This window comes from Pseudarthrobacter polychromogenes (assembly GCF_014644495.1).
In the GTDB taxonomy this organism is placed as follows: Bacteria; Actinomycetota; Actinomycetes; order Actinomycetales; family Micrococcaceae; genus Arthrobacter; species Arthrobacter polychromogenes.
On the sequence record NZ_BMKU01000001.1, the window covers coordinates 336,250 to 451,592 of the forward strand.

108 protein-coding genes (2 of these 108 only partly in view) are annotated in these 115,343 nt (G+C 65.6%); 80 read left to right on the forward strand and 28 right to left on the reverse strand.

Features of this window, described 5'->3' with window-relative positions; genetic code table 11:
• The 3 genes in view from IEX43_RS01730 to IEX43_RS01740 are tightly spaced (each overlapping or abutting the next) and all read left to right on the forward strand, a layout consistent with a single transcriptional unit that may run on beyond the window.
• Positions 1–307, forward strand: the 3' portion of a protein-coding gene (locus IEX43_RS01730) for a TraR/DksA family transcriptional regulator (protein WP_188808797.1). It extends 53 nt beyond the left edge of the window; 307 of the gene's 360 nt are visible here — the last part of the coding sequence; its start codon lies off the left edge, out of view; its stop codon occupies positions 305–307.
• On the forward strand, positions 304–873 hold the full coding sequence (locus tag IEX43_RS01735; RefSeq protein ID WP_188808798.1) for a DNA alkylation repair protein: 570 nt from the start codon (positions 304–306) through the stop codon (positions 871–873). The genes IEX43_RS01730 and IEX43_RS01735 overlap by 4 nt, the downstream gene beginning before the upstream one ends.
• Positions 857–1,300 carry a DUF1810 domain-containing protein gene (locus IEX43_RS01740; RefSeq protein ID WP_188808799.1) on the forward strand — a complete coding sequence of 148 codons (444 nt, stop codon included), beginning with the start codon at positions 857–859 and terminating at the stop codon, positions 1,298–1,300. The genes IEX43_RS01735 and IEX43_RS01740 overlap by 17 nt, the downstream gene beginning before the upstream one ends.
• An 86-nt stretch (positions 1,301–1,386) precedes the next feature.
• Here the strand turns inward: IEX43_RS01740 and IEX43_RS01745 are convergent, their stop codons facing one another.
• Together IEX43_RS01745 and IEX43_RS01750 are read right to left on the reverse strand one after the other, a co-directional pair.
• A complete protein-coding gene (locus IEX43_RS01745) occupies positions 1,387–2,280 on the reverse strand; it encodes a glucose 1-dehydrogenase (RefSeq protein ID WP_188808800.1) in 894 nt (297 codons plus the stop codon).
• Between the two features lie 87 nt (positions 2,281–2,367).
• Complete coding sequence (locus tag IEX43_RS01750; protein WP_188808801.1) at positions 2,368–2,874, reverse strand: metallophosphoesterase family protein; 507 nt, start codon at positions 2,872–2,874, stop codon at positions 2,368–2,370.
• 138 nt (positions 2,875–3,012) lie between these two features.
• Here IEX43_RS01750 and IEX43_RS01755 point away from each other — a divergent pair, with 138 nt between their 5' ends.
• Both IEX43_RS01755 and IEX43_RS01760 read left to right on the forward strand, forming a co-directional pair.
• Positions 3,013–3,210 carry a DUF1918 domain-containing protein gene (locus IEX43_RS01755; protein ID WP_066276358.1) on the forward strand — a complete coding sequence of 66 codons (198 nt, stop codon included), beginning with the start codon at positions 3,013–3,015 and terminating at the stop codon, positions 3,208–3,210.
• A 56-nt stretch (positions 3,211–3,266) separates the two neighbouring features.
• Entirely contained in the window at positions 3,267–3,770 is a 504-nt protein-coding gene (locus tag IEX43_RS01760) for an NUDIX domain-containing protein (RefSeq protein WP_188808802.1), read from the forward strand.
• On the opposite strand, the gene IEX43_RS01765 is transcribed toward IEX43_RS01760, so the two are convergent.
• Positions 3,767–4,444: an endonuclease/exonuclease/phosphatase family protein gene (locus tag IEX43_RS01765; protein WP_104185974.1), complete on the reverse strand. Its 678-nt coding sequence runs from the start codon at positions 4,442–4,444 to the stop codon at positions 3,767–3,769. The genes IEX43_RS01760 and IEX43_RS01765 overlap by 4 nt on opposite strands.
• Before the next feature lie 184 nt (positions 4,445–4,628).
• Here IEX43_RS01765 and IEX43_RS01770 point away from each other — a divergent pair, with 184 nt between their 5' ends.
• From IEX43_RS01770 to IEX43_RS01795, 6 genes are all read left to right on the forward strand, one after another.
• A complete protein-coding gene (locus tag IEX43_RS01770) occupies positions 4,629–5,432 on the forward strand; it encodes a thioesterase family protein (protein WP_188808803.1) in 804 nt (267 codons plus the stop codon).
• 752 nt (positions 5,433–6,184) lie between these two features.
• Complete coding sequence (locus IEX43_RS01775; RefSeq protein ID WP_188808804.1) at positions 6,185–6,652, forward strand: HIT family protein; 468 nt, start codon at positions 6,185–6,187, stop codon at positions 6,650–6,652.
• Between the two features lie 182 nt (positions 6,653–6,834).
• The gene (locus IEX43_RS01780) at positions 6,835–8,184 is read left to right on the forward strand and encodes a sensor histidine kinase (protein WP_188808805.1); all 1,350 of its coding nucleotides are present in this window, start codon (positions 6,835–6,837) and stop codon (positions 8,182–8,184) included.
• The gene (locus IEX43_RS01785) at positions 8,177–8,860 is read left to right on the forward strand and encodes a response regulator (RefSeq protein WP_188808806.1); all 684 of its coding nucleotides are present in this window, start codon (positions 8,177–8,179) and stop codon (positions 8,858–8,860) included. Before IEX43_RS01780 ends, IEX43_RS01785 begins: the two co-directional genes overlap by 8 nt.
• Before the next feature lie 279 nt (positions 8,861–9,139).
• Positions 9,140–9,679 (forward strand): PadR family transcriptional regulator, encoded by a 540-nt coding sequence (locus tag IEX43_RS01790; protein ID WP_188808807.1) that lies wholly within the window; start codon positions 9,140–9,142, stop codon positions 9,677–9,679.
• 5 nt (positions 9,680–9,684) lie between these two features.
• Positions 9,685–11,397: an ABC1 kinase family protein gene (locus tag IEX43_RS01795; protein ID WP_188808808.1), complete on the forward strand. Its 1,713-nt coding sequence runs from the start codon at positions 9,685–9,687 to the stop codon at positions 11,395–11,397.
• A 62-nt stretch (positions 11,398–11,459) separates the two neighbouring features.
• Here the strand turns inward: IEX43_RS01795 and IEX43_RS01800 are convergent, their stop codons facing one another.
• Positions 11,460–11,852, reverse strand: coding sequence for a DUF2177 family protein (locus IEX43_RS01800; RefSeq protein WP_188808809.1), 393 nt, complete (start codon positions 11,850–11,852; stop codon positions 11,460–11,462).
• Here IEX43_RS01800 and IEX43_RS01805 point away from each other — a divergent pair.
• Positions 11,845–12,618, forward strand: coding sequence for a lipoate--protein ligase family protein (locus IEX43_RS01805; RefSeq protein ID WP_377102848.1), 774 nt, complete (start codon positions 11,845–11,847; stop codon positions 12,616–12,618). The two genes, IEX43_RS01800 and IEX43_RS01805, sit on opposite strands and share 8 nt — an antisense overlap.
• Before the next feature lie 91 nt (positions 12,619–12,709).
• Here IEX43_RS01805 and IEX43_RS01810 read toward each other — a convergent pair whose 3' ends face one another.
• Complete coding sequence (locus IEX43_RS01810) at positions 12,710–12,967, reverse strand: mycoredoxin (RefSeq protein WP_066276302.1); 258 nt, start codon at positions 12,965–12,967, stop codon at positions 12,710–12,712.
• Between the two features lie 130 nt (positions 12,968–13,097).
• Between IEX43_RS01810 and IEX43_RS01815 the strand changes: the two genes are divergently transcribed.
• On the forward strand, positions 13,098–13,859 hold the full coding sequence (locus IEX43_RS01815) for an SOS response-associated peptidase (RefSeq protein WP_188808810.1): 762 nt from the start codon (positions 13,098–13,100) through the stop codon (positions 13,857–13,859).
• A gap of 42 nt (positions 13,860–13,901) precedes the next feature.
• Here the strand turns inward: IEX43_RS01815 and IEX43_RS01820 are convergent, their stop codons facing one another.
• Positions 13,902–14,324, reverse strand: a complete 423-nt coding sequence (locus IEX43_RS01820) for a VOC family protein (protein WP_188808811.1) — start codon at positions 14,322–14,324, stop codon at positions 13,902–13,904.
• Positions 14,325–14,343: 19 nt separating this feature from the next.
• Here IEX43_RS01820 and IEX43_RS01825 point away from each other — a divergent pair, with 19 nt between their 5' ends.
• Positions 14,344–14,664, forward strand: a complete 321-nt coding sequence (locus tag IEX43_RS01825) for a chorismate mutase (protein ID WP_066276294.1) — start codon at positions 14,344–14,346, stop codon at positions 14,662–14,664.
• A 20-nt stretch (positions 14,665–14,684) separates the two neighbouring features.
• Here IEX43_RS01825 and IEX43_RS01830 read toward each other — a convergent pair whose 3' ends face one another.
• Positions 14,685–15,074, reverse strand: coding sequence for a hypothetical protein (locus IEX43_RS01830; RefSeq protein WP_188808812.1), 390 nt, complete (start codon positions 15,072–15,074; stop codon positions 14,685–14,687).
• Between the two features lie 162 nt (positions 15,075–15,236).
• Between IEX43_RS01830 and IEX43_RS01835 the strand changes: the two genes are divergently transcribed.
• The 6 genes from IEX43_RS01835 (at position 15,237) to pdxS (ending at position 23,473) form a co-directional block, all read left to right on the forward strand.
• Positions 15,237–15,572: a DUF6504 family protein gene (locus IEX43_RS01835; protein ID WP_188808813.1), complete on the forward strand. Its 336-nt coding sequence runs from the start codon at positions 15,237–15,239 to the stop codon at positions 15,570–15,572.
• Entirely contained in the window at positions 15,569–19,057 is a 3,489-nt protein-coding gene (locus IEX43_RS01840; protein WP_188808814.1) for a DNA polymerase III subunit alpha, read from the forward strand. The genes IEX43_RS01835 and IEX43_RS01840 overlap by 4 nt, the downstream gene beginning before the upstream one ends.
• 116 nt (positions 19,058–19,173) lie before the next feature.
• Positions 19,174–21,183, forward strand: a complete 2,010-nt coding sequence (gene thrS / locus IEX43_RS01845) for a threonine--tRNA ligase (protein WP_188808815.1) — start codon at positions 19,174–19,176, stop codon at positions 21,181–21,183.
• A gap of 17 nt (positions 21,184–21,200) precedes the next feature.
• Complete coding sequence (locus IEX43_RS01850; protein WP_174181130.1) at positions 21,201–21,788, forward strand: HIT family protein; 588 nt, start codon at positions 21,201–21,203, stop codon at positions 21,786–21,788.
• Positions 21,778–22,401, forward strand: coding sequence for a phosphatidylinositol phosphate synthase (pgsA, locus tag IEX43_RS01855; protein ID WP_188808816.1), 624 nt, complete (start codon positions 21,778–21,780; stop codon positions 22,399–22,401). Before IEX43_RS01850 ends, pgsA begins: the two co-directional genes overlap by 11 nt.
• 145 nt (positions 22,402–22,546) lie before the next feature.
• On the forward strand, positions 22,547–23,473 hold the full coding sequence (pdxS, locus tag IEX43_RS01860; RefSeq protein ID WP_104185958.1) for a pyridoxal 5'-phosphate synthase lyase subunit PdxS: 927 nt from the start codon (positions 22,547–22,549) through the stop codon (positions 23,471–23,473).
• A gap of 282 nt (positions 23,474–23,755) precedes the next feature.
• Here the strand turns inward: pdxS and IEX43_RS01865 are convergent, their stop codons facing one another.
• From IEX43_RS01865 to IEX43_RS01875, 3 genes are all read right to left on the reverse strand, one after another.
• Positions 23,756–25,768, reverse strand: coding sequence for a M3 family metallopeptidase (locus IEX43_RS01865; protein ID WP_188808817.1), 2,013 nt, complete (start codon positions 25,766–25,768; stop codon positions 23,756–23,758).
• A 97-nt stretch (positions 25,769–25,865) separates the two neighbouring features.
• Positions 25,866–26,627 carry a type 1 glutamine amidotransferase gene (locus tag IEX43_RS01870; protein ID WP_188808818.1) on the reverse strand — a complete coding sequence of 254 codons (762 nt, stop codon included), beginning with the start codon at positions 26,625–26,627 and terminating at the stop codon, positions 25,866–25,868.
• Positions 26,624–27,916 (reverse strand): Mur ligase family protein, encoded by a 1,293-nt coding sequence (locus tag IEX43_RS01875; RefSeq protein WP_188808819.1) that lies wholly within the window; start codon positions 27,914–27,916, stop codon positions 26,624–26,626. The genes IEX43_RS01870 and IEX43_RS01875 overlap by 4 nt, the downstream gene beginning before the upstream one ends.
• 89 nt (positions 27,917–28,005) lie before the next feature.
• On the opposite strand from IEX43_RS01875, the gene pdxT reads away from it, so the two are divergent.
• From pdxT to IEX43_RS01920, 9 genes are all read left to right on the forward strand, one after another.
• A complete protein-coding gene (gene pdxT, locus IEX43_RS01880) occupies positions 28,006–28,716 on the forward strand; it encodes a pyridoxal 5'-phosphate synthase glutaminase subunit PdxT (RefSeq protein WP_188808820.1) in 711 nt (236 codons plus the stop codon).
• Between the two features lie 3 nt (positions 28,717–28,719).
• The gene (locus IEX43_RS01885) at positions 28,720–29,475 is read left to right on the forward strand and encodes a YebC/PmpR family DNA-binding transcriptional regulator (RefSeq protein WP_188808821.1); all 756 of its coding nucleotides are present in this window, start codon (positions 28,720–28,722) and stop codon (positions 29,473–29,475) included.
• 31 nt (positions 29,476–29,506) lie between these two features.
• Positions 29,507–30,094, forward strand: coding sequence for a crossover junction endodeoxyribonuclease RuvC (gene ruvC, locus IEX43_RS01890; protein WP_188808822.1), 588 nt, complete (start codon positions 29,507–29,509; stop codon positions 30,092–30,094).
• Positions 30,095–30,184: 90 nt separating this feature from the next.
• A complete protein-coding gene (ruvA, locus tag IEX43_RS01895; protein ID WP_174181114.1) occupies positions 30,185–30,829 on the forward strand; it encodes a Holliday junction branch migration protein RuvA in 645 nt (214 codons plus the stop codon).
• A complete protein-coding gene (gene ruvB / locus IEX43_RS01900; RefSeq protein WP_174181112.1) occupies positions 30,822–31,877 on the forward strand; it encodes a Holliday junction branch migration DNA helicase RuvB in 1,056 nt (351 codons plus the stop codon). The genes ruvA and ruvB overlap by 8 nt, the downstream gene beginning before the upstream one ends.
• Before the next feature lie 288 nt (positions 31,878–32,165).
• Positions 32,166–32,558: a preprotein translocase subunit YajC gene (gene yajC, locus IEX43_RS01905; protein WP_188809054.1), complete on the forward strand. Its 393-nt coding sequence runs from the start codon at positions 32,166–32,168 to the stop codon at positions 32,556–32,558.
• Positions 32,559–32,658: 100 nt separating this feature from the next.
• Positions 32,659–34,416, forward strand: coding sequence for a protein translocase subunit SecD (secD, locus tag IEX43_RS01910; RefSeq protein WP_188808823.1), 1,758 nt, complete (start codon positions 32,659–32,661; stop codon positions 34,414–34,416).
• Positions 34,416–35,438: a protein translocase subunit SecF gene (gene secF, locus IEX43_RS01915; protein WP_188808824.1), complete on the forward strand. Its 1,023-nt coding sequence runs from the start codon at positions 34,416–34,418 to the stop codon at positions 35,436–35,438. The genes secD and secF overlap by 1 nt, the downstream gene beginning before the upstream one ends.
• A gap of 134 nt (positions 35,439–35,572) precedes the next feature.
• Positions 35,573–37,966 carry a RelA/SpoT family protein gene (locus IEX43_RS01920; protein WP_188808825.1) on the forward strand — a complete coding sequence of 798 codons (2,394 nt, stop codon included), beginning with the start codon at positions 35,573–35,575 and terminating at the stop codon, positions 37,964–37,966.
• Here IEX43_RS01920 and IEX43_RS01925 read toward each other — a convergent pair.
• The 3 genes from IEX43_RS01925 to IEX43_RS01935 all read right to left on the reverse strand — a co-directional run bounded on the left by IEX43_RS01925 (position 37,847) and on the right by IEX43_RS01935 (position 41,195).
• Positions 37,847–38,575 (reverse strand): type IV toxin-antitoxin system AbiEi family antitoxin, encoded by a 729-nt coding sequence (locus IEX43_RS01925; RefSeq protein ID WP_188808826.1) that lies wholly within the window; start codon positions 38,573–38,575, stop codon positions 37,847–37,849. The genes IEX43_RS01920 and IEX43_RS01925 overlap by 120 nt on opposite strands.
• A gap of 123 nt (positions 38,576–38,698) precedes the next feature.
• Entirely contained in the window at positions 38,699–40,303 is a 1,605-nt protein-coding gene (locus IEX43_RS01930; protein WP_188808827.1) for a DUF349 domain-containing protein, read from the reverse strand.
• Between the two features lie 67 nt (positions 40,304–40,370).
• Positions 40,371–41,195: a peptidylprolyl isomerase gene (locus IEX43_RS01935; RefSeq protein WP_188808828.1), complete on the reverse strand. Its 825-nt coding sequence runs from the start codon at positions 41,193–41,195 to the stop codon at positions 40,371–40,373.
• 233 nt (positions 41,196–41,428) lie between these two features.
• Here IEX43_RS01935 and hisS point away from each other — a divergent pair, with 233 nt between their 5' ends.
• Positions 41,429–42,793, forward strand: coding sequence for a histidine--tRNA ligase (gene hisS / locus IEX43_RS01940; protein ID WP_188808829.1), 1,365 nt, complete (start codon positions 41,429–41,431; stop codon positions 42,791–42,793).
• A gap of 23 nt (positions 42,794–42,816) precedes the next feature.
• On the opposite strand, the gene IEX43_RS01945 is transcribed toward hisS, so the two are convergent.
• Positions 42,817–44,061, reverse strand: a complete 1,245-nt coding sequence (locus IEX43_RS01945; RefSeq protein WP_188808830.1) for an APC family permease — start codon at positions 44,059–44,061, stop codon at positions 42,817–42,819.
• Between the two features lie 109 nt (positions 44,062–44,170).
• On the opposite strand from IEX43_RS01945, the gene aspS reads away from it, so the two are divergent.
• Positions 44,171–45,952: an aspartate--tRNA ligase gene (gene aspS / locus IEX43_RS01950; RefSeq protein WP_104185942.1), complete on the forward strand. Its 1,782-nt coding sequence runs from the start codon at positions 44,171–44,173 to the stop codon at positions 45,950–45,952.
• 73 nt (positions 45,953–46,025) lie between these two features.
• Positions 46,026–46,808, forward strand: coding sequence for a GNAT family N-acetyltransferase (locus IEX43_RS01955; RefSeq protein ID WP_188808831.1), 783 nt, complete (start codon positions 46,026–46,028; stop codon positions 46,806–46,808).
• Here the strand turns inward: IEX43_RS01955 and IEX43_RS01960 are convergent, their stop codons facing one another.
• Positions 46,809–47,477, reverse strand: a complete 669-nt coding sequence (locus IEX43_RS01960; protein WP_188808832.1) for an acVLRF1 family peptidyl-tRNA hydrolase — start codon at positions 47,475–47,477, stop codon at positions 46,809–46,811.
• 70 nt (positions 47,478–47,547) lie between these two features.
• On the opposite strand from IEX43_RS01960, the gene IEX43_RS01965 reads away from it, so the two are divergent.
• From IEX43_RS01965 to nusB, 14 genes are all read left to right on the forward strand, one after another.
• Positions 47,548–48,966, forward strand: coding sequence for a replication-associated recombination protein A (locus tag IEX43_RS01965; protein WP_188808833.1), 1,419 nt, complete (start codon positions 47,548–47,550; stop codon positions 48,964–48,966).
• 171 nt (positions 48,967–49,137) lie between these two features.
• Entirely contained in the window at positions 49,138–49,764 is a 627-nt protein-coding gene (rpsD, locus tag IEX43_RS01970) for a 30S ribosomal protein S4 (RefSeq protein WP_104185938.1), read from the forward strand.
• A gap of 146 nt (positions 49,765–49,910) precedes the next feature.
• Positions 49,911–50,285: a DUF948 domain-containing protein gene (locus IEX43_RS01975; RefSeq protein ID WP_104185937.1), complete on the forward strand. Its 375-nt coding sequence runs from the start codon at positions 49,911–49,913 to the stop codon at positions 50,283–50,285.
• A 16-nt stretch (positions 50,286–50,301) separates the two neighbouring features.
• Positions 50,302–50,544 carry a hypothetical protein gene (locus IEX43_RS01980; RefSeq protein WP_229666262.1) on the forward strand — a complete coding sequence of 81 codons (243 nt, stop codon included), beginning with the start codon at positions 50,302–50,304 and terminating at the stop codon, positions 50,542–50,544.
• A gap of 149 nt (positions 50,545–50,693) precedes the next feature.
• Positions 50,694–53,372, forward strand: coding sequence for an alanine--tRNA ligase (gene alaS / locus IEX43_RS01985; RefSeq protein WP_188808834.1), 2,679 nt, complete (start codon positions 50,694–50,696; stop codon positions 53,370–53,372).
• A gap of 7 nt (positions 53,373–53,379) precedes the next feature.
• The gene (gene ruvX, locus IEX43_RS01990) at positions 53,380–53,976 is read left to right on the forward strand and encodes a Holliday junction resolvase RuvX (protein WP_188808835.1); all 597 of its coding nucleotides are present in this window, start codon (positions 53,380–53,382) and stop codon (positions 53,974–53,976) included.
• On the forward strand, positions 53,973–55,595 hold the full coding sequence (mltG, locus tag IEX43_RS01995) for an endolytic transglycosylase MltG (protein WP_188808836.1): 1,623 nt from the start codon (positions 53,973–53,975) through the stop codon (positions 55,593–55,595). The genes ruvX and mltG overlap by 4 nt, the downstream gene beginning before the upstream one ends.
• Positions 55,592–56,452: a shikimate dehydrogenase gene (locus IEX43_RS02000; protein ID WP_188808837.1), complete on the forward strand. Its 861-nt coding sequence runs from the start codon at positions 55,592–55,594 to the stop codon at positions 56,450–56,452. Before mltG ends, IEX43_RS02000 begins: the two co-directional genes overlap by 4 nt.
• Before the next feature lie 26 nt (positions 56,453–56,478).
• Positions 56,479–57,678 carry a chorismate synthase gene (gene aroC, locus IEX43_RS02005; protein ID WP_188808838.1) on the forward strand — a complete coding sequence of 400 codons (1,200 nt, stop codon included), beginning with the start codon at positions 56,479–56,481 and terminating at the stop codon, positions 57,676–57,678.
• Positions 57,679–58,245 carry a shikimate kinase gene (locus tag IEX43_RS02010; protein ID WP_188808839.1) on the forward strand — a complete coding sequence of 189 codons (567 nt, stop codon included), beginning with the start codon at positions 57,679–57,681 and terminating at the stop codon, positions 58,243–58,245.
• Positions 58,242–59,333 carry a 3-dehydroquinate synthase gene (gene aroB / locus IEX43_RS02015; RefSeq protein ID WP_104185929.1) on the forward strand — a complete coding sequence of 364 codons (1,092 nt, stop codon included), beginning with the start codon at positions 58,242–58,244 and terminating at the stop codon, positions 59,331–59,333. The genes IEX43_RS02010 and aroB overlap by 4 nt, the downstream gene beginning before the upstream one ends.
• Entirely contained in the window at positions 59,333–59,851 is a 519-nt protein-coding gene (locus IEX43_RS02020) for a tetratricopeptide repeat protein (RefSeq protein ID WP_188808840.1), read from the forward strand. Before aroB ends, IEX43_RS02020 begins: the two co-directional genes overlap by 1 nt.
• Before the next feature lie 190 nt (positions 59,852–60,041).
• Entirely contained in the window at positions 60,042–60,605 is a 564-nt protein-coding gene (gene efp / locus IEX43_RS02025) for an elongation factor P (protein WP_066276200.1), read from the forward strand.
• Positions 60,605–61,015: a transcription antitermination factor NusB gene (gene nusB / locus IEX43_RS02030; RefSeq protein ID WP_066276198.1), complete on the forward strand. Its 411-nt coding sequence runs from the start codon at positions 60,605–60,607 to the stop codon at positions 61,013–61,015. Before efp ends, nusB begins: the two co-directional genes overlap by 1 nt.
• A 100-nt stretch (positions 61,016–61,115) precedes the next feature.
• On the opposite strand, the gene IEX43_RS02035 is transcribed toward nusB, so the two are convergent.
• Positions 61,116–62,387 (reverse strand): PrsW family intramembrane metalloprotease, encoded by a 1,272-nt coding sequence (locus IEX43_RS02035; RefSeq protein WP_377102850.1) that lies wholly within the window; start codon positions 62,385–62,387, stop codon positions 61,116–61,118.
• 183 nt (positions 62,388–62,570) lie between these two features.
• Here IEX43_RS02035 and pyrR point away from each other — a divergent pair, with 183 nt between their 5' ends.
• The 13 genes from pyrR (at position 62,571) to IEX43_RS02100 (ending at position 77,761) form a co-directional block, all read left to right on the forward strand.
• Entirely contained in the window at positions 62,571–63,158 is a 588-nt protein-coding gene (gene pyrR / locus IEX43_RS02040; RefSeq protein WP_104185926.1) for a bifunctional pyr operon transcriptional regulator/uracil phosphoribosyltransferase PyrR, read from the forward strand.
• Positions 63,155–64,180, forward strand: coding sequence for an aspartate carbamoyltransferase catalytic subunit (locus tag IEX43_RS02045; RefSeq protein WP_188808842.1), 1,026 nt, complete (start codon positions 63,155–63,157; stop codon positions 64,178–64,180). The genes pyrR and IEX43_RS02045 overlap by 4 nt, the downstream gene beginning before the upstream one ends.
• The gene (locus IEX43_RS02050) at positions 64,180–65,529 is read left to right on the forward strand and encodes a dihydroorotase (protein WP_188808843.1); all 1,350 of its coding nucleotides are present in this window, start codon (positions 64,180–64,182) and stop codon (positions 65,527–65,529) included. Before IEX43_RS02045 ends, IEX43_RS02050 begins: the two co-directional genes overlap by 1 nt.
• Entirely contained in the window at positions 65,529–66,047 is a 519-nt protein-coding gene (locus IEX43_RS02055) for a PH-like domain-containing protein (RefSeq protein ID WP_188808844.1), read from the forward strand. Before IEX43_RS02050 ends, IEX43_RS02055 begins: the two co-directional genes overlap by 1 nt.
• 4 nt (positions 66,048–66,051) lie before the next feature.
• Positions 66,052–67,359 (forward strand): glutamine-hydrolyzing carbamoyl-phosphate synthase small subunit, encoded by a 1,308-nt coding sequence (gene carA / locus IEX43_RS02060; protein ID WP_188808845.1) that lies wholly within the window; start codon positions 66,052–66,054, stop codon positions 67,357–67,359.
• Positions 67,359–70,673 carry a carbamoyl-phosphate synthase large subunit gene (carB, locus tag IEX43_RS02065; RefSeq protein WP_188808846.1) on the forward strand — a complete coding sequence of 1,105 codons (3,315 nt, stop codon included), beginning with the start codon at positions 67,359–67,361 and terminating at the stop codon, positions 70,671–70,673. The genes carA and carB overlap by 1 nt, the downstream gene beginning before the upstream one ends.
• Entirely contained in the window at positions 70,666–71,538 is an 873-nt protein-coding gene (pyrF, locus tag IEX43_RS02070) for an orotidine-5'-phosphate decarboxylase (protein ID WP_188808847.1), read from the forward strand. The genes carB and pyrF overlap by 8 nt, the downstream gene beginning before the upstream one ends.
• A gap of 110 nt (positions 71,539–71,648) precedes the next feature.
• Entirely contained in the window at positions 71,649–71,966 is a 318-nt protein-coding gene (gene mihF, locus IEX43_RS02075) for an integration host factor, actinobacterial type (RefSeq protein ID WP_174174766.1), read from the forward strand.
• A gap of 44 nt (positions 71,967–72,010) precedes the next feature.
• Positions 72,011–72,607 (forward strand): guanylate kinase, encoded by a 597-nt coding sequence (gene gmk / locus IEX43_RS02080; protein ID WP_188808848.1) that lies wholly within the window; start codon positions 72,011–72,013, stop codon positions 72,605–72,607.
• A gap of 15 nt (positions 72,608–72,622) precedes the next feature.
• Entirely contained in the window at positions 72,623–72,883 is a 261-nt protein-coding gene (gene rpoZ, locus IEX43_RS02085) for a DNA-directed RNA polymerase subunit omega (protein WP_003800778.1), read from the forward strand.
• A gap of 38 nt (positions 72,884–72,921) precedes the next feature.
• Positions 72,922–74,163: a bifunctional phosphopantothenoylcysteine decarboxylase/phosphopantothenate--cysteine ligase CoaBC gene (gene coaBC / locus IEX43_RS02090; RefSeq protein ID WP_188808849.1), complete on the forward strand. Its 1,242-nt coding sequence runs from the start codon at positions 72,922–72,924 to the stop codon at positions 74,161–74,163.
• Between the two features lie 86 nt (positions 74,164–74,249).
• On the forward strand, positions 74,250–75,485 hold the full coding sequence (gene metK / locus IEX43_RS02095) for a methionine adenosyltransferase (RefSeq protein WP_188808850.1): 1,236 nt from the start codon (positions 74,250–74,252) through the stop codon (positions 75,483–75,485).
• A gap of 167 nt (positions 75,486–75,652) precedes the next feature.
• Positions 75,653–77,761: a primosomal protein N' gene (locus IEX43_RS02100; protein ID WP_229666263.1), complete on the forward strand. Its 2,109-nt coding sequence runs from the start codon at positions 75,653–75,655 to the stop codon at positions 77,759–77,761.
• A 10-nt stretch (positions 77,762–77,771) separates the two neighbouring features.
• Here IEX43_RS02100 and IEX43_RS02105 read toward each other — a convergent pair whose 3' ends face one another.
• Genes IEX43_RS02105 through IEX43_RS02120 form a run of 4 tightly spaced genes read right to left on the reverse strand, consistent with a single transcriptional unit; the run spans position 77,772 to position 81,642 of the window.
• Complete coding sequence (locus IEX43_RS02105) at positions 77,772–78,854, reverse strand: glycosyltransferase family 4 protein (protein ID WP_188808851.1); 1,083 nt, start codon at positions 78,852–78,854, stop codon at positions 77,772–77,774.
• Complete coding sequence (locus IEX43_RS02110; protein WP_188808852.1) at positions 78,851–79,777, reverse strand: alpha/beta fold hydrolase; 927 nt, start codon at positions 79,775–79,777, stop codon at positions 78,851–78,853. Before IEX43_RS02110 ends, IEX43_RS02105 begins: the two co-directional genes overlap by 4 nt.
• A 10-nt stretch (positions 79,778–79,787) precedes the next feature.
• Positions 79,788–80,657 carry an aldo/keto reductase gene (locus tag IEX43_RS02115; protein WP_188808853.1) on the reverse strand — a complete coding sequence of 290 codons (870 nt, stop codon included), beginning with the start codon at positions 80,655–80,657 and terminating at the stop codon, positions 79,788–79,790.
• A gap of 10 nt (positions 80,658–80,667) precedes the next feature.
• Positions 80,668–81,642: a sugar-binding transcriptional regulator gene (locus IEX43_RS02120; RefSeq protein ID WP_188808854.1), complete on the reverse strand. Its 975-nt coding sequence runs from the start codon at positions 81,640–81,642 to the stop codon at positions 80,668–80,670.
• A gap of 126 nt (positions 81,643–81,768) precedes the next feature.
• On the opposite strand from IEX43_RS02120, the gene IEX43_RS02125 reads away from it, so the two are divergent.
• From IEX43_RS02125 to IEX43_RS02145, 5 genes are all read left to right on the forward strand, one after another.
• Positions 81,769–83,598 (forward strand): glycerol-3-phosphate dehydrogenase/oxidase, encoded by a 1,830-nt coding sequence (locus tag IEX43_RS02125; protein ID WP_188808855.1) that lies wholly within the window; start codon positions 81,769–81,771, stop codon positions 83,596–83,598.
• 89 nt (positions 83,599–83,687) lie between these two features.
• Positions 83,688–84,437: an MIP/aquaporin family protein gene (locus IEX43_RS02130; RefSeq protein WP_104185910.1), complete on the forward strand. Its 750-nt coding sequence runs from the start codon at positions 83,688–83,690 to the stop codon at positions 84,435–84,437.
• 50 nt (positions 84,438–84,487) lie between these two features.
• The gene (gene glpK, locus IEX43_RS02135; RefSeq protein ID WP_188808856.1) at positions 84,488–86,002 is read left to right on the forward strand and encodes a glycerol kinase GlpK; all 1,515 of its coding nucleotides are present in this window, start codon (positions 84,488–84,490) and stop codon (positions 86,000–86,002) included.
• A 330-nt stretch (positions 86,003–86,332) separates the two neighbouring features.
• On the forward strand, positions 86,333–88,861 hold the full coding sequence (gene leuS, locus IEX43_RS02140) for a leucine--tRNA ligase (protein ID WP_188808857.1): 2,529 nt from the start codon (positions 86,333–86,335) through the stop codon (positions 88,859–88,861).
• Between the two features lie 56 nt (positions 88,862–88,917).
• A complete protein-coding gene (locus IEX43_RS02145; protein WP_188808858.1) occupies positions 88,918–89,913 on the forward strand; it encodes a DegV family protein in 996 nt (331 codons plus the stop codon).
• Between the two features lie 54 nt (positions 89,914–89,967).
• Here the strand turns inward: IEX43_RS02145 and IEX43_RS20185 are convergent, their stop codons facing one another.
• The gene (locus tag IEX43_RS20185; RefSeq protein WP_229666264.1) at positions 89,968–90,351 is read right to left on the reverse strand and encodes a hypothetical protein; all 384 of its coding nucleotides are present in this window, start codon (positions 90,349–90,351) and stop codon (positions 89,968–89,970) included.
• The gene (locus IEX43_RS20540) at positions 90,240–90,677 is read right to left on the reverse strand and encodes a nucleotidyltransferase domain-containing protein (protein ID WP_377102845.1); all 438 of its coding nucleotides are present in this window, start codon (positions 90,675–90,677) and stop codon (positions 90,240–90,242) included. Before IEX43_RS20540 ends, IEX43_RS20185 begins: the two co-directional genes overlap by 112 nt.
• A 12-nt stretch (positions 90,678–90,689) precedes the next feature.
• Here IEX43_RS20540 and IEX43_RS02155 point away from each other — a divergent pair, with 12 nt between their 5' ends.
• From IEX43_RS02155 to holA, 5 genes are all read left to right on the forward strand, one after another.
• On the forward strand, positions 90,690–91,061 hold the full coding sequence (locus IEX43_RS02155; RefSeq protein WP_188808859.1) for a hypothetical protein: 372 nt from the start codon (positions 90,690–90,692) through the stop codon (positions 91,059–91,061).
• A gap of 50 nt (positions 91,062–91,111) precedes the next feature.
• Positions 91,112–91,390 carry a putative quinol monooxygenase gene (locus IEX43_RS02160; protein WP_188808860.1) on the forward strand — a complete coding sequence of 93 codons (279 nt, stop codon included), beginning with the start codon at positions 91,112–91,114 and terminating at the stop codon, positions 91,388–91,390.
• 266 nt (positions 91,391–91,656) lie between these two features.
• A complete protein-coding gene (locus tag IEX43_RS02165; protein ID WP_188808861.1) occupies positions 91,657–92,583 on the forward strand; it encodes a ComEA family DNA-binding protein in 927 nt (308 codons plus the stop codon).
• Between the two features lie 103 nt (positions 92,584–92,686).
• Positions 92,687–94,726, forward strand: a complete 2,040-nt coding sequence (locus IEX43_RS02170; protein ID WP_229666265.1) for a ComEC/Rec2 family competence protein — start codon at positions 92,687–92,689, stop codon at positions 94,724–94,726.
• Positions 94,660–95,676, forward strand: coding sequence for a DNA polymerase III subunit delta (gene holA / locus IEX43_RS02175; RefSeq protein WP_188729602.1), 1,017 nt, complete (start codon positions 94,660–94,662; stop codon positions 95,674–95,676). Before IEX43_RS02170 ends, holA begins: the two co-directional genes overlap by 67 nt.
• A gap of 192 nt (positions 95,677–95,868) precedes the next feature.
• Here holA and rpsT read toward each other — a convergent pair whose 3' ends face one another.
• Together rpsT and IEX43_RS02185 are read right to left on the reverse strand one after the other, a co-directional pair.
• Positions 95,869–96,129, reverse strand: a complete 261-nt coding sequence (gene rpsT, locus IEX43_RS02180) for a 30S ribosomal protein S20 (RefSeq protein WP_011692086.1) — start codon at positions 96,127–96,129, stop codon at positions 95,869–95,871.
• Positions 96,130–96,298: 169 nt separating this feature from the next.
• Complete coding sequence (locus tag IEX43_RS02185; protein WP_188808863.1) at positions 96,299–96,859, reverse strand: type II toxin-antitoxin system PemK/MazF family toxin; 561 nt, start codon at positions 96,857–96,859, stop codon at positions 96,299–96,301.
• Positions 96,860–97,037: 178 nt separating this feature from the next.
• On the opposite strand from IEX43_RS02185, the gene lepA reads away from it, so the two are divergent.
• Positions 97,038–98,891, forward strand: a complete 1,854-nt coding sequence (gene lepA / locus IEX43_RS02190) for a translation elongation factor 4 (RefSeq protein ID WP_174174358.1) — start codon at positions 97,038–97,040, stop codon at positions 98,889–98,891.
• A 36-nt stretch (positions 98,892–98,927) separates the two neighbouring features.
• Entirely contained in the window at positions 98,928–100,157 is a 1,230-nt protein-coding gene (gene hemW / locus IEX43_RS02195; protein WP_188808864.1) for a radical SAM family heme chaperone HemW, read from the forward strand.
• A 141-nt stretch (positions 100,158–100,298) separates the two neighbouring features.
• Here the strand turns inward: hemW and IEX43_RS02200 are convergent, their stop codons facing one another.
• Both IEX43_RS02200 and IEX43_RS02205 read right to left on the reverse strand, forming a co-directional pair.
• Entirely contained in the window at positions 100,299–100,718 is a 420-nt protein-coding gene (locus IEX43_RS02200; RefSeq protein ID WP_188808865.1) for a DUF4870 domain-containing protein, read from the reverse strand.
• A 154-nt stretch (positions 100,719–100,872) separates the two neighbouring features.
• Positions 100,873–101,718: a DUF3097 domain-containing protein gene (locus IEX43_RS02205; protein ID WP_188808866.1), complete on the reverse strand. Its 846-nt coding sequence runs from the start codon at positions 101,716–101,718 to the stop codon at positions 100,873–100,875.
• Between the two features lie 175 nt (positions 101,719–101,893).
• Between IEX43_RS02205 and hrcA the strand changes: the two genes are divergently transcribed.
• From hrcA to IEX43_RS02220, 3 genes are all read left to right on the forward strand, one after another.
• Positions 101,894–102,907, forward strand: a complete 1,014-nt coding sequence (hrcA, locus tag IEX43_RS02210; protein ID WP_188729612.1) for a heat-inducible transcriptional repressor HrcA — start codon at positions 101,894–101,896, stop codon at positions 102,905–102,907.
• 81 nt (positions 102,908–102,988) lie between these two features.
• The gene (gene dnaJ, locus IEX43_RS02215; protein WP_174174366.1) at positions 102,989–104,116 is read left to right on the forward strand and encodes a molecular chaperone DnaJ; all 1,128 of its coding nucleotides are present in this window, start codon (positions 102,989–102,991) and stop codon (positions 104,114–104,116) included.
• A 2-nt stretch (positions 104,117–104,118) separates the two neighbouring features.
• Positions 104,119–104,898, forward strand: coding sequence for a 16S rRNA (uracil(1498)-N(3))-methyltransferase (locus IEX43_RS02220; protein WP_188808867.1), 780 nt, complete (start codon positions 104,119–104,121; stop codon positions 104,896–104,898).
• Positions 104,899–104,924: 26 nt separating this feature from the next.
• On the opposite strand, the gene IEX43_RS02225 is transcribed toward IEX43_RS02220, so the two are convergent.
• On the reverse strand, positions 104,925–105,872 hold the full coding sequence (locus IEX43_RS02225; protein ID WP_229666266.1) for a GerMN domain-containing protein: 948 nt from the start codon (positions 105,870–105,872) through the stop codon (positions 104,925–104,927).
• Between the two features lie 370 nt (positions 105,873–106,242).
• Between IEX43_RS02225 and IEX43_RS02230 the strand changes: the two genes are divergently transcribed.
• The 5 genes from IEX43_RS02230 (at position 106,243) to IEX43_RS02250 (ending at position 111,740) form a co-directional block, all read left to right on the forward strand.
• Positions 106,243–107,331: a PhoH family protein gene (locus IEX43_RS02230; protein WP_188808869.1), complete on the forward strand. Its 1,089-nt coding sequence runs from the start codon at positions 106,243–106,245 to the stop codon at positions 107,329–107,331.
• The gene (gene ybeY / locus IEX43_RS02235; protein WP_188808870.1) at positions 107,328–107,801 is read left to right on the forward strand and encodes an rRNA maturation RNase YbeY; all 474 of its coding nucleotides are present in this window, start codon (positions 107,328–107,330) and stop codon (positions 107,799–107,801) included. The genes IEX43_RS02230 and ybeY overlap by 4 nt, the downstream gene beginning before the upstream one ends.
• Positions 107,798–109,129: a hemolysin family protein gene (locus IEX43_RS02240; RefSeq protein ID WP_188808871.1), complete on the forward strand. Its 1,332-nt coding sequence runs from the start codon at positions 107,798–107,800 to the stop codon at positions 109,127–109,129. Before ybeY ends, IEX43_RS02240 begins: the two co-directional genes overlap by 4 nt.
• The gene (era, locus tag IEX43_RS02245) at positions 109,113–110,072 is read left to right on the forward strand and encodes a GTPase Era (protein WP_188808872.1); all 960 of its coding nucleotides are present in this window, start codon (positions 109,113–109,115) and stop codon (positions 110,070–110,072) included. Before IEX43_RS02240 ends, era begins: the two co-directional genes overlap by 17 nt.
• A 216-nt stretch (positions 110,073–110,288) precedes the next feature.
• Complete coding sequence (locus IEX43_RS02250; RefSeq protein ID WP_188809056.1) at positions 110,289–111,740, forward strand: LCP family protein; 1,452 nt, start codon at positions 110,289–110,291, stop codon at positions 111,738–111,740.
• 87 nt (positions 111,741–111,827) lie between these two features.
• Here the strand turns inward: IEX43_RS02250 and IEX43_RS02255 are convergent, their stop codons facing one another.
• The gene (locus IEX43_RS02255) at positions 111,828–113,780 is read right to left on the reverse strand and encodes a M13 family metallopeptidase (protein ID WP_188808873.1); all 1,953 of its coding nucleotides are present in this window, start codon (positions 113,778–113,780) and stop codon (positions 111,828–111,830) included.
• Positions 113,781–114,030: 250 nt separating this feature from the next.
• Here IEX43_RS02255 and leuA point away from each other — a divergent pair, with 250 nt between their 5' ends.
• Positions 114,031–115,343 carry the 5' portion of a 2-isopropylmalate synthase gene (leuA, locus tag IEX43_RS02260; RefSeq protein WP_188808874.1) on the forward strand. 427 nt of this gene lie beyond the right edge of the window, so 1,313 of the gene's 1,740 nt are visible here — the first part of the coding sequence; it begins with the start codon at positions 114,031–114,033; the stop codon falls past the right edge of the window.

Genomic DNA, 115,343 nt, shown 5'->3' on the forward strand with positions numbered 1-115,343 from the left:
GGTGGCCCTCCTGCCGGCCCTGCACGCAGACATCGCCTCCGCAAACTCGGCGCGCCAGGATTCGAATGTGGACGACGAACATGACCCGGAAGGCTCCACCATCGCTTTCGAGCTGTCCCAGGCGTCCGCCCTGCTGAAGCAAAGCAGCCGAGGGCTGGACCAGGTGGACGCCGCCCTGGCCAGGATTGCCGCCGGCACCTACGGGACCTGTGCCGTCTGCGGGGAAGCCATCGCCGAAGGCAGGCTGGAAGCACGGCCGTGGACCCCGTTCTGTATCCGCCACGCATCGGCGGGCCGCGGCCAATGAGCAGCACCCTGGACCGGGTGTCCGCTGCTGCAGGCTTCGTTGACCGCACCCTGCAGAATGAGGGCGCCTGGTACCGGGCGGACGACGTCGAGGACAGGCTGGGCGGGCAGCTGGCTTCCTACGGCTCCTCGGTGGGCGCAGTCCGGGGAACCGTCCGCGACGCCCTCCGGAAATACAAGGACCTCGACCACGACGCCGTTGTCCAGCTGGCGTCCGCCCTCTGGGGCCAGCCCGGGCCCGGTTCCCGGGCCGTTTTTGAGCGCAGGCTCGCCGCTGTTGTGCTGCTGCAATCCACCAGGGCACTCCTGCGCCACTCGGACCTGACCCGTATTGAGGGCTTCCTGCGGTCTGCCGGGACCCGGGAACTGGCGGAACCGCTGCTGTCCGACGTCGTGGCGCCGTTCCCGGCGGGGCTCGGCGGGCGGGACCGGCAGCGCGCAGCCGTGGTCCTGGCCCGGTGGCGGACGGACTCCGACAGCCAGCTGCGCACCGCCGCCGCCTATATTGACCAGCAAGCCGCCCCCGAAGCCCCACCACAAGGAGACACCCATGAACGATCCCCATAACCTTGACCGGTTCGTCGCCGCCCAGGACAGCGGCGGCACATACGGCCAGGCGCTGGCGGAACTGCAGCTGGGCCGGAAATCCGGCCACTGGATGTGGTTCATCTTTCCGCAGTTCGCGGGCCTGGGCCACAGCGAAATGTCACGACGGTACGCCATCAGCTCCCTGGCTGAAGCACGGGAGTACCTGGCCCATACGGTGCTGGGCCCACGGCTGCTCGAGTCCGCCCTGGCCGTCACCAACCACTCAGGCGGCCCGGCGGAGGACATCTTCGGGAGCACCGACGCCCGGAAGCTGCACTCCTCCATGACGCTGTTCCTCCGGGCAGCTCCGGGGGAAACGGTGTTCAAAACGGTCCTGGCCCAGTTCTTCGATGGACAGCCCGACGCCGCCACTGACGAGCTGCTGGCAGGCGAGGACGAGAAGTAGGGGCCAGAAACTAAAAGGCCGACGGCGGTGCCCCGCGCATCAGGCGCGGGGCACCGCCGTCGGTATCTTTCCGGTACAGCCCGGAGCTACGGCGTGGGGCTGCCGCCGTTGACGTTCAGCGTTTCGCCCACAACATAGCTGGATTCCGGTGAGGCGAGGAAGACGTAGGCGGGGGCGAGCTCCGCCGGCTGGCCGGCCCGGCCCAGCGGCGTCGACTGCCCGAACTCAGGCAGCTCCTCCTTCGGCTGGCCGCTGCTGACCTGCAGCGGGGTCCAGATGGGACCCGGCGCCACCGCATTGACGCGGATGCCCTTGGGCGCCAGCTGCTGCGCCAAGCCTTTCGTGAAGTTGTTGATGCTGGCCTTGGTGGTGGCGTAATCCACCAGCGTCGGGGATGGGCTGTAGGCCTGGATGGACGTGGTGTTGATAATTGTTGACCCGGCCGGCATATGGGGGAGTGCTGCCTTGGTCAACCAGAACATCGCGTACACATTGGTTTTCACGGTGTGGTCGAACTGCTCATCGGTGATGTCGGCGAGGTCCTCCTGCGCCACCTGTTTCCCGGCGTTGTTGACCAGGATGTCGATGCTGCCCAGTACCGCCACGGCAGTGTCCACCACGTCGCGGCACACGGACGCGTCCTTGAGGTCACCGGGGACCTTGATGGCCTTGCGCCCGGCGGCCTCGATGAGGCCCGCAATGCGGGCGGCATCCTCTTCTTCCTCCGGAAGGTAGGAGAGAACGACGTCGGCCCCCTCCCGGGCGAAGGCAATGGCCGTTGCTGCACCGATGCCTGAGTCCGCGCCGGTGACGATCGCCTTGCGCCCTTCAAGCCTGCCGGTACCGCGGTAGGTCTCCTCGCCAAGGTCGGCCTTGGGTGCCAGCTCCGCATCCAGTCCCGGCTCGGGCTGGTGCTGCTTTGGCGGGGAGATCTTTTCGTACGCGGTGACCGGATTGCGGAAGGTGTACTGGTCTGTCATGTGGTCCTCCTGGTGCTCGGATGACAAAAGCTAAGCATGCTTACCGTTCCAAGCCTAGGCACCTGATGCCTCCCTTGCCAAACCCGGTCAATCCCGGAGGACCTCTTGCAGCCGGACGTCCCTTAGCTTTCCGGAATCCACCGTGGCGGTCATGAACGTGCAGGCCGGCTGCCGGCGGCGGTCAGTGGGCGAGCCCGGGTTCAGCAGCCGCAGCCCGCGCGGGGTGGTGGTGTCCCACGGGATGTGGCTATGGCCGAAAACCAGCACGTCCGCCTCCGGGTACTGGACCTCGCACCTGGCCTCACGCCCCTTGGCCTGGCCGGTCTCGTGCACCATGGCAAAGCGGACGCCTTCCAGCGTGATCTCCGCCGTTTCCGGAAGGCTCCGGCGCAGTTCCGGTCCGTCATTGTTTCCATAGACGCCCACCAGCAGGCGGCTCCGCCGCCGGAACTCTTCCAAGTGGGACGCGGACACCCAGTCGCCGGCATGAAAGACCACGTCGGCGCTTTCGACGGCGGACCACACCTGTGCGGGAAGGTCACGCGCGCGTTTGGGGACATGGGTATCGGCGACCAGGACAAGATTCAGCGGCATGGGAAAGATCCTGCCATGCCGGCCGGCTTCCCGAGGACCGGCCTCTTGCCCTCTCCTGCGGACCCTTCCGGCGGGTGTTACCGCAAGCCCTTTTCCCGGCGGGCAGCCAGTCGTACTCTGGGCTCGGAGGTGAGTGCCATGGAGGCAACGCAGGGCGACCGCATCATCGTGCACGGCAGGACTGTGGGGGCGGCGGACCGGCATGGAGTGATTCTTGAGGTGCGCGGCCAGGGCGGAACGCCGCCCTACCGCGTCCGCTTTGATGACGGACACGAGACCATCATGTACCCCGGCGGTGATTTCGCCGTCGAGCGCGGTACAGCGAACCAGGCCTGACCGGGGCAGCGGACTGGCGGATGCAGCCCACCCGTTGCACCTGTCAGACTGGAGCGATGGATCACTTTCCGGCGTCCACCGCGTCCTCCGCCCCTCCCGTCCGTACCGGTCCCAGGGACCCCGGCGACGCCTGGGTCGAGGGAAGCCGCGGGCGCTTTTGGGGGCGTTTCGGCGCGGCCGGGGTGCTGGCTTACGATCCCGGCAAGGGGGTGCTGCTGCAGCACCGGGCCGTGTGGAGCCACAACGGCGGAACATGGGGGCTGCCCGGCGGCGCACTCCATGAGGGCGAGGAGGCCGTCACCGGCGCGCTCCGGGAAGCCTATGAGGAAGCCGCCGTGCCCGCGGACAATGTGGAGGTGCTCTTCACGTCCCTGCTGGACGTGGGGTACTGGAGCTACACCACGGTTGTGGTGCTGGTGAGGGAGCCCTTTGATCCCGTGATCAGCGATCCCGAAAGCCTGGAACTCCGGTGGGTGCCACTGCCCGAGGTGGCCGGCATGGAACTGCACCCCGGATTTGAAGCGTCCTGGCCGGACCTCCGTGCAAGGCTCGAGTCTTAGTAGTCCGGGCCGTATTCCGCCTTGACCAGGATGGGGAGGTGGTCTGAGTTGCCCCGCGGCAGGGTCTCCACGCTTTCGATATCCAGGCCCAGCGACGTCGCGAAATCGAAGTGGCCCTTGAACACTTTGTACCGGGTGTACGTGCGCCTGTTGCTCAGAGAGAGTGCATAGCCCGAGTTCTTCATGTGCAGGTCCAGGTTCTTGGTGAAGAACGGGTAGTTGAAATCGCCCACCATCAGGGTCATCAGGCCTTTGCCCATACTCAGCAGCTCCGCATGGGCCGCGTGGATCTGCTTGCGCCGGAGCGAGTTGGACGCGGTGAGCGGGGCAGCGTGAAACGAGCCGATCACCAGTTCATGCTGCGTTTCGTTGTCCATGACCCGGGTGCCGATAAGCCGCTCATGGGCCGGGGCCAGGACGCGGTCATGCATCGACTTCTTCAGGGCGAAGGACTGGGTGTCCAGGGCGGTGAAGCGGCTGGTGCGGTAGTAGATGGCCAGCCCCAGCCGGTTGCCCTTGGTGGCATCCGCCAGATGCAGTGGCCCCAGGGTTTCGGGAAGATCACTGGAATCCACCTCCTGGAGGCAGAGCGCATCAATGTCATGGTTCCGCGCCAGGGCGAGGAGTTCGCCGCTCGCCTTGTGCTTGCGGAGGTTGTAGCTGATGACGCGCATGGAACACCTCTTCCGAGGGTTGCTGACAGGACCAGTTCCTGAGTCTAGTCGGATGGATCCCACCAGTGGCCAACATTTCGCCGCGTCCCTTTGGGTGAAATGCCGTGCCCGGGTCCGGCGCAGCAGCGGCACCCGGCGCGGATAGAGTTAAGGCCGATTCACTGGAACTCCGAAGGGGCCAACGTTGACCGCAGAGCTGCCTGAACTGGCTAAAGGAAACTTCTACTACCTGAACCTGGGCGGAGGCCGTTTCCGTTCCACCATCCATGCCCAGGGTGCCTGGAACGTCCACGAGCAGCACATGGCGCCGGCGTCGGGCCTGCTTGCGGACAGCCTGGAACGCCATGACCCGCGGCCGGACATGCGGATGGGCCGGATCAGCTACGAGATCCTCGGCCTTATCCCAGGCGGCGAATTCCAGATCGCGGCCACCACCCTCCGGCCCGGAAAGACCATCGAACTCCTGCAGGCCGAGCTGGTGGCGGGCGGGCGCACCGCCATCCGTGCCACCGCCTGGCGGCTGGCCACCAGCGATACAACACCGGTAGCCGCCATCGAGGATACCCCCATTCCCGGTCCGGAAGACTGCAAGCCGTACGACGGCGCGTCCGTGTGGCCCGGTGGCTACATCCGCTCGCTGGAGATGCGGGTTGCGGAAGGGCACAGGCCCGGGGCCGGAAAGGTCTGGCTCCGGACCGAACATCCTTTGACGGACCGCGCGGACAGCGGTGACCTGGCCCGGCTCATGGGCATGGTGGACACGGCCAACGGCATCGCGGCCAGGGTCCCGCCCGGCAAGGACAGCTACTCCTTTCCCAACCTTGACCTGCAGATCCACATGTACCGCCGGCCCGAAGGGGAGTGGCTGGGCCTGGACAACGCCGTCTCGTTCGGCGGGGACGGAATAGGGCTGACCTCCACAGTCCTGCACGACCTCCAGGGGCCGTTCGGGCGCGCGGAGCAGATCCTCACACTGCGAAAAACCTGACGGGACTGCCGGGGGTGGAGCACGGAGGTGGATCGCCGGTCTTTTGGCGCCGCTAACTGGCTTGTTCATGGATGCTTGTGACCGCCTGCAGAAGACTGCCCGGTACATCCCGGGCTCGCGGGCACCTTGCGCTTCGGGATCGCAGTCTGCGTTGCCGGGTTCGTCGTCGAAGACGGGCATGCGCTGGATGGATTGCCCGAGTCTGTCCAGGGTTGAGATGGCCCGGGTGTCGTTTCGATCAGCGCCTCGAGGGCCGGACGACATAGGGGCGTGCAGCTCTCGCTCCAGAGATGCCGTACTCAACGTAGTGGTCATAAGCGGCGGACGCCGGAGGCCAGAAGGTCCGCCTGTTCTCGATTAGTGGAGCGCTGTTGGGCCGGGCTACTGGGTAGCAAATCAGTTTCGTCACGGGCTGCTTCGAGGTGTCTCATAACTAAGGACAAGTACTCGATTTTTGCCAAAAGGTTATGAGACATAGTTACGAGAATCGCCAATGCCATCGCGCGTCCAAAATTCCACAGAAAATCTGTGACCGTGCAGGTCAGACGACTGTTAGCTCGTTGAGACGTCTCGTTTCCCAAGGGTTTCCAGACAACTTGGAGAGTAGCGTTTAGGACACCTTCACCGTGCATTTCATCGTCGGGGTAAACGTGCGTATGGAGGCTAGTGACCGCGCTGATGCAGAAAGCAGGCTTGGCTACGCGCTTGACCACCGGCTAACGGCACACGTTCCAGTCGTGTACACATGGAGCATGGAACCAGAAGTTCAAGAATCCGACCGGGACGATTGTCTGTTCTGCGGCATCGTGGAGCGTGATCCCGGCAACCAAATTTTCTTTGCCGACAATGACGTCGTGGCTTTTCTCGATATCGCCCCAGCGACTCGAGGACACACCTTGGTCGTGCCACGCATACACGCGGTCAACGTGTTCGATGTGGGAGGTGATGAATTTTCAGCCGTAATGCGAGGTGTCTGGAGCGTTGCCAGCATCCTCAAGCGACAGCTGCATCCCCAAGGACTGACCCTGATTCAGAGCAGCGGCGAGGCGGCATGGCAGGACGTGTTTCACCTGCATGTTCACCTCATTCCTCGGTATCAAGGAGACGGCCTCGTCCGCCCTTGGGGACAGATTCCGAGCAAGCCTGAGATGCCTGGACAGATAAACAATCCCCGCGCTCTAACCGTCGACCTGCGCCGAGCAAGCGGCTACGACGAGTAACCGCGCGCTGCTGAAGGATCCTCTACCGGGCGGCCAGCAGGTATGCGGCGGATCGAAGAAGACGGGGCACCGGCCAACAGGGGTTTGCATGCTGACCTGAAGGTTGAATTGTCCTAGCTTCTAGGTGGAGATCGGGCCGATATGGCCTGGTGGGCCTGATTGCCGTGGATAGGGTGACAGGCATGGAACCAATTCTGAAGTTTGCGCGGCGTTGGGGCGCCCCAGTTGCGGCCGGCATTTTCTTTGCCCTTTGGTGTGTGGCTGAAGCGGGCCGGATGGGACCCAACGGAGGCCATTGGGGTCCAGGAAGTTTGGATACCTGGGAAGGCACTTGGCCACTCGTGTTGATGACCCTGGCGATCGCGGTCGCCGTTTGGCAGCCGACGGTTTCCTTGGCGCTCACTGGACTGCTGCTCATCGGCCAGCTCGCTCACCTGATTCCGCCCATGTACGCCAACTACTGGGCGATCTACATTGGCTCCTTCATCGCGCTGGCCTTTATCGCTTGGACCACACAGGGACGGATGCGGCTTGCCGCTGCCGGCGCGAACGTACTCTTCGCGTCCTCCATGACCTTCCTTATGCTGTCATGGAGGTACGGCGCGGGAGTGGGCTGGTTCAGCCAAATTGGTGGGGACAGCGGGATCCTTCTTCGGAACGGCTGGCAACTCTTTGCCTTGCTAATGATGATCGCTGCGGCGTGCTTCAGCCTCGGTCTACTGCTGTCGCTGTATCAGGAAAGGGGCAGCCTATTCCGTGCACGCGAGCTTGCGGAGAGGACGCTGCAGGCGACCGAGGTCGATCTGATCGTGGAGCAGGAACGGACGCGCATCGCCCGGGATCTTCATGACGTCCTTGCCCATTCTCTGGCTGTTATCGCGGCGCAGGCGGACGGCAGCCGGTACTTGAGTAGAGATCAGCCGAAAGCAGTTCTTGGTGCCTTGGAAAACATTGCAGGGTCAGCGAGGACTGCGTTAGTGGACGCGCAACGTGTCATTGAAGGGGTGCGGGGTGACGGTATGGCCGTCCCCCAGCCGCAGTTCACTGATATTGAGGGTCTAGTCGAAGGGCTGCAGCATGGCAGTCTAAAAATTCAGACCAGCGAATCCGGAACCCGCATGGAGCTGTCTCGGGGACAGCAGGTGGCAGTTTTCCGCATTGTGCAGGAATGCCTCACGAATGCTCTTAAGCATGGCGGGCGAGGCACGGCAGTCCGTCTGCACTTCAACTGGTCAGGGCCTGGGCTTACGGTTCATGTGGCGTCGGAAGTTTCCTCCAGCAAACACGGTCACCCCGTGATTGCAGGGCCACAGCGCCTTGGACGCGGTCTTCCTGGCATGCGGGAGCGTGCCCATTCAGCAGGGGGATGGATAACTGCAGGACCGGATGGCGAACAGTTCCGTGTCACGGCATTTATCCCCTACCTAACAGACGTTGAGGACTCCGCTCGCGAGAACATCGTCGAAGAGCACTCTTTGACGCATAACGACCTACAAGTGGCGGCCGCAGGAGACGCGGACCGTAATGACTGAAACCGGAACTCGTATCAGCGTTGCCTTGGTTGATGACCAGCCGCTGTTCCTGGCCGGTATCCGGATGCTTGTAGAAAGCCAAAGCGATATGCATTTCGTTGGCCAGGCCGCCGACGGGGAACAGGCCGTGGCACTGGCAGCCGAACGCCGTCCGGATGTAATGCTCATGGACTTGCGCATGCCTGTCATGGACGGAGTCACCGCCACCCGTCGAATTATCAACGATGCAGATGCTTGCAACTCTGACAGGCCCCGGATAATTGCCCTTACTACCTTCAACCGCGATCACGCCGTTTTGGATGCCGTCCAGGCCGGGGCGAGCGGATATCTGCTCAAAAGCGCGGAACCCGAATTCCTGCTGGCAGCAATCAGGACCATTCATTCCGGCTACTCAGTCATAGCGCCAGGATCGGTGCACTCACTATTCGAACACGCCGCGAGCCGCGGTCCGAGTGTGGGCCCGGATCTCTCGGTTCTGGACGTCCTCTCAGTCCGTGAGAGGGACGTGTTTCTCCTAGCCGCCAAAGGACTCAGTAACAGGGACATAGCCGAAGCATTGTTCGTTTCCGATGCCACAGTAAAAACACACTTGCGAAGCGTCCTCGACAAGCTGGCTCTGCGTACCAGATTGCAATTAATCGCATTCGCTCACGAACGCAGGCTCCTAGGCGACTGACGGGAACTCGGAACCACCCTGCCAAGACGGGCAAGGCGCACCGCCCGCTCCTGGTGTCCGGTGGAGAATCCCCTTACGACTCAACGTGTCCCGTAACCTGGGTGTCTCGAAACCCTAGGGATACGAGACGCAGCGGCACCCGAGCAGACTCCGGGCCCTGATGCGAAGCACCACTTGGCGATCCAGAATGCCGCCACACAGTGGAAACAACCGCCCGTTCCGGTGGATGTATCGTTGAGTATCGTTGTATATCGTTGGCGGTTTTCAAAGGAGATCATCATGCGTGGTTCATACCCGGCAGCCGGATTCGGCGGAAGCAATATCGACGGCATGTGGCAGGCCGTTGAGGAGCTGCGCTCACGGTTTGAGAAACGCGCGGGAACCCGTGCTGGCAAGGGTGAGGTGCGGTCCGCGGTGCTGGCGCTCCTTGCTGAGCGGCCGATGCACGGCTACCAGATCATCCGCGAGATCGAGGAGCGCAGCGGCGGCAGCTGGAAGCCCAGCGCCGGCTCCGTCTACCCGACTTTGCAGCTGCTCGCGGACGAGGGCACCATCAGCGCCGAGGAGTCCAACGGTCGCAAGATCTATTCACTGACCGAGGCCGGCCGCGAGGAAGTTGCGCAGGACCACGGAGCAACGCCCTGGGACTCGCCGGGGCCCCATCCCGGCGGGTTTGGATCCTTGCCCAAAGCGGGGGTGGAGCTCGCGCAGGCTGCAGCCCAGGTGGGCCGCACGGGCTCGCCGGACCAGGTGCAGCAGGCCGTGGCGGTGCTCGACGACGCACGGCGCCGGCTCTACGCGATCCTCGCCCAGGATTGACGCGGGTGGCGTCTGTCCGCCCGCATCGTGCCGCTTCGGCCGCGGGCGCCGGGGACACCCGTGCCCGCTACCGGCGCATCCTGCGCTTTGCCGCCTGGAACCTGGCAGTGACGTGGTGGTTTGAACTGTTCCTCCCGCGGATCGGACTAGCCCGGGTCGCAGAACGTACGCGGTCGCGGCGGATGCAGCGCTTCGCCCGGCGCTTCCATGGACTTGCCGTGGAGCTGGGCGGCCTGATGATCAAGGTGGGACAGTTCCTTTCCTCCAGGCTCGATATTCTGCCACCCGAGATCACCAGGGAGCTTGAGGGCCTCCAGGACGAGGTCCCGCCCGTTCCGTTTCCTTCGATCCGCGCCCTGGCTGAGGTGGAGTTGGGCGCTCCGCTGGACCAGGTGTTCGCTTTCGTGGAGGAGGTACCGATCGCTGCCGCGTCGCTGGGGCAGGCGCACCGGGCACGCCTTCGTGCATCGGATGCGGCCGACACCGGATTCACCGACGTGGTGCTCAAGGTGCAGCGTCCGGGCATTGACGCGATTGTCGACGTCGACCTTGCAGCCCTGCGTAAGGTAGGCGGCTGGCTCAGCCGCATTCGCCTGGTGTCCAGCCGCGCCAATATGCCGGCCCTGGTGGAGGAGTTTGCGCAGACCAGTTTCGAGGAGATCGACTACCTGCACGAGGCGGCGAATTCCGAACGCTTCGCCGCCGATTTTTCCGACGACGGCAGGGTCTGCGTGCCCGGCATTGCCTGGGAGCGGAGCACCCGCCGCGTACTCACCCTTGAAGACGTCACGGCCATCAAGATCACGGAGGCCAGGGCCCTCCGGGCGGCGGGCATCGATCCGGCCGAGGTGGCTCCGGTGTTCGCCGCCGTCATGTTCGACCAGATGTTCACCAACGTCTTCTTCCATGCAGACCCGCACCCCGGAAATATCTTTGTCACTCCCGTCACCGCACCGGCCGGCGACCGCCCGTGGAAGCTGACATTCATCGACTTCGGCATGATGGGCGAAATTACCTCCTCCACCCGTAGCGGACTCCGGAAGCTGCTGATTGCTGCCGCCGCGCGCGACGGCCGGGGGCTGGTGGCGGCGATCAACGACGTCGGCGTGCTGGCGCCGTCAGCCGACACTGTGGAGATGGAGCGCGCCATGACGCATCTCTTCGCCCGCTTCGGCGGCATGGGGTTCGCTGAGCTCCGGGAAGTGGATCCGAGGGAGTTCCGTGACTTCGCGGTGGAGTTCGGCGATGTGGTCCGCTCGCTGCCATTCCAGCTCCCGGAGAATTTCCTGCTCATCATCCGGGCGATGTCGCTGACCTCGGGGGTGTGCAGCTCGCTCGATGAGCGCTTCAACCTCTGGGATTCCGTGGAACCGTATGCCGCCAGGCTTCTGCGCGACGAGCGCGGCAACATCGTGGAGGACGTGGCCCAGCAGGCCCTCGACGCCGCAGCGACCGCACTGCGCCTGCCGAAGCGCCTGGACGCACTGGCTGGACGGCTTGAGGAAGGCTCCCTCGCTGTTGCCAACCCCCGTCTTGAACGGCAGATCGCCCGCCTGGACCGCACCAACCGGCGCTCTGCTTCTGCCCTGGTGTTTGCCGCCCTGCTCATCGCCGGCGCCATCGTGCGGGCTGACGACGCCGTCCTGGGCGGCATCCTCATGGCAGGTTCTGCAGTCCCGCTGCTGCACGGGATGTGGGCAGGCCGCCGCGGGCTTTGAAGCGGCAGTGCCCGGGGCGCAGCCGCTGCGTGGGCATTGCCGGAGCGGCCTTGGCGCGAGCGTCAGGTCCGGGCGTGGAAAACCAGCCAGCCCGCGAGTGTTGACAGGCCTGTCAGCACGGCGCCCCACAGCATGTCCACGACAATCAGCTGCAGCGGCCAAACCTTCAGGGTGGCGGCATTGGTGAGGTCGTAGGTGGCGTAGGCGAAGGCGCCCAGGGCCGCACCGTAACCCAGGGCAGTGAGCCAGCTGCCGCCGTCGAGCGCGGGCCGCAGTGCAAAGAACACAATCCCGGCGATGTAAATGACGTAGAACGCCACGGCGTAACCTAGGTGTGGTTTGTCCGCTAGCAGTTCGCCGATGTGGCTGCGGTAAAAGGGGTTCATCAGCCTGAGCCAGATGGCGTCGATCGCTGCGAAGGCGGCGGCGACAACGAGGAATTGCAGAATGACCATAAGGGAGCTTAGCAATATGAACGACGGCGGTCCGGGGCCCCGCACCCTGACAGTGGTGCGGCAGGAAAAGACGCTGGGCGCCGCCCGGGACCTGGAATTCGGCCTGGAACTGCTGGCCAGGGTCAGGAGCGGGGACATCGGTCCCACGCTGCGGCTGTACCGTCCCGCCCCCACGGTCGCGTTCGGCCAGCGCGACACCCGCCTGCCGGGATTCGACGCCGCCGCGCAGGCGTGCCGTGCCAACGGCTTCGAACCCCTGGTCCGCCGGGCAGGAGGCCGGGCGGCCGCTTATCACGAGGGCACGCTGGTGGTGGACCATATTGAACCCGATCCGGATGCCATCGCCGGTTCCAAAACCAGGTTCGGGTACTTCGGGGAGCTGTTTGCGGACGCCCTGCGCCGGGTCGGCGTGCAGGCGGCTGTGGGCGAGATTCCCGGGGAATACTGCCCCGGCGAGTTCAGCGTGCACGGCACGGACCCGGCCGACGGCGCGCACCGTGTGAAACTGGTGGGTACGGCCCAGCGCGTGGTGGCCGGCGGCTGGCTGTTTAGTTCGGTGATCGTGGTGGAAAACTCGGCGCCGATCCGCAAAGTGCTGACCGACAGCTACGCCGCCCTGGGCCTGGACTGGGACCCTGCCACGGCAGGGGCGGTGGACGACCTTGTGCCTGGCGTGGATGTCCCAGCCGTGGAGGAAGCCCTGCTTTCCGTTTATGCCGGCCATGCGCCGCTGAGAACCGCTTCGTTCAGCAGCCTGGGGGCATGACCCGGCTGGTTGCTGCCGGGCACAGCAAACGGGACCAACATTGGGAAATGTTGGTCCCGTTCTGTTGGTCCCAGCCGGGGTGGCGTGCCGGCTAGGCTGCGAGGCGCTGCTTGACCTCGGCAGCGGAAGGGTTCGTGGCGGCGGTGCCGTCCGGGAAGAGGACGGTGGGGACGGTCTGGTTTCCACCGTTCAGCTGCTCCACGAGTTCGGCGGTGCCTTCCACTTCCTCGATGTTGATCTCGGTGTAGCCGATGCCCTGGGCATCAAGCTGCTTCTTCAGCCGGTTGCAGTAGCCGCACCAGGTGGTGGAAAACATGGTGATAGTGCCGGATTCGGGAGTGAAGTCCACGGAGCTCTCCTCTGTGCTTGATAACGGTTTCGTTCCTGTAACGGTAGCGTGCAGTCCGCTATTCCCCGGTACTGGGGCCCGCCGGGCCTCCTTGGATGACAGCTCCTGCCGCCGATGGCATGCTGGAGCCATGTGTGGACGCTACGTAATGGCACGCGCCGTGGGGGACCTCCTTGCCGAGTTCGACGCCGAGCTTGAGGACGAGGTCAGCATCCCGCCGTCGTGGAATGTTGCGCCGACGGACGCGGTTCCCATCGTCCTGGAACGCCTGGTGGACGGCGAGTCCGGGAACAAACATGTCCGCCAGCTCCACGTCGCCCGCTGGGGACTGGTCCCGTCCTGGGCCAAGGACCCGGGAATCGGCTCCCGGATGATCAACGCACGCAGCGAGTCCGTCCTTGAGAAACCGGCGTTCCGGAAAGCCATGCAGTCCCGCCGCTGCGCTGTCCCGGCAGACGGCTACTACGAATGGAAGCAGGGGCCCGGGAAGTCCAAGCAGCCCTACTACGTGCACCCGGGCGCTGGCCATGGCCTGGTGTTCGCGGGGCTCTATGAGTGGTGGAAGGATCCCTCCTGGCCGGCAGGGGAGCCGGGCGGGTGGCTGCTCTCAACGTCCATCCTGACCGCTGACACGCCCCCGCCTGGCAGTGAGTCCACGGTGTTTGGAAAGCTCACGGAACTCCATGACCGGGTGCCCCTACCAATGGACAAAGCCACGATGCAGGCCTGGCTGGACCCCCAGGCCGACGATCCGGCCGGACTCGTGGACCTGGTCCGGGCGGGGGTCAAGGACGTGGCCGCTGACTGGCACGTAGAGTCCGTAGGGAAAGAGGTCGGCAACGTCAGGAACAACGGGCCGGAACTGATCCGGCCCGTGGAAGCACTCTTCTAGCAGCGGGCCCTCCAGCAGCCCGGACCAAACCTCGGGGGAGGGCTAAACGGTGACCGCGCCGTCGTCGTCCACTGCCCAGGTGGGGTTGTACGCCACCTCCCAGCGGAAACCGTCTGGGTCCGCGAAGTAGCCGCTGTAGCCGCCCCACGGCTGGGTGATGGGCTCGGCGACGATCTCCGCCCCGGCGGCGGCGGCCTCCTCCATGACGCGGTCCACGTCCTCCGTGCCGGGAAGGTTGTGGCTCAGCGTGATGCAGGGGACACCCCCGGACGCCGTGACGCCGGCGTCTGCCTGCATCTGGCTCACATCCCACAGGGACAGCACAAGCCCGTGGTTCACCTGGATGAACACCACGTCGCCGGGAACTTCCCGGTGGACAGACCAACCAAGCCCGTCAACATAGAAGGCCCGGGACGCGGCAACACTGCGGACGCCCAGTGAAATGAAGTCGACTCTTGGCTGCATGCTTCGATACTGTCAGACGATGGCGACAATTCAAGGAAACGATAGAGATGCTTTGGCCGACAAGGAACAGCTCGCTGCCGTCCGGGTTGCTGTTGACGAAGTGGATGAGCAGATCGTCACCCTCATCGCCCGCCGCGAACGGCTGATCCGTATTGCCGGGACGCTCAAGGGCGACGACGCCGAGGTCCGTGCGCCCGGCCGGGTGGAGCGGATCATTGAGCACGTCCGCTCAGCCGCGGAAAAGAAGGACATTGACCCGGACATCGTCGAGTCCACGTACCGGGCCATGATCTCCGGGTTCATCGAACTGGAACTGAAGGTCCACAAAGAGAACAGCTAAGCCCTCCCTGAACGGCTTTATTACAGGTTCTCCTCCACGGGGACGCCGTGCTGGTACTCCCTGCCCTCCGCCTCGCTGAAGGCTGACATGAGGTGCCCCTTGCCCAGGCCGTCCAGGGCGGCGAGGGGAAAGCTGCCGGTGATGGTGTTCTCTGAATGGGTTACCCCGGACAGGTCGTAGTCCTCCTCGACTCCCTGTTCGCGGTTGAAGGAATAGAAGGCAATGGCCTTCCCGTTCATGAACTCAATACACAGCCTCCGCTGCGAGGAATAGTCGGGGGTGGCCCCCATCAGCCCCACCACGTAAGCACCGGAATCCGGGATGGTGCCGTCTATATCGAACGTGGCCACCACGGTGGAATCCTGGGTTGTGATGCTTGCCTGCTTCAGAAGTGCGTCTTGGGTTTTCATGGCACAATCCTGCTCCCTGGTGATCGGTCCGTCCACCCTTCCTGTGCAATCTCTTTTGTCGCTCCCTCGACCCATCTATGCTCCCGTTCAGAGCAGGGGTAGACTGGTTCCATTCGAATATGTGTTCGAATGTTTCCAGTTAGATCCACTCCGGGAGGCGCCATGGGTATGTTCAGCGAATCCGTGGATGTCGACTGCACTGCGGACGGTGAACCCAGCGGCCTGCTGTGGGCAGGGCGGTCCTATGCCGTCTGCGCTGAACCGGTGCGCTGGTACGAACGCCGGCAATGGTGGGCTGAAGAAACCCGCGCACCGCTGGGCAGCGGACCCGGAGTGGTGGACCATGAGATCTGGCGCGTCCAGGTGCTTCCCTCCACCCCGGCGCGAGGTACAGAAGCCGCGGAAGAGCCGCTGACCCTTGACCTCACCCGGCATATCCGCAGCGGCCGGTGGCGGCTCCTGCGTATCCATGACGCACTCCGGCCCTGGACAGCATGAGTTTCACCCATCTTCACGTTTCCACCGCTTTCAGCGCCCACTACGGCGTCTCATGGCCCGAGGAACTGGCGCAGGCCGCCGCCGCTGACGGCGCAACCGCTCTCGCCTGCACGGACAGGGACGGGCTGTACGGAACCATCAAGCACCTCAAGGCATGCATGGCGGCAGGCATCGATCCCATCGTTGGCGTTGACATTGCCGTATTCGACGACGACGGCGACCACCGCACGCAGCTGGCGGGCAGGGTGGTGGTACTGGCCCGGGGCCACAACAACGGGGCAGGCTACCGCGCCCTGTGCAGGCTGATTTCCGATGCCCACGCCCGCACCACGGGAAAAGCCGGTGGAACTGTCCCGGTAGCCGTCACCCGGGCAGAGCTGGCGTCCCGCACCCTCGATCCGCAAACCCTCAAACCGGTGCTGACTGTCCTGCTCGGGCCTGATTCCGACGTCGGACGGGCCATGGGAGGGCGACGTTACCTTCGCCCCCGCACCCTTTTCAAGCAATGGCTGGATGCAATGCCCCCAGGCACACTGGTGGCCGAAATCGTGTCCCAGCTCAGCGCCCCGGGAAAGCCGTTGAGTACCGCCCACGCCGTCCGGATGCTCAAGCTTGCCGAAGAGCATCAGGTTCCGGCTGTCCTGACCAACGCCGTCAGGTACTGCGCAGCAGACGGCGCCCCCACCGCAGATGTGCTCGACTCAGCCCGCACCCTGAAATCCCTACCCGAACTTGCGGATGAACCGCTGCTGCAGCCAACCGGGCAGGGGTGGCTGAAATCCGCCCCGGAAATGCTCCGGCTGGGCAAAGAGATCATTTCAGCGGCAGGATACGGTGCCGCAGACCTGAAACAGCTGATGGCGCAAACTGAGGCGCTCGCCGACCGCTGCCGGATAGATCCGGAAACGGACATGGGCTGGAAGCAGCCGGTTGTGCCCGAAGCCTCAGTCATTGGGATCAGCCAGGATCCACACGTTGAACTGGTGCAGCGGTGCCAGGCCGGTATCAGCCGGCGCTTTCCGGGAATTGCTGGTGCTACCGAAGAGAGGATGCTCTCCCGGCTCGACCATGAGCTGGGCATCATCCGCAACCTCGGGTTTTCTTCCTACTTCCTGACCGTCGCCGAGGTATCACGCATGATCCAGGAGATGGGGGTGCGTGCGGCAGCCAGGGGATCAGGCGCCTCCAGCCTGGTCAATTACCTGATTGATGTCAGCCAGGTGAACCCCCTGCAGCACGACCTCATCTTTGAACGTTTCCTGTCGCGGGACCGGGCCACCCTTCCGGACATCGATATTGACGTTGAAAGCGCAGAGCGGCACAACGTCTACCACCGCATTTTCAAGCGTTTCGGGTCCGAGCGGGTCACCCTGATGAGCATGCAGAACGGCTACCGGGCCAGGGGTGCCGTGCGGGATGCCGGTATGGCCCTGGGCATGGACGGCGACGAGGTGGGGGAGATTGCCAAGCAGCTGTGGCGTTTTTCCGCGCGGAAATTCCGCGAGGCCCTGCAGGAAAAACCTGAACTCCGGGAATTCGCCGGCCGGGTGGAACAGCGGGAAATGGACGGCAACCAGCAGCTTGACCTGCTGGTTGACCTGACGGAACGGCTTGACCGGCTGCCCCGCCATATTTCCATGCATCCGTGTGGCGTCATCCTTGGTGACGCCACCCTCCTGGACCGCACCCCGGTGCAGCCCAGCGGGCTGGGCCTGCCCATGAGCCAGTTCGATAAGCACGACATGGATCCCATGGGCATGCTCAAGCTGGACGTCCTGGGAGTCCGCATGCAGAGCGCCATGGCGTTTGCCGTCCGTGAAGTCATCCGCATCCACCCGTCCAAGGAAGAGGTGGTTGCCGCCGGCCGGCATCCGTCCGGTCCGGGCGGGACTGGTCCTGACTACATTGCCGAGAATGGCCATATCGACCTGAACGCCGTTCCCCTTGATGACGAGGCGACATTTGAACTCATCAGAAGCACCCACACCCTGGGCTGTTTCCAGATTGAATCACCCGGCCAGCGGGAACTGATCGGCAAGATGGCCCCCCGGGAGTTCAACGACCTCATCATTGATATCTCCCTGTTCCGCCCGGGCCCCATGAAATCGGACATGGTCCGGCCCTTCCTGGAACACCGTCACGGCTTCGCGCCCGAGGTCTATCCGCATCCGGACCTGAAACCCGTGCTGGCGGAAACCCATGGTGTCACCGTCTTCCACGAACAGATACTGCGGACCTTTGATGTCATGACCGGCTGCGGCCTGGCCCGGGCCGACGAATTCCGCCGGGCCCTGGGAAACGAGGCTCTCGAACAGGGGGTAGAGGAGTTCTTCCGCAAGGCTGCCCGGATCAAGGGTTACCAGCCAGAGGTGGTGGACAACGTCTGGGGAACGCTGAAGGCTTTCGGAAGTTTCGGATTCTGCAAAGCTCACGGTGCCGCCTTTGCCGTCCCTACCTACCAGTCGGCCTGGCTTAAAGCCCATCATCCTGAAGCATTCCTTGCCGGGCTGTGGGAGCACGATCCTGGCATGTACCCCAAGAGGCTGCTGGTCGCGGAAGCCCGGCGGCTTGGCATTCCCATTCTTCCCCTGGACATTAATCGCAGCAAGGGCGAATACCGGGTGGAAAGGATTGCAGCCGGAAACGATGCAGGCAAACTGGGAATCAGGCTGAGCCTCAACGGCATATACGGGCTGTCCGCAACGGAACTCAAGCGGATCGTTGCGGGCCAGCCCTACGACTCGCTGGCGGACCTGAGGGCACGTTCCCGGGTCAGCAAGCCCAACATCAAGAGGTTGGCCCAGCTGGGGGCATTTGATTCGCTTCACCGTGAGGCGGGCGGCGCGGCTAACCGGGCCGACCTTGTCCATCACTTGCAACAGCTCCAGGGTTCCAGCAGCGGGCGGAAAGGCGTGGAGGTCCTTGAGGGGCAGCTGGCCCTTCCCCTGGGTGATGTTGAGCTTCGCAATGTTAAGCCGGGACTGCCGGCGCCTTCCCTGGTGGACAACGTCCGTGCCGAACTGGACCTGATGGCAGTTGACGTCAGCAGCCACCTGATGGACAGCCACCGGCCAATGCTGGACAGGCTGGGCGTCATCACGGCGGACAAACTCCTTGGCCTGCGCAACGGGACGGAAGTCCTGGTGGCCGGGGTGCGGGTGGCAACCCAGACGCCGCCCATGAGGGGTGGGAGGAGGGTGGTCTTCATCAGTATCGACGACGGCACCGGTTGCATAGATTCGGTCTTTTTCCATGAAGCCCAGGAAAAAGCAGGGATGCTCCTGTTCGGCACAAGGCTGCTGCTAATCCGCGGGACCACCAGGCGGACCGGGCCACGGGGAATCAGCCTGAGCGCCAGCATGGCCTGGGACCTTGGCAGGACGGAGAGCCTGCCGTTCCCGGATTCCCGTCCGCAGGAACCGGAGGTTCTGCACCCGCTGGATGGAATCACCAGGAGCCTCGCCATCACGGGATTCAGCGGCTGACCCTTCCGTGCGCCGCGTTGGTCGGGCCCCAGCGGAACCGATAGCATTGACGATGGCTGGCTGTGGTCCCCGTATGCCACAAGCTATGAAGCCTTAACTTTGAATAGGAGACACCCGTGTCAGATGCCCAGCAGATCACCCTTCTCGTCGATGGCGAAGAGACCAAGGTGACTACCGGGACAACCGGTGCGGAACTCTTCTTTGAGCGCCGTGATGTTGTTGTAGCCCGCGTCAACGGCGAACTAAAGGACCTTGACCAGGAGCTCCCGGAAGGCGCCGACGTCGAAGGCGTCACCATTGACTCGCCTGACGGCCTCAACGTCCTCCGCCACTCCACGGCCCACGTCATGGCCCAGGCTGTCCAGCAGCTGCGTCCCGACGCCAAGCTGGGCATCGGCCCGTACATCACTGACGGGTTCTACTTCGACTTCGATGTCGCCGAACCGTTCACCCCCGAGGACCTCAAAACCCTCGAGAAGATGATGCAAAAAATCATCAACCAGAACCAGAAGTTCGTCCGCCGCGTGGTCAACGAGGACGAAGCCCGCGAAGCCATGAAGAACGAGCCCTACAAGCTTGAACTGCTGGGCAAGAAAAACGAGGCTGCAGAGGCCGGCGAAGGCGTGAACGTCGAGGTCGGCGCAGGTGACATCACCATCTACGACAATGTTGAGCGCAAGGAAGGGACCACCGTCTGGTGCGATCTCTGCCGCGGCCCGCACCTGCCCAACACCAAGCTCATCTCCAACGCCTTTGCCCTCACCCGTTCGTCCTCCGCGTACTGGCTGGGTAACCAGAAGAACCAGCAGTTGCAGCGCATCTACGGCACGGCCTGGCCCACCAAGGACGCCCTCAAGGCATACCAGGAACGCATCGCAGAGGCAGAACGCCGCGACCACCGCAAGCTCGGCTCGGAACTGGACCTCTTTTCCTTCCCGGATGAACTCGGCTCAGGCCTCCCCGTCTTCCACCCCAAGGGCGGCATCATCCGCAAGGAGATGGAGGACTACTCGCGCCAGCGCCACGTCGAGGCCGGCTACGAGTTTGTCTACACCCCGCACATCACCAAAGGGCATCTGTACGAGGTCTCAGGGCACCTGGACTGGTACAAGGACGGCATGTTCCCGGCCATGCGCGTGGATGAGGAACTCAACGCAGACGGTACAGTACGGAAGCCTGCCCAGGACTACTACCTGAAGCCGATGAACTGCCCCATGCACAACCTGATCTTCCGTTCGCGGGGACGGTCCTACCGTGAACTGCCGCTGCGGCTCTTCGAATTCGGCGCTGTATACCGCTACGAAAAGTCCGGCGTGGTGCACGGCCTGACCCGGGTCCGTGGCATGACACAGGACGATGCCCACATCTACTGCACCCGCGAGCAGATGAAGGACGAGCTCACCAAGACGCTGACGTTCGTCCTCGACCTGCTCAAGGACTACGGCCTGAACGACTTCTACCTGGAGCTCTCCACCAAGGACCCGGAGAAGTTCGTCGGTGAGGACGCAGCCTGGGAAGAAGCCACGCGTACCCTCTCCGAGGTTGCTGAGGAATCCGGCCTGGAGCTGGTCGCGGATCCGGGCGGGGCCGCCTTCTACGGCCCCAAGATCTCCGTGCAGGCGAAGGACGCCCTTGGCCGGACCTGGCAGATGTCGACCATTCAGCTGGACTTCAACCTGCCCGAACGGTTCGAACTCGAATTCCAGGCCGCTGACGGCAGCCGCCAGCGGCCCGTGATGATCCACCGTGCCCTGTTCGGATCGATCGAGCGCTTCATGGGCGTGCTCACCGAGCACTACGCCGGCGCCTTCCCCGCATGGCTGGCACCGGTCCAGGTGGTGGGCATTCCGGTGGCGGAGACCTTCAACGAGTACATGTTCGACGTCGTGGACCAGCTGAAGGCAGCAGGCATCCGCGCGGAAGTGGACACTTCCTCGGACCGGTTCCCCAAGAAGATCCGCACGGCCAGCAAGGACAAGATTCCGTTCGTGCTCATTGCAGGCGGTGACGATGCCGAAGCAGGCGCTGTCTCGTTCCGCTTCCGCGATGGAAGCCAGGACAACGGCGTGCCTGTGGCAGAGGCCGTCAAGCGGATCACGGAAGCCGTCCGTAACCGGACCAGCTAGCGGAACGGAACAGCACCGTGCAGGAGAACACAGGAGCAGGGTATCCGGGAGATGCCGGCGTTACCGACGACTTTGACCTCGCCGGTGTCCCGGACGCCTTCCAGCGCCTGTGGACTCCGCACCGCATGGCGTACATCAAGGGCGGGCAGCACCAGTTCAAGAACGAAAATGACTGCCCCTTCTGCATCGGCCCCGGACGGACTGACGAGGAAGCACTCATCGTCCACCGCGGAAAGACCTGCTACGTGGTGCTCAACCTGTTTCCCTACAACCCCGGGCATCTCCTGGTGTGCCCATACCGACACATCCCGGACTACACCGACCTGACGCTTGATGAGACGGCGGAGTTTGCGGACCTCACGCAGACAGCCATGCGGGTGCTGCGGAAGGTGGCCAATCCGGGCGGCTTCAATCTGGGCATGAACCAGGGTGTTGTTGGCGGTGCCGGCATCGCCGCGCACCTGCACCAGCACATTGTTCCCCGGTGGGGCGGTGACGGGAACTTCTTCCCCATCATCGCCCAGACCAAGGCCATCACGCAGACCCTCGACGAGGTCCGCCAGCAGGTGGCTGACGCCTGGCCCGGGGAGACGGATGCTGAATAGGCACGCGCGCGGATTCTTCACCGCGCTGTTCAGCCCGCTTGCCCGCTGGCTTCTCAAAATCGGAATCTCGCCGGATGCGGTAACGGTTATCGGCACCGCCGGTGTGGTGGTGGGCGCGCTGGTGTTCTACCCGCTCGGCCAGCTGTGGTGGGGAACTTTGTTCATCACGGCATTCATCTTCTCCGACGTCCTGGACGGAATCATGGCCAGGATGCGGGAGGTGGGCAGCCGCTGGGGGAATTTCCTTGACTCCACCCTCGACCGGATTGCCGACGGCGCGCTGTTCGCCGGCCTGGCTGTCTGGTACTTCACCGGCGGGGCCAACGTCCCCATCGCCGTGGCTGCCATGGTGTGCCTTGTCCTGGGCATGGTGGTTTCCTATGCCCGCGCCAAGGCGGAGTCGTTGGGATTCACCGCCAATACCGGCATCGCCGAAAGGGCGGAGCGCCTCGTCTCGGTGCTGGTTGTCACCGGTTTCACTGGTCTGGGACTTCCGGAGGTGGTCCTGCTGGTGACGCTTTTGCTCCTGGCCGTGGCCAGCTTCATCACGGTGGTCCAGCGTGTGGTCTCGGTGCGCCGGCAGGCCCTTGCGGAACCGTCACCGGCGGATTAACGCGAATTAAGCCGGCCGGCCGCGGTGAGACTAGTATTAGGACTGCCCGGTCAATGGATCCGGCAACCCGGTGTGTGTACACGTGGCATCTCCGTGCCGCCCTGCACGACCGGCGAAGGTCATCTATCTACCCATAGGGGTTTTTGTGTCTACACCTGATGTAAGCAGCGAGGCCGGTACGTCCGCGAACAGCGTCACGGGCAGCAACCGCGTGAAGCGGGGCATGGCTGAGATGCTCAAGGGCGGCGTCATCATGGACGTCGTCAACGTCGAGCAGGCCCGCATCGCCGAAGACGCCGGTGCCGTTGCTGTGATGGCGCTGGAACGCGTTCCGGCCGATATCCGCGCCCAGGGCGGCGTGTCCCGCATGTCCGATCCCGACATGATCGACAAGATCATTGATGCCGTCTCCGTGCCGGTTATGGCCAAGGCCCGGATCGGCCACTTCGTCGAGGCCCAGGTCCTGCAGTCCCTCGGCGTGGACTACATTGACGAGTCCGAGGTCCTGACCCCGGCCGACTACGTCAACCACATCGACAAGTGGAACTTCAAGGTTCCCTTCGTCTGCGGCGCCACCAACCTGGGTGAAGCGCTGCGCCGCATCAACGAGGGCGCGGCGATGATCCGCTCCAAGGGCGAGGCCGGCACCGGCGATGTCTCCAACGCCACCGGGCACATGCGCCAGATCCGCTCCGAGATCGCCAAGCTCGCAGCCCTGCCCGAGGACGAGCTGTACGTCGCGGCCAAGGAACTGCAGGCCCCGTACGAGCTGGTCAAGGAAGTTGCCGCTGCCGGCAAGCTTCCGGTGGTGCTGTTCACCGCCGGCGGCATCGCCACTCCGGCTGACGCCGCCATGATGATGCAGCTCGGCGCTGACGGCGTGTTCGTTGGTTCCGGTATCTTCAAGTCCGGCAACCCCGCCCAGCGCGCCGCCGCCGTCGTTAAGGCCACCACCTTCTTCGACGACCCCGACGTCATCGCCAAGGCCTCCCGCGGCCTGGGCGAGGCCATGGTGGGCATCAACGTCGACGAGATCCCCCAGCCCCACCGCCTTGCCGAGCGCGGCTGGTAGTCCTCTTGTTCGCGCCTGGCGGCGCTGATCCTCTGCGCTATTCCCTGTGTCCCGCTAAGGCCGCTTCGCGGCGAGCCGGGACGCGGGGCCCCTTTTACGCGCGCTGCCGGACCGCACCGCCCGTCGCCTTGCTGTTGTTGTAACTGACGACGCCGGTTCCTCACCTTTCTCTGGTGGGGGACCGGCGTCGTCCGTTTCCTAAGAGTTTTTGTCCAGATATGCAGGCTTTAAGGGTGTAGAAGCCTGCATATCTGGACAAAAACTCCAGAGGGAAGGTGCCGGTTATTCGAGGCCGCGGCGCTTCAGGAGGGGCTCAAGTGCGGCTTCGCGGCCCCGGAGGATGCGGAATGATTCCAGCGGGTCGCGGCTGTTACCCCGGGAGAGGAGCTCCTGGCGGAAACGGTCACCGTTGGCCCGGGTGAGTCCGCCGTTCTCGGTGAACCAGTCCACCGTCTCAGCATCCAGGACCTCGCTCCAGATGTAGGAGTAGTAGCCGGCCGCGTACCCCGCGCCGGCAAAAACATGCTGGAAGTAGCCGGTCCGGTAGCGCGGCGGAATCAAGGCGTGGGCGATGCCGGCGGCGGCCAGGGCCTTTTCTTCAAACGCAACAGCGTCCTCGGGCACCTCGCTGCCGTCCAGGACGTGCCAGGCCAGGTCCAGCAGTGCTGCTCCCAGATACTCGGTGGTGGCAAACCCTTCACCCCACAGCCGTGAAGCGTCGAGTCTCGCAACCACCTCCTGCGGAAGCGGCTCGCCCGTCACATGGTGGCGCGCGTAATTGTGCAGCACGTCGGGCCACGTAATCCACATCTCGTTGACCTGGGACGGGTATTCCACGAAGTCACGGGGTACTGAAGTTCCGGAAAACCGGGGATAGGTCACGTTGGACAGCAGCCCGTGCAGCGCGTGGCCGAACTCATGGAAGGTGGTCCGCAGCTCGTCCAGCGTCAGGAGCGTCGGTTCACCCGCAGGCGGCTTGGAGATGTTGAGATTGTTGATGACCACCGGCTTTGTTCCCAGCAGCGCAGACTGTTCAACGAGGGAGTTCATCCAGGCTCCACCCCGTTTGGACTCACGGGTGTAGTAGTCACCCAGAAACAGCCCGAGCCCCATGCCGTCCTCGTCGCGGACTTCCCAGATGCGGACATCGGGGTGGTACCCGGCAAGGTCCGTCCGCTCATGGAACGTGATGCCGAAGAGGGAAGTTGCGGCAAAGAACGCCCCGTCCGTCAGAACCCGGTCCAGCTCGAAATAGGGACGGAGGGCCTGTTCATCAACGTCGTAGCGTTCCCGCCGGACCTTGGCGGAGTAGAAGGCCCAGTCCCACGCCTCCAGCGGATGGCCCGCGGCCTCGGCCAGGGCTGCGGCTTCGGCGTCGGCGTTCCGCACCGCTGCCGGTGCCATGCGGTTCAGCATGGACTGGACCGCTCCGAAGTCCGGGGCGGTCTGCCGGTCAACCACCAGTTCGGCGTAGTTGGCGAAGCCCAGAAGCGCCGCTTTCTCGGCGCGGAGCCGGGCCATTGATGTGGCCAAATCCATCACGTCGAGGCTGCCGCCCCCGCTGCCCCGGGCCACGGACGCTTCAAACAGCCGACGGCGGACCCCGCGGTTCTCGAGGACGGACAGGGTAGGCTGGTTGGTCGGCTGGATCAGTGTCAGCAGGAACTTGCCGTCATGGCCGGCAGTGCGGGCAGCCTCCGCGGCGGCGGCAATATCATCGGCCGGCAGTCCTGCCAGCTCGCCTGCGTGATCCAGCAGCAAGGCAGCGGATTTCATTCCCTCCTTCACGCGCTGTCCAAATTCGGTGCCCAGGCGGGAGAGCTCGGCGTTAACCTCCTTGAGCCTTTCCCGGGCAGGGCCTTCCAGCTGGATGCCGGACTGCCGGAATTCCTTCAGGTACTCCTCAACAAGCCGCCCGGACTCGGCATCGCAGCCGGCGGTGTCGATGGCGGCGAAGCGTTCGTACAGTGCCCGGTTGAGGAATACGTCGTCCTGGTGCGCAGAGAGCAGCGGTGACAGCGCCGTTTCCAGGTCCCGGATCTCCGGCGATGCATCGGCCGAAACGAGCGTGAAGAAGGACGCAGCGGCGCGGTCCAGAAGCCTGCCGGAGCGTTCCATCGCCGCTGCCGTGTTCTCGAAAGTGGCAGGGGCAGCGTCATCAACGATGGCCTGGATCTCAGCCAGGTGCTCTTGGAGGCCACCGCGGACGGCGGCTTCATAATCGGCGGTGGTGATCGACGCGAAGGGCGGAATTCCATAGGGCAGGGGACTGGGTGCCATAAGGGGGTTGGTCATGAAGTAAAACCTTTCACAGCAGGCCACGCATCTCAATGTCAGCCACGCCACCGGCTGCTCTCCGGAACCTACCCTTGCTGCGGGCTCTCCCCAGCGGTCAGCGCGGTCGGCGTCCGGCGTGTTCCCGTGCCAGTTCCGCGTAGCTGTCATCGGGGTGGCCCGGAACAAAGCTGCCGTACTTGCGCTCAGCTGCCGTGCGGATCAGGAAGTCCGCGATGGCCGGGTTCTTGGGCAGGAGCGAGCCGTGCAGGTAGCTGGCCACGATATTGCGGTAGCGGGCACCCTCGTGGCCGTCGCTGCTGTTGTTGCCCATACCCTTCGGGGTGGAGCCCAATGGCCGCACGCCGTTGCCCAGGGTTGTCTGCCCGCTGTGGTTCTCGTAGCCGAGCACTTCCCCGAACTCCGGTGTGGCAACCTTGACGTTGCCAATCAGCCTCTCCTCGGTGCCGTGTGTCTCGACATCGAGGATGCCGATGCCCGGGATGACGGCGCCGGTGCGGGTCTTGAAAAAATGTCCGAAGAGCTGGTACAGCCCGCAGATGACGAGCATCGGCGCACCGTCCTCGGCAAGGTCCTTCAGCACCCCCGCCCGGGCCTGGAGGTCGTCCTGGATGACCAGCTGGCCGCTGTCCTGGCCGCCGCCGCCCACAATGATGTCCACGTCTTCCGGGAACGGATCACCCACGTTGTACTCGAGCAGCTCCGGGGTGTAGCCGTGCCAGCTGATGCGCCGCTGCAGGACCAGGGCATTGCCCCAGTCGCCGTAGATGTTCATGTCGCGGGGGTACAGCTGCACCACCCGGAGGGTCCCCTTGCCCGCGGAGTTTTCCTGTGCGGGATCCGTGCCTGCCTGGCTCAAGAGACAACCTCCACAGTGGTGATTTTGGATAGTTCGCGGCGGATCGCCAGCATGGCCGTGTATGTGCAGAAGATGCGCTTTGGCTTTCCCTGGGCTTCCCTGATGAAGGCCGCCAGCGCCGGAGTGATATCCGGCTCCACGTTGCCGATGCGGACGTCGTCATATTGCAGCCGCAGTGCCATGTCGTAGGCCCGTGAGCCGGTGAGCTGGTCCACCCCGCCTTCGCGCAGGGACTCGAACTCCACGTCCCACAGCCAGGACATGTCCCGGCCGTCCGCATAGTTGTCGTTGATGGCGATCATGGTGGCGTAGCCGCCTGCAGGGAACGACTTCAGGCCGAGCCGGAAACCGCTGGGATTCTTGACCAGGACCAGGTCCAGGGGCTGGCCGTCAACGGTGAGGCTTTCCCCTCGTCCGAAGGCAGGAGCCACGCGGGACAGCGCCTCGAGGAGGGTGTCATGGTTGGCCGTGGCGGCGCCGCTGCCGCAGATGCTGCGCGCCAGCGTCAGCGCCGCGGCCGCATTGAAAATGTTGTAGACACCCCGCAGCTTCATGCCCGTGGTGACCGTGGCGCCGTCGTACTCAAACTCAGCGGTGTCCGCGCCAACCTTGCGGAGTACGACGTCGGCGGCAGGCTTCTCCGGAAGTCCCGCCGGAGCGGGACTTCCTGGAGCGGTCCGCATGTCGTCGTCGTTGGGGAAGGTGCTCAGGAGCGAATCGTCCAGACCGAAATATTTCACGCCCTGTCCGGTGAGGGTTTCGGCAATCCGGGCAACCCGGGGGTCTTCGCGGTTCAGCACCACCGTTCCGGTGGTCTTCGCTGCGATGTGCTGGAGGAGCTGGGCCGTCTTGTCGATTTCGCCGAACCGGTCGAGCTGGTCGCGGAGGACGTTGAGCAGGAGGCAGTAGCGCGGGGGAACGCTGTTGACGAAGTGCACGGCGTGGGCTTCGTCCAGTTCCAGCACCGCGACGTCCGCATCCAGCCGGCCGCGCCAGTCCACCTCGCCGAGCAGTGCGGCAGCCACGCCGCGGGTGAAGTTGCTGCCAGTGCGGTTGGTGAAGACCTTCAGGCCCTGGCTTTCCAGCAGTTCCACCACCATTTTGGTGGTGGTGGTCTTGCCGTTGGTGCCGCTAACCACCGCCACCCCATGGGGGAGGGTGCTGAGTGTCCGCCGCATGAAGCCCGGGTCGATTTTTTCAACCACCAGCCCGGGCAGGGCGGACCCGCCACCCCGAAGCCGGGATACCCGGCGGACCAGTTTGCCGAGCAGAACACTGAAGTAGAGCATGTTTTGAATATATCCCAGCAACGGCATGCAACCGCCGTCGGCGCCGCCCCTGCCGGTGCCCGCGGAGGGCGAACCCGTATGCTGGATGGATGACAAATTCCCTTTCGGCTGCTTCCGCGCGCCCGGCTTCAGGCCTTCGGATCGGCGTGCTGGCGCTCCAGGGCGACTTCCGCGAGCACCTGCGGGCCATCGAAGCCGCCGGTGCCGAGGCCGTGGGCATCCGCCGGCCCAAGGAACTCGACGGCCTGGACGGGCTCATCATTCCCGGCGGCGAATCCACCGCCATCGACAAACTTGCCCGGGCCTTTGAACTTGCCGAACCGCTGCGGGAACGCATCGCCGAAGGCCTGCCGGTCTACGGCTCATGTGCTGGGATGATCCTGCTTGCCAACGACATTGCCGATCCCGCGACGGACCTCTCCGGGGCTCCGCAGCAGACCTTCGGGGGGCTGGACATCACCGTCCGCCGCAACGCCTTCGGCCGGCAGCGCGAGTCCTTCGAAACAGACCTTGACTTCAAGGGCCTGGATTTCAGCGCCACCGCGTCCGGTGTTGCACCTGTCCATGCCGTCTTCATCCGCGGGCCGTGGGTGGAACGCGTTGGTCCCGGCGTCGAGATCCTCGCCCAGGTTGAGCCCGCCGACCCGGAGCACGCGTCCCACGCCGTACCGCTGCCGGGGACGGCTAGAATTGTTGCAGTGCGTTCCGGCCACTTGCTGGCCACCTCCTTCCACCCGGAAGTGACTGGGGAGAAACGCGTACACGAACTTTTTATCCGCATGATCAGAGGAGAAGCGTAAAGCATGTCAGGCCACTCCAAATGGGCAACGACCAAGCACAAGAAGGCCATCCTCGACAGCCGCCGCGCCAAGTCGTTTGCCAAGCTGATCAAGAACATCGAAGTTGCTGCGCGCATGGGCGGCCCGGACCTGCAGGGAAACCCGGGCCTGGAACTCGCCGTCACCAAGGCCAAGAAGACCTCCGTTCCAGCAGACAACATCGACCGTGCCATCAAGCGCGGTGCCGGGCTCACCGGTGAAGTGGTCGACTACACCGAGATCATGTACGAATGCCGCGGACCCCAGGGTTCCGCGCTGCTTATCGAGTGCCTTACGGACAACAAGAACCGTGCTGCCTCGGAGGTGCGCCTTGCCATCTCCCGCAACGGCGGAACCATCGCCGATCCCGGTTCGGTCAGCTACCTCTTCAGCCGCAAGGGCGTGGTGACCCTGCCCAAGAAGGACCTGACCGAGGACGATGTCCTGGTGGCTGTCCTGGACGCCGGGGCCGAGGAAGTCAAGGACAACGGCGACACCTTTGAGATCCACTCGGACCCCAAGGACCTCCAGGCCGTCCGCGACGCCCTGCAGGACGCAGGCATCGAGTACGACACCGACGAAGCGGAATTCGTTCCCTCCATGGAAGTGCCGCTGGACCTGGACGCCGCAAAGAAGTTCATGAAGCTCGTCGACGCCCTGGAGGACCTCGACGACGTCCAGAACGTCTACAGCAACGCCGACCTCAGCGACGACGTCCAGGCCGCCCTGGACTCTGAGTGACGCTCCGCCTGCCTGCCGGGCGTCTGCACCCGTGACGCTGCGCGTCCTGGGGGTGGACCCCGGCCTGACCCGGTGCGGGATCGGCGTTGTGGACGTCGAGCGGAACAGGCAGGCCACCATGGTTGCCTATGGCGTGGTGGGAACCTCGCCTGAGGACTCCCTGGACCAGAGGCTGCTGGTGATCGCCCTCGCCATCGATGAGTGGCTTGACCGCCACGAGCCCCACGTCCTCGCGGTGGAGCGGGTCTTTTCCCAGCTCAACGTCAGTACCGTGATGGGCGTGGCCCAGGCGTCCGGGGTGGTCATCGCCGCAGCGGCCCGGAGGGGGATCCCGGTGGCGCTGCACACGCCGTCGGAAGTCAAAGCCGCAGTCACCGGCAGCGGGACCTCGAACAAGGATGCGGTGACCAAGCTCGTCACCAAGATCCTGCGCCTTGACGCACCGCCGCGGCCTGCGGACGCCGCCGACGCCCTTGCTCTGGCCATCACCCACGCCTGGCGGTCAGGCAGCGGCACTGCCAACAAGGGTGCAGCCACCACCGGCCCGGGCAGTTCGTCCCTGACTCCGGCCCAGCGGGCCTGGGCGGACGCCGAAGCAAAGGCGCGCCGCGCCCGTTGAATGTCCTGCCCGCTTGCTAGGGTATTCGTAGATATGTTCGGATAGCCGGTCCTGCTCCCTGGAGCCCGGCAAGACACCAGGAGCCAGGCCTTGATCAGTTTCCTTCGCGGAACGGTAGCGCATGTGGGACTTTCCACTGCCGTGATTGACCTCAACGGGGCGGGTATGAGCGTCAACGCCACGCCCCAGACCCTCAGCAGGCTGCGCACCGGCGAGGAAGGCCAGCTTTTCACCTCCCTGATCGTCCGGGAGGATTCGCTCACGCTCTTCGGTTTCGCGTCTGACGACGAGCGGGAAGTTTTCGATGTCCTCCTCAGTGTGAGCGGGGTGGGGCCGCGCCTGGCCCTGGCCGTCCTGGCGGTCCACGAACCGGAGGCGATCCGGGTGGCCGCGCACACCGGGGACAGCAAGACGTTCACCAAAGTTCCCGGCATCGGTCCCAAAGTAGCAGGGCGGATTGTGCTGGAGCTGGCGGGAAAGCTGGTTCCGCACGGCACGGCGGGCACGGCAGCGGCGTCCACTCCGGCCGAGGCCGCCTGGAAACCGCAGGTGGTGGCCGCCATGACGAGCCTGGGGTGGTCCGAAAAGGACGCCTCCTCCAGCATCGACAAAGCACTGGCGGACGATCCCGAGGTCTCGTTCCGCGGCAACGTGCCGGAGATCCTGCGGACCACGCTCCGGTGGCTGGGGCAGGACGGTGCCCGGGCCGGCAACCGCGTAGGCAGCCGTGGCTGAACCGTCACTGGTGGCCGCGGGGGAGGAGCCTGAAGAGCGGGCCATCGAGGCCGCGCTCCGGCCCAAGAACCTGGACGACTTCGTGGGCCAGCACCGGGTGCGGAAACAGCTGTCCCTGGTGCTCCAGGCCTCCCGGATGCGCGGGCGCAGCGCGGACCACGTGCTCTTCTCCGGCCCGCCGGGGCTGGGCAAGACAACCCTCGCCATGATCGTTGCGTCCGAAATGAATGCGCCCCTGCGGATCAGCAGTGGCCCTGCCATCCAGCACGCGGGGGACCTCGCAGCCATCCTTTCCTCCCTTTCCGAGGGCGAAGTCCTGTTCCTTGACGAAATCCACCGGATGTCCAGGCCGGCTGAAGAGATGCTGTACATGGCCATGGAGGATTTCCGGGTGGATATCGTGGTGGGCAAGGGCGCCGGTGCCACGGCAATCCCGCTCGAACTGCCGCCCTTTACCCTGGTGGGCGCCACCACCCGCGCGGGCCTGCTGCCGGGACCCCTCCGGGACCGGTTCGGCTTTACCGGCCACCTGGAGTTCTACTCCGTGCCGGAGCTGGAACTTGTGCTGCGGCGCTCCGCCGGCCTGCTGGACCTCAAAGTCAACTCGGCCGGGTTCTCCGAAATCGCCGGGCGCTCCCGCGGCACCCCCCGGATTGCCAACCGGCTGCTGCGCCGTGTCCGGGACTGGGCCCTGGTCCACGGCATCGACCAGATCGATGCCAGGGCGGCGTCCGCCGCGCTGGACATGTACGAGGTGGACAAAAAGGGCCTGGACCGCCTTGACCGCGCAGTCCTCGAAGCCCTGATCACCAAGTTTGGCGGCGGGCCGGTGGGGCTCTCCACGCTGGCCATCGCCGTCGGTGAAGAGACCGAAACCGTGGAAACCGTGGCTGAGCCTTTCCTGGTCCGGGAGGGCCTCCTGGGCCGCACTCCGCGTGGCCGGATTGCCATGGCTCCGGCCTGGACCCACCTTGGCTATGCCATTCCGTCGGGTGTCTTTGCCCAGGAGCAACTGGACCTGTTTGAGCCGGCTGAAGAGGACGCCTGAGCGTGGGCTGACCTGCCCCTAATACCAATAGCAGGCTCCGTTCAGCTTTTCCCTTTAGACTGGTATGACGCTCGGCACGTTCGGGTCTTTGTTCCCGCGGGCAGCATCACCGGCAGCCCGCGGATGGATGGCAAGCAGCTTCGCCAGGCCACTCGTTCAAAGCGGACGGCGCTGTCAACCGGCTCAATGCAAGTACAGCTCAATGCAAGTACAGAATGGAACTTCCCCGTGTTCGGACACATCACTGCCCAGACCACCACTACCCAGCCCGGCGGCGGCATCGACATCATGTCGATCCTGCTGTTCGTGATGCTCGGCATCTTCATCTTTATGATGTTCCGCCGCAACAAGAAGACCCAGCAGCAGCAGGCAACGCTTCAGTCGCAGTTCGCCCCCGGCGTTGAGGTCATGACCAGCTTTGGCCTGTTCGGCCGCATCGTCGACATCGACGACGAGGAAAACAAGGTCACCCTGGAACTCTCCCCGGGCAACCTGGCCACCGTGCACCGCCAGGCAGTCACCAAGATCATCGAACCCGCAGCCGGGGTACCCGCCGCGACTGAGGTTCCGGATGATGCCTCCTCCCTGACTGCCGCGGAAAGCGGAAGCACCCCCGCTGCAGCCGAGACCCCGGAAGAAACGCTGAAGCGCCTCAACGACGAGGGCAAGAAGGACAACTAGTCCCCGCTGCTTCCACAACACCTCTACCGCTGCGGACCACCGCCGGTGCAAGCATCAGCAGGCACCGGCGGTTCCTCCGTGAATAAGAGAAAGATCGACAATGGCACGAACTGGCCCCAATAAACCAGGCCTCAGGGTCCTGGTCTGGCTCGGTGTACTCCTCGCCACACTCACTGCCGTCCTGGCCGGCGGCACCCTCGCCGGGCAGGCAAGCTGGGCGCCCAAGCTGGCGCTCGACCTCGAAGGCGGCACCCAGATGATCCTGGCGCCGAAGGTCGAGGGCGGTTCGGACATCAATGAGGAACAGCTCAACCAGGCCGTGGCGATCATCCGCCAGCGCGTAGACGGTTCAGGTGTTGCCGAAGCAGAGATCAGCACCCAGTCCGGGCGCAATGTGGTGGTCAGCCTTCCCGGCACCCCCTCCAGCCAGACGCGCGACCTGATCCAGGCCTCCGCGGACATGAACTTCCGGCCGGTGCTGCTCGCCGGTGCCGGGGCTCCCGTCCCGGAAGAGCAGCGGGCGCCTGAGGACCAGTTGCCCAAGCCGACGGCGGAACCCGCCAACAGCAGCGACATCAACTGGATCACTCCGGAGATCTACCGCGAGTTTGAAACCCTGGACTGCGACAACCCGGCCCAGGACGAGCGGGAACGCTCAGATCCGGCCAAGCCGTTGGTGACCTGCGAGCCGGCCTCCGACACGAACCCTGCGATCAAGTACATCCTGGGTCCCGTGGAGGTCAAGGGCAGCAACATCGTCACGTCCTCCTTCCAGCTCCAGCAGGGCGCGCAGGGTGCCGTCACCAACGACTGGGCAGTCAACATCCAGTTCGACGACGAAGGCACGGCCAGGTTCAAAGAGGTCACCGAACGCCTGAACCAGTTCTACGTTGCCGCCGGCGGCGACGCGGGCAACGACCCCAAGGCCCAGTTCGCCATTGTGCTGGATGACCAGGTCATCTCCGCGCCCCGCTCCCTCGCCGTCATCACCGACGGACGCCCGCAGATCACCGGCGGGTTCACCGAGCAAAGCGCCAAGGCCCTGTCCGACCAGCTCCGCTTCGGTGCCCTGCCTATCAGCTTCGAGATCCAGAGCGAGCAGCAGATTTCTGCCACCCTCGGCGGTGAGCAGCTGCGCATGGGCCTCCTGGCGGGCATCATCGGTCTCCTGCTGGTGGTGGTCTACTCCCTGTTCCAGTACCGGGCGCTCGGCTTGGTGACCATCGCCTCACTGGTGGTCGCGGGCCTCCTGACGTATCTAGCCATCGCCATTCTGGGCTGGACGGAAAACTACCGGCTGTCCCTGGCCGGCGTTGCGGGCCTCATCGTGGCAATCGGCCAGACGGCGGACTCCTTCATCGTTTACTTCGAGCGGATCCGCGACGAACTCCGTGAGGGCCGCGGCCTGGTTTCAGCCGTCGAAAACGGCTGGAAGCGGGCCAAACGGACCGTGCTGGCGTCCAAGGCCGTCAACCTGCTGGCCGCGCTGGTCCTTTACTTCGTGGCCGTGGGCAACGTCCGCGGATTTGCGTTCACGCTGGGCCTGACCGCTATCGCCGACCTCATCGTGGTGTTCATGTTCACGCACCCGACGCTGCAGATGCTGGCGCGCACCCGGTTCTTCGGCGAGGGCCACCGGCTCTCTGGCCTTGATCCGAAACGGCTCGGAGCCGTTCCGCTGTACCGCGGTGCAGGCCGTGTCCGTACCCCGGCAGACAAGCCTGCCACGGTCCGGACCAAGAACGCCGGTGCGGCCGCTGAAGCGGAACGCAGGATGACCATCGCCGAACGCCGCCTGGCGGAGAAGCAGGAGCAGCTCGCGGGCTCCTCGAAGTCCTCAGCGAAGGAGAACAAGTAATGTCAGGCTTCGCCAACTTCGGCAACGAGCTCTACACCGGAAAGCGCTCCTACAACTTTGTGGGCGCCAAGAAACTCTGGTTCATCATCGCGGCGGTGGCGGTTGTCCTGTCCATCATCATTCCGCTGGCCAAGGGCGGCTTCAACCTCGGCATCGAGTTCCGCGGCGGATCCGAATTCACCGTCTCCAACGTGCAGACCACGGATGCGGCCCTGGGGGAGAAGGCCGTAACCGACGTGGTTCAGGGCAGCGTGCCGCGCGTGGCGAACGTTGCCGGCACCACCATGCGGATCCAGACGGACAAACTGACGGACGATGAGACGCTCCGCATCAAAGAGGGACTCACAAGCGCGTACGGCGTCACCGACAACGAGGTGACCTCGACGTTCGTTGGACCCACCTGGGGCGCCGACGTCACCAAGCAGGCCCTGATCGGCCTGGTGGTGTTCGTCCTCCTCGCGGCAGTGCTGATGGCCCTGTACTTCCGCACGTGGAAGATGTCCCTCTCTGCCATCGCGGGCATGGCGGTGACAATGTTCATCACCGCAGGCGTTTACGCCCTCAGCGACTTCGAGGTCACTCCGTCGGCAATCATCGGGTTCCTCACCGTGCTCAGCTACTCCCTCTATGACACGGTGGTGGTCTTCGACAAGATCCGCGAGAACACCGCCGACCTGGACGCGTCCACCCGCCGCACGTTCGCCGAGGAGGTCAACCTCGCCGTAAACCAGACGCTCGTCAGGTCAATCAACACCATGATGGTGGCAATCCTCCCCGTGGGAGCGATTCTGTTCATCGGTGCCGGGCTGCTGGGGGCAGGTACGCTGCGCGACCTTTCGCTGGCACTGTTTGTCGGGATCCTGATCGGCACGGCGGCCACCATCTTCGTGGCGGCCCCGATGTACGCCTGGCTGCGCCAGAACGAGCCCGACCTCGTGAGGCAGGCGAAGCGGGTTGAGCACCGGCGTGCCGGTGCCGGCACAGGGTCCGGCTCCTCAGCCGTGGAAACAGCCACCGCATAGCCCCACACTCACGGGCCGGCCGGCGTCAGGAGACTGACGCCGGCCGGCCCGTCCGTGTTTAAGGCGCTGGTTATAATTCTCACCGCGGCGGGGAATAGACTGAAGTAATTAAAACGGTGGTGAGGGGTACTTCATTGGAAGAGCGTTCGGCGTCAGCGCCAGCGGCACAGGGTGACAAGGGTGCTGCCAACGGTACGCAGGCCGGGGTGGCCTCGTCCGCGCGCCCCGGCCCGCTGGTTCCGGTCGACAACTCCGGGTCCCGGCCCACCTTTCCCGGCCGCAGGGAGCGCACCCGGTCCAGGCTCGCCCGGCTGACAGGGCGCAGCACGGCGACGTACTCGCCCATCCTTGAACCCCTGCTGAGGACCGTCCGGGCCAACAACCCCAAAGAGGACTTCGACCTCATCCAGCGGGCCTTCGACGTTGCCGAACAGAGCCACCGCGGGCAGAAGCGCAAGAGCGGCGATCCGTACATCACGCATCCCGTGGCCGTGGCCACCATCCTCGCTGAACTTGGGCTGAGCGGAACCACCCTGGCCGCGGCCCTGCTGCACGACACTGTGGAGGACACGCCCTACACACTCGCCGACTTGAAACGGGATTTCGGCCCCGAAGTGGCAATGCTCGTAGACGGCGTGACCAAGCTGGACAAGGTCAGCTTCGGTGAGGCTGCACAGTCCGAGACTGTCCGCAAAATGGTTGTGGCCATGGCCAAGGACATCCGTGTCCTGATGATCAAACTGGCGGACCGGCTGCACAACGCCCGGACCTGGCGGTTTGTTTCCGCTGAGTCGTCCGCCCGGAAGGCACGGGAGACGCTGGAGATCTTTGCCCCCCTGGCGCACAGGCTGGGCATGAACACCATCAAGTGGGAGCTGGAGGATCTCTCCTTCGCCGCGCTCTACCCGAAAGTCTACGAAGAGATCGTCCGGATGGTGGGGGACAGGACTCCCGAGCGGGAGAAGAGCCTGAGCGTCATCCGCGACCAGATCACCGAAGACCTCCGTACGGCCAAGATCAAGGCCACCATCACCGGCCGTCCCAAGCACTACTACTCCATCTACCAGAAGATGATCGTCCGCGATAAGGATTTCGACGACATCAACGACCTCATGGGTGTCCGTGTCCTGGTGGACTCTGTCCGTGACTGCTACGCCGCCCTCGGTACCATGCACTCGCGCTGGAACCCGCTGCCCGGCAGGTTCAAGGACTACATCGCCAAGCCGAAGTTCAACATGTATCAGTCGCTGCACACCACGGTGATCGGGCCCGGCGGCAAGCCCGTGGAAATCCAGATCCGCACCCATGAGATGCACCGCCGCGCCGAGTACGGCGTGGCTGCGCACTGGAAGTACAAGGACCAGCCCAACCGGACCGCGGTTGGCCCCGGAAGCCCCCGCGACGGCGACATGGGCTGGCTGCGGTCCCTGGTGGACTGGCAGCAGGAAACCTCGGATCCGGGTGAGTTCCTGGACTCCCTCCGGTTCGAGATCAACGCGCGGGAAGTTTTCGTCTTCACCCCCAAGGGCGAAGTCATGGCGCTGCCCGCAGGTTCCACTCCCGTGGACTTCGCGTACGCAGTCCATACCGAGGTCGGCCACCGGACCATCGGTGCCCGGGTCAACGGAAAACTGGTTCCTCTCAACAGCGAACTCAACCACGGCGACTGGGTGGAGATCTTCACTTCCAAGGCCGAAGGCGCCGGGCCCAGCCAGGACTGGCAGCACTTCGTCAAGAGCGCCCGGGCACGGAACAAGATCCGCCAGTGGTTCAGCAAGGAACGCCGGGAAGAGGCGATTGACCGCGGCAAGGAACTTCTCACCCGTGCAATGCGGAAGCAGAACCTCCCGCTGCAGCGGCTGATGACCCACGAGGCCCTGGCCGCCGTGGCAGAAGATTTCAAGTACGTTGACATTTCGGGACTCTACGCCGGAGTGGGCGACGGGCATACGTCCGCCCAGTCGGTTATGGAAAAGCTGGTCGAAAGCCTCGGGGGCAACGAGAGCGCGGACGACGACATCGCCGAAGTCAGCATCCCCACCCAGGTCACCAAAGCCCGTTTCTCCGATTCCGGCGTGGTGGTCCGGGGCGTCGGCGACGTCTGGGTCAAGCTGGCCCGCTGCTGCACGCCCGTGCCCCCGGACCCCATCCTCGGTTTCGTGACCAGGGGCTCGGGCGTTTCCGTGCACAGGACGGACTGCACCAACATCTCGGACCTCAAAGACCAGCCGGACCGCATCGTGGACGTGGAGTGGGCGCCAACGCAGTCCAGCGTCTTCCTGGTTGAAATCCAGGTGGAAGCGCTGGACCGCAAGTCGCTGCTCTCCGACGTCACCCGCGTCCTGTCCGAGAACCATGTGAACATCCTGGCAGCCAGCGTGCACACCTCCACGGACCGGGTGGCGATCTCAAAGTTTGCCTTCGAAATGGGTGACCCCAAGTACCTGAGCCACGTTCTCAGCGCTGTCCGCAGGATCGACGGCGTGTTCGACGTTTACCGGACCACCGGCAACAAGCGCCGGAGCTAGCGCGGCGAGTTTTTCCAGGGCGGCCTTCTTGTGGGGCACGCGGGGCGTTGCCTCTATGGCCAGGACGAGCAGGCGCAGGCGCACGTCCTTTTCCGGGCGCGCCAGCAGACCCTCCAATGCGGGGATGGCCCTGCCCGCGTCTACGTGCAGGGCAATGTCCAGGGCGGTACGCAGCGGGCTAGAGACCATCAGACCGCCCAGGCTGACAACGTCGAACGGGCCAAGCTTCACCTCGTGCAGGGTGCAGCCCCGGGTGTTCCTGAGGCTTGAAACCCTTCGTTTGGCGTCCACCAGCAACGCAAGCCTGTCCGGCTCTGCCGCGCAGCCGTAGATCCAGGCTGCTGTCATGCGGCCAGCAACCACCCTCTGCCTGACCGACGGCGGTACAACGCCCGCCGCCGCCCGTGCACGCAGCTGCGGGGAGGCGGCGACTCCGGGCAGTGTATACCCGCGGTGGTGAAGCCTGTCCAGGAGTCCGTCCGCGGCGAGGGCCTGCAGTTCAGGCATGGCGAAGGGCATCTCCGGAACATACAACTCCGGGAAACGTTGTGGTGCCGCCTCTGCTGCGGCCGGGTGGTCAGTGCCCGGAGGAGCCGATGGAATCGCCATTCGTCCATCCTGCCGCGCAGGCCCTTAACAGGGACAGGCCCGGTTCGGTTATGTGGATAACCGGGCCGGGCCTGTCCCAGACGCCGGCCTGCGGGGCAGGCGGACGAGCCAGAGCGTGGTGGCTTAGGAGAGTTCGCTGGCCGAGCGCTGGATCTGGTCGAGCCAGGCCTGGCGTGCCTCAAGGGCTTCCTGGGCAGCCTCGATCTTGCGCTGGTCACCGGTTTTCTCCGCCTTGGCAAGATCGTCCTGGAGGCTTGCGATTGCGGATTCCAGCTGGGACAGGGCACTGTTGGTGCGCGCCTTCCGCTCCGGGTTGGAGCGCTGCCACTGCTCTTCCTCAGCGTTCCGGACTGCATCCTCAACCTTGCGCAGCCCGGCCTCGATGCGGCCCATGTCGCCGCGCGGGACCTTGCCTGCCTCTTCCCAACGGTCACGGATGGACTGCAGTGCCTTCTTGGCCGCGGCCAGGTCCTTGACCGGAAGGATAGCGTTGGCCTCCAGCAGGAGGGCCTCCTTGACGGTGAGGTTGGCAGCGTATTCCTGGTCAATCTCTTCGTTGGCGGCCTGGCGGTTCGTGAAGAACACATCCTGTGCCGCGCGGAATCGGGCCCAGAGTGCGTCGTCGTCCTTGCGGCTGGCACGCGGTGATGCCTTCCACTGGTCCATCAGCCTGCGGTACTCGCCGGCGGCAAAACCCCAGTCGGTGGAGGTGGACAGTGCTTCAGCCTCGGCGATCAGTTTTTCCTTGGCGGACTTGGCCGCGGAGTTGTTGCTGTCCAGCTGGGAGAAGTAAGCGCGGCGGTGGCGGTCGAAGACGGTGCGCGCTGCCCGGAACCTTTTCCACAGGGCGTCTTCGTTGCTGCGGCCAAGGCGCACGCCGCTCTTCTGCGCTGTTTTCCAGCTCTCGAAGAGTTCGTTCATGCGGGCGCTGGAGGTCTTCCACTGTGTCTGTGCGGGGTCCTGGCCGGAGATTTCCTCGGCTTCGGCAACAATTGCCTCGCGGGCTGCCAGTTCGGACGCGCGGACGGCGTCGTGCTCGGCTTTCTCGGCCTTCTCCAGCTCGCCGATCTGTTCGGCAAGCTTGTCCAGCCGCGCCTCGGCTGCCCGCAGGTCGCCCACCATGTTCCGCTCCGCAAGCTGCTCGCGCAGGTGGGTGACGGTTTTCTGCATATCCGTGCTGGGGGCCTTGGAGCTGACGCGCTGTTCGAGAAGCACAATCTGTGCCACAACGTCGTCATACTTGCGCGCAAAGTAGGCGAGGGCTTCGTCGTCGCTCACGCCCGGGTACTGCCCTACGGCGTGCTCGCTGCCGTCAATGGTGAGGAAAACATGCCCGTCGCCTTCAACCCGGCCCCACTTTGAGGCTTCGGCCAGGGAGGTGGCGGGAGCTGCCGGAACAGCCGCTGCCGCCGGAGCGGCAGCTGCAGGCTTTGGGCGGGAAGCGAACGCGGCCGGGGACGGAGCTGCTGATCGGGGGGAAGGAGCCGGTGCTGGTGCTGGTGCAGTTGCCGGTGCGGGGGCAGGTGCGGAAGCGTCATCAGCGGGCTTGTCGTCCGCGGGAGCGGAAGGATCTGCCGCGCTTGCGGCAGGTTCTTCTGCGGCTGCCCCGGTTTCAGGAGCTTCCACTGCTGATGTGCCGGTTGCCTCAGTTCCTGCGCCGTCAGCCGCGGGGGCCGCCGCTTCGGTCAGGTCTGTTGCTGTTTCGTCGGATTTCTGACTGTCTGTCACCGCTAAAAGTCTTTCGCTTGGAGGGAAATACTCACGTACTGCACCGCGGCCGTGCCGGCCGGGCTTCCTACTTCAGAGAAAACGAGTCTATCGTGACTGGTTCAACGGGCGCGCCGTCCGTGTCGCTGCTGCCCGGCGTGATTCCGGCAGCAGCCAGGTTGGCCACCACGTCCAGCCCCGATGTCACCTTCCCAACCACGGTGTAGCCGCCGGCGCTGTCCGCCGGGATGACCGTGTCTTTGTAGACAATGAAAAACTGGGTGCCGTTGCCGTACGCGTTGTTTCCCGTACGGGCCACTGCGATGGTGCCGGCCGGATAGGTGCCGTCCTCAGGCGTGTTCTCCAACGGACCCCAGGTGTAGTCAGGGTCTCCCTGGCCGTCGCCGGTGGGGGAGCCGCACTGCAGGACGCCGAAGGTGTCCCCGGTGGTCAGGCGGTGGCAGGTCTTGCCGCCGAAATAGCCCTCGTCGCTGAGCGACTTGAAGACCGCGGTTGCCTGCGGAGCGTCCGTCCCGTTCAGCTCTACGCCCAGCGGGCTGCCGTTCAGGACGAGTTCACCGGTGAAAGTCTGGCCGGCAGCGGTGTCCGCGGCGGGGATGTTGGGGCCGTTGGTTGCCTGCGCGGACGGACTCGCGGACGGCTCGGCCGGCGCGGACGGGGACGGGCTGCTCAGTCCAGCCTCTGCGGCAGCGTACTCGTCCTCGGAGGGATTGCCGGCAAAGGCAGTGAGTTGGAGTACAACGGCGAGGACAACGGCGGCAGCCCCGGCGCCGGCGGCGATGAGATTGTCGCGCTTGCGCCGGCCTTCCTGGTCCCGCCGCATGGCCCGCTTGGCTTCCATCTGCTGAATGCGCCGTTTGGTTTCGCGGGCACTGCGTGAACTGGCCGCCAAGGGTCCTCCTCATAGTCGGGCTGCTGCACGGCATGGCCGTAGGCCGCCTGCGCAGGTGTTTGGCCGCCGGGCCTGCCGGTCCGCCGTATTAGAGATGCCGGCGGTAGACGACATAAACTGACTGCCGCACATAGTTTATGCATGACTGGCTGGACTGCCGCCGTCGAACGCCCGTTTCGGGCCGATTGCCGCGCACGTCCCTGCCGCCGTTCACCAAGAGGAGAAACTCCACCATGGCACGCACCGCCTCCCTGTCCGGATTCCCCGAGTGGCTTCCCGAGGAGCGGCTGGTGGAGCTTCATGTGTTGGATACGCTGCGCCGGGTGTTCGAGCTGCACGGATTCTCCTCCATTGAAACGCGGGCCGTGGAAACTGTCGGCCAGCTGCTGCGCAAAGGGGAAATCGACAAAGAGGTGTACGGGCTCAGCCGCCTCCAGGAGGACGAGGGCGAGGCGAAGGGCAAAGCCGACCCGCACGCCCTGGCCCTGCACTTCGACCTGACTGTTCCCTTTGCCCGTTACGTCGTCGAAAACGCCGGCTACCTCGCGTTCCCCTTCCGGCGATACCAGATCCAGAAGGTTTGGCGCGGCGAACGCCCGCAGGAAGGCCGGGCCCGCGAGTTCACCCAGGCTGACATCGACGTGGTGGGCGACGGCGAGCTGCCCTTCCGCTACGACGTCGAGATCGCGCTGGTGATCGCCGAGGCGCTCACCGCCCTCCCCATTCCGGACTTCCGCCTCCGCATCAACAACAGGAAGCTCGCCGAGGGCTTCTACCGCGGCATTGGCCTGGATGACACGGCCGGCGTGCTGCGGAGCATCGACAAACTCGAAAAGATCGGCCCCGCGAAAGTAGCGGAACTGTTGAAGTCTGAACTGGGCGCCACCGACGACCAGGCACAGAAAGCCCTGCAGCTGGCCGGAATCCGCACCGAGGACTCTTCGTTCGTGGCCCAGGTCCGGGCGTTGGGTGTCACTAATGATCTGCTGGACGAGGGCCTCAGCGAGCTTGAACAGGTCATTGACGCGGCCGTCCAGCGTGCCCCGGGCAAGGTGGTGGCTGACCTCAGCATTGCCCGCGGCCTGGACTATTACACCGGAACAGTGGTGGAAACCGTCCTGGTCGGCCACGAACAGCTGGGTTCCATCTGCTCCGGCGGCCGGTATGACGCGCTGGCGTCGAAAGGAAACCGGAAGTTCCCGGGCGTGGGACTTTCGATCGGCGTCACCCGGCTGGTGTCCCGCATCCTGAGCCAGGACCTGGCCAGGGCCTCACGGTCGGTTCCCACTGCCGTGCTTGTGGCCCTGACGCACGATGACAGCTGGGACGCTGCGCAGGACGTTGCCGCCCAGCTGCGCAGCCGCGGCATTCCCACCGAAGTGGCAGCGAAGGCGGAAAAGTTCGGCAAGCAGATCAAGTTCGCTGACCGGCGCGGCATCCCGTTTGTCTGGTTCACCGACGACGACGGTACGCACCAGGTCAAGGACATCCGGACCGGCGAGCAGGTAGTCGCAGCCCCGGAGACCTGGACGCCGCCGGCCGAAGATCTGGCAGTGCAGGTGTCCACGGCGGCGGAGCCGGCTGCAGCAGCCGTTTAGCTGCGGCTCGCGGTCGGGCGGCGCTAGTGCCGCAGCCGCAGGACCAGCCACCGCCCGGCCACGCCGGCTGCCAGCACCGCCACCATCGTCAGGACCGACGCCGGCGGCAGGGTGAAGGCCAGCAGCAGGCAGGCTGCGAAGCCGGCGGCGTTCAGCCACTTGGGTGCGTACCCTGGATGCGCCGCCAGGGTGTACGCAGAAGCGTTGGCCACGGCGTAGTAGATCAACACGCCAAAGCTGGAGAAGCCCACGACTGTCATAACGTCCGTGGTGAGCAGAAGCAGGATGACGACGGCGGCCACCGCCAGTTCGGCCACATACGGCACGGTGTGTTTTCCCCCCACCTTCGCCAGGGGCGCCGGCAGGTCGCGTTCCCGTGCCATGGCCAGCGTAGTGCGGCCAACACCCGTGATCAGTGCCAGCAGGGCACCCAGGCAGGCAGCGGCGGCGCCTACCTGCACCAGTAGTGCACCTCCCTGGAACTGCGACTCCAGCACCGCATCGAGCAGCGGCGTCCGTGTGGCGGCGATCTGTCCGCCGGGCAGGTGGTTCAACAGGAGCAGCGCGAGGGTCAGGTAGATGGCGAACGCAGCGGCCAGGGCTGCGAGGATTGCGCGCGGGATGGCCCGGGACGGATCCTTGACCTCCTCGCCCAATGTGGCGATCCGGGCGTAGCCCGCGAAGGCGAAGAACATCAGCCCGGCCGCCGGCAGCACCCCGCCCAGGGAAGAGCCACCCGCGGTCCCGCCCGCGCCGGGGCCGGGATGGGGCCCCACGGCTGCGGCCACAGCCACGAAGGCGAGGGTGGCCAAAACGATGCACAGCAGGATCCGCGTGAGCAGGGCAGTGCGGGTGATGCCCAGCAGGTTGACGCCGGTGAGCACAACCACGGCCGCCACGGCCGCCGGCACCGCGTAGCCGGGCCAGGCATAGCTGCCGAACGTCAGCGCCATCGCGGCGCAGGATGCAGTCTTCCCCGTGACGAAGCCCCAGCCGGCAAGGAATCCCGGCCACTCACCAAGCTGTTTGCGGCCGTAGACGTACGTCCCGCCGCTGGTGGGGTACTTTGCGGCGAGGGCGGCCGACGCCACCGCGTTGCAGTAGGCAACCGCTCCCGCGATGACCACCGACAACGCCAGCAGCTGGCCAGCCAGCGCGGCCGCCGGTGCGAAGACAACGAACACCCCGGCGCCCAGCATTGAGCCGAGTCCGATGGCTGTGGCGTCAAAGGTGCCGAGCCTGCGTTGAAGTTGCGGGTGTGCGCTCATGCGGTGGCAGTCCCTTTGCAGCGGGTAAACTCGTACGGGATTGTTCCCGTAACGATCCTATTTAACTTCCCGATCGACTTCCCGCCGTAACCCCGCAGAAAGGCGTGCTGTGCTGCGCACACATGACCTCGGATCCCTTCGTTCCGAGCACATTGGACAAACCGTAACCCTGGCCGGCTGGGTGGGCCGCCGCCGTGATCACGGTGGTGTGGCCTTCGTGGACCTGCGTGATGCTTCCGGTGTGGCACAGGTGGTGGTCCGCGAGGAAGAAGTCTTCCACGGGCTGCGCAACGAGTATGTCCTGCAGATCATCGGCACCGTTTCCAAGCGGCCCGAGGGCAACGAGAACCCCGCCCTGGCCACCGGCGAGATCGAGGTCATGGCCGAAAAGGTCACCATCCTCAACACGTCCGACCCCCTCCCGTTCCAGATCGACGAGCACGTCGAGGTGGGCGAGGAAGCACGCCTGAAGCACCGCTACCTGGACCTCCGCCGTCCCGGCCCCGCCCGCAACCTGCGCCTGCGCTCGGAAGCCAACCGCGTGGCCCGTGAACTGCTGCACCAGGACGGCTTCGTTGAGGTAGAGACCCCCACCCTGACGCGGTCAACACCCGAGGGCGCCCGTGACTTCGTTGTGCCGGCACGCCTGGCGCCGGGCTCCTGGTACGCGCTGCCGCAGTCACCCCAGCTGTTCAAGCAGCTCCTTCAGGTGGGCGGCTTCGAGAAGTACTACCAGATTGCCCGCTGCTACCGCGATGAGGATTTCCGCGCTGACCGCCAGCCGGAGTTCACCCAGCTGGACATCGAAGCGAGCTTCGTTGAGCAGGACGACATCATCGCCCTGGGCGAGAACATCGTGAAGGCACTCTGGAAGCTCATCGACGTCGAAATTCCGACGCCGATCCAGCGCATCACCTACCACGACGCCATGGCACGCTTCGGCTCGGACAAGCCGGACCTCCGTTTCGGCGTGGAGCTGACGGAGCTGACTGAATTCTTCAAGGACACCAACTTCGGTGTGTTCAAGGCCCCCTACGTCGGTGCCGTGGTGATGCCGGGCGGCGCCTCGCAGCCGCGCCGGACCCTGGATGGCTGGCAGGAGTTCGCCAAGCAGCGCGGGCACAAGGGACTGGCCTACGTCCTCTTCAAGGAAGACGGCGAACTGGCCGGTCCCGTGGCCAAGAACCTCACCGAGGCGGAACGTGCAGGCCTGGCGGATGCCGTAGGGGCCAAGCCGGGCGACTGCATCTTCTTCGCCGCCGGAGACAAGTCCTCCGCGCGCGCACTGCTGGGTGCTGCCCGTGTTGAGATTGGCCACCGCACCGGCCTGATCAACCCGGATGACTGGGCCTTCTGCTGGGTGGTGGACGCACCGATGTTCGAGCCGGCCGCCGCAGCTGTGGCTTCGGGCGACGTGGCTGTCGGCGCCGGCCAGTGGACCGCAGTGCACCACGCGTTCACGTCCCCCAAGCCCGAGTACATGGACAGCTTCGACACGGACCCAGAATCAGCGCTGGCCTACGCCTACGACATCGTCTGCAACGGCAACGAAATCGGCGGCGGCTCCATCCGTATCCACCAGGGCGATGTCCAGGAACGGGTCTTCGAGGTCATGGGCCTCTCCCATCAGGACGCGCAGGAGAAGTTCGGCTTCCTGCTTGAAGGCTTCAAATTCGGTGCGCCACCGCACGGCGGCATCGCCTTCGGCTGGGACCGCGTGGTGGCGCTGCTGTCCGGCGTGGATTCGATCCGCGATGTCATCGCCTTCCCCAAGACCGGCAACGGCTACGACCCCCTGACCGCGGCCCCGGCTCCCATTACGCCGCAGCAGCGCAAGGAAGCCGGTGTTGACTTCAAGCCTGAGGCCAAGAAGCCGGAAGAGGGCAAGTAGGCAGTATCCGTTTGACCTGAAGGCCCTCCTGCACAGGGGGGCCTTCACGTCTGTCCGCCAAGAAGGAGTCCCCATGACGCTCAACCGTGCGAGCCAACCCGCCCGCGCCTACGAAGCGCTCATGGATGCCGCCTGGCCCGCCCCCGATCGCCACGACCTGGGGGAGTGGGTCCTCCGGGCTGCGGACGGCGTCACGCAGCGGGCCAACTCGGTGTGGCCGCGGGACCCCGCGTTCAAGCCGCAGGAGGCTTTGCTGGAGGCTGCGCGGTGGTACCGGATGCGGCGTCTTCCGCTGATCTTCCAGGTGGCGGACACGGCCGCCAACTCCGGGCTGAGTGACCTCCTGGACGCCCAGGGCTTCACGCGGCAGTCCGAAACGCTGATCATGGCCCGGCCTGCCGGGCCCCAAGGTGGACATCCGGCGGCCGCCGGGGTGGAGATCCTTGATGAGCCCAACGAGGAGTGGCTGCACCTTTGGTGGAGCGTGGACGGCCGGGGCGGTGGCCAGGCGCGGGAGACAGCGCGCTCGATCGTGACGGGGTGCCCAGCGCTCTATGCCCTCGCCAGGGACGACGACGGCGCCCCGGCCGCCGTCGGGCGCCTCGCCCTGGTGGGCGCCACGGGAGGAATCTATTGCATGGCGACGTCGCCCGCTCACCGCAGGCGGGGCTACGCCACAGCAGTGCTCCAGGCGCTCCAGTCCGAAGGGGCCGCGCGCCATGTGGAAAGTTTCTGGCTGCTGGTCACAGCTGCCAACTCCGCCGCCCGGCAGCTCTACCAGCAGGCGGGGTTCGAGGAAGCGGGCCGCTATCTCTACCGCCAGGAACGGCCCCGCCGGGCGCTGACAGGCTGCTGACTAGGAGGCGTCGGTGACCTGGATCCGCACGGCACACGAATCCGCGGCCGCTTTACGCAGCACTGCTGCCTTGGGATCCGGGACGTCAAGGTAGGCCAGCCGGGGCATGGCGGCAAAGCCCTTCAGGGCAGGGTGCTGGAGGACGAGGCCCGCCAGGGCCCTGTCGCCCCCGGGAACCACGTACTCAAAAGGTTCACCGCCGAAGATGCGTGCGGCCTGTTCCGCAACAGCCTCCACCAGGGCGTCGGCCTGGTTGTTCCGCCGCCGGGCGAACCGCTGCTGCGACTGTCCGCCCGCGGCCGTCCGGGACTGCACATACGTGGATCCCACCTTCGACGCGAGGACCTGCCCCTCACTGACCACCGCCACCCCGTAGCCTCCGCGCCTGGCCAGCAGCAGGCCCAGCCGCCGCGGCTGCGACGCCAGGGAGGCAAGCCGCTCAAGGGCATCCGCGCCCCGGCCGGGCCGCCCGTCGGCCGGCCAGGGAGGCTGCAGGAGGGCTTCGGCGCCGTCCGCGGCCAGAAGGCGGAGGCCGTCGTCGTCATCGCTGAGATGGTATCCGCCGTGCGCCGCGCCAAACCTTTCCACCCATCCGGCCAGCCGGCTGCCGGGAATGAATGCCGTGCGCACGGAGGCCGGCCGGGCTCCGCCGGTGGTGCGTGCGGACATGGGACGTTCCTTTACTGGCTTGCCGGACTCCCGGGAAAATCCGGAAGTGAACTGGAAGTAGCCTATCTATGTGGAAGATCTCTTCGGGCACGGCCGCGGCAATGATGATGACGACGACGCCTCCGTCAACCCCGGCCGGACCGCAGGGCCAGGGGCCAACGCTTCCCCCCGGGGCCCGCTCGCCGTCCGGATGCGTCCGCGCACCCTTGACGAGGTGGTAGGCCAGCAGCACCTCCTGGGACAGGGATCGCCCCTGCGCCAGTTGGCCGCCGGAGCCGGTGCTGACACAACAGGGCCTGCGGGACCTACCTCGCTCATCCTCTGGGGGCCGCCGGGAACCGGTAAAACGACCCTCGCCCACGTGATTGCCCGCGGACGGGGCAGGAAGTTCGTGGAACTCTCCGCCATTACTGCCGGCGTCAAGGACGTGCGGCGCGTCATGGACGAGGCCCTGACGGCCCGCGACCTCTACAAGACCACCACAGTCCTGTTCCTGGACGAGATCCACCGCTTCAACAAGGCCCAGCAGGACGCCCTGCTGCCTGGAGTCGAAAACCGCTGGGTGGTACTGGTTGCCGCCACCACCGAGAACCCGTCGTTCTCCGTCGTGTCACCGCTGCTCTCCCGCTCGCTGCTGCTGACGCTCCGTCCGCTCACCGACGCTGACATTGAAGGACTGATCCAGCGCGCCGTCGCCGATCCCCGCGGGCTGAACGGGAAAGTGGGCCTCAGCGAGGAAGCACTCGACCACCTCGTACGCCTTTCCGGAGGCGACGCACGCCGTGCCCTGACGGCATTGGAGGCCGCCGCGGGTGTTGCGTTCGGGGATGCGGACGACGCAGGGGACGGGCCCGTCGCCGTCGAACTTAAACACACCGAGCGTGCCCTGGACGTTGCCGCCGTCCGGTACGACCGAGCCGGTGACCAGCACTACGACGTCATCAGCGCCTTCATCAAGTCCATCCGCGGCTCCGACGTCGACGCCGCCCTGCACTACCTGGCCCGCATGCTGGAGGCGGGAGAGGACCCGCGCTTCCTCGCCCGGCGGATCGTGATCTCAGCAGCCGAAGACGTGGGAATGGCGGATCCCACGGCCCTGCAGACGGCCGTGGCCGCGGCGCAGGCGGTGCAGCTGATCGGAATGCCTGAGGGGCGGATCATCCTGGCCGAAGCCGTGGTGCACCTGGCCACCGCCCCCAAGTCCAACGCCGCCTACATGGGAATCAACAAGGCCATCGCCGATGTCCGGGCAGGGTTGGGGAACGGCATCCCGGCGCACCTGAGGGACGCCCACTACCCCGGATCCAAGCAGCTGGGTCACGGCCTTGGCTACAAATACGCCCACGACGCCCCGCACGGCGTGGCAGCCCAGCAATACCCGCCGGATGACCTGGTGGGAAAGGACTACTACCAGCCCACGGCCAACGGCGCTGAGCGGGACATTGCCACGCGGCTGGAGCGGCTGCGCAGGATTGTCCGGGGCAAGTGACCGCCATGCTAAGGTAGATGTTTGTCTGGCAAGGCACAGACGCACAATCTCCCCAATTTCATGTTGAGAAGGTTATGCCCTGTGCCCAGTAGCAAAAGGCAGCGGTTGGCCGATGCTCTCCATCGTGGAGGCCAGTAACACTGACACACCGCAGATATTGGAAGGACACAAGTGGCTAACAACACTCGTGCTCGCCGTCAGGCCCGCCTCTCGCGGTCCCTCGGCATCGCTCTGACCCCCAAGGCCGCCAAGTACATGGAGCGCCGCCCGTACGGCCCCGGTGAGCATGGCCGTGCCCGCAAGAAGCAGGACTCCGACTACGCCGTACGCCTGCGCGAAAAGCAGCGCCTGCGCGCCCAGTACGGCATCCGCGAAGCACAGATGACCCGCGCCTTCGAAGAAGCCCGCCGCACCAAGGGCCTGACCGGTGAAAACCTCATCGAGCTGCTCGAGATGCGCCTTGACGCCCTGGTCCTGCGTGCCGGCTTCGCCCGCACCATCGCCCAGGCCCGCCAGCTGGTTGTGCACCGCCACATCATGGTTGACGGCGTCCGCGTTGACCGCCCGTCGTTCCGCGTCGGCGAGGGCCAGCTGGTCCACGTCCACACCCGCAGCGAAACCATGGTTCCGCTCCAGGTTGCAGCTGCCGGCGCCCACCGCGACGTCCTGCCTGCCGTCCCGGCCTACCTGGACGTCAAGCTGGAAGCCCTCCAGGCCCGCCTGGTCCGTCGCCCCAAGCGCTCCGAGGTCCCCGTGACCTGCGAAGAGCAGCTGGTCGTCGAATTCTACGCACGCTAAATTCCAGCAGCGTATCCAAAGAAGCCCGTGGCAAGCGCCGCGGGCTTCTTTGTATGTAAGGTACTTGGGGGACATCTGCGGAATGCGTTTCACGCGCACCCGCCGGGATGCAACCGAACCACAGAATTTCGAGGAGATGAACGTCTATGTCTGGTGGCGATATTGCCGGCCTGATCGCTGCCGGGGTGTTTGCAGTCCTGGTACTGCTGCTCGCCGTGCCCATCCTTAAGCTGGGCCGCGTCCTGGACGAGGTCCGGACCTCCATACGGTCCCTGAGCGACGGCGCCACGCCGCTTATGGACGAGGTCACCGCCACCGTCTCCACCACCAACCAGCAGTTGAAGAAAGTGGACGGCATCTCGTCCAACGTTTCGGACGCGTCCGCAAACCTTTCCGCCCTGTCCTCCCTTGTGGCCGCCACCGTGGGGTCGCCGCTGATCAAGGTGGCAGCCTTCAGCTACGGTGTCCGTTCCGCGCTGGCCGGGCGCAAGAAGCCCGCCGCCGGCCGCCGCAGCCGCTAGATTCCGGGAGAAGAGAATGAAGCGATTTATCTGGATGGGAATCGGCGTGGCGATCGGAGTGATCGCTTTCCGCAAGGTGACCGAAGTGCAGGCCAGCATGCAGTCAACGCTGGGGCCGGAGGGCCTCAACCGTTCCGTGAACCGCCTTGCCGACGGTGTCTACGACTTTGCCGACGCCGTCCGCGCCGGAATGCGCGAGCGGGAAACCGACCTGCGCTCCGCCCTCGGCGTCGAATCGGCAGACCTGGTCCGCCGCTGACCACCCTGCTGACCGGCACCGCACGTCGGAACCAGGCAGGCACCACACGTTAGAACCACACCGGCGGGCACCGTACACAACGGAACCGCCAAGCGAAAGAACCTCCGCGACGCACAGTGCGCGGAGCAAGAAGGGTACGTACACAGCTCATGAAGTCGCAGGAGATCACAAAGCGCTGGGTGGACTTTTTTGTCAGCAAGGGCCACACCGCGGTTCCCTCCGCATCGCTGGTCTCCAGCGACCCCTCGCTGCTGTTCACGGTTGCCGGCATGGTGCCGTTCATTCCCTACCTGACCGCCCGGGAGGAAGCACCCTACTCGCGCGCCGTCAGCGTGCAGAAGTGCATCCGCACCGGCGACATCGAGGAAGTGGGCAAGACCGCCCGCCACGGAACCTTCTTCCAGATGTGCGGCAACTTCTCCTTCGGCGACTACTTCAAGGAAGACGCCATCAAGTTCGCCTGGGAGCTGCTTACCAAAGGCGTTGACGACGGCGGCTACGGCCTGGCGCCCGAGCGGCTCTGGGTGACGGTCTACGAAGAGGACGACCAAGCCAAGGACCTGTGGCTCAAGAACACCGGTGTACCTGCCGAGCGCATCCAGAAGATGGGCAAGTCGGACAACTACTGGCATACCGGCCAGCCCGGCCCGGCAGGTCCCTGCTCCGAGATCTACTACGACCGCGGGCCCCAGTACGGTGTTGAGGGCGGCCCGCTGGCTGACGAGACCCGCTACATCGAAATCTGGAACCTTGTGTTCATGCAGTACCAGATCGAGAACGTCCGCTCGAAGGAAGACTTCGACGTCGTCGGCGAACTGCCCAAGCGCAACATCGACACCGGCCTGGGCATGGAACGCCTGGCCATGATCCTGCAGGGTGTCGAGAACATGTACGAGACGGACCAGGTCCGCCCCGTCATCGACAAGGCTGCCGAGCTCTCCGGCAAGGAATACACATCCGCCGAGACCGACGAAGACCCCCACCACACGGACGACGTCCGCATGCGTGTGGTCGCCGACCACATCCGGTCCGCCCTGATGCTGATCTCCGACGGCGTGACCCCCTCCAACGAGGGCCGCGGCTATGTACTGCGCCGGCTCATCCGCCGTGCCGTCCGTTCCATGCGCCTCCTCGGTGTTGAACAGGCCTGCCTGCCCGAACTCCTTCCCGCCTCACGCGATGCCATGAAGGGCGTCTACCCCGTAGTGGACACGGACTTCGCCCGGATCAGCCGCATCGCGTACGCCGAAGAGAAGGCCTTCCTGCGGACCATCGCCTCCGGAACCGCACGCCTCGAGGACGCCGTCAAGGAATCCAAGGCCGCCAACAAGCCGCTGTCCGGGGCCGACGCCTTCGCACTGCACGACACCTATGGTTTCCCCATCGACCTGACCCTGGAAATGGCCGAGGAGGCAGGGCTCAACGTGGATGAGGCCGCCTTCCGCAGCCTCATGCAGGAACAGCGCCAGCGCGCCCAGGCCGATGCCAAGGGCAAGAAGGGCGGCCACGCCGACCTCAGCGCCTTCCAGGACATCCTGGCCCAGGGTGAGACGGTCTTCACCGGCTACACCGAGCTCGACGGCGAGTCCCGCGTCCGCGGCATCCTCACCGGCGGCCGTGCGGTCCATCAGGCTTCCACCGGCGATGAAATCGAGCTGGTACTCTCCGAAACGCCCTTCTACGCCGAAGCAGGCGGCCAGGCCGCCGATACCGGCCTGATCACCGGTGACGGGTTTGTTGTTGAGGTGCTCGACGTCCAGCGCCCCCTCAAGGGCCTGAGCGTCCACAAGGCGATCGTCCGCGAAGGCGAAATCGGGGCCGACTCGCTGGTCCGTGCCGCCGTCGACCGCGAACGCCGGCACGCCGCCGAACAAGCCCACACCGGCACGCACATTGTGCACGCCGCGCTCCACCAGATCCTTGGCCCGGAAGCCACCCAGCGCGGCTCCTACAACAAGGCCGGTTACCTGCGCTTCGACTTCGCCTGGGGTGAGGGGCTGAGCACGGCCACGCGGTCCGAGATCGAGGAAGTCTCCAACCTGGCCATCCGGAACAACTTCCGGGTGGAAACCAAGGTCATGGGCCTGGCCGAGGCCAAGGCACTGGGCGCCATGGCACTCTTTGGCGAGAACTACGGCAGCGAAGTCCGGGTTGTCGAGATCGACGGCGCCTGGTCGCGCGAGCTTTGCGGCGGCACCCATGTTTCCAACACGTCCCTGATCGGCAGCCTGTCCCTGCTGGGCGAGCAGTCCGTCGGGTCGGGAAACCGCCGTGTGGAGGCCTTCGTGGGCATGGACGCTTTCCGCCACCTGGCGGCCGAGCGCGCCCTGGTCACCGAGCTCACCGACATGCTGAAGGTTCCCTCCGGCCAACTTGCAGACCGGATCGCCGCCACGCTGGCAAAGCTCAAGGCGACAGAAAAGGAACTGGACCGTCTCCGCAAGGAGCAGCTGGCTGGCGCTGCCGCCCAGCTGGTCAGCAGTGCCAAGGATGCCTCCGGTGTCAGTGTCATCGCCCACGACGCAGGACAGGTCAGCGGCGCTGACGACCTGCGCGGCCTGGCCCTGGACCTGCGGAACCGCCTCGGCTCCGCACCCGCGGCGGTGGCAGTAGCCGGCGTCGCCAACGACCGCCCCGTCATCCTGGTGGCCACCAACGAAGGCGCACGGGAGGCGGGGGTCAAGGCAGGAGCCCTGGTGCGCCTCGCCGCAGGGATCCTTGGCGGCGGCGGCGGCGGAAAGGACGACGTCGCACAGGGCGGCGGAACCGACGCCGGCCAGGTCGGCCAGGCCCTCTCCGCCGTCGTCGACGCCATTTCGCGGCGCTAATCCTCCTATGACCGATCCTGCTGCTGCCGGCGACTACCCCCACGGCATCAAACTGGGGGTGGACGTCGGCACCGTCCGGGTGGGGGTTGCCATCTGCGACCGGGAATCCATCCTGGCCACCCCGTACAAGACGCTGGACCGCAACGCGAAAAAGAACTCAGACGTCCGGGTCATTGCCAAACTGGTCCAGGAACTCGGTGCCGTCCAGGTTTTTGTGGGCCTGCCACGAACCATGAAGGGTGAGGAACGGGCCTCTGCCATGATGGCCACGGACTACGCCCACCTGCTGGTTGGCGAGCTCGCAGCCCGGGACCTGGCGGTGCCGGTGAACCTCGTGGATGAACGGCTAAGCAGTGTCAGCGCCCACCGGAGCCTGCACGAAGCTGGCATGAGCAGCAGGAACCACCGTAAAGTAGTTGATCAGGTCGCGGCGGCAGGTATCCTTCAGCACGCCATCGACATGCAGAAAGCCAGGGGAGCGGACGTCGGCTCACGCGTGACGGCGCCACCCCCTTCCGTGGACATGGGAGGCAGCGCGCCGGAAACGATGCCCGCCACACCCGGCGATACGGACCGATCTTCAGATAATGGAAGGCACCAGTGAGCCCTGCCAACATTGACGACTCTTCCAGCCCTCTGGACGCGGGGGCAGGAAGGCCGCTGACCCGCAAGGAACTCCGCGAACGGGAAAAGACCCTCAACTCCGGAGGCCACGATGCCGTTCCGGAGCAGGCATACGAGACCGGCCACGATATTCCACCGCTGCCCGCGGAACCCCCCGCGGCCGCAGAAGCAGACCCCCGGCGTCAGGACGAACCATTGCGTGAAGAACCGGCACCGCAGGACCGGGTGGAAGATCCCGTGATTCCGGCTGCTCCCGCCACCCCGCCGTCCATCCAGGACGATCACCACGAGCCGGCCCTTGCAGGGCACCACCACGCGGCGGGCGTGCATTACAGCGACGAACCCCACTACGAGGAACCCGGCTACGCAGACGGGAACGGCTACGCGGCCGGCGTGCACCAGCATGATGGGCACTATGACGGAACGCACTATGGGGACGGGCATGACGACGGAAGCCACTACGAAGAGGGGCACGACGACGGTGCGCACCACCATGAACTCCTTCCGGCCTCGGCCGCAGCAACCGTAGTGGCCAAGCCGTCGAAGAAGGTGCGCCGGCGCCGGCGTCTCCTGGCGCTGTTCCTGACCCTTGCCGTCTTCGTCACGGCTGTCGCCGTCGGAGCGCAGTTCCTCAAGCCGTTGCTTGGCAGCGACAAGCCCAGCGATTTCCCCGGCCCTGGTTCCGGAGAAGTGATGGTTACCGTCGAAAACGGTGAGGGCACCCGGTCTGTCGCCTCGAAGCTGGAAAACGAAGGGGTGGTGGCCAATGCCGATACATTCCTGCAGAGCTTCAACGCATCCGGCGGAATACTCGCGCCGGGTGACTTCACGTTCAAGTCGGAAATGAAGAACTCGGACGCCGTGAACGTCCTCCTTGGCAAGGACCAGGAAAAAGTCATCTACTTCGCGCTCAGCGCCGGTCTGCGCATTGGCGAGTCCCTCCAGGCGATCTCGCAGGGGTCCGGGATTTCCTTCCAGGACCTGCAGGCCCTCAGCAACGAGCCGGCCCAGTTCGGTCTTCCGGCCAACGCCAAGAACCTCGAGGGATACCTGGCGCCGGGGGAGCACCGCTTCCCCCTTGGCACTCCGGCAAAGGACATCCTCCAGTCCCTGGTTAAGATCACAACGGACGAACTTGTGTCGCAGGGCATCACGGACCCAGCCAAGCAGTACGAGGCCGTGATTGTCGCCAGCATCGTCCAGGCCGAGGGCGGCCAGGCGGAGTACGGGGACGTGGCCGGTGCCATCTACAACCGGCTCAAGCCCAATGACCAGACCGGGGGCTTCCTGCAGGTGGACTCCGCCGTGACCTATGGCCTGGGGACCAAGAGCTACAACTTCACTGATGAACAGCGCCAGGACAAGTCCAACCCGTACAACACCTATGCGAATCCCGGCCTGCCGCCAGGACCCATCGGCTCCCCGGGAAAGACTGCGATCGACGCTGCCGCCAGGCCCAAGACCAACGACTACCTCTACTGGGTGACCATCAACCTGGACACCAAGGAGACCAAGTTCTCCAAGACACTTGATGAGCACAACCGCTACGTGGAGCAGTACAACGCCTGGTGCACGGCCAACGTGGGACGTTGCACGTGAGCCTTCGGGCTGCCGTCCTGGGCCATCCGATAAGCCACTCAAAGTCCCCGGCACTGCATCTGGCTGCCTACGGCCAGCTTGGGATCGGGATCAGCTACACGGCAATCGACGTCACGGAGCAACTGCTGCCATCCCTGATGGGGCAGATCCGCGACCAGCCGGGCTGGCGCGGCCTCTCGGTCACAATGCCCTTGAAGACGGCCATGCTCGGGCAGGTGGATGAAGTCCGCGGGGTGGCCAGGACCCTGGGCGTGGTCAACACCGTCACGTTTGAGGAGGACGGCGGCACGCGGCGCGTCGTTGGCTCCAACACCGATGTGGCCGGCATCGTCAATGCACTGCAGCACGCGGGTGCCGGCGCGGCCCCGGCCGCTGTGATCCTTGGGGGAGGGGGAACTGCAGCCTCGGCCGTCGCGGCGCTCAAGGAACTCGGGGCCAGCCAGGCCAAGGTCTTTGTCCGGGATACGTCCCGGACCGCCGATGTCCTCGCCGCTGCGGACAGCCTGGACGTTTCCTTGGAGATCCGCACCCTGGCGGAGGCGGCCCGTCCCACGGCAGCGGCCGACGTCGTCATTTCCACCCTCCCGCCGCGTGCGGCGGACGGACTGGCCGCTGAACTGGCTTCCCTGAAGACCAGCCTGCCCGGAGTCCTGCTGGACGTTGCCTACGATCCGTGGCCCAGTTTGCTGGCCTCGGTATGGCAGGCCGGAGGCGGAACCGTAGTGCCCGGCCTGGAGATGCTGCTGTACCAGGCAGTGGAACAGGTACGCCTTTTTACCCGCCGCGACGATGACGTCAATGCGGCCGTCATAGATGTGATGTGCGCCTCAGTCGGCCTTCCCCGACGGGCTTTGTAACCGCCCCCCGTGGCAGGATGGAAGATATGTTGCGTTGGTTGACTGCCGGTGAATCCCATGGTCCGGCTCTGATGGGAATTATTGAAGGCGTCCCCGCCGGTGTGGAAATCACCAGCGGGCACATCGCAGACTCCTTGGCGCGCCGCCGGTTGGGCTACGGCCGCGGAGCACGCATGAAGTTCGAGCAGGACGCTGTGACCATCCTCGGTGGCGTCCGCCACGGCCTGACGCAGGGCGGGCCCGTGGCCATCCAGGTGGGAAACACCGAATGGCCCAAGTGGGAACAGATCATGTCTGCCGACCCCGTGGATCCGGAACTTCTTGCTGACCAGGCACGGAACGCGCCGCTGACCCGCCCCCGTCCCGGCCACGCGGACTTCACGGGTATGCAGAAGTACGGCTTTGACGAGGCCCGGCCCGTCCTGGAGCGTGCCAGCGCACGCGAAACAGCAACACGGGTGGCCATGGGCACCGTGGCTGCGCAATTCCTCAAGCACCTCGGCATCGAGTTGGTCAGCCACACTGTCAGCATCGCCAGCGTCACGGTTCCCGAAGGGCGTCCGCTGCCCGTGCCGTCCGACGTCCTTGCGCTCGATGCCGACCCCCTGCGCTGCTTCGACCGGGAAACCTCGGACGCCATGGTGGCGGAGGTTGATGCGGCACACAAGGAAGGCGAAACCCTGGGCGGCGTGGTGGAGGTCCTTGCCTACGGGCTGCCGCCGGGACTGGGCAGCTACGTTCACTGGGACCGGCGGCTCGATTCCCGCCTTGCCGCGGCCCTGATGGGGATCCAGGCCATCAAGGGCGTGGAAGTCGGCGACGGCTTCCTGACCGCGTCGCGCCGCGGCTCCGCCGCCCACGACGAAATCGTCAGGGACGCCGACGGCCGGATCGTCCGGACCAGCAACCGTGCCGGCGGCATCGAAGGCGGCATGAGCATCGGCGACGTCCTGCGTGTCCGCGCCGCCATGAAGCCCATCGCCACCGTCCCGCGCGCCTTGAAGACCATCGACGTCAGCACCGGTGAGCCCTCCAAGGCGCACCACCAGCGTTCGGACGTGTGTGCTGTTCCCGCTGCCGGCGTAGTGGCCGAAGCCATGGTGGCCCTGGTGCTGGCCGAGGCCGTCACCGAGAAGTTCGGCGGTGACTCGGTGGCCGAAACCGCACGCAACATCAAGGGTTACCTGGACAACATTCCGGCGTCCCTGGACTCGATCGGCCAGTAAGTGCCCCATCGCAGCAAAACCGGACCCGCAGGGCGTCCCATCGTCCTGATAGGGCCGATGGCGGTCGGAAAATCGGCCATAGGACAGCAGTTGGCGCTCCAGCTCGGAGTTCCCTTCGTGGACACGGACGCTGTTATCGTTGCAGGGCACGGTTCGATTGCGGACATCTTTGCCGGCCGCGGCGAGAACGCGTTCCGTGAGATCGAAGCACGGACCGTGGCCGCCGTCGTCGAAGCGGCCGACGGTACGGTCACCGTCATCTCCCTGGGCGGCGGTGCGGTGCTGGACTCCGGAACGCAGCAGCTCATCAGCCGCTGCACCGTTGTATACCTCGAATGCGACGCTCAAACGGTCGCGGGCCGCATCGCGCGCAACTCCGGGCGCCCGCTGCTGGCCGGGGACGCAATGGGCCGCTGGACGGCCATGTTCGCCACCCGCAAGCCGGTCTATAAGCGGCTTGCAGACATCACCCTGGACGTGCGCCACGGCTCGGTTTCCGAGCTGGGCGGCCGGCTCGAAGCAGCACTGCGCGATTACGCAGCTGCCAAACAGGAAGTTGAAAAGTGAGCACCGAATCAACAGTCATCAGTGTCACCGGCGGTTCCGCCGCTGAGAACTACGACGTCGTCGTCGGCCGGGGGCTGCTCGGTGACCTCCCCGGATTGCTGGGGGAACGCGTCCGCCGCGTGCTCGTCATCCACCCGCGTGCGCTGCGGCTGACCGGTGACACCGTCCGGGACGAACTCGCAGCAGCCGGATTCACCTCCCTGACCGCGGAAATTCCGGACGCTGAAGAGGGCAAGCACATCCAGGTGGCCGCCTTCTGCTGGCAGGTCCTTGGGCAGAACGACTTCACCCGCTCCGACGCCATTGTGGCCGTCGGGGGAGGCGCGGTAACAGACCTCGCCGGCTTCGTCGCCGCCACCTGGCTGCGGGGCGTCAAGGTCATCCACATGCCCACCAGCCTGCTCGGCATGGTGGACGCGTCCGTGGGCGGGAAGACCGGAATCAACACCGCCGAGGGTAAGAACCTCGTGGGCGCCTTCCACCCTCCGGCCGCGGTACTGGCCGATTTGGACACCCTGGAGACGCTGCCGCGGAACGAGATGATTTCCGGCATGGCCGAAGTCATCAAGTGCGGCTTCATCGCTGATCCCGCCATCCTTGACCTCGTGGAAAAGGACCCTGCGGCAGTGGCGGATCCCCAGTCCGACGTCCTCCGGGAACTGATCGAACGTGCCATCGCCGTCAAGGCCAAGGTGGTTTCGGAGGACCTGAAGGAATCCGGGCTGCGGGAAATACTGAACTACGGGCACACCCTGGGCCACGCCATCGAACTGGTTGAGCGGTACTCCTGGCGGCACGGTGCGGCCGTTTCGGTGGGCATGATGTTCGCCGCCGAACTTGCCCGCAGCGTGGGACGCCTCAGCGATGCCGACGCCGACCGGCACCGGAGCATCCTTGAGAGCCTGGGGCTGCCGGTCACGTACCGGCGTGACCGCTGGCAGGGGCTGCTGGACGGGATGCGCCGGGACAAGAAGTCCCGCGGGGACCTGCTGCGGTTCGTCGTCCTGGACGGCGTGGCCAAACCCGGGATCCTCGATGTCCCGGACACCTCGCTGCTGTTTGCGGCCTACCAGGAAATTGCATCCTGATGCAGGGCGACATGGGAGGAACAGCTGACTGGCCGGATGCGGGTTTCCCGGGGATCCGGATCAACCCCGAATCGCTGCTGCCGGAAATCGTGAACCAGGACTCCTGCCGCGAGGCGCTGGCAGTGTCCACGGATCCCGCTGACCACATCTTCGTGCTCCTGGTGGAAGGACACGCGTCCGAGGCCGCCGAACTGCTCGCAGAAGCCCGTTTCAAGGATCCGGAATCCTTCCGCCTGCGTGCCTTCGAGGCTGAAGTCCTCCGTGTCTCCAACCGGCTGGACCGGGCCGTCGAGCTGTTCCGCCAGCTCCTTGCAGAGGTGCAGGGAACGCCGCGGGAGGCCCTTGTGTGGCAGTTCCTGGGCAAGACCCAGTACAGCGCCGGGCAGACGTCCGCGGCCGTTGAATCCTTTGCGCGGGCCCTGGACCTTCGGGTAGCACAGTCCGCCGATGCGGCGCAGATCTACTCATCCACAGTGGCGCTGCAGCGTGCGCGGGACGTGCTGGAGCTCGCCTGCTGACGCTGCCTGCAGCCCGGTTGGAGGGCGGCTTGGGGGCTGGGCCGAAAGGTGCCCGGAATTTACCGGTAGAATGGTTCTTGAATTTTTAACTCCCCGATTTTTGACAAACACGCGCTGGCAGTCCGTTTGGCCTGTCTGCCCGGCATACAACGTCTGACAACGCGACCAGACAGAGAAACCAGAGGAAACAGTGGCAACCACTAACGACATCAAGAACGGAACGGTCCTGAAGCTTGAGGGCCAGCTCTGGAACATCATCGAATTCCAGCACGTCAAGCCTGGCAAGGGCGGTGCTTTCGTCCGCACCAAGATGCGCAACGTGATGTCCGGAAAGGTCGTGGACAAGACGTTCAACGCCGGGCTCAAGATCGAGACCGCCACCGTGGACCGCCGCGACTACCAGTACCTGTACCAGGACGGTGCGGACTTCGTGTTCATGGACACCTCCGACTACGACCAGATCACGGTCTCCGGCGCCACCGTGGGCGACGCCACCAACTTCATGCTGGAAAACCAGATGGTCAACATCGCCATCCACGAGGGCAATCCGCTCTACATCGAACTGCCCCCGAGCGTTGTCCTGGAAATCACCTACACCGAGCCGGGCCTGCAGGGCGACCGCTCCTCCGCCGGCACCAAGCCCGCAACCCTGGAAACGGGCTACGAGATCCAGGTCCCGCTGTTCATCGAGAACAACACCAAGGTCAAGGTGGACACCCGCGATGGCAGCTACCTGGGCCGGGTTACCGAGTAGTGAGCGCCCGCGGTAAAGCCCGTAACAGGGCACTGGATGTTCTTTTCGAAGCCGAGCAGCGCTCGGTTTCGGCTTTTGACGTGATCCGTTCGCGGCGCGAAAAGACTGACCAGGTGGTAAACCCGTACACCATCGAAATCGTTGAGGGCGTTGTTTCCCACCAGGCGGCGATCGACGAGTTCCTGGAAACGTACTCCCAGGGCTGGAGCCTGGAGCGGATGCCTTCCGTGGACCGCATTATCCTGCGCATCGGCACGTGGGAGCTCCTGTACAACGACGACGTCCCGGACGGCGTCGCGGTCAGCGAAGCTGTGGCGCTGGCGAAGACCCTGTCCACTGACGAATCGCCGCAGTTCATCAACGGGCTGTTGGGCCGCCTGCAGCAGCTGAAGCCGTCGCTGCTCGCCTGAGCATCACCAACACACGGCAACACCAGGAGGACCGGCCGCCACGGATGTGGAGGCCGGTCCTTCCCCCGTTAAGGCCCGCATGGCGGGACCTTCGGCCTGTTCAGTGTGCGACGGCGGCCCGCAGGGCCAGGATGCGCTGCAGCTGCTGCCGCTCCTCAGCCTGGTGCAGCTGTACGTCGCGGCCGCTCAGGATGCGCTGGCGGGTGTTGGCCAGCCGTGTGGCCGCTTTCAGGAATTCCCTCATCTGCCGTTTCCTGCCATAGCTCCCAGCCCAGTTCAGGGCAGTGCGCCGGCCGCCCAGGGTGGCCATCAGCTCCACCTCGGCCGGCGTGAACCAGCCGGCGGCTGAGTACTCCAGCAGGCGCTGCCGGGTCAGGCGTTTCTCCGCCACCCGCAACAGGATGATGCCGCCAATGGCGAGGAAAAAGATGGGCACCTGGACCATGAGGTACTCCGCCAGGAAGCCCTGCCCCATGCTGTTCCAGCGATTGTGCAGGAACATGGCCGGCAGCAGCCCCACGAAGAAGGCTGCCACCGAGGCACCCGCATGCCAGCGCCGGGCCGCGAACCCCATCACCAGGCCCGTGGTGCCTGTGAAGATGGCGTGCGCAAAAGGCGACATGACGCCGCGGAGGAAGAAGACCTGGGCAAAGTCGCCGGCAGGATCCGCGGACTCCGCAACGGCCCGGCCGAAGTACAGGATGTTCTCCGTGAAAGCGAAACCCCCTGCGATGGTGAACGCAAACACCACGCCATCCACCGGTCCGTCAAAGTGCTTCCTCGCCATCAGGAGGAGTATCAGCAGCCCCAGGGATTTTGCGAACTCCTCCACGATGGGGGCCTGCACCGTGGCCATGTAGGCCTGGAGGTCGGCTCCGTCGGAAAACTGGAACGCCAGGACAAAGAACGGCTGGATCAGCAGGGTTACTGCAATGGATACCGCAGCGCCCCAGGTAAACGCGAAAAAGAGGAGCCGCTTCGGTTCAGGTTCCCACTTGTCAATGATGTGCACGGCCAGGAGAACCACCGAGAGCGGAACCAGGGACGCGAGGAATCCCACCAGGAACCCGGCCGGCCCGGTGTTGGACAGCAGGAACGGGACCACCAGGAACAAGCTGAGGAAGGCAAGGGTGCTCCCGCCGACCGTCAACCCCACCAGGCCGCTGCGGGACCGGCCAGCCTTCATCACGGCTCCCTGGACCTGCGGCGGCACTAGCGTGTCCACGGGCCTGCCCACGTGTCCCGGCGCGGGGCGGTAGTTCCCCGGCTCCACATGCCCCATCCAGCTGGGGTTCGCCTCGCCCGGAAGCGGCGCAGTTCCCCGCAGCCTGGGATCGTCGGGCGGCCCGGAGGAAGGGTGTGGCGGATTCATCGGCATAACGACAGCCTAGGTGCGGGCCGCTGCGCCTCCAAGGACAGCGGCGCCGGGCCGCTGCAGTGTGATCAGTACCGCGCCCTCCCGGCACAGGCTGCGGGAAACCCGTGTGGTAATTTTGAGACGCACATAATCCTTTTTTAATTCCGTCCTGTGAGGCGGGGAAAGGGGAGACGAGCGTTGACTTCTGTCACCAGCGCACCGGTTCCAGCCAGGGTTGTCCTCAGCCAAGCGGACATTGACCGGGCCCTCACTCGTATCGCCCATGAGATCCTTGAAGCCAATAAGGGTTCGCAGGACCTCGTCCTGCTGGGCATCCCGCGCCGCGGTTACCCGCTTGCATTGCGCCTCGCCGAAAAAATCGCCGCCGCTGACAGCAGCGTTGACGCCGCCGCCATCGTTGGCCAGTTGGATGTCACGATGTTCCGCGATGACCTCTCCCACCAGGGGACAAGGCCGCCGTACCCCACCAAGCTGCCCCGGACGGGCATCGACAACAAGGTGGTTGTCCTCATTGACGACGTCCTGTACTCCGGCCGCACCATCCGCGCCGCCCTTGACGCGCTCGTCGACCTCGGCCGTCCGCGCATCGTCCGGCTCGCTGTGCTGATCGACCGCGGCCACCGCGAACTCCCCATCCGGGCCGACCACGTGGGCAAGAACCTGCCAACATCATCGGCGGAAAAGGTCCGGGTCCGGCTGGCTGAGACCGACACCGCCCCTGGCGGCACGCCGGTCAACGAGGTAGTTATCGAGGGCCGTTCATGAAGCACCTGCTCTCCACCGAGAACCTCAGCCTCGCCAATGCCATCCGTATCCTGGACACCGCCGAGGAGATGGCAGCGGTAGGCGACCGCGAGGTCAAGAAGCTCCCGGCGCTCCGCGGCCGCACCGTGGTGAACCTCTTCTTCGAGGACTCCACCCGCACCCGGATCTCCTTCGAAGCCGCCGCCAAGCGGCTCAGTGCGGATGTCATCAACTTCGCGGCCAAAGGCTCCTCGGTGTCCAAGGGTGAGTCCCTGAAGGACACCGCCCAGACGCTGTCCGCCATGGGAGCGGACGCCGTCGTCATCCGTCACTGGGCCTCCGGCGCACCGCACCGCCTCGCAGCCACGGACTGGATTGACGCTGCCGTGATCAACGCCGGCGACGGCACGCACGAACATCCCACCCAGGCCCTGCTGGATGCGTTCACCATGCGCAGGCACTGGGCGCGCCTGGCCGGCACCGGTTCCGAAGGCGCGGACCTCAAGGGCATGCGGGTTGCCATCGCCGGGGACGTCCTGCACTCCAGGGTTGCCCGTTCCAACGTCTGGCTGCTCCGTACGCTCGGGGCGGAAGTGACCCTGGTGGCCCCGCCCACTTTGCTGCCCATCGGCGTCGAAAAGTGGCCCTGCAAGGTCAGCTACAACATGGACGACACCCTTGAGCAGGGCGTCGACGCCGTGATGATGCTGCGGGTCCAGGGCGAACGCATGAACGCATCCTTCTTCCCCAGCACCCGTGAGTACTCCCGGCGGTGGGGATTCGATGACAACCGCCTGAAAGCCCTGGACACCCTGGGCATGAAGGACACCATCATCATGCACCCGGGCCCCATGAACCGGGGCCTGGAAATTTCCGCGGCTGCCGCCGATTCACCCCGTTCCACCGTGCTGGCCCAGGTCCGCAACGGCGTCTCGGTGCGGATGGCCGCCCTCTACCTGCTGCTTTCGGGAGACACCCGGGAACCAGCCGCCACCCCAGCCCTGGCGTACGCCGGCACCCATTCCACCAAGGAGATCAACTGATGGCAGCCAACACCGGAACCTACCTGATCCGCGGCGCCTCAATCCTGGGCGGCGAACCGGCGGACCTGCTGATCCGCGACGGCGTCATCGCCGAAACCGGAACCGGCCTCAATACGGAAGGCAGCGTCAACGACGTCACCGTCATCGACGCCACCGGCCTGGTGGCCCTGCCCGGCATGGTGGACGTGCACACGCACCTCCGCGAGCCCGGCCGCGAGGACGCCGAAACCGTGGAAACGGGTACCCGCGCAGCGGCCCTGGGCGGCTACACCGCCGTGCATGCCATGGCCAACAGCACGCCCGTGGCAGACACCGCGGGCGTTGTGGAGCAGGTCTACACCCTCGGCCGGACAGCCGGCTGGGTGGACGTGCGGCCGGTCGGTGCGGTTACCGTGGGCCTGGCAGGCGAGCAGTTGGCCGAGCTGGGGGCCATGGCCGATTCCCGCGCACGCGTCCGGATGTTCTCCGACGACGGCATCTGCGTCCACGATCCCGTGCTGATGCGCCGTGCGCTGGAATACGTCAAGGCGTTCGACGGCGTGGTGGCCCAGCACGCGCAGGAGCCGCGCCTTACCGCCGGCGCCCAGATGAACGAGGGCGAGGTGTCCGCTGTACTCGGCCTCGCAGGCTGGCCTGCCGTCGCCGAGGAAAGCATCATTGCCCGCGACGTCCTGCTGGCGCAGCACGTCGGTTCCCGGCTGCACGTCTGCCACGTCTCCACCGCCGGCTCCGTGGAAATCATCCGCTGGGCCAAGGAGCGGGGGATCAACGTCACGGCTGAGGTGACGCCGCACCACCTGCTGCTGACCGATGACCTGGTCCGCAGCTACGACCCCGTCTTCAAGGTCAACCCGCCGCTGCGCACCGATGCGGACGTCCAGGCGCTGCGTGCAGGCCTGGCGGACGGCACCATCGACGTCGTGGGTACGGACCACGCCCCGCACCCCAGCGAGCACAAGGAGTGCGAGTGGGCGCAGGCGGCCATGGGCATGACGGGGCTGGAAACCGCCCTCTCCGTGGTCCAGCACACCATGATCGAAACCGGCCTCATGACGTGGGCGGACTTCGCCCGCGTCACCTCCACCGCTGCGGCGCAGATCGGCCGGCTGGCTGACCAGGGCCGTCCGCTGGAGGCGGGGGAGCCCGCGAACGTCATCCTGGTGGATCCGGCTGCCCGCTGGACGGTTGATCCGTTCAGCATGGCAACCATGGGCCGGAATTCGCCGTTCAAGGGAAGGGAACTGCCCGGCAGGGTGGTGGCCACCTTCTTCAAGGGGCACCCCACTGTCCTCGACGGTGAACTCAACACGCCGTACCCCTACGCCGACGCAACCGCAGGCGTCGCCTGATGGAAAAAATCCTTCCGGGACTAGCGATGCTGGCGATCATCGCCGTCGTGTTTGTCCTCCTCGCCATCGGCTGGCGCAGCAGGCTCCGCCGGCAGTCCGACGTCGGCCAGCTGCCTCCCGTGCCCGCCGAACCTGGCGAGCCGATCGCCGGCGCGGAAGGGCAGTACGTGGCCACCACCACCGCTGGCGACTGGCTGGACCGGATCGCCGTGCACGGCCTGGGGATCAGGACCACCTCAACCCTCGAGGTGTATCCGCACGGCGTCCTTTTTGACCGGTCGGGCGCTCCCGCCATCTACATCCCTGCCGCATCACTCACCGGCGTCCGGCAGGACAGCGGCATGGCAGGTAAGTTCGTGGAAAAGGACGGACTCCTGGTCCTGTCCTGGGTACACGGCAGCCACGAACTGGACTCCGGCTTCCGCACCCGCCGTGCGGCGGACAAAGACCGGCTCTTCGAAGCACTTCAGGAATTGATTTCTTCAGCCCCGGCGGCTGACGCCAACAGTGGAAAGTAAGACAGTGACAACAAATACAGCAGTAAACGCCCCAGTTTCCGCTCCAGTGTCAGCTCCCGCTGCGCTGGTGCTCGAAGACGGCCGCATTTTCCGCGGAAGCAGCTACGGCGCCACCGGAACCGCCCTCGGAGAAGCAGTCTTCGCCACCGGGATGACCGGCTACCAGGAAACCATCACGGACCCCTCCTACGCACACCAGCTTGTGGTCCAGACGGCGCCCCACATCGGCAACACCGGCGTTAACAGCGAGGACGCCGAGTCCCGCCGCATCTGGGTTGCGGGATACATTGTCCGCGACGCTGCCCGCCGACCCTCCAACTGGCGCTCCGAGCGCTCACTGGACGACGAACTGGTGGAGCAGGGAATCGTGGGGATCCAGGGCGTGGACACCCGCGCGATCACCCGGCACCTGCGGGAGCACAAGACCATGCGCGCCGGCATCTTCTCCGGGGAGGCCGCCCAGGCCACGGACAAGGAACTGGTCGACGCCGTCCTGGCCAGCGCCCCCATGGAGGGCTCCCGGCTGGCCGAGGAAGTCAGCGTTGACGAGGCCTACGTGGTGGAGCCGAAGGACCACGGCTGGGAAGGCGACCCCCGCTTCACCATCGCGGCAATCGACCTTGGCATCAAGGCCATGACTCCTGTCCGCTTCGCCGAGCGCGGCGTCCGCGTCCACGTGCTGCCCGCCACCGCCACCCTGGCTGACGTGAAGGCGGTCAACCCCGATGGCTTCTTTATGTCCAACGGCCCCGGCGACCCCGCCACGGCCGACGCGCAGGTCAAGCTGCTCCGCTCCGTCCTGGACGAGAAGCTGCCCTACTTCGGCATCTGCTTCGGCAACCAGATCCTGGGCCGCGCGCTGGGCTTCGGTACCTACAAGCTCCGCTACGGCCACCGCGGCATCAACCAGCCCGTCATGGACCGCCGCACCGGCAAGGTGGAGATCACCTCCCAGAACCACGGCTTTGCCGTGGACGCACCGCTCGACGGCGCCACGCAGGCTCCCGAGGAACGGTACGGACGCGTGGAGGTCAGCCACGTCAGCCTGAACGACGACGTCGTGGAAGGGCTCGCCTGCCTGGACATCCCCGCCTTCTCCGTGCAGTACCACCCCGAGGCTGCGGCCGGCCCGCACGACGCCGCCTACCTGTTCGACCGCTTCATCGAGCTGATGGAGGGCACCCGGGACGGCAGGACCGCCAACCTGTCCAAGGAGCCCGTGGACGCAGCGCACCCGGCGCAGGCGGACAACACAGGCGCAGGCCCGGCAACGCCGAAAAATTCCGACAACAAGACTGAGGACAAGAAGTAATGCCGAAACGTACAGACCTCAAGAGCGTCCTCGTCATTGGTTCCGGCCCGATCGTCATCGGCCAGGCCGCCGAGTTCGACTACTCCGGAACCCAGGCGCTGCGCGTCCTCAAGGAGGAAGGCCTGCGGGTCATCCTGGTCAACTCCAACCCGGCCACCATCATGACCGACCCCGAGTTCGCCGACGCCACCTACATCGAGCCCATCACCCCCGAGGTGGTGGAGAAGATCATCGCCAAGGAACGCCCGGACGCCGTCCTGCCCACCCTGGGCGGACAGACCGCGCTGAACACCGCCATCGCCCTGGACAAGAACGGTGTGCTTGAGAAGTACAACGTGGAACTCATCGGCGCCAACATCGCCGCCATTGAGCTCGGGGAGGACCGCGAAAAGTTCAAGGGCGTGGTGGAGCGCTGCGGCGCTGAGTCCGCCCGCAGCCACATCATCCACACCATGGACGAGGCCCTCAAGGCCGCCGAGGACCTCGGCTACCCCATGGTGGTCCGGCCCTCCTTCACCATGGGCGGCCTGGGCTCCGGCCTCGCCTACAACGAGGACGACCTCCGCCGCATCGTGGGCCAGGGCCTGCAGTACAGCCCCACCAGCGAGGTGCTGCTCGAAGAGAGCATCCTCGGCTGGAAGGAATACGAGCTCGAGATGATGCGGGACAAGAACGACAACGTCGTGGTGGTCTGCTCCATCGAGAACTTCGATCCCGTAGGCGTCCACACCGGCGACTCCATCACGGTGGCGCCCGCCCTCACCCTCACCGACCGCGAATACCAGCGCCTGCGCGACATCTCCATCGCCGTCATTCGTGAAGTGGGCGTGGACACCGGCGGCTGCAACATCCAGTTCGCCATCGACCCCGCCACCGGCCGGGTGGTGGTCATCGAAATGAACCCCCGCGTCTCCCGTTCCTCGGCGCTGGCCTCCAAGGCCACCGGCTTTGCCATCGCCAAGATCGCCACCAAGCTCTCCCTGGGCTACACGCTGGACGAGATCCCCAACGACATCACGCAGAAGACCCCGGCGTCCTTCGAACCCACCCTGGACTACGTTGTGGTCAAGGTGCCGAGGTTCGCATTCGAGAAGTTCCCGGCCGCGGACAACACGCTGACCACCACCATGAAGTCGGTGGGTGAGGCCATGGCCATGGGCCGCAACTTCACCGAAGCGCTGCAGAAGGCCCTGCGCTCCCTGGAGCAGAAGGGCTCGCAGCTGGACTTCAGCTCCGTTCCCGAATGGGAAGTGCCGGAGCTCATCGAGAAGGCAAAGCGCCCCACCACCGAACGCCTGCACCAGGTGCAGCGCGCTCTCCTGGGCGGCGCGAGCGTGGAGGACCTCTTCGAGGCCACCAAGATCGATCCCTGGTTCCTGGACCAGCTCCAGCTGCTCAATGAGATCTCCCGCGAAATCCGCCAGGCCGGTGCGCTGACGGCCGACATGCTGAAGCGCGCCAAGCGCCACGGCTTCTCCGATGAGCAGATCGGTGCCCTCACGCACAACTCTGAGGCCGTGGTCCGCGGCGTCCGCCAGGCCCTGGGCATCCGTCCGGTCTACAAGACCGTGGACACCTGCGCGGCGGAATTCGCCGCCTACACGCCGTACCACTACTCGGCGTACGACGAGGAGGACGAGGTTGCGCTGCACTCCAAGCCGTCCATCCTGATCCTCGGTTCCGGCCCTAACCGGATCGGCCAGGGCATCGAGTTCGACTACTCCTGCGTCCACGCGTCCATGGCGCTGCGCAAGGCCGGGTACGAGACGGTGATGGTCAACTGCAACCCGGAGACCGTCTCCACCGACTACGACATTTCCACCCGCCTCTACTTCGAGCCCCTGACGCTCGAGGACGTGCTGGAGGTCATCGCGGCGGAGGAACGCACCGGCGGGGTCATGGGCGTCTTCGTCCAGCTCGGCGGCCAGACCCCGCTCAAGCTCGCACAGCAGTTGGCGGATGCCGGTGTCCCCATCCTCGGAACGTCCCCGGAGGCCATCGACCTCGCCGAGCACCGCGGCGCGTTCTCCCGCGTCCTGGACAAGGCGGGCCTGATCTCCCCGAAGAACGGCACTGCCGTGTCCTTCGAGGACGCCAAGAAGATCGCCGACGAAATCGGCTATCCGGTCCTGGTCCGCCCGTCCTACGTGCTGGGCGGCCGCGGCATGGAAATCGTCTACGACGAGCCCAACCTGTCCCGCTACATCGCCAACGCCACGGAGATCACCCCGGACCACCCGGTGCTGATCGACCGCTTCCTGGAGGACGCCGTCGAAATCGACGTCGACGCCCTCTTCGACGGCACCGACATGTACCTGGGCGGCATCATGGAGCACATCGAGGAAGCCGGCATCCACTCCGGCGACTCCGCCTGCGTCCTTCCGCCCATCACCCTGGGCACCAACGTGCTGGAGCGGGTGCGGACGGCGACGCGCGCCATCGCCGAGGGCGTGGGCGTCCGCGGTCTCATCAACATCCAGTTCGCCCTGGCCTCCGACGTCCTGTACGTCCTGGAGGCAAACCCCCGCGCGTCCCGCACTGTGCCGTTCGTCTCCAAGGCGACCGGTGTGCAGATGGCCAAAGCGGCTGCCCTGATCGGCACCGGCGTGACCATCGGACAGCTCCGCAGCGCCTACAAGATGCTGCCCGAGGTGGGCGACGGGTCCACGCTTCCGCTGGATGCGCCGGTGTCCGTCAAGGAGGCCGTCCTGCCGTTCAGCCGCTTCCGCACCCTGGAGGGCAAGGTGGTTGACTCCTTGCTTGGCCCCGAAATGCGCTCCACCGGCGAGGTCATGGGAATCGACAAGCACTTCGACACCGCGTTCGCCAAGAGCCAGGCAGCCGCGAACAACGCGCTGCCCACCGAGGGCAAGATCTTTGTCTCCGTGGCCAACCGCGACAAGCGCTCCGTGATCATGGGCGTCAAGAGGCTCTCCGACCTGGGCTTCGAAATCGTGTCCACCGGCGGCACCGCGGACGTCCTGCGCCGCAACGGCATCCAGGCCACCCCTGTCCGCAAGGTGGCAGAGGGCAGCAGCGCCGAGGGCGAAGGCACCATCGCAGACCTCGTCATCGCCGGCGAGATCGACATGGTCTTCAACACCCCGTCCGGCGGGGAGGCCCGCAGCGACGGCTACGAACTGCGGGCAGCGGCCACCTCCATCGGCATTCCCTGCATCACCACGGTGGCGGAGTTCAACGCCGCCGTGCAGGCCATCGAGGCGATGCGGACCTACGAATGGTCCGTCACCAGCCTGCAGGAGCACGCAGCCTCCTTGGCCGAATCCCAGAAGGCGGCTCTGCAGCGTGCTTGAGCAGGCAGTGCCGTCCGCTGACGCGCCAGGCCGGGAGTCTTTCGGCTCCCGGCTGGGTGCCGCCATGGCCGCCCGCGGCCCCCTGTGCGTGGGCATCGACCCGCACCCTGCCTTGCTGAAGAACTGGGGGCTGGACGACGACGCCGCCGGGCTGAGGCGCTTTTCGCTGACAGTTTTGGAGGCCGTGGGTTCCCTCGCTGCCGCCATCAAGCCCCAGGTGGCGCTGTACGAACGCCACGGCTCCGCCGGGATAACTGTCCTTGAAGAGCTTCTTGCCGAAGCCCGCGACGAGAAGGTACTCACCATCGCCGATGCCAAGCGCGGTGACATCGGCTCCACCATGGCGGCTTATGCCGACGCCTGGCTCCGGGACGATTCCCCCCTCGCGGCGGACTCGGTAACGCTTAGCCCCTACCTTGGCTTCGAGTCACTGCGCCCCGCACTGGACCTGGCAGCCGAGACCGGCCGTGGTGTGTTCGTCCTTGCACTCACGTCCAACCCCGAGGGCGCGTCCGTCCAGCACGTCGGGGGAGCGGACTCCGTGGCCCGCAGGATCACGCAGTCGGCTGCGGCCGAAAACCGCCGCTACCAGGGAAGCCTCGGCTCCGTAGGCCTGGTGGTGGGGGCTACCGTGGGGTCGGCCCTGTCCGAACTGGACCTTGACCTGGCCGCCGTGCGCGGACCGCTCCTGGCCCCGGGCCTTGGAGCGCAGGGGGCCACGCCTGCCGACCTCCGCACCACGTTCGGCGCCGCCTACCCGCAGGTCCTCGGCACCTCGAGCAGGGACATCCTGTCCGCCGGGCCGGAGCAGCGCGGCCTGCGGGACGCGGCGCAACGGACCCTGGACGGACTCCGCGGCGAATAGTGGTCCGTTTCAGCGGATGCATTGATTCGGGCAGCACCAAAGGGTAGTTTCAGGACAGGTCCAAGGGCGGTCGCCCCTGGACCCGTCCACCGAATCCGGGGGTGTGCACCATGGTCCTGCGGCCGTTATCCGCATCGGAACGGGCTGAGGCCCTGAACAAGGCAGCAGCAGCCAGGGCCACCCGTGCGGCGGCCAAGGAAAGCCTCAAGAACGGCGAGAGGTCTGCCGCGGACATCATCAGCTCCGCGCTGCAGGACGAGGCCCTGGCACGCATGAGGGTCTCCGAACTCCTTGAGGCGCTTCCCGGCATCGGCAAGGTGCGGGCCGCGGCGATCATGGACCAGTTGGGGATAGCGGCGTCCCGCAGGGTCCGCGGCCTGGGCATCCACCAGCGCCGCGCGCTGGTAGATTTTATAGACGAGAGTTAGGGCGGGCCGAAGCCCGCCCACCCCAAACCCCGGCAAAGGAATACGTGAGCAAGAAACCTGGACTGACAGTCCTCGCTGGTCCGACGGCTGTTGGCAAAGGCACCGTGTCCACTTACATCCGCGACAACTATCCCGAGGTGTGGCTGTCCGTGTCCGCCACCACCCGCGCGCCCCGTCCCGGCGAACAGGACGGCGTCCACTACTTCTTCAAGTCCAAGGAGGAGTTCGAGCAGCTTGTCGCTGACGGCGAGCTCCTGGAATGGGCCGTGGTCCATGGGCAGAACACGTATGGGACCCTGAAAAGCACCGTGGACCAGGCCATCGCCGAGGGCCGGTCCGTGCTCCTGGAAATCGACCTGCAGGGTGCCCGGCAGGTGAAGGCCGCCGTTCCGGATGCGCAGTTTGTCTTCCTGGCCCCGCCCAGCTGGGACGAAATGGTCCGCCGGCTGGTGGGCCGCGGCACGGAAACCCCGGAGGAACAGCACCGGCGGCTGGAAACCGCTAAACTGGAACTTGCTGCTGAACCGGAGTTCGACTACACCGTCATCAATGACGACGTTCGCCGGGCAGCGGACGAGCTTGTTTCACTCATGGGGCTGACCCCGCACCCGCATGGAGCGCCGGAACCGTCAGCCCGCTAGAACTTTGGAGAATTCGTGTCCACGAACCTTGAAGGCATCATCAACCCGCCGATCGATTCGCTGCTCGAGGCAGCCGATTCCAAGTACGGCCTGGTGATTTTCGGTGCCAAGCGTGCTCGTCAGATCAACGCTTACTACGCCCAGCTGCACGAGGGCCTTTTCGAATACGTCGGCCCGCTGGTTGACACCAAGCTGAACGAGAAGTCGCTGTCGATCGCCCTGCGCGAGATCAACGAAGGCAAGCTGGTTTCCACGCCGATCGAAGCTGCAGAGTAAAACTGCCGCCGAACTGACTTGCTGTTGACGGAGGTCACGTGCGCATAGTCCTCGGAGTCGGGGGAGGGATTGCCGCCTACAAGGTGGCATCGCTCCTCCGGCTTTTTACTGAAGCCGGCCACAACGTCACGGTGATCCCCACCGAGGCGTCCACCCGGTTCGTTGGCACTGCCACGTGGGAGGCGCTGTCCGGAAATCCGGTCAGCAACAGCGTCTTCGACGACGTACACCAGGTCAACCACGTCCGGCTGGGCCACGAGGCTGACCTGATCGTCATCGCTCCGGCCACCGCTGACCTCCTGGCCAAGGCAGCCACCGGACAGGCCGGGGACCTGCTGACCAACACCCTGCTGATGGCCCGCGGCCCTGTCCTGTTCGCCCCCGCCATGCACACTGAAATGTGGCAGCACCCGGCAACCCGGGCCAACGTCGAAACATTGCGCAGCCGTGGTGCGGCCGTCCTCGAACCCGCCAGCGGCAGGCTTACGGGCGCCGATTCCGGGCCGGGCAGGCTCCCCGAACCGGAAGCCATTTTTAACGCCGCCATGGCCCTGGTGCAGGGGCAGTCGGATTTCCAGCTGCCGCTGGCCGGACGCACCGTCACCATCAGCGCCGGCGGAACCCGCGAACCCCTGGATCCGGTGCGCTTCCTTGGCAACAGGTCATCCGGGAAGCAGGGAGTCGCCTTGGCGGTCGCAGCCCGGAACGCCGGCGCAACCGTCCGCCTGCTCGCGGCACACATGGACGTTGCCCCGCCGGCCGGCGTCGAGGTTGTGCCCGTGGAGACGGCCCTCCAGCTGCGGGAAGCCGCCCTTGCTGCGGCAGCTGACTCCGACGTCGTCATCATGTCCGCGGCGGTGGCCGATTTCCGGCCCGCGGCCGTCTCCGACACCAAGATCAAGAAGCGTGACGACCGGGACGATCCCGTCATCACGCTGGTCCGCAACCCGGACATCCTGCACGAACTTGTGGAACTCCGGAACAGTGCCGCCCCGGGCGGGCGGCAGCAGCTGATTGTCGGATTCGCAGCCGAGACCGGGGACAGCGACGGTGACGTCCTGGCGCATGCCCGGGCGAAGCTGCAGCGCAAGGGCTGCGACCTCCTGGTGGTCAACCACGTGGGAACGGACAAGGTCTTCGGGCAGGACACCAATTCGGTGGTCATCCTGGCCCGCTCCGGCTCCGAACCACAGGAGGCGTCCGGGACCAAAACGGAGGTTTCGGCAGCCATCATCGGCCGGATCTCCGGTGAACTGAATTCCGTTTCGCCCCGCGCCTGAGTGTTTCAGGCCACGTTTGCTTAGCACGAAGACATCTCCTGATGTCTCCTGGCGGGTGTCCGTATTCCAACCAGTAAGGTAGTTGAGTGACTTTACCGCTGCACCTTCCCCACACGTCCGGGGCCACGCCCAACGCGCTTCGGCTCTTCACTTCCGAGTCGGTTACCGAGGGCCATCCGGACAAGATCTGCGACCAGATCAGTGACGCCATCCTTGATGCGCTGCTGGCTGCGGACCCGGAATCGCGGGTAGCGGTTGAAACCATGGCCACCACAGGCCTGGTCCACGTTGCAGGCGAGGTCACCACTGACGCCTACGTCGAGATCCCCCAGATCGTGCGCGAGACCATTCTGGGCATCGGCTACGATTCCTCAGCCAACGGATTCGACGGCGCCCGCTGCGGCGTGTCCGTGTCCATCGGCCAGCAGTCCAACGACATTGCCGGCGGCGTGTTCAACTCGCTGGAAGCCCGCGAAGGACGGCAGGAGGACGACTACGACCTCCAGGGCGCCGGCGACCAGGGCCTGATGTTCGGCTACGCCAGCGACGAAACCCCGTCCTACATGCCACTGCCCATCTGGCTTGCGCACCGGCTGTCCGAGCGGCTCACCGAAGTCCGCAAATCGGGCGAACTGGCCTACCTCCGCCCGGACGGCAAGACCCAGGTGACGGTCGGCTACGACAAGGATGTCCCGGTCTCCGTAGAAACCGTGGTCATCAGCAGCCAGCACGCCGAAGGCGCAAGCCTGGACCAGCTCCGCGCGGACCTCGCCGCCGTCGTCATCAAGCCGGTGCTGGCAGGGGCCAACCTCGACCTCTCCCGGGTCCGCAACATCCTGAACCCGGCCGGCGAGTTCGTCATCGGCGGCCCCGTTGGTGATGCCGGCCTGACCGGGCGCAAGATCATCGTTGACACCTACGGCGGCATGGCGCGGCACGGCGGCGGCGCCTTCTCGGGCAAGGACCCGTCCAAGGTTGACCGCTCGGCCGCCTACGCCATGCGCTGGGTTGCCAAGAACGTGGTTGCCGCAGGGCTGGCCAAGCGTGCTGAAATCCAGATCGCGTACGCCATCGGCCAGGCCCGTCCGGTGGGCACCTACGTTGAAACGTTCGGCACGGAAACGGTTGACCCGGCCCGCATCAGTGCCGCCATCGCGGAGATCTTCGACCTGCGCCCCCGGGCCATCATCGACGCACTGGACCTGAAGCGACCCATCTACGCCAAGACCGCGGCGCACGGACACTTTGGCCGCGATGAGCCGGACTTTACCTGGGAGCGCCTGGACCGCGTGGACGACCTTAAGGCGTTCTTCAACGCCTAGGCCCCGCACCGCCGGACTGGCTGCCTGTAACTTCGCCTGCATCTCGGCCTCCGGCAACATGTCAGTGCCCTGTGCTTGGCTGGGCTTGTCAATCAGGGAGCCGAAGGGAGGTTAGTGCCATCGCTGCTGACAATCCTGTCCAGCCGTCCCTGGACGTCCCCGGCGCCGTGCAGCCCTCACTCCTGCAGGGCTTTCCGGCCACTGCCCGGCCCGCCGGGCCGCAGCTGGCCAGGCACCTGCCCGTGGCCAGGGTGCTGGTGGAATCCTCCCTGCCGCACCTAGACCGGCTCTTCGATTACGGGGTTCCGGACACCCTCGACCATGCCGCCAGGCCGGGTGTCAGGGTCAAGGTCAAGTTCAACGGCCAGGACCTCAGCGGTTTCCTGATGGAACGCGTTGCCGCGTCCGACGCCGGACACACCCTGGTGCCGCTGGCCAAGGTTGTGTCCCCGGTTTCCGTGCTGACGCCCGCTGTGCGGGAACTGGTTGCTTCCGTCGCCGCACGCTACGCCGGCACGGTCAGCGACGTCCTCCGGGTCGCCGTCCCGCCCCGGGTCGCGAAACTGGAAAAGGAGTTCGTCGCGGAGGGACCGGACGCGCCCGCAGCGCCGGAACAGGCAGAGCAGCGGGACGCCACACAGGTTCAAACCGGTGCCGCACCGGCCAACCTGCCGGGTGCCTGGGCGGCCTATCACAACGGCCAGGCCTTCCTCCACCACCTGGCCGGGGGCGGTTCCCCGAGGGCCGTACTGAACCCGCTGCAGGGATACGGCCCGGCGGGATGGCCCCGGCTATTGGCGGAAGCGGTGGCCGCCGCCTACGCTTCAGGGCGGGGCGCCGTGGTGGTGGTACCCGATTACCGGGACCTTGACCGCCTTGAAGAGGCGCTCCACGGCCTGCTGCCCGAAGACGCCGTTGCCCGGCTGGCGGCCGACGACGGTCCCACCCCGCGCTACCGGAATTTCCTTCGGCTCCTGGCGGGGACTGCCCGGGTTGCCATCGGCACCAGGTCGGCAGCTTTTGCCCCGGTCCGGGACCTGGGCCTGGTGGCCTGCTGGGACGACGGCGATGACCTCCACATCGAGCAACGGGCCCCTTATGCGCACGCACGCGAGGTGCTGCTCCTGCGGGCCGAACAGGAAGATGCCGCCTGCCTCCTTGCAGGCCACCCCCGAAGCACGGAAGCCCAGCGGCTGGTAGAAGCGGGCTGGGCACGTGCGGTCGAAGCCGGCCGCCCTGACGTCCGGAGGACGGTCCCGCGCATCGTCAACACTGCTGACAGCTTCGAGCAGGAGCGGGATCCGCTGGCCAGGATTGCCCGCCTGCCCGGCGCCGCGTGGCGGGCCGCCAAGGAAGGGCTGGAGCGCGGACCGGTCCTGGTCCAGGTGGCCCGGGCCGGTTACGCACCGTCGCTGGCCTGTGAGATGTGCCGCGAGCCGGCGCGCTGCGGCAGCTGCCAGGGACCACTGGCTGTGGCAGGCGCCAGCGGCACGTCCGCCATGCCCCAATGCCGCTGGTGCTCCACCCCGGCGCCGGACTGGCACTGCGTGCACTGCGGCGGCAGGCGCCTGCGCAAGGGTGCCACCGGAGTCATCAGGACAGCTGAGGAACTCGGCCGCGCCTTTCCGGGGAAGACCGTCGTTACTTCCTCGGGAGACCAGGTAAAGGCTGTGGTGGGTCCGGGCAAGGCGCTGGTGGTGGCAACGGTGGGTGCCGAACCGGTAGCGGACGGGGGATACGCGGCTGCACTGCTCCTGGACGGTGATTCACTCCTGCGCCGGGAGACGCTGCGCGCCGGCGAGGATACCGTGCGGCGGTGGTTCAATGCCGCCGCGCTGGTGCGTCCCGCGGCGGACGGCGGGCTGGTGGTGGTCACGGCCGCGGATACAGCTGCGGTGGGTGCACTGCTTCGCTGGGATCCCGCCGGTTATGCGGAGCGGGAACTTTCCCTGCGGATGGAACTGCAGCTTCCCCCCGCGGTCCGCATCGCCTCCGTCACCGGGCCGCGCGCCGCCGTCGAACATTACACCGGTGCCGTGGCAGCGGAACTTGCCTCCGGGGGGATCATCTTGCGGGCGGCCGGACCCGCACCCGTGGTGCTCAGCGGTCCGCCGTCGCCCGGCCGTTCAGCGGAGGATGTGCGCACCCTGCTCTTCTTTCCCTATGGACAGGCTCCGGCCGTCACCCGCGTCCTGAGGGTCACCAGGGCTGCGGTCGCTGCGAAACGCTCCAGCGAACCCTTCCAGCTCCGGTTGGACGGCATCGACGTCCTTTAGGGGCCGTCCTCTACCGCCGGCGCCGGACCATGATCTCGTGTGCCACATCCACCAGCTGGCGGGCCGACTCGTCCCAGGTGAACTCCCGTGCACGCGCAACGCAGCGCCGCGACAATTCCTCCCAGTGCCCATTGTCCTGGAGCGTGTGCACGGCATGGGCGAACTGTTCGGGGGACTCCGGGTCAACGTAGAGGGCGGCGTCCCCGCCTACTTCCCGGAAGATGGGGATGTCGCTGGCAATAACCGGGGTGCCGAGCGCCATGGCCTCCACCAGGGGAAGACCGTAGCCTTCAGCCCGGGACAGGCTGACCAGCGCCGCAGCCGAGCGAAGAAACGCGTGATACTCCTCGTCAGTAACGCCGTTGTGGAACACCACGTGCGCCCCTGGAGGAACCAGTCGTTCCAGTTCCGCGCGGCGTTGGGGTGTGATGCGGCTGAGCAGGTGGAGCGTGTAGCCGGGCAGGCCCGCCATACCCGACACCATGGTTTCCACGTTTTTGTACGGCATGAAAGAGCCCATGTACACGAGCGCGCGGTCTGCACCGGCATCAGCGGCCCGGGGCCCGTGCTCCTGCTCCGGCTGGGGGGCATTGCTGATGATCCGCACGGGACGGCGGGTCAGCCGGTACTTTGCGATCAGCGCTTCAGTGGTGCGGCTGATCGTGGCCACGGTGTCGGCCCGGTTGAGGAGCAGGCGCTGGGGCCAAAAAGCCTTGTGGTACAGCCGCCACAAGAGCCGTACCGGTGCGGGCAGGAACCCCGGCGGGGCGGGGTGTTCGTAATAGATGAGGTCGTGGAGCGTCAGGACCAGGCCGTACTTGCGGCCCCAGGTGCCCATCGTCTGCATCGGGCACACCACCACGTCAGCGCCCAGCCTGTTAATGGTGCGCGCCACAAAAAGTTCCCCCGGCGACAACGGGCTGCTGATCAGCGTGTAGGGAACATCCGGGAGCAGGGGGAGCTGCCGGACGTCCGAGACAAGCATCGAAACGTCCGCGATCTTCGCGGTGGCTGCGATCAGGCTTGCCCCGTAGCGGCTGATGCCGTCGTGGTGGTCGGTCCGGGTAAAACGTGCGTCGATGACAATCTTCACGCGGGGTGGTCCTTAAGGAAGCTGCGGATGAACGAGGCTGCCGGTTCGGGGGTTTCGTAATGGATCAGGTGTCCGACGCCGGGAATCACCTTGAGTTCGCCGTCCGGCAGCAGCGCAGCAAGTCGGCGCTGGTCGGGTAGCACTGCGATCTCGTCCTTTTCGCCGGCGATCAGCAGCACCGGAAGGGTGAGCCGGCCGGCCACCTCGGCCACGTGGCTGCTGACCGACGCGGTAAAGGACTCAAGGAGGCTGTCACGGCTGGCAAAAGCGCTGAAGTAGGCGTTGTGCTGATCGTGGATGAAACGGCGCAGGTCCCTGTCGGCCGTCTTGGCCATGGTTTCGCTCATGACCCGGACAATCAGCGGGCTCCGCAGCAAAGCCAGTCCCAGATGCCGGGGAAGGCGCGCGGCAAGCCGGTAGTAGAGGACCGCGAGCCGGGTCATCACACCCTTCGGACCCTCGAGGGCCGGTGCGGCGATCGGGTTGATGAGGATCAGCGGATTGACGGTTCCCGGATGGTCGGCCACGAAGTGCGCGGCAATGATGGAGCCGAAGGAATGGCCGAGCAGGACCGTGTCCGGGCCCAGCCCGAGGGCTGCCATGAATCCGGTGATGAATGAGCCGTACCGCTCCACCGAATGCCGGCCGGACGTGAACGCTTCCGAGTCGCCGAATCCGGGCAGGTCCGGCATGATGATGCGCATTTCGGGAAGCTGGTCCGCCACGCGCAGGAGTCCGTGATGGTCTCCGCGGAAGCCATGGATCACCAGGATGGTCCGCGTTTCCGGGCCGGCATGCAGCGGTTCGTAGGTCCAGAAGGCAACCTTGCCGCCGTCGATCTCCACCGACGAGGACGACGTGCGGGCGGCAAGTCCGTGGCTGAAGTAGGCAGGCGAGGCAGGCCGGGGGTGTGCTGTGGTCATCTGTGCGGCCTTAGTTGACGTGGTCGGGGTGCGAGCCGGTGCGGTGCCCCCGGTCGAGCCCTGCCAACGCAGTCATGTCCCGGTCCGAGAGTTCGAAGTCGAAGATGTTGAGGTTTTCCCGGATGCGGCCCTCGGTGCTGGCCTTGGGGATGGCGATGTTGCCCAGTTGCATGTGCCAGCGCAGGATCACCTGGGCCGCGGTCTTGCCGTGTTCAGCGGCGCAGGCGTGGACCACGGGATCTGCGAGGACCTGGCCGCGGCCCAAGGGGCTCCAGGCCTCCGTCCTGATGCCCAGCCCGTCATGCAGCGTGCGCAGTTCCGCCTGCTGCAGCCATGGGTGCAGCTCGATCTGGTTGACGGCGGGAACCACCTCTGCCGTTTGGAGCAGCCGGTCAAGATGGTACGGCTGGAAGTTGCAGACGCCGATGGCCCGGACTTTCCCTTCCCGGTACAGGGTCTCCAGGGCCCGGTACGTATCGGGAAAAAGCCCGCGCCTGGCGCAGGGCCAGTGGATGAGGTACATGTCCACGTAATCGAGGCCAAGGTTGACCATGGAGTCGTCGAAGGCCCGCAGCGCGGCGTCGTAGCCGTGATGGTCGTTCCACACCTTGGTGGTGACGAACACGTCCTCCCTGGACAAGGCCGGGAAAAGTTCACCCGACCCGCCGCTGCCGGCATCCCCGCCCAGCTGGGAACTGATCCCGCGGGCCACGCCGGTTTCGTTGCCGTACATGGCGGCGGTGTCGAAATGGCGGTAGCCGGCGGCGAGCGCGGTGGCAACGAGCCCTTCCGCGTCCGCGGCCGGGACCTTGTACAGTCCAAAGCCGAGTTGGTGGATCAGCACGCCGTTGTTCAGGCTGAGCCGCGGTGAGGTTCTCATAGCCACGACTCTACCCATTAGCCCCCGGGAGGCCCTCGTAATTTACCAGGCGCCGCGCTGTGGACTCATCCAGGATCAGGTCGGTGGCCAGGCCGGCGGCGAGGGCGCCGCGTAGCCCCTTGATCTTGGACACCCCGGACACCACGCAGATCCTCCGCCGGACCTGACGCAGTTCTGCCAAGGCCGGGCCCGTGGATCTTTCGTTGAGGATGATTCCGTCGGAGGATCCGTCGCCCCGGAAAAAGACGGTGGCAACGTCACCCACCACGTCGGACGTGGCCAGGATATTGAGGTCCATCTCGTCCAGATACCCCCCGGCGTAGACGTGGCTGGGGTAGTCCGCATCCACGGAGCCCACACCGAAGATGGCGATACTCATCTTCGCCTGGAGTTCCAGGATCCGTTGCACGCTGCGCTCATTCCACATTGCGGTTTTTGTGGCGGCATGATCAAAAAAGGCCGGTACTGGGAACTGTTCCACCCTGGCCCCGTAGGCGCTTCCGAACCGCCGCATGATGTCGCTGGCGTACGTGATGCCGGTGGTGTGCATGTTGCCCGCGCCGTTCAACTGCACGATGACACTGTCGTGGGTGATCTTGCGGGTGAGGTGGCGGCTGACGGCGCTCAGGGTGGATCCCCAGGCCACCCCGATGATTGCATTGGAGTCCACCACGGGCCCGATGGTGCGCGCGGCCTGCATGGCCACGCGGTCCAGCGTTTCGGCTTCATTCAGTGTTTCCAGGACCGGCACCACGTGGACGTCCACGCCGTAGCGCTGCCGGATCCGGCCTTCAAGCTCCGGGCCGGTGTCCAGTGGATTGCGGATCTGGATCTGCACCAGACCGGATTCGCGTGCAGAGGACAGGAGCCGGGACACGGTGGATCTGGAGGTCCGGAGTTCGCGGGCTATCGCATCCATGGTCAGGTCCTGCAGGTAATACATTTGTGCAGCCCGCAGCGCGTCAGAGTGCCTTGATGGGTCCATTTCCACTCCCTCGTGCACGTTTGTGCATAGTGCTTGACTCCATTTTCCATTAGTCCAAACAATAGTGGAGAACGGCGGGCCCGCCCACTGGGTTGCCCGCGCCACACAAAGCCCAAGGGAGTCGTTTTGGGACCCAAGGATTCAGCCGGCCGACCTTCTGCAACACCTGCGGAGAAGCAGGGAACTGAGCGCAGTTCCGTCCACCAACTGCGGCGCCGCCCGCATGCAAAGGTGCTGGTGGTAGGCGGCGGCATCAACGGTGTAGGAACTTTCCGTGACCTCGCGCTGCAGGGCGTGGATGTTGCCCTCGTGGAACGCGGCGACTACTGCCAGGGAGCCAGCGGCGCGTCCTCCCACATGATCCACGGCGGCATCCGCTACCTCGAAAACGGCGAATTCCGCCTGGTCCAGGAGTCAGTGGTGGAGCGAAACCGGCTGCTCCGCATCGCTCCGCACTACGTGAAGCCGCTGCAGACCACAATCCCGATCTTCAGCACGTTCTCCGGCGTGCTGTCCGCACCCCTGCGCTTCCTGACGCACAAGCAGCAGGGCAAGCCCAAGGAACGCGGGGCCTTCCTTATCAAGCTCGGCCTCAGCCTCTACGATTCGTTCTCCCGCGACGGCGGCACGGTCCCGCGGCACCAGTTCCGCAGCGGCCGGCGGGCCCGCGCGGAACTGCCCGCACTCCGCCCGGACGTCAAGTACACCGCCACCTACTTTGACGCGTCCGTGCACAACCCGGAGCGCCTGACCCTGGACGTCCTCCAGGACGGGGAGAAGGCCGGCCGCGCGGCCGTCGGCGAAGGCAATGCCCAGGGCTACACGGCCCGTGCCAGCAATTACGTTTCACTGCAGTCCATGACAGGCAAGCCCAACCCGGGCACCGGCAGGGGAAGCACCGTCCGGCTGCGGGACGAACTCACGGGCGAAGAATTCGATTTCACTGCAGATGTCATTGTGAACACCACCGGCGCCTGGGTGGACCTAACCAACGAAGCAATGGGAACTGCCTCCACCTTCATGGGCGGCACCAAGGGCTCCCACATTGTGCTGGATAACCCTGCGCTCCTGGAAGCCTGCCGCGGCCGGGAAATCTTCTTCGAGCACACGGACGGGCGGATCGTCCTGATCTACCCCATGGGGGACCGGGTCCTGGTGGGCACCACTGATGTGGACGCAGACATGGCAGAGGATGCCGTCTGCACGGATGAGGAAATCGAGTATTTCTTCGAGTTGATCGGGCACGTCTTCCCGGACCTGCCTGTCACGCGTGAACAGATCGTCTACACCTTTTCAGGAGTGCGGCCGCTGCCACGCCACGATGCCACCCAGCCGGGCTTTGTTTCCCGCGACTACCGCATCGAGCGCCGCGAACCCGTCCAGGACGGAAACGGAAAGGGCGCCGTAGTGCTGAGCCTGGTAGGCGGCAAGTGGACCACCTTCCGGGCCCTTGCCGAACACATGACCAACGACGTGCTGGCCGAGATCGGAATGGGCCGCCAAGTCTCCACCGCACAGCTTCCCATCGGCGGCGGCGCAGGCTTTCCCGCTGATGAGCCCGGCGTGCAGAAATGGATCAAGGCGCACATGGCCTCCGGCCGTGACGCCGACCGTACCGCGGTACTCCTGACCAGGTACGGGACCCGTGCCCAGGATGTTATGGAGTACCTCGATGCCGGACCCGACAGGCTGCTGCACTCCACCCGCGAACTGAGCGTGCGTGAACTTGAGTTCATGGCGGCCCACGAGCAGGTGGGGCACCTGGTGGACGTCCTCATCCGCCGGACCTCCCTGGCATTCAGGGGCCTGGTGACGGGCGAACTGCTGAACGAAGTGGCAGATGTGCTGGCGGTTCCCCTTGGCTGGAACGCCGCGGTCCGGGCGGCAGAGATCAAGCACGCGCAGGACGTGCTGCAAAGGTTCCACCGTGTAGAAACCCACAGCCTGGTCGCCTAGCACCAGGCTGCCGGCCGGGGCGGCAACCCGCCCCGGCCCACGGTCCTTCAACCCGCGAAGGACCTCCATCAGAAAATAAGGAGTCAAAGATGTCTCTTGGAATAGTTTTCCTTTCCGAAGTATTCGGAACGGCGATGCTCACCCTGCTGGGTTGCGGCGTCGTCGCCAACGTTGCCCTACGTGGGACAAAGGGCAACAGCGGTGGGTTCCTGATGGTCACCTGGGGATGGGGCATCGCTGTCTTCGCCGGCGTCTTCGTTGCCGCGAAATCCGGTGCCCACCTGAATCCCGCCGTAACCCTCGGGCTGCTGGTCAACGGAAAAACCGAATACGCGCCGGACGTGCCCGTGGACTTCGCCTCGACGCTGACGTACTTCGGTGGCGAACTGGTGGGCGCCTTCCTCGGTGCCGTGGTGTGCTGGCTGGCGTACAAGCAGCACTTTGACGCGGAGCCCGAGGTTGCCAGCAAGCTCGGCGTCTTCTCAACCGGGCCCGCCATCCGGTCCACCCCCTGGAACCTGGTCACCGAGATCATCGGCACCTTCGTCCTGGTATTCGTCATCCTTACCTTCGGCGGAACCCCCTCGGGCCTGGGCCCGCTGGCCGTCGCACTGCTCGTCGTCGGCATCGGTGTGTCCCTCGGCGGCCCCACCGGTTACGCCATCAACCCGGCCCGCGACCTCGGTCCCCGCATTGCCCACGCCCTGCTGCCCATCAAGGGCAAGGGTTCCAGCGACTGGGGCTACTCCTGGATCCCGGTGGTGGGCCCGCTGGTAGGCGGCGCACTTGCCGGCATCGTGGCCAACCTCGCGCCGATCATCGTTACCGCCGCAGCCTGACCCACTAACAAACACTGCCCAACGCATTGATACAGACAAGGACGTCCATCATGAACCAGTACGTAATCGCCATCGACCAGGGAACCACCAGCAGCCGGGCCATCATCTTCGACCACAGCGGGAGCATCGTGTCCTCGGGCCAGATGGAACACGAACAGATCTTCCCGCAGGCCGGCTGGGTGGAGCACAACCCCGCCGAAATCTGGAACAACACCCGGGAGGTCATTGCCTCCGCACTGTCCAAGGCGAACCTGACACGGCACGACATTGCCGCCGTCGGCATTACCAACCAGCGCGAAACTGCCGTGGTGTGGGACAAGACCACCGGTGAGGCCGTCTACAACGCCATCGTTTGGCAGGACACCCGCACGCAGGACATTGTGGACCAACTCGCCAAGGACGGCGGCCCGGACCGTTTCAAGCAAAAAGTGGGGCTGCCGCTGGCCACCTACTTCTCCGGTACCAAGATCAAATGGATCCTCGACAACGTGGAGGGCGCCCGCGCCAGGGCCGAAGCCGGAGACCTGGTGTTCGGCAACACCGACTCCTGGGTCCTGTGGAACCTGACCGGCGGCGTCAACGGCGGAGTCCACGTCACCGACGTCACGAACGCCTCCCGCACACTGTTCATGGACCTGGAAACTCTGCAATGGGACGACGAGATCCTTGGCATTTTCGGTGTTCCCCGGACCATGATGCCGGAGATCAAGTCCTCGTCGGAGGTGTACGGCACCGTGCACACCTCACAGCTCCTGCGGGAAGTTCCCGTTGCGGGCATCCTCGGCGACCAGCAGGCGGCCACGTTCGGCCAGGCTGCCTTCGAGGCCGGCGAGGCCAAGAACACGTACGGCACGGGCTGCTTCCTGATCTTCAACACCGGAGAGGAGATTGTTCATTCCAAGAACGGGCTGCTGACGACTGTGGGCTACAAGCTCGGCGATGCTGCGCCGCACTACGCCCTGGAAGGCTCCATCGCCGTCACCGGCTCGCTCATCCAGTGGCTGCGGGACAACCTGGGAATGATCAGCAGCGCGCCCGAAGTGGAAACCCTCGCCGCGTCCGTGAAGGACAACGGCGGCGTGTACATCGTGCCCGCCTTCTCCGGCCTCTTTGCACCGTACTGGCGCTCGGATGCCCGCGGCGCGATCGTTGGGCTGACCCGGTTCGTGAACAAGAACCACATCGCCCGCGCCGCGCTGGAAGCCACCGCCTTCCAAACCCGGGAGGTGCTGGACGCCGTGAACGCGGACTCGGGCGTTCCGCTCACCGAACTTAAGGTCGACGGCGGCATGGTGGCCAATGATGCGCTGATGCAGTTCCAGGCGGACATCCTGGGCGTTCCTGTGATCCGGCCGAAGGTTGTGGAAACCACCGCCCTCGGTGCGGCCTACGCGGCCGGCCTGGCCGTCGGGTTCTGGAAGGACCTGGGGGAGTGCTCGGCCAACTGGTCCGAGGACAAGCGCTGGGAGCCGCAGATGGACCAGGCCGAGCAGGACCGCCAGCTGCGCCTGTGGAAGAAGGCCGTCACCAAGTCCATGGACTGGGTCGACGAGGACGTTCGCTAGTGTGACCCGTCGTTGATGGCAGCCGCACCTGCCCCGCCCGCTTCGCGGTGCCCACCACACCCGGGCGAGGTGCGGCTGCCATCAACGTAACCGTCATGCTCCCTCAGCCGCTTGTTTGCGACATGGTGCTGTATGGGTGCGCTAAAGTGGTTGCATGCGTGCGATCCTTCTGCTTAGCCAGCCGCCCGGTATCCGAAACAACGGATAGCGTGCGGCAGCCCCTCCATGGTGAGGGGCTTTTGTGTGTCCGGGAGCATTTCCCGGTGGCAGCAGGGGGATCAGGCCGTTATGGCAGCACAGATGCCGTAACAGAAACAGAAGAGGGCAGCAGTGGGCGTTCAGCCGGAGACAGAGACCGGAACAGCAGCAACAGTGTCAGCGGACGTGCCCGAGGAGGGCACCTACAGCTTCGCGGCGATGGAGGCCAAATGGCCGCAGGTGTGGGAGGACCTCAAGGTCTTCACACCCGTCGATGACGGGACGCGCGAGCGCCGCTACGTGCTGGACATGTTCCCCTACCCGTCCGGTGACCTGCACATGGGCCACGCGGAAGCGTTCGCCATGGGCGACGTCGTGGCCCGCTACCTGCGCCAGAAGGGCTACGACGTCCTCCACCCGATTGGTTGGGACTCCTTTGGCCTGCCCGCCGAAAACGCCGCCATCAAGCGCAATGCCCACCCCAGCGAGTGGACCTACGCCAACATCGACACCCAGGCGGCGTCCTTCAAGCGCTACGCCATCTCTGCTGACTGGTCCCGGCGGCTGCACACCTCGGACCCCGAGTACTACCGGTGGACGCAGTGGCTGTTCAAGCGGTTCTACGAGCGCGGCCTGGCCTACCGGAAGAACTCCCCGGTCAACTGGTGCCCCAAGGACCAGACCGTCCTGGCCAACGAACAGGTTGTCAACGGGGCCTGCGAGCGGTGCGGCACCACCGTCACCAAGAAGTCCCTCAACCAGTGGTATTTCAAGATCACCGAGTACGCGGACCGCCTGCTCGATGACATGGAGCAGCTGGGGGGGCATTGGCCCGAGCGCGTGCTGGCCATGCAGAAGAACTGGATCGGACGGTCCGAGGGCGCGCACGTCAACTTTGTGATCGAGGCCGACGGCGGCAGGCCCGCCAAGGAGGTCACGGTCTTCACCACCCGCCCGGACACGCTGTACGGCGCAACGTTCTTTGTGGTGGCCGCAGACGCCCCGCTCGCCGTCGAACTCGTCACCGACGAGCACGCCGCAGCCCTGGACGACTACCGCGAACAGGTCAAGGCGCTCACCGAAATCGAACGCCAGTCCACCGAGCGCGAAAAGACCGGCGTCTTCACCGGCCGGTACGCCGTCAACCCCCTGAACGGCGAGAAGCTGCCGGTGTGGGCCGCGGACTATGTCCTGGCCGACTACGGCACCGGTGCCATCATGGCTGTGCCCGCCCACGACCAGCGCGACCTGGACTTCGCCCGGAAGTTCGACCTGTCCGTGCGGGCCGTCCTGGATACGGGCGAGGAAGACCCCGCCGCATCCGGCACCGCGACGGCAGGGGAGGGGACCCTGATCAACTCCGGCAACCTCGACGGCCTGCCCAAGTCCGAAGCCATCCCGGCCGCGATCGCCATGCTGGAGCAGCAGGGCACGGGCGAAAAGTTCGTCAACTTCCGGCTGCGGGACTGGCTGCTGAGCCGCCAGCGGTTCTGGGGTACCCCCATCCCGATCATCCACTGCCCGTCCTGCGGCGAGGTTCCCGTCCCGGACGAGCAGCTGCCCGTCACCCTGCCGTCCGACCTTCGCGGTGAGGACCTCTCGCCGAAGGGCACCTCGCCCCTGGCGGCGGCCGAGGCCTGGGTCAACGTCGAGTGCCCCACCTGCCACGGGGCGGCCAAGCGCGATACGGACACCATGGACACCTTTGTGGACTCGTCCTGGTACTTCCTCCGCTTCGTCTCTCCGCACTACACCGAGGGTCCCTTCGATCCGCAGAAGATCAACGACTGGATGCCGGTGGGCCAGTACGTGGGCGGCGTGGAGCACGCCATCCTCCACCTGCTGTACGCCCGGTTCTTCACCAAGGTCATCAACGACCTCGGCCTGATCAAGGCCAACGAGCCCTTCACGGCACTGCTCAACCAGGGCCAGGTCCTCAACGGCGGCAAAGCGATGAGCAAGTCGCTGGGCAATGGCGTGGACCTCGGTGAGCAGCTGGACAAGTACGGCGTGGACGCCGTGCGCCTGACCATGATCTTCGCCTCCCCGCCGGAGGACGACGTCGACTGGGCGGACGTCTCGCCGTCGGGCTCTGCGAAGTTCCTGGCCCGCGCCTGGCGCCTCGCCCAGGATGTGGCCAGCGGACCCGGGGTCGACGTCACCACCGGCGACCGTGCCCTGCGCTCCGTGACGCACCGGACCATTGCCGACGCCGCCGAACTCCTGGACGCCAACAAGTTCAACGTGGTGGTGGCCAAGCTGATGGAACTGGTCAACGCCACCCGCAAGGCCATCGACGCAGGCGCGGGCGGAACCGACCCGGCGGTCCGTGAGGCGGCCGAGGCGGTTGCCGTGATCCTGAGCCTGTTCGCCCCGTACACGGCCGAGGACATGTGGAACGTGCTGGGGCACCCCGCCTCGGTGGCCAATGCGGGCTGGCCGGCACACGACGAGTCCCTGCTGGTGCAGGACACCGTCACCGCCGTCGTCCAGGTCCAGGGGAAGGTGCGTGACAGGCTGGAGGTTCCCCCCTCCGTGACCGAGGACGAGCTCCGGGAGCTGGCGCTGGCCTCAGAGAATGTCCAGCGCGCCCTTGACGGCCGCGGCATCCGCACCGTCATCGTCCGCGCCCCTAAACTGGTCAACATCGTCCCGGCCTAGGCCGGACCAGGCCGCCGGTATCCTCCGGCGGCCTGCTGTGACCCCAGGAGGCCCCCTTGCCCGACCGTGACGCCGCCTGGCCCTGGGTCCGTGGACGCCTGCTGGCACGCCGCCGCGGGCAGGAAGCCCCTGCAACCCAGGCTGCCGCCGTCGTACGCACCGCCGTGGTGACCGACTCCGCGGCGGCGCTGCCGGCTGACTGGACCGCCGGGCTCAGCGGTGACGGGCGGCTGGCCGTGATACCCATGCCCGTGATGGTGGGGGATGAGATCTACGGTGAAGGCGAGGATGACATCTCCGAAACCATCGCCCTGGCACTGGCGAGCGGAACGTCCGTAAAGACCTCGCGGCCGTCACCCGGCCAGTTCGAGCAGGCCTACCGCGCGGCCTCGCAGCGGGGGTTCGACGCGGTGGTGTCGGTACACATCTCAGGAGAACTGTCCGGGACGGCGGATGCTGCCCGTCTGGCAGCGGCCCGGGTCGGCATCCCGGTGGAGGTAGTCGATTCGCGGACCGTCGGTATGGCCCAGGGCATGGCGGTCCAGGCGGCCGTCCGGGCCGCGGCCGACGGCGGTGATGCGGCCGCCGTTGCCGCTGCCGCGTCGGAACAGGCTTCGCGGACCAAAGTGTATTTCTACGTTCCCAGCCTGGAGCAGCTGCGGCGCGGGGGCCGCATCGGCGCTGCGGCATCGCTGCTGGGCACCATGCTGGCCATCAAGCCCATCCTTGCGGTGGAGGGCGGCAAGATCGTACCGCTGGAAAAGGTCCGGTCGGCCGCAAAGGCTGTGGCCCGGCTGGAAGAGATGGTTGCCGCTGATGCAGGTGCCCGCCCGGCCCCTGCCGTTCGGCTCGCCGTGCACCACTTTGGGAATCCTGACGAGGCTAAGAGCCTGGCCGAACGGTTGGCGCGCGCATTGCCGCTGTGCCCCCCGGCCCAGGCAAGTTCCCTTCCGGCCGTACTTGCTGCCCATGCAGGCCTGGGAGTCCTGGCCGTCATCGTGGGGGAGGAACCGGGGGAGACCGGCAATTTACCGGGAACGCTTTCCTCGTAGCAGGCATTGGCTCTGGCACACCCTGGCGGCCGTGCGAGCCGGAGCCGAAGCGGATCAGGGCACTGCTTCGGTCAAAGCATCGTTGAAGAGCTGGATTGCCTGATCAATAGTTTCCCCAAGGACGGGTGGCTCCCGGTGCAGCCCAAAGATGAGCTCGTCCATGTGGCGCAACCCTGCACGCTCCAGGAGCCGCTTCTCGTTGGTGACCCACTCGCCCCGGGCGGCGAGCACGGCGTGTGCTGCCATCGCAGCGGAGATGGCCAGGGCGCCGGCCGGTTCCGTCAGGCGCCCGTCGGCGGCGTATGCGCGGCGCGCGTAGCCGAGCGTCAGGTGGGCCCGGTCCATCCAGGCGCTCGGGGCGGTCCTGCGGAGGACCTGCGGGTACTCCGGCTGCGGCACATCCCCGCGAAGGACACGGTTGATGCCGAGTTCGGCCACGACCAGATAGCTGATTTCCAGCCACGCCCCGCCGTTGAAGACTCCGCCGCCCCAGCCGCCAATCTCGAAACCGTTCCCAGCCAGCCGATGTTCCCCAAGTCATCAGGGTCAAAATGTTCCCGGTAGTACACGGCGAAATCCCAGTCGCTGGACGGGCCGTGGGTGCCGGTCGCCCGGGACCCCCCCGAGGGTAACCGCAAGAACTCCGGGAAGAGCCGCCAGGTGATCGGCCACGTGGTCAACGAACCCCAAATCGTCCATGCCGAACCGCCTCCTGGAAATGACTCGTGGAACCACCGTACGGCGTCTCCTGGGCGAACTTCCATTAGGCTCTGAACATGGAGGTTCGGGACTCGCCGGGAAATTCGACCGTGGACATCAACCAGGAGCTTAGCCAGCGGCGCGGCTGGATTCTGACAATCGCCGTCGGGTTTGCCCTGCACATCCTGAGTTTTGTTATCGGAATGAAGACAGTGGGGCCGCTGTGCGGCAGCCCGCTGCTTCCGCAAAGCAGTGCTGCTGAAGAGGCCGACATCCAGATGCGGACTACCGGCCTGGCCGCGGAGTGCTACCGGACCATCAATGCCGCTTCGGTACCCGTCTGGATTCTGATGGCGCTGGGAATTGGCCTTGTCCTGACGGGGGTGGCCGTCAGGATTGTGGGTATCCGCCGGTCACTTGCCCAATCCGGGAAGTTGACCGGTGGGTGAACACCGGAAGGCGGGATTGGGACGCCCGGGAAATACGGGAGTTTGGGTAAGTGACTGATGTCTATTTGAGCGGACAGCTCGTGTGCCGTAACAGCGACGAGGTTGCCATCGTCGTCCAGCATCTCGACCGGCACGTCACGCTAACCCGGGCTGAACCCGGCTGTGTTTCCTTCAGCGTGACGCCTGCTGAAGACCCCTTGGTGTGGCAGGTCGAGGAACATTTCAGCGACCCCGATGCTTTCAGGCTTCACCAGGACCGGGTGGCGGGCAGCATCTGGGGGCAGGCCACGGTCGGGATCGAGCGCCGCTACACCATTGTGGGGATTTAGCCCCCCGTAGAGCGGGTTTGGCCCGGTCCGACGGCGGCTGGAGCCGGACGCGCTCATCGCGCCTGCCGCCGCACCTGATGCCGGCTTGGTCTCCCTAAGATCTTCAGGCGCGCTGGCGTTGATCGCCGGCCGTCCGGCCTTCTACTGGTGCGTCTGGACATTCTCTGGATTTTCGCTGCTTGGGCGATGCCGTTAGGGCTGACAGCCTTTCCACATAACAGGTGCCTGCCCTGTTGCCCCCGCCCAGTGGTCCCTAGCGTGAAGCTATGTCACGCCGGGACGCTGGAGCAGCAGGTCACTCGGCGCGCCATGCCAGAAACCGGCTGCAGGCCGCCCTTGGCGATGCCCCGTCCGGCCTGTTGCTGGATGCCAACGGGGATCAGCCCTTCGAGTATCGGGGTGCCGGGGGCCGCGATTCTGACGCTGCCGGCACGGCGTTGCCCGGGGAATCCGGACAGGACGCGGATACCGCGTCCACGGGCCTGGGGCCGGCACTCCGTTGGCGGTTGGGCTCCCGCCTGGCGGTTCTTCTTGGCATCCTTGCTGTGGCTGCCGCCGCGTGGTTCTGGTGGCAGGCGGCTACGGGCCGGCCGGAGGTCCTCCCACTCAGCGGCGTCAGCCCCTCCGACCCTGCCGCTGGCCCTTCAGCCGAAGCCGCCGCCGCGGGGAACGAAGGGGGCGGTGGCAGCGGGCCGGGCGTCGAGGACGCGGCAGCTGAAACCGCCGCTGCGGTGGTGGTCCACGTGGCCGGCGCGGTGACCAGCCCCGGAGTGGTCCAGCTGCGGGCGGGAAGCCGCGTGCACGAGGCCATCACGGCCGCCGGAGGAGCAGTCCCCGGCGCGGACCTTGGCCGGCTGAACCTGGCCGTCGTGGTGGAGGACGGCCAAAAGATCCTCGTGCCGCGGGAAGGCGAGGAGTTACCTGCGGCAGGAACTGGTGGCGGAGCTCCGCAGCCCGGCGGCAGTGAGGCCGATGCCGGCAACGCCGGAAATCCTGCGGGAGGAAAAATCAACCTCAACACGGCGAGTATGGAGGAACTGGATACGTTGCCGAAAGTCGGGCCGGTGCTTGCCCAACGCATCGTGGACTGGCGCAAAGAGCATGGGGCTTTCAAGAGCGTCGAGGAGCTGGACGCAGTGGACGGCGTCGGGCCCAAGATGCTTGAAGCATTGCTGCCGCTGGTGACGGTATGAGGTGCCCACGTGAGAGCGGTATCTAATGGGTAGCCGCAGGGAGAAGCCGCCGACGAGTCCCTGGCAGCGGTATGTGGAGTCTGCCGTCAGGGGACCCGCAACCGTGCCGGGACCCGCGGGCAGCACCGCGTCCGCCGAAGGCAGCGCACCGCACGGCGGGAACAGGACGGCTGAGGGCCCCGCAAAACAGCCACGACGACGGCGGGGCCTCGACCGTGCCGCGACCTTCCGGCACCGGGTCCATGAACAGTGGTCCGGGGTATGGGATTCAGCCTGGCAGGGAGCCGGGACGGACAGTTTGGGGAACGGCGCGTCCCCCGGCGGCGAGGCGCCACGCCGCCGCACTGACGTGCGCCTCGCCGTGCCTGCGGTGGCAGTGTGGGCAGCCTGCATCGCCGGGCTTTGGCTGCAACCGGTGGCCCTGGCGGCACTCTGTTGTGGTTCTGCTGCTGCAGGAATGCTCTTGATATGCCGGAGCCGTCAGCTCTGCCCACCTGGTCAACGCCGCGGCACGGCACCAGGGACAGAACGCACTTCCGGCCGGCGCAGTTTCCTGTCCACCAGCGCGGCAGCACTCTTCCTGGCAGCGGCCGCGGCCGCCCACTCGGCCGCGGGAGCCAGCCAGCGGTTCGAGGGGCCCCTGGCGGAGGCTGTTGCGGCAGGAAAATCAGTAGTGGCAGTCGTCGAAGTGGCCGGAAACCCTCGCGCGCTCACAGCACCAGGCCAGGCGGGAACGCCGGAACGCTGGTCGATACCAGTCTGGACCCGCGATGTCAGCACCGGCGGTGTCCTGCTCCGGACCAGGGCTCAGCTCGTGGTGATGGGCGGCGGCGACTGGGGCACCGTGGTGACCGGCCAGCTGGTCCGCGCAACGGGAAAGCTCCGGCCGCCGGAGCAAGGAACTGAGGAGGCTGCGATCCTCGCAGCCTCCTCAGGCCCAGGCCAGGCTACCGGGGTGCCAATCCTGGAGGGATCGGCCAAAGAACTGCGGGAACAGTTCGTGGCCGCGTCCTCGTTCCTCGCCCCCGATCCCCGCGGCCTGCTGCCGGGCATGGTCACTGGAGATACCACGGCGCTGGACGAGGGCCTGGAGACTGCCATGAAGGCGGTGGGCATGACGCACCTGACGGCCGTGAGCGGCGCCAACTGCAGCCTGGTCCTTGGAGCCCTGCTGTTGGCCTGCCGGAGCCTTCGCCTGCCACGCCTTCCCGCTGCTGCCCTGGCCGGCGTTGGCCTTTGGCTCTTCGTGCTCCTCGTGGGGCCGGATGCGAGCGTCCTGCGGGCAGCCATCATGGGCGCCGTGGCTGTCCTGTCGCTGGCCGGCGGCCGGTCCGGACGTGGCCTCAGTTTCCTGTGCCTGGCGGTGATCGGCCTGCTGCTGATGGATCCTGGACTAGGTTCCAGCTTCGGGTTTCTCCTGTCCGTTCTGGCAACCCTGGGGATCATTGTCCTTGGCCGGCGCATCATCAATTGGACGCCAGGGTTCGTTCCGCGCTGGGCGGCTGCGGCGGTGGCTGTCCCGTTGTCGGCGCAGCTGCTGTGCGGTCCCGTGATCGTGCTTCTGCAACCCCAGTTTTCCACCTACTCGCTGCTGGCAAATGTCATCGCCTCACCCCTGGTGGCCCCTGTGACGCTGCTGGGGACGGCAGCTGTTCCCCTGGTGGTCCTGGCCCCGTGGCCGGCAACCGCCCTGATTGCAGTGGCCGGAACTTTCAGCTCCGGCGTCGCCGCAACGGCAAGGTTCACGTCGCAGCTCCCAGAGGCATCGCTCCCATGGCCTGAGGGCATTCCCGGTCTGCTGACCATGCTGTTCCTGTCTGTTCTGACCTACGGAACAGTGTGGGCCATCGCCCGGCCCCGCCAGGCCGGCGGGCTGGTCCTGTCTTGCCACGGGCGTCTCGTTTCGCTTATCGAAGTCATGGAGACGTGGTTTTTCCGGGCACTCCGCCGCCACGGCTTCCGGCCGGCGCCCGGGACGAAGCGGACGCCGGTGTGGCCGCCCGGCCCCGGCTTGGAGCAGGGGGCCGGACGTGGCAGGCTGGGATACTCCACAAATCTTTCCGGAAGGAACCCACGATGGCCGCTGCGCAGAAGCGAGCAACCCGTTCCCCGGCATCGAATGCAGCCACCTGGCGGGACGTAACACCTGCAGCGGTGGTGCTGGTCAGCGGCCCGGAAGAGTATCTGGGCATCAGGGCGATGGACCGCGTCCGCGCGCAGGTGCGGGCTGCCGCCCCGGATGTTGAGGTCAGCCGCATCAACGCGGCTGCCTATGAGCCGGGCACCCTGCTGATGCAGGTCAGCCCCTCGCTTTTCGGGGAGAGCAAGCTCATTGAGGTGGAGGCCGTCGAGGCCATGAACGACGCTTTCCTCGCCGATGCCCTCCGGTACGTGGAACACACGGAACCCGATGCGGTCCTGGTCCTCCGGCATGGCGGGGGAGTCAGGGGTAAGAAACTCCTGGACGCCGTAAAGAAGGGCGGCTGGCCCGTGGTGGACTGCCAGCCGCTCAAGAAAGACGCAGACAAGGTGGCCTTTGTGGCGGCCGAATTCAAGGCCGGCGGCCGCCGTATTGAGCAGGACGCCGTCCAGGCCCTGGTCAACGCGGTGGGAGCCAACCTTTCGGAACTTGCCGCCGCGTGCAGCCAGCTCATCGCCGATGCGGGAACCACCGTCACCTCGGACATCGTGGACCGCTACTACGGCGGCCGTATAGAGGCCACAGCGTTCAAGGTGGCTGATGCTGCCATGGCGGGCAATGCTCCCTTGGCCCTGTCCACGCTCCGCCATGCCCTCGCCACAGGAGCGGATCCCGTGCCGCTGGTGGCCGCGCTGGCCGCAAAGCTTCGAACGGTTGCGCGCGTTGCCGGCGCATCCGGATCCTCCGCCCAGATAGCCGCGGAGCTCGGCATGCAGCCCTGGCTGGTTGAGCAGGCGCAGCGGGATGTCAGGAGATGGACGCCGGAGGGGCTGGTCCGGTCCATCCAGGCCACCGCCGAAGCCGACGCGCAGGTCAAAGGCCTTTCCCGTGACCCAGTCTATGCGGTGGAGCACGCGGTCACGGTCATTGCCATGTCCGTCCAGGGCCGCTGACCGGTTACCCGGGCCTGCGGGATCCTCGCTGGGTGCCCGTCCGCGAAGGTCCCCAGCTTGTGCGCCCACCGGACCCGAACGGCCATGGTCCGCGCAAAAGCCCAGGATTCAGGCGTAGGGCTGGGCTTAAAGATGTGTGGCCGGTACCCGAGGGTACCGGCCACAACCATCAGTTCAAACGAACTGGAAACCTTACAGTGCGTTGACCTTCTTGGAGATCGCCGACTTGCGGTTTGCTGCGTTGTTCTTGTGCAGAACACCCTTGCTAACAGCCTTGTCCAGCTTGCGGCTGGCAGCAACCAGGGCAGCAGCAGCTGCATCCTTGTCCGTGGACTCAACGGCAGTGTTGACGGCGCGGATGGCCGTCTTCAGCTCGGACTTGACTGCGTTGTTGCGCAGGCGTGCCTTCTCGTTGGTGAGGATGCGCTTCTTCTGGGACTTGATATTCGCCACGTGTGAACTCTCTTTTTAATGCGGAAATGGTCTAGAGGGCTTTCAGGTTGGCCATTGACTGAGCGGCGTGGGGATACCTATGGCGGCCAACCATCAGTGGCCGTCGACCTGCACGGACACACAGCTATAAAGAATAGCAGGTCAGCGGCAACTCTTGCCATTTCAGGGGTTACGCCCAGCCGTGTCGCCGGCGCAGGGAGGAGGCCACGTGATCGAACCGGTTGCGGTCCAGTACGGCGCCCTCCCGCCGGATGCCGTCCGGGCAGAGCTGTATGACGCGGTCCAGCCGGGCCTCGCTGGGTCGGCCCTGCCGGTCCCAGCCGCCAACTCCGATGTCCACGTAATCCGCGGATGCTGCAGAATCGGGAACACGGTCCCTGCTGGTCAGCATCAGTCCGAGCAGGTACCCGCCGCTGCGGCCCACGAGCAGAACCGGCCGGTCCTTCCCGCGGCTGTGGTCTTCTTCGTACGGCACCCACGCCCACACCACTTCCCCAGGATCCGGTTCGCCATCTGGCTTGGCCGCGTACCTGACGGTGAATTTGCCGTGGAAGTCCCCGGGGTAGGCAGCACCGGCGTTCAACCCGCCCTGGACCTGCCCGTTGCCGGAAGCCGGTCCAGTCCGGCCAGGTGAGGGGCGGTCGGTTGCCCCAGCAACCCTTCGCACCCTTTTGAGTGTTCGCAGGCCTGTCCTGACCGCGTCCTGCAGTGATCGGAGATTGAAAACCATCCAGCCACCCTATAGCTGCCTCCCGCGTGGAGGAACGACGGTGGCAACTCCATTCAGGATGCGGTGTGGCAGGCCCTGACGTGGGACACTTGAGGTTGAAAATATGCGGCCAGTCCGCGGGCCGCCCACGGCGCGCCCAGGCGATGGCCGTGTGAATGCCAAGAGTAAGGACCCCTGCGTGTCTCCCATGGCCCGCACCGCACCGGTGCCCGCCGCGACAGATCCGGCCATTATTCGGAATTTCTGTATCATCGCGCACATTGACCACGGTAAGTCCACCCTGGCCGACCGGATGCTGCAGTTCACCGGCGTGGTCCAGTCCCGTGACATGAAAGCCCAGTACCTGGACCGGATGGACATCGAGCGCGAACGCGGCATCACCATCAAGTCCCAGGCGGTCCGTATGCCGTGGGAACTCGACGGCACCAGCTACGCGCTGAACATGATCGATACGCCCGGACACGTTGACTTCACCTATGAGGTTTCCCGCTCTCTCGCAGCGTGTGAAGGGGCGATCCTCCTGGTGGACGCTGCCCAGGGCATCGAGGCCCAGACCCTCGCCAACCTCTACCTGGCGATGGAAAACAACCTCACGATCATCCCGGTCCTGAACAAGATCGACCTCCCGGCAGCGCAGCCGGAGAAGTACGCGGCCGAGCTGGCCAGCCTGATCGGCGGAGACCCGGAGGACGTCCTGCGCGTTTCGGGCAAGACCGGCATGGGGGTGGAGGCGCTGCTGGACAAGATCGTCCGCGATCTGCCGGCTCCCCAGGGCGACGCCAATGCCCCTGCGCGCGCCATGATCTTCGACTCGGTGTATGACACTTACCGCGGCGTGGTCACCTACGTCCGGGTAGTGGACGGCATGCTGCACCCCCGCGAACGCATCCAGATGATGTCCACCCGGGCCACCCACGAACTCCTCGAGATCGGGGTGAGCTCCCCGGAACCCACACCCTCCAAGGGCCTGGGTGTGGGCGAAGTGGGCTACCTCATCACGGGTGTGAAGGACGTCCGCCTGTCCAAGGTGGGCGACACCGTGACCAACCTTGCCAAGCCTGCCGCTGACTCGCTCCCCGGCTACGCGGATGCCAAGCCCATGGTCTTCTCCGGCCTGTATCCGCTGGACGGCACGGACTACCCGGTGCTGCGCGATGCGCTGGAGAAGCTGATGCTCAACGACGCCGCCCTGGTCTACGAGCCCGAAACGTCCGCAGCCCTGGGCTTCGGGTTCCGCGTTGGCTTCCTGGGCCTGCTCCACCTTGAAATCACGCGCGAGCGGCTGGAACGCGAGTACAACCTGGACCTGATTTCCACCGCTCCCAACGTGGAATACGAGGTCACGCTGGAGGACAAGAAGGTGGTCCACGTGACCAACCCCAGCGAATACCCCTCCGGCAAGATCTCCGAGGTCCGCGAGCCCATGGTGGCCGCCACCATCCTGGCGCCGAATGAATTCGTCGGAGCCATCATGGAGCTCTGCCAGAGCCGCCGCGGCGTGATGGGCGGCATGGACTACCTGTCCGAGGACCGGGTTGAAATCCGGTACCGCCTGCCGCTGGCCGAGATCGTGTTCGACTTCTTCGACATCCTGAAGTCCAAGACCCGCGGCTACGGTTCCCTGGACTGGAAGGCCGACGGCGACCAGGTGGCCGACCTTGTCAAGGTGGACATTATGCTCCAGGGCGAGCAGGTGGATGCTTTCTCCGCCATCACCCACCGGGACAAGGCCTACGCGTACGGCGTCATGATGACCACCAAACTGCGTGAGCTCATTCCCCGCCAGCAGTTCGAAGTGCCCATCCAGGCGGCCATCGGCTCCAGGATCATCGCGCGGGAAAGCATCCGCGCCATCCGCAAGGACGTCCTGGCCAAGTGCTACGGCGGTGACATCTCCCGTAAGCGCAAACTGCTGGAAAAGCAGAAGGAAGGCAAGAAGCGCATGAAGATGGTGGGCCGCGTCGAGGTTCCCCAGGAAGCCTTCATCGCTGCGCTCACCACCGACGAATCCAAGGACAAGGCCAGGAAGTAGTGGTTACAGCGGCCGGCACCGCAGGAGGACCCTGCAGTGCCTAGCGTTCTTCCCCTTGGCGACCCGGCGCCGCCGGACGGTCTGCTGCCTCCCCAGGCAGCCGACGGTGCGGCGGACCGGGCATTCGGGCTCTATGTACACATCCCGTTCTGCGCCGTCCGCTGCGGCTACTGCGACTTCAACACCTATACCGCCACGGAGCTCGGCGGCGGCGCCTCCCAGGATGCCTATGCCGCCACCGCGGCCTCGGAAGTGTCCCTGGCAGCCAGCGTCCTTGCAGAATCCGGCCTTCCCGCGCGGCCGCTCAGCACGGTGTTCTTCGGGGGCGGCACGCCAACCCTGCTCCCAGCGGAGGACCTGGCACTGATCCTGGGGCGCGCCATCGACCAGTGGGGGATCGAGGCGGGTGCCGAGGTCACCACGGAGGCGAACCCGGACTCCGTCACCCCGGAGTCCCTTGCCATCCTGAAGGATGCGGGCTTCACCCGGATTTCGTTCGGCATGCAGTCCGCCGTACCCCACGTCCTCAAGGTCCTGGACCGGACCCACACGCCCAGCCGCGTGCCGAAGGTGGTGCAGTGGGCCCGGGACGCCGGACTGGCCGTCAGCCTCGACCTCATCTACGGCACGCCGGGGGAGTCCCTGGACGATTGGCGGTACTCCCTCGAGACAGCGCTGTCCTACCAGCCGGACCACATCAGCGCCTACGCGCTGATCATCGAGGACGGGACCAAGCTCGCCGCCCAGATCCGCCGTGGTGAAGTGCCGGGGATCGACGACGACGACCACGCCGACAAGTACGAGCTCGCCGATGAACTGATCACCAAGGCAGGCCTGGGCTGGTACGAGGTCAGCAACTGGGCCCGCACGCCCGGACAGGCCTGCCGCCACAACCTCGCCTACTGGCGGGGCGACGACTGGTGGGGGATCGGACCGGGGGCGCACTCTCATGTGGGCGGTGTCCGCTGGTGGAATGTCAAACATCCCACTGCCTACGCCGGACGCCTGGCACAGGGAGTGTCACCGGCAGCAGGGAGGGAAACCTTGGATGCGGAAACCCGGAATATGGAGCGGGTGATGCTCGAGGTCCGCCTCCACTCGGGCCTCGAGATCGCCTCGCTCGGCGCCGCAGGACGCCACGAGGTCGCCGGGCTGATCGCGGAAGAACTGGTGGACCCTGCCGCCGCTTTCGCGGGCCGGCTGGTCCTCACGCTGAAGGGCAGGCTGCTGGCTGACGCAGTGGTCCGCAGGGTCCTGCCGGACTAGCAGTTGCGGGTGCTGGGCGCCGGCGGTGGGCCCACGCAGGCGAGGGCCCCGGCACGAGCTTGCGAGTGCTGGGCGCCGGCGGTGGGCCCACGCAGGCGAGGGCCCCGGCACGAGCTTGCGAGTGCTGGGAGCCTGCGGGGACTACTTAATCAAGCGAAGGTTGTACTGGTAGCGGTGCGGCTGTCCCTTGTTGACATGGATGCCGGCTGCCACGGAGAAGCAGGTCAGGGCAATCCAGATGAGGGTGGCAATCACGGCAAAGATGTTGCCGACCACCGGAACGAACACCAGGATGTTCGCCACCACAGCGGCGATGGTGGGCGGCAGGCTGAAGTTCAGCGCTTCCTTGGACTCCTGCGCGGTGAAAGGGCCCCGGTCCCGGAAGATCAGGTAGATCAGCAGGGCCGGAACGCAGCCCAGGATTCCGCCGAAGTGGGCCATGGTGGCCCACTGCCGGTCTTCGCTGGCTGTCAGGGGCAGCGCATTCGCCGGAACGCCATGGTATTCCGAACGGCCCTGGCCGCCCTGGGTGTCCCTGTGATCGCGTGCGTTTTCTGCCACAGTCTGTTCCTTCTAAAAGTGCAATGGTGCTGGCTAAGAATGCATATCGGTTGCGCCGGGCTGCGAATATCGCAGGTTCCGCAGTACCAAGAATACTGGCTGGAGGCGCGGAAGCTGCCCTGGGGCTCACAGGCACAGAGGCGCGGGGTGCCTGTCAGGGCACTGTCAGGAAGTCAATGACTTCCTCCACCCTCCCCAGCAGGGAGGCTTCCAGGTCCGCGTAGGTGCGGACCGCACCCAGCAGCTTCTGCCACCCGAGCCCGATGTCTTCCTTGGTGGCATGGGGCCAGCCGAACGCGGCGAGGATGCCGGTTTTCCAGTCCTGCCCGCGCGGCACCACGGGCCATTTTTCGATGCCCAGGACGGCCGGGCGGATCGCCTGCCAGACGTCCACATAGGGGTGGCCTACGATCAGCACGTTCCCGGCCGCCCCCGGGGAGGCCATGACGGCGTCCGCAATGCGGGATTCCTTGGAGTCGGGCACCAGGTGGTCCACCAAAACTCCCAGGCGCCGGCCCGGTCCGGGCCTGAACTCGGCCACCGCCGCGGCAAGGTCGTCGATGCCGTGGAGGGGTTCGACGACGATGCCTTCCACCCGCAGGTCGTCTCCCCAGACCTTTTCCACCAGTTCGGCGTCGTGCTTTCCCTCCACCCAGATCCGGCTGGCCTTGGCGACCTGCGCACGCTGGCCGGCCACCCGGACCGAACCTGATGCTGTCCTCCCTGTGGCGGCGGGGGCTTGCCGCGGCGCCGGGGGAAGGAGTTTAATGGCCTGGCCTTCGAGGAGGAAGCCGAAGCCCAGGCGGAAAGACCTTGATTTGCCCCGCCTGTCTTCAAGAGCCACCACATGCATGCCCCCGGATTTCTCCACGCGGGTCACGGCGCCCACCCAGCCGGACTGGACATCCTCGAGTACCATTCCCCGTTCAACAGGAACTTCAGGCAGTTGAGCCTTTGACGGAGCGGACATGTCCTGGGGGCCCCAGTTCTGGTACTGCATGGTTCACTCCGCCTAGCGCTCGATCACAGGTCCGGAATTTCGCCCGGAGCGGTACCAATGCTAGCAACGGGGAGAGGCATAATAGACTGTTAGCACTTGGGCATGTCGAGTGCTAAACGATGGGTGGCGCAGCGCGGGCGGCGCGGTCGCCCCAAACCCTGGATGGAGGTGGAGTGTGAGCGAGCCACGCAAACTTGAAGTACTCCGTGCCATCGTGGAGGACTACGTCCATTCCCGCGAACCCGTGGGGTCCAAAGCCCTGGTGGAGCGCCATCATCTCGGTGTGTCCAGCGCTACCATCAGGAATGACATGGCGGCCCTGGAGGAAGAGGGCCTGATCACGGCTCCGCACACCAGCGCCGGGCGGATCCCCACGGACAAGGGATACCGCCTCTTCGTGGACCAGATCTCAGCCGTCAAGCCGCTCTCCCCGGCGGAACGCCGCGCCATCCAGTCCCTCCTGGAAGGATCGGATGACCTGGACGATGTCCTGGACCGAACCGTCCGGTTACTGTCCCAGCTGACCAACCAGGTTGCCGTGGTCCAGTACCCGCACTTAAGCAGGGCCCTGGTTCGGCATATTGAATTCGTCCTCCTCGCTCCGCGGAAGGTGCTGGTGGTGTTGATCGCCAACAGCGGCAAGGTGGAGCAGCGCGTTATCGACGTCGGCCAGGACCTGGGGGACGACGCCCTGGCAGGCCTCAGGGCCCGGTTCCTCGGATCGCTGGCCGGAACTCCGCTGAGCCAGCTCGCCCAGTCCCTGCCCGCCGTGGTGGCCACAGCCGCCCCGGGGCAAAGGCAGGCCGCCCAGGCCCTCGCTATTGGCTTGGAAGCCCTGGCGCAGAGCAGCCGCGAGGAACGCATGGTCATGGCGGGCACCGCCAACCTGGCGAGGTCCAACGTGGACTTCCCGCTCAGCATCGGCCCGGTGCTGGAAGCCCTTGAGGAGCAGGTGGTCATGCTCAGACTGCTGAGCGAAATGGCTCAGGACCACCGCGGGATGGCTGTCAGCATCGGCCGCGAGATTCCCTACGACGGACTTGCCGAGGCATCTGTTGTGGCCACCGGCTATGGCCCGGACAGTGCAGCAAAGATCGGCATCCTGGGACCAACACGGATGGACTACCCCACCACCATGGCCGCCGTCAGGGCTGTTGCCCGCTACCTTTCCCGGATTTTGGGCCCCTGAGGTCCAGCCCGGGCCACCGGATACCCACAGCATTTCCAGCAGTCCAACTGCAGGCAGTACAACAAGGAAGAGATACGAACTTTGAGCAGCCACTACGACGTCCTTGGAGTCTCACCGGAGGCCACGGGAGAAGAGATCAAGAAGGCCTACCGCAAGCTGGCACGCACCCTACACCCGGACGTCAACCCGGGTGAGGACGCGTCGGACCGATTCAAGGCCGTGACCCACGCCTACGAAGTCCTGTCGGATCCGCAGAAACGCCGGGTCTACGACACCACGGGCAATGAAAACGGGACGGACAACGGCTTCGGCGGCGGCGGATACGCCGGCCAGGGATTCGCCTTCCAGGACATTTTCGACACCTTCTTTGGTGCCGGAGGTTCCACCGGACCGGCCTCCCGCGTGCGGCGCGGGCAGGACGCCCTCATCAGCGTCCGGATCGAACTCCGCGACGCTGTGTTCGGTGTGAACAAGAAGCTCGACGTGGACACCGCCGTCACGTGCCCAACCTGCGAGGGTTCCTGCTGCCAGCCCGGCAGCCATCCTGAACGCTGCGACATCTGCGGCGGCAGCGGCCAGGTCCAGCGCGCCGTCCGTTCCATCCTGGGACAGGTCATGACCGCAGCACCGTGCGGAACCTGCGAGGGCTTCGGCACGGTCATCAAGGATCCGTGCAACGAGTGCAGCGGCCAGGGGCGCATCCGGAGCCGCCGTTCGCTGACCATCAAGGTCCCCGCCGGCGTAGCCACCGGAACGCGGATCCAGCTTTCCGGCCAGGGCGAGGCAGGCCCGGCAGGCGGACCTTCCGGTGACCTGTATGTTGAGATCCGGGTGAACAACGACGCAACTTATGTGCGCGACAACGACGATCTCCACGCCACGTTGCACATCCCGATGACGGCGGCTGCCCTGGGCACCGAAGTGAGCCTGGAAACGTTCGACGGGCCACAGGAAATCGACGTCAAGCCCGGGACCCAGTCCGGTGAGATCATCACTCTTCGTGGACTAGGAGTGACCCACCTGCGCGGTTACGGCCGCGGCGACCTCAAGGTCCACCTCCAGGTGGAGACGCCCGCCAAGCTTGATGCTGCCCAGGAAGAGCTCCTGCGGCAGCTGGCCAAGATGCGCGGTGAGCAGATCACCGAGGGCAAGCTTGCGGCCAGCGGCGGCATGTTCGCCAAGCTCCGGGACAGGCTCGGTAACCTGTAGCAGTGAGCAACCCTGTCTTTTTCACTCCGCCCGGGTCCCTTGACCACATGACGGCGGGGCTGGCCTTTGTCCTCGAAGGGACCGAGGCGCGGCACGCCGTCACCGTCAAGCGCCTCGCCCCGGGTGAGCCCGTCGACATCGTTGACGGCGCCGGGACGCGGATGAGCGGACGGGTGCTTGCGGCGTCACCCGCAGGCCTCGAAGTGGAGTGCGCCTCCGTTGCTGTTGAGGAACGGCCGGCCACGAGGCTGGTGCTGGTGCAGGCGCTGGCCAAGGGCGACAGGGATGAACTCGCCATTGAAACGGCCACTGAACTCGGGATCGACGCCGTTATACCCTGGCAGTCCGAACGGTCCATCGTGCGGTGGAAGGGCGACCGCGCCGCGAAGGCCCACGCGAAGTGGCAGTCGGTGGTGACGGCGGCAGCCAAGCAGGCGCGCCGCGCGTGGGTCCCCGAGGTGCGGCCCGCCGTCGACACTGCCGCGCTGGCCGCCCTCGTGGAGGCCGCGGGGCTGGCGGTCATCCTCCATGAGGACGCCGTGCGCCCCCTGCGCACCGTACTGGAATCCCGGCGGGAAGCGGACGGAACGGAACCGCGCGAGGTGCTGCTGATCGTTGGACCGGAAGGCGGCATCAGCCCCAGGGAAGTCACCAGGCTCTGCGGAAAGGGCGCCGTCACCGCCCTGCTGGGGCACCATGTCCTGCGCTCATCAACCGCCGGACCGGCCGCCGTCGTGCTTGCCAGCGATGTCCTGGGCCGCTGGACCGCACCCTCGCCCTGAATGACGCGGCCTGGCTCAACTGGTAACTACCGGACGTTGAAGGCCCGCGAGTCCTCATTCTGGTCCGGCTGATCGCCGGTACCGGCCTGGGCCACCTTCAACTCGTAGTCTCCGGCAGGCAGCGTGAGGGCAAGCGTAAACAGTCCTGCCTGGCCGGGCTCGGCGGCTGCCGTCGTTTCCCCAGTCAGGAACGGGAGCTTGGTGCCGTCCTCCTCCGCCCGCAGGATCTGCCAGCGGAGCTTGCCCCCGGGAAGGGTGCTGCGGCCGGTGATCTTGACGCTCCCGGCGGCAGCCTCTGTGTTCTCCTGCGGATCAATGATCCAGACAGGCGCCACCATGCCGGCGGCCCTCGTCGTGAGGTCACCCAGCTGGATATGGCCGAAAGCAACGTAGTCCGTGTGCCCGTCCACCAGGATCCGCACGCGGATCTGCTGCCCGGAATCGATAAGCCCTGAACTGGCGGCAGCGGCGGTGGCCGTGTACACAAGCTGCTGGACAGCGCGGCCGGCCATGTCGGCGTCGAGGTTGCTGTTGAAGGCGTCTTCGGACACATCCACTGTGATGACGTCCTTGCCGGAGATGGACGTGGCCAGCTTGCCGGGATTCTGCCAGGGGGTGAAGAAATCCGGGTCCAGGGGCTTGTCCGACATCATGGCCCGCAGGGCCCGCGTCACAGGGTTCTCCTGTTCAGGCACATCCCTGAATTCCCGGTAAAGGAAGATGCTGCTGTTGCTCCTGCCGATCCAGTAGACCGGCGCTTTGTTGGACGACTGCGTGGTTTCGAGCGGCGCGCTCGTGGAAGGCGCCGTGCCGGCGGCGGCAGGGCCGGAGCCCAGGACGGTGGTCGGCGAGGGATCGGGCTCGGCCAGGCAGCCCGTCAGGAGCGGAGCCGCCATCAGAACCACTGCCAGGACGCCAGGGCGCACAATGCCGCCACGTCGTCCTGCCCTGCGGGGCGCAGCAGATTCCGGCACGTTTGTTGCCTGTCCTTTCATGAATGGCGGGCCGCTCCCCAGGCGGCGGATCCAGCAGTGGCTGGATTTCCAGCATGGCACAGGGCCCAGAGCGGAAAGGCCGGATACGGGCCTCCGGGCGGAACTGCAACGGGAACGATATGAGGCCGATATGAAGTTGATACCTAATGACGGAACCGGCGGCGTTGCCGCGTGTTTCCCGAGCCGTCCCGGCCCTTCCCCTTTCAGAGGTTGACGCTGTCCTGGCGTAAGATGGAGGGATCGCTGGTCAAGGCGCAACCGGTCCATCGTCCAAGTGCACTGTCGCCGGCCGCCAGCAGCGGGAATTGTCCGGTACTTTGAGGGGATCACGGGCCTGCGGGCCATCACTATGACTGAATCAGCGAATGGCAAGCGCCGGCTCAACGCGGGAGAAGGCGCTGCGGGGGAATTTCCCCATTCCCTCCCCGGCAGCCGTACCGAGGTAGTCCTTTTCGACAACTCCGACCAGATGGTGCAGTCCCTCGGCAGCCACGATGAAGCACTGCGGTACATTGAGGAACAGTTTCCGGCCGTCAACTTCCATGTCCGCGGCAACGAGCTCTCCATCACTGGGCCTGCCAGCGACGTTCCCCGCATCATGCGCCTCCTCCACGAGGTCCGCGGGCTGGTAGCCCGCGGTACGGTGATCAGCCCGACGGTGCTGCAGCAGCTTGTGGCGCTCTTGCGTACCCAGTCCCTGCAGAACCCCGTGGACGTCCTGACCCACGACATCCTGTCCAGCCGCGGAAAAACCATCCGCCCAAAGACGCTGAACCAGAAGACCTACGTTGACTCCATCGACACCAACACGGTGATTTTCGGCATCGGTCCCGCAGGCACAGGCAAGACCTACCTCGCAATGGCAAAGGCCGTCCAGGCACTGCAGCAAAAAGAGGTCAGCCGCATCATCCTGACCCGACCCGCCGTTGAGGCGGGGGAACGGTTGGGCTTCCTGCCCGGGACCCTGAGCGACAAGATCGATCCATACCTGCGCCCGCTCTATGATGCCCTGCACGACATGATGGACCCCGAGTCCATCCCCCGGCTGATGGCGGCAGGCACCATTGAAGTGGCGCCCCTGGCCTACATGCGCGGCCGGACGCTCAATGACGCCTTCATCATCCTTGACGAGGCGCAGAACACCACACCGGAGCAGATGAAGATGTTCCTGACCCGGCTTGGCTTCGGATCCAAGATGGTGGTTACTGGTGACGTCACCCAGGTTGACCTGCCGTTCGGCACCCGCTCCGGACTCCGCATCGTGGAGGAAATCCTCCAGGGCATCGAGGGCGTCAGCTTCTCGGTCCTGGACGCGGCCGACGTCGTCCGGCACAGGCTGGTAGGCGACATCGTCAACGCCTACAGCATCTGGGATGAAACCCAGCGCAGCAGGGTCAAACATTCGGCGGGCGCCGCCAAGCGGGGGGAACACGCGTGAGCATCGAGGTCAACAATGAATCCGGCGTCCAGGTGGACGAAGCGGAAATCGTGGCATTGTCCCGCTACATCTTTGAGCAGCTGTATATCCACCCGCAGGCCGAACTGTCCGTCCTGCTGGTGGACGAGCCCGCAATGGAGAAGCTTCACATAGAGCTGATGGACGAGCCCGGTTCCACGGATGTCCTCTCCGTTCCCATGGACGAACTGACCCCCGGAACGCCGGACCGTCCCACCCCCCAGGGCATGCTCGGTGACATTGCCATCTGCCCGCAGGTTGCCAGGGTGCAGGCCAAGAACGCCGGCCACTCACTGCAGGACGAGATGCTCCTGCTGACCACGCACGGGATCCTGCACCTGCTGGGGTACGACCATGCAGAACCTGAACAGAAGGCCGAGATGTTCGGGCTTCAGCGTGAACTGCTGTCCGGCTTCACCGGCAAAGAAGCGCCCGCCGAGACCACCCAGTGACGCCTCTGCTCCTTGTCGCAATGGCCTTGGCTTTCCTGGCTGTTGCGGCCGTATTGACTGCGGCCGAAGCCGCCTTCAACTTCATTCCGCGGCATGACGCGGAAGACGCCTTGCTGAAGAGCCGCGGGACCGCCCTGCGGCAGATCCTCTCCCACCCGGTGGCGCACATCAGGGCGCTGCGTTTCTGGCGGATCTGGTTCGAGATGGCGTCCGCCGTTGCGGTCGCCGTACTGCTCTACAGCCTGCTGGACAACGTGTGGCTGGCAGGCCTTGCCGCAACCGGCATCATGGCGTTGCTGGGCTTTGTCATCGTGGGTGTTTCCCCGCGCCAGCTGGGCAGGCTCCACTCGGCGGCCGTTGTCCGCTCCACTGCTCCGATGATCCGCTTCCTGACCTGGGTCCTGGGGCCGATCCCAGGCTGGCTGGTGACGCTTGGCAGCACGGCTGCACCCGGCGCCCCCGGCGGGGACGAGGCGTTCTTCAGCGAGCAGGAATTCCGTGAACTGGTGGAACGCGCCAGCGAGTCCGACATGATCGAGGACACTGAAGCGGAAATGATCCAGTCCGTCTTCGACTTCGGTGACACGCTGGTCCGCGCCGTGATGGTGCCCCGAACGGACATCCTCACCATCGAAGCGGGATCCAGCCTGCGCCAGGCGATGTCCCTTTTCCTCCGCTCCGGCTACTCCAGGATTCCGGTCATCGGCGAAAGCACGGACCAGATTCTTGGCATCATCTACCTGAAGGACGTTGCCGCCGTCATCCACGAGCTGGCACCCCACGAGGAGCCGCCGCTGGTGGAGTCGCTCGCCCGGGAAGTCCGGTATGTGCCAGAATCGAAGCCCGTCAGCGACCTTCTCCGGGAGCTCCAGAAGGAGTCCACGCACGTTGCCATCGTGATCGACGAGTACGGCGGAACTGCCGGACTTGTCACGCTGGAAGACCTCATCGAGGAAATCGTGGGTGAAATCGTGGACGAGTACGACACCGAAAGCGCCGAGGCCGTGGAGCTCGGCGACGGATCGTACCGGGTCAGCGCCCGCATGGGCATCGATGACCTGGGCGAGCTCTTCGACATCGAACTGGATGATGACGAAGTGGACACCGTTGGCGGCCTGCTCGCAAAAGCGCTGGGCCGCGTACCCATTGTGGGAAGCACAGTGGATGTGCAGGGCGTGTCCCTGCGGGCCGACCGGCTGGAAGGCCGCCGCAACCGCGTCAGCCATATCATTGCGGCGCGGGTGGCAAAAGAAGACACTGACCTTGAGGACCTCTTCCAAGAGGCGGAAGCAACCCAGCAGGGAGTTTCACGTGAGCAAGAAAAATAAGCCCGAAAAGCACGACGATTTCGGCGGTTTCCGCGCAGGGTTCTCGGTCCTGGTGGGCCGGCCCAACGCGGGCAAGTCCACCCTGACCAATGCACTGGTGGGCAAAAAGGTGGCCATCACGTCCGCCAAGCCCCAGACCACCCGGCACACCATCCGCGGCATCGTCCACCGGCAGGACGCTCAGCTGATCCTGGTGGACACGCCGGGGCTTCACCGCCCCCGCACCCTCCTGGGCAAGCGCCTGAACGACCTCGTTGCGGACACACTGGCCGAGGTGGATGCGATTGGGTTCTGCCTCCCCGCCAATGAAAAGATCGGCCCCGGGGACAAGTTCATCGCCGCCCAGCTGGCCGCCGCGGGCCGCAAGCCCGTGATCGCCATCGTCACCAAGGCCGACACCGTGGACCGCCAGGCCCTGACGGAGCAGCTCCTTGCCGTGGCCGCCCTGGGCAGGGAAGTTCTGGGGGAGGAGGGCTGGAAGGACATCGTTCCCGTCTCCGCGACTGACGGCTTCCAGGTGGACACCGTCGCTGACGTGCTTATCAGCCACATGCCGCCGTCGCCGCCGCTGTACCCGGACGGAGAACTCACCGACGAGCCGGAAGCTGTGATGGTGGCGGAACTTATCCGGGAAGCGGCCCTCGAAGGCGTCCGGGATGAGCTGCCCCACTCCCTCGCTGTGGTGGTGGAGGAAATCGTTCCCCGCGAGGACCGGCCGGAAGACAGCCCGCTGCTCGACGTGCGGGTCAATCTTTACGTGGAGCGTCCCTCCCAAAAAGCAATCATCATCGGCAAGGGCGGCAGCCGGTTGCGTGAGGTGGGCACCAATGCGCGCAAGGGCATTGAGGCACTCCTGGGTACACGCATCTACCTGGACCTCCATGTGAAGGTGGCGAAGGACTGGCAGCGGGACCCGAAACAGCTGGTGAAGCTCGGCTTCTAAGCCCTTTTGAAGGCGCGGCCGTTGGGCCGCCCGGCATTTTCCCAGCCTGGACCACTAAAATGGGCCGGATTTCGAATTTAGAGGAAGGTTCACCACGTGGGGCTAGGCCGCGACAAGCGCGACGACGGAGCTGAAGTGTCAACCGGGGGACCCGTGTCCCGGCACGCGGGAGATGCCACCCTTGGCGCGGCACGCCACCTTGGGCCCCTGCGTGGCATGCCGGTGTGGCTGAAGGTCGTCACCGCCATCGTTTCCGTTGCCATGATTGGCGGCATTGCATTCGCCGGCTTCTGGTTCCTTCGGCTTCAGAACAATATCTCCAAGGCTCCGCTGAACGCCGGCGGCGGCAACAACGAGCAGGTGAGCGACGCAACCGGACGGATGCAGATCCTGATCCTCGGCTCGGACACCCGTGACGGCGAAAACGCCGAGTACGGCACCGCGGACGATTCCAGGGGCTACGGCAAGTCCGACGTCATGATGATGATGGACATCTCCGAGGACAACAAGCGCGTCAGCGTGATCAGTTTTCCGCGCGACCTGCTGGTGGACCTTCCCGAATGCAAGGATGAGGAAACCAACCAGGTCTACCCTGCCCGCAGCGGCGTGATGATCAACGAGGCCATGGCAGAAGCCGGCATAGGCTGCGCCGTGGACACCGTCAACCAGCTGACCGGCCTGGAAGTGGACCACTTCATGATGGCCGACTTCACGGCCGTGAAGGAACTGTCCAACGCCGTCGGCGGTGTCGAGGTCTGCATCAGTGACGCCGTCTACGATCCTGATTCGCGCCTTCGGCTGCCCGCGGGCACGTCGGCGGTCCAGGGGGAAATGGCCCTCGCGTTCCTGCGGACGCGCCACGCATTTGCCGACGGCGGCGATTTGGGCCGGATCAAGGCCCAGCAGGGCTTCCTGTCCTCCCTGACCCGCAAGATCAAGGATGACGGCACGTTGTCCGATCCCGGCAGGATGCTCAAGATCGCCGACGTCGTCACCCAGAACCTGACCGTGGATGAAGGGCTGGCCTCCGTGCCCAGCCTGCTCACCATCGGCAACCGGCTCAAGGACATCGACATCAGCAAGGTGGCCTTCGTGGCCGTGCCCACCACACCTGCGCTGGCCGACCCCAACAGGCTGCAGATCGCCGAGCCCGCCGGTTCCCAGCTGTTCGCAGCCCTTCGGCAGGACGTCGATCTGACTGATCCGACGGCACCTTCCCCGTCCCCCTCGGAAACCTCCGCACCCCCCACGGCAGCCCCCACTGAGACGGCGCCTCCGCTTCAGCCTTACGACAAAGCCGTTCAGCCCGTCACCGTGGCCAACGGCACCGGCGTTCCGGGACGCGCGCAGGAAATCGTGCAGGCCCTGGTCTCGGGCGGCTTCACCCAGGCCGGGCAGTTCGAGGCCACAGCGATGGAGCAGTCGGTAGTTTATTACGGCACGGACTTCGCGGACGTGGCTGCGGACGTCGCCGCCGTGCTCGGCATACCGGCCGCACAGATGCTGCCCGCCCCCAACATCGCGGGTGTCCAGGTCTACCTGGGCACCGACTTCACAACCGGAGTGACGTACGGGGCTCCAGCCGCGCTCCCGGAGAACATCGTCAACCAGACTGCTAAGGATGCGTCCTGCCAGCAGGCCAACCCGGCGCTGATCGTCCAGGGCTAGCCGCCGGCGCAGGAGGAAGTGCCAGGACACAACTGATCAACGAAATAAGCGGGGCCCACCAGATGGTGGGCCCCGCTTCATGTCCGCTTACCAGATGCTGACGCGGTCCTCCGGAGGCATCCACATGCCGTCCTGTTCGGAGACCTCAAAGGCGTCGTGGAAGCCATCCAGGTTTTTCGCAATGGCGTTGGTGCGGAACTCGTTGGGGGAGTGCGGGTCCGTTGCCAGCCGGCGGATGGCCTCCTCGCGTCGGATGACCTGGCGCCAGCCCGCCGCCCAGGAAGCGAAGAAGCGCTGCTCCCCGGTCAGTCCGTCCAGGACCTCAGGTTCCTTCCCGTCCAGGCTGATGCGGTACGCCTTGTACGCAATCGCCAGCCCTGCGAGGTCGCCAATGTTCTCACCAAGGGTGAGGCGCCCGTTAACGGTATGTCCAGGGGCTGCGTAGGGCGAAAGCGCATCGTACTGGGCCACCAGCTTCGCGGTGAGCTTTTCGAACGCCTGCCGGTCCTCTTCCGTCCACCAGTTCCGCAGCGCCCCGCCGCCGTCGAACTGGGATCCCTGGTCATCAAAACCATGGCCGATCTCGTGCCCGATGACGGCCCCGATACCGCCGTAGTTGACGGCGTCATCGGCGTCGGCCGTGAAGAACGGGGGCTGCAGGATCGCGGCCGGGAACACAATCTCGTTCATCATGGGGTGGTAGTAGGCGTTGACCGTCTGCGGGGTCATCAGCCACTTGTTGCGGTCCACCGGCTTGCCCACCTCGTCAAGGTGCCGGTCGACGTCGGCGTTGTGCGCACGCTCAACGTTGCCCAGGAGGTCAGTGGGGTCGATCTCTACGGCGGAGTAGTCGATCCACTGGTCCGGATACCCGATCTTCGCCCGGAAGCCCTCCAGCTTCCGGAGGGCCTCGGCCTTGGTGGCGTCACCCATCCAGCCAACTGCGGTGATGCTCTGGCGGTACGCCTCTGTAAGGTTGGCGACGAGCGCCTGCATCCTGGCCTTGTGGGTCTCGGGGAAGTGCCGGGCCACGTAGATCTGCCCCACAGCTTCGCCCAAAGCCGCTTCGACGACGGCCACGCCGCGCTTCCAGCGGTCCTTGTTCCGGGGCGTGCCGCTGATGGTGGTCCCGTAGAAGGCGAAGCTGGCGTCCACGAACGCCGAGGAAAGGTACGGTGCTGCTGCACTCACCACCCGCATCGCCAGCCATTCCTGCCAGTGGGCCAGCGGTTCGGACTCAAGGAGGGCAGCGGCGCCGTCGAAGAACGGAGGAGTGCTCATGACGATCTCCTGCCGCTTTTCGGCATCTATACCGGCGGCCTCGAACCAGGTGGCCAGCAGCGGGAACAGCGCTGATGCCTCGTCCGCCGTCTTCAGGTTGTAGGTCTTTTGCGGATCCCGAAGGGTGACGTTGTCCCAGTGGTGGGACGCGAGCTTGGTCTCCAGGGCAACCACACGCCCGGCGGCTGCAGCCGCATCGGCAACGCCCGCCAAACCGAGCATCGTGTTGACGTGCGCGGCATACGCGGTGACCATCGGGGCGAACTTATCGTCCCGGTAGTAGGACTCGTCGGGCAGGCCGAGGCCGCCCTGCCCGGTGTACAGGACAATCCGGTCGGGGTTGCCCGCATCCGGAGCAGGGTAGATGTAGAAGAGACCCCCAACATCGGCACGGAAGAGCCGCCCTGCCAACGACACGAGGTCCGCCACGGAGGTGGTGGCGAATACCTCTGCAAGACGCTGGCGGATCGGTTCAAGGCCCTTCGCTTCAACAGCGGCCTCGTCCATGAAACTGGTGTAGAGGTCCCCGATTTTCCGTTCAATCCCACTGGCGGCTGCGCCCTTGGCCGCGGCTTCTTCAATAATGTCGCGGACTGCGATCTCCGAACCGTCCCTGAGGGCGGTAAAGGTGCCCTCGAGCGGCCGGTCATCGGGAATGTCGGTGGCCTTCAGCCATGCGCCGTTGATGTGCTGGTAAAGGTCATCCTGCGGCCGGACCGTGTGATCAATGGTGGACAGGTCGATCCCCGAAATGGGCACTGAAACTCCTTCTTATGGAGAGCGGCGGCAGGAAAAACAGCGCGCGGCGTCTGCATGGTGGACTTTACTGACGGTAGTGCCCTTTCATCTTACGCACCCGTGTTACTCTCAAAAGGTGCGTGCAGAGCTCCTTCTTCTTAGCTGCCGCGGCGAGGCCTCAGCGATCTAGCGCAAGGCCCATCCTCGCTGCGGAGTTTGTGTTGCCCGGCCACCCTTTCAACGTAGAACCACAGAAAAGGCCCCGATAGTAATGCGAAACGCACAGAAGCCCTCAGGAATGCCTGCCCACCGCTACACGCCGTTCCAGGACCAGATCAAGGTTGAACTGCCGGACCGCACCTGGCCGGACAAGGTCATTACCAAGGCCCCCCGCTGGTGCGCGGTGGACCTGCGCGACGGCAACCAGGCACTGATCGATCCGATGAGCCCGGCGCGCAAGATGAAGATGTTCGACCTGCTGGTCCGGATGGGCTACAAGGAGATCGAGGTCGGATTCCCCTCCGCTTCGCAGACGGACTTCGACTTCGTCCGCCAGCTGATCGAGGGCAACCACATCCCGGACGACGTCACCATCCAGGTCCTGACCCAGGCCCGTGAACACCTGATCGAGCGCACGTACGAGTCGCTGGTGGGTGCCAAGCAGGCCATCGTCCACCTCTACAACTCCACGTCCGTGCTGCAGCGCCGCGTGGTCTTCAACCAGGATGAGGACGGAATCCTGGACATTGCACTCCAGGGCGCCCGGCTGTGCAAGAAGTACGAGGAAACCCTCGCGGACACGCACGTGACCTACGAGTACTCCCCGGAGTCCTTCACCGGGACCGAACTGGAGTACGCAGTGCGGGTATGCAACGCCGTCGCCGATGTTTTCGAGGCCTCCGCGGACCGCCAGGTCATCATCAACCTGCCCGCCACCGTGGAGATGGCAACGCCCAACGTCTACGCCGACTCCATCGAGTGGATGAGCCGCCACCTGCACCCGCGCGAAGGCATCATCCTCTCCCTGCACCCCCACAACGACCGAGGAACCGGCGTCGCCGCCGCCGAACTGGGCTACATGGCCGGGGCGGACCGGATAGAAGGCTGCCTGTTCGGCAACGGCGAGCGGACCGGCAACGTTGACCTGGTCACGCTGGGCTTGAACATGTTCGTCCAGGGCATCGACCCCATGATCGACTTTTCCAATATCGACGACGTCCGCCGGACCGTGGAGTACTGCAACCAGCTGCCCGTCCCCGAGCGTTCACCGTACGGCGGCGACCTCGTGTTCACGGCGTTCTCCGGCTCCCACCAGGACGCCATCAAGAAGGGCTTCGAAGCCCTCGAACGGGACGCAGCTGCCGCAGGCAAGGACGTTGCGGACTTCACCTGGCAGGTCCCGTACCTGCCCGTCGACCCCAAGGATCTGGGCCGCAGCTACGAGGCCGTGATCCGGGTCAACTCCCAGTCCGGCAAGGGCGGCGTTGCGTACCTGCTCAAGAACGAGCACAGCCTGGACCTGCCGCGCCGCGCCCAGATCGAATTCTCCGGCGTCATCCAGAAGCGTACGGACACAGTTGGCGG

Excerpts from the sequence above, each read along its gene's own strand:
- IEX43_RS01800 (WP_188808809.1), bottom strand. The coding sequence starts at position 11,852 with ATGGTCATTCTGCAATTCCTCGTTGTCGCCGCCGCCTTCGCAGCGATC.
- IEX43_RS02045 (WP_188808842.1), top strand. The coding sequence starts at position 63,155 with ATGAAGCACCTGCTCTCCACCGAGAACCTCAGCCTCGCCAATGCCATC.
- yajC (WP_188809054.1), top strand. The coding sequence starts at position 32,166 with ATGTCGATCCTGCTGTTCGTGATGCTCGGCATCTTCATCTTTATGATG.
- IEX43_RS01785 (WP_188808806.1), top strand. The coding sequence starts at position 8,177 with ATGACTGAAACCGGAACTCGTATCAGCGTTGCCTTGGTTGATGACCAG.
- IEX43_RS01775 (WP_188808804.1), top strand. The coding sequence starts at position 6,185 with ATGGAACCAGAAGTTCAAGAATCCGACCGGGACGATTGTCTGTTCTGC.
- carB (WP_188808846.1), top strand. The coding sequence starts at position 67,359 with ATGCCGAAACGTACAGACCTCAAGAGCGTCCTCGTCATTGGTTCCGGC.
- IEX43_RS02120 (WP_188808854.1), bottom strand. The coding sequence starts at position 81,642 with ATGGACCCATCAAGGCACTCTGACGCGCTGCGGGCTGCACAAATGTAT.
- IEX43_RS02115 (WP_188808853.1), bottom strand. The coding sequence starts at position 80,657 with ATGAGAACCTCACCGCGGCTCAGCCTGAACAACGGCGTGCTGATCCAC.
- IEX43_RS02205 (WP_188808866.1), bottom strand. The coding sequence starts at position 101,718 with ATGCAGTACCAGAACTGGGGCCCCCAGGACATGTCCGCTCCGTCAAAG.
- IEX43_RS01980 (WP_229666262.1), top strand. The coding sequence starts at position 50,302 with ATGAAGCGATTTATCTGGATGGGAATCGGCGTGGCGATCGGAGTGATC.
- glpK (WP_188808856.1), top strand. The coding sequence starts at position 84,488 with ATGAACCAGTACGTAATCGCCATCGACCAGGGAACCACCAGCAGCCGG.
- IEX43_RS01840 (WP_188808814.1), top strand. The coding sequence starts at position 15,569 with ATGAGTTTCACCCATCTTCACGTTTCCACCGCTTTCAGCGCCCACTAC.
- IEX43_RS01755 (WP_066276358.1), top strand. The coding sequence starts at position 3,013 with ATGGAGGCAACGCAGGGCGACCGCATCATCGTGCACGGCAGGACTGTG.
- IEX43_RS02185 (WP_188808863.1), bottom strand. The coding sequence starts at position 96,859 with ATGGTTTTCAATCTCCGATCACTGCAGGACGCGGTCAGGACAGGCCTG.
- IEX43_RS01955 (WP_188808831.1), top strand. The coding sequence starts at position 46,026 with ATGACGCTCAACCGTGCGAGCCAACCCGCCCGCGCCTACGAAGCGCTC.
- IEX43_RS02130 (WP_104185910.1), top strand. The coding sequence starts at position 83,688 with ATGTCTCTTGGAATAGTTTTCCTTTCCGAAGTATTCGGAACGGCGATG.
- IEX43_RS01760 (WP_188808802.1), top strand. The coding sequence starts at position 3,267 with ATGGATCACTTTCCGGCGTCCACCGCGTCCTCCGCCCCTCCCGTCCGT.
- IEX43_RS02035 (WP_377102850.1), bottom strand. The coding sequence starts at position 62,387 with ATGAATCCGCCACACCCTTCCTCCGGGCCGCCCGACGATCCCAGGCTG.
- IEX43_RS01765 (WP_104185974.1), bottom strand. The coding sequence starts at position 4,444 with ATGCGCGTCATCAGCTACAACCTCCGCAAGCACAAGGCGAGCGGCGAA.
- IEX43_RS02110 (WP_188808852.1), bottom strand. The coding sequence starts at position 79,777 with ATGACCACAGCACACCCCCGGCCTGCCTCGCCTGCCTACTTCAGCCAC.
- secF (WP_188808824.1), top strand. The coding sequence starts at position 34,416 with ATGTCAGGCTTCGCCAACTTCGGCAACGAGCTCTACACCGGAAAGCGC.
- IEX43_RS20540 (WP_377102845.1), bottom strand. The coding sequence starts at position 90,677 with ATGGAAGTTCGCCCAGGAGACGCCGTACGGTGGTTCCACGAGTCATTT.
- secD (WP_188808823.1), top strand. The coding sequence starts at position 32,659 with ATGGCACGAACTGGCCCCAATAAACCAGGCCTCAGGGTCCTGGTCTGG.
- IEX43_RS02250 (WP_188809056.1), top strand. The coding sequence starts at position 110,289 with ATGCCGGTGTGGCTGAAGGTCGTCACCGCCATCGTTTCCGTTGCCATG.
- aroC (WP_188808838.1), top strand. The coding sequence starts at position 56,479 with ATGTTGCGTTGGTTGACTGCCGGTGAATCCCATGGTCCGGCTCTGATG.
- IEX43_RS01815 (WP_188808810.1), top strand. The coding sequence starts at position 13,098 with ATGTGTGGACGCTACGTAATGGCACGCGCCGTGGGGGACCTCCTTGCC.
- IEX43_RS02155 (WP_188808859.1), top strand. The coding sequence starts at position 90,690 with ATGGAGGTTCGGGACTCGCCGGGAAATTCGACCGTGGACATCAACCAG.
- IEX43_RS01865 (WP_188808817.1), bottom strand. The coding sequence starts at position 25,768 with ATGACCAACCCCCTTATGGCACCCAGTCCCCTGCCCTATGGAATTCCG.
- IEX43_RS01945 (WP_188808830.1), bottom strand. The coding sequence starts at position 44,061 with ATGAGCGCACACCCGCAACTTCAACGCAGGCTCGGCACCTTTGACGCC.
- IEX43_RS01975 (WP_104185937.1), top strand. The coding sequence starts at position 49,911 with ATGTCTGGTGGCGATATTGCCGGCCTGATCGCTGCCGGGGTGTTTGCA.
- IEX43_RS01820 (WP_188808811.1), bottom strand. The coding sequence starts at position 14,324 with ATGCAGCCAAGAGTCGACTTCATTTCACTGGGCGTCCGCAGTGTTGCC.
- IEX43_RS01805 (WP_377102848.1), top strand. The coding sequence starts at position 11,845 with ATGACCATAAGGGAGCTTAGCAATATGAACGACGGCGGTCCGGGGCCC.
- IEX43_RS01825 (WP_066276294.1), top strand. The coding sequence starts at position 14,344 with ATGGCGACAATTCAAGGAAACGATAGAGATGCTTTGGCCGACAAGGAA.
- pdxT (WP_188808820.1), top strand. The coding sequence starts at position 28,006 with ATGACAAATTCCCTTTCGGCTGCTTCCGCGCGCCCGGCTTCAGGCCTT.
- IEX43_RS02020 (WP_188808840.1), top strand. The coding sequence starts at position 59,333 with ATGCAGGGCGACATGGGAGGAACAGCTGACTGGCCGGATGCGGGTTTC.
- IEX43_RS02230 (WP_188808869.1), top strand. The coding sequence starts at position 106,243 with ATGACTGAATCAGCGAATGGCAAGCGCCGGCTCAACGCGGGAGAAGGC.
- hisS (WP_188808829.1), top strand. The coding sequence starts at position 41,429 with ATGGCACGCACCGCCTCCCTGTCCGGATTCCCCGAGTGGCTTCCCGAG.
- IEX43_RS01745 (WP_188808800.1), bottom strand. The coding sequence starts at position 2,280 with ATGACAGACCAGTACACCTTCCGCAATCCGGTCACCGCGTACGAAAAG.
- alaS (WP_188808834.1), top strand. The coding sequence starts at position 50,694 with ATGAAGTCGCAGGAGATCACAAAGCGCTGGGTGGACTTTTTTGTCAGC.
- IEX43_RS01735 (WP_188808798.1), top strand. The coding sequence starts at position 304 with ATGAGCAGCACCCTGGACCGGGTGTCCGCTGCTGCAGGCTTCGTTGAC.
- IEX43_RS01830 (WP_188808812.1), bottom strand. The coding sequence starts at position 15,074 with ATGAAAACCCAAGACGCACTTCTGAAGCAGGCAAGCATCACAACCCAG.
- IEX43_RS01960 (WP_188808832.1), bottom strand. The coding sequence starts at position 47,477 with ATGTCCGCACGCACCACCGGCGGAGCCCGGCCGGCCTCCGTGCGCACG.
- IEX43_RS02165 (WP_188808861.1), top strand. The coding sequence starts at position 91,657 with ATGTCACGCCGGGACGCTGGAGCAGCAGGTCACTCGGCGCGCCATGCC.
- IEX43_RS01875 (WP_188808819.1), bottom strand. The coding sequence starts at position 27,916 with ATGCTCTACTTCAGTGTTCTGCTCGGCAAACTGGTCCGCCGGGTATCC.
- IEX43_RS01925 (WP_188808826.1), bottom strand. The coding sequence starts at position 38,575 with ATGGCGATTCCATCGGCTCCTCCGGGCACTGACCACCCGGCCGCAGCA.
- mihF (WP_174174766.1), top strand. The coding sequence starts at position 71,649 with ATGGTCCTGCGGCCGTTATCCGCATCGGAACGGGCTGAGGCCCTGAAC.
- IEX43_RS01750 (WP_188808801.1), bottom strand. The coding sequence starts at position 2,874 with ATGCCGCTGAATCTTGTCCTGGTCGCCGATACCCATGTCCCCAAACGC.
- IEX43_RS02050 (WP_188808843.1), top strand. The coding sequence starts at position 64,180 with ATGGCAGCCAACACCGGAACCTACCTGATCCGCGGCGCCTCAATCCTG.
- ruvX (WP_188808835.1), top strand. The coding sequence starts at position 53,380 with ATGACCGATCCTGCTGCTGCCGGCGACTACCCCCACGGCATCAAACTG.
- IEX43_RS02055 (WP_188808844.1), top strand. The coding sequence starts at position 65,529 with ATGGAAAAAATCCTTCCGGGACTAGCGATGCTGGCGATCATCGCCGTC.
- IEX43_RS01885 (WP_188808821.1), top strand. The coding sequence starts at position 28,720 with ATGTCAGGCCACTCCAAATGGGCAACGACCAAGCACAAGAAGGCCATC.
- holA (WP_188729602.1), top strand. The coding sequence starts at position 94,660 with ATGGCCGCTGCGCAGAAGCGAGCAACCCGTTCCCCGGCATCGAATGCA.
- IEX43_RS01790 (WP_188808807.1), top strand. The coding sequence starts at position 9,140 with ATGCGTGGTTCATACCCGGCAGCCGGATTCGGCGGAAGCAATATCGAC.
- IEX43_RS01835 (WP_188808813.1), top strand. The coding sequence starts at position 15,237 with ATGGGTATGTTCAGCGAATCCGTGGATGTCGACTGCACTGCGGACGGT.
- IEX43_RS01780 (WP_188808805.1), top strand. The coding sequence starts at position 6,835 with ATGGAACCAATTCTGAAGTTTGCGCGGCGTTGGGGCGCCCCAGTTGCG.
- IEX43_RS01740 (WP_188808799.1), top strand. The coding sequence starts at position 857 with ATGAACGATCCCCATAACCTTGACCGGTTCGTCGCCGCCCAGGACAGC.
- pgsA (WP_188808816.1), top strand. The coding sequence starts at position 21,778 with ATGCTGAATAGGCACGCGCGCGGATTCTTCACCGCGCTGTTCAGCCCG.